General features: G+C 66.1%; 105 protein-coding genes (1 of these 105 cut by a window edge). 47 read left to right on the top strand and 58 right to left on the bottom strand.

Annotated features, from left to right (window positions below):
* On the bottom strand, positions 1–627 hold the 5' portion of the coding sequence (locus tag KF785_07600; protein MBX3146625.1) for an ABC transporter ATP-binding protein. 261 nt of this gene lie to the left of the window's left edge; the window shows 627 of its 888 coding nt (coding positions 1–627); it begins with the start codon at positions 625–627; the stop codon falls past the left edge of the window.
* 151 nt (positions 628–778) lie between these two features.
* Between KF785_07600 and KF785_07595 the strand changes: the two genes are divergently transcribed.
* From KF785_07595 to KF785_07570, 6 genes are all read left to right on the top strand, one after another.
* Complete coding sequence (locus tag KF785_07595; GenBank protein MBX3146624.1) at positions 779–1,027, top strand: hypothetical protein; 249 nt, start codon at positions 779–781, stop codon at positions 1,025–1,027.
* Positions 1,028–1,166: 139 nt separating this feature from the next.
* Entirely contained in the window at positions 1,167–2,510 is a 1,344-nt protein-coding gene (locus KF785_07590; GenBank protein MBX3146623.1) for a hypothetical protein, read from the top strand.
* A 118-nt stretch (positions 2,511–2,628) separates the two neighbouring features.
* Entirely contained in the window at positions 2,629–3,147 is a 519-nt protein-coding gene (locus KF785_07585; GenBank protein MBX3146622.1) for a hypothetical protein, read from the top strand.
* 165 nt (positions 3,148–3,312) lie between these two features.
* Entirely contained in the window at positions 3,313–4,551 is a 1,239-nt protein-coding gene (locus KF785_07580; protein ID MBX3146621.1) for an aminoacetone oxidase family FAD-binding enzyme, read from the top strand.
* A gap of 224 nt (positions 4,552–4,775) precedes the next feature.
* The gene (locus tag KF785_07575) at positions 4,776–5,903 is read left to right on the top strand and encodes an acyl-CoA desaturase (protein MBX3146620.1); all 1,128 of its coding nucleotides are present in this window, start codon (positions 4,776–4,778) and stop codon (positions 5,901–5,903) included.
* Positions 5,904–5,969: 66 nt separating this feature from the next.
* A complete protein-coding gene (locus tag KF785_07570) occupies positions 5,970–6,983 on the top strand; it encodes an MBL fold metallo-hydrolase (protein ID MBX3146619.1) in 1,014 nt (337 codons plus the stop codon).
* 19 nt (positions 6,984–7,002) lie between these two features.
* On the opposite strand, the gene KF785_07565 is transcribed toward KF785_07570, so the two are convergent.
* Positions 7,003–8,280: an aminotransferase class V-fold PLP-dependent enzyme gene (locus KF785_07565; protein MBX3146618.1), complete on the bottom strand. Its 1,278-nt coding sequence runs from the start codon at positions 8,278–8,280 to the stop codon at positions 7,003–7,005.
* Positions 8,281–8,370: 90 nt separating this feature from the next.
* Here KF785_07565 and KF785_07560 point away from each other — a divergent pair, with 90 nt between their 5' ends.
* On the top strand, positions 8,371–11,979 hold the full coding sequence (locus KF785_07560) for a hypothetical protein (GenBank protein ID MBX3146617.1): 3,609 nt from the start codon (positions 8,371–8,373) through the stop codon (positions 11,977–11,979).
* 44 nt (positions 11,980–12,023) lie between these two features.
* On the opposite strand, the gene KF785_07555 is transcribed toward KF785_07560, so the two are convergent.
* Positions 12,024–13,166, bottom strand: coding sequence for a beta-lactamase family protein (locus KF785_07555; protein MBX3146616.1), 1,143 nt, complete (start codon positions 13,164–13,166; stop codon positions 12,024–12,026).
* 153 nt (positions 13,167–13,319) lie between these two features.
* Here KF785_07555 and KF785_07550 point away from each other — a divergent pair, with 153 nt between their 5' ends.
* From KF785_07550 to KF785_07540, 3 genes are all read left to right on the top strand, one after another.
* Positions 13,320–14,186 (top strand): SDR family oxidoreductase, encoded by an 867-nt coding sequence (locus tag KF785_07550; GenBank protein MBX3146615.1) that lies wholly within the window; start codon positions 13,320–13,322, stop codon positions 14,184–14,186.
* Positions 14,183–16,171 carry a hypothetical protein gene (locus tag KF785_07545; GenBank protein ID MBX3146614.1) on the top strand — a complete coding sequence of 663 codons (1,989 nt, stop codon included), beginning with the start codon at positions 14,183–14,185 and terminating at the stop codon, positions 16,169–16,171. The genes KF785_07550 and KF785_07545 overlap by 4 nt, the downstream gene beginning before the upstream one ends.
* A 70-nt stretch (positions 16,172–16,241) precedes the next feature.
* Positions 16,242–17,465: a VanZ family protein gene (locus KF785_07540; GenBank protein ID MBX3146613.1), complete on the top strand. Its 1,224-nt coding sequence runs from the start codon at positions 16,242–16,244 to the stop codon at positions 17,463–17,465.
* On the opposite strand, the gene KF785_07535 is transcribed toward KF785_07540, so the two are convergent.
* Complete coding sequence (locus KF785_07535; protein ID MBX3146612.1) at positions 17,425–17,943, bottom strand: histidine phosphatase family protein; 519 nt, start codon at positions 17,941–17,943, stop codon at positions 17,425–17,427. The two genes, KF785_07540 and KF785_07535, sit on opposite strands and share 41 nt — an antisense overlap.
* A gap of 145 nt (positions 17,944–18,088) precedes the next feature.
* Here KF785_07535 and KF785_07530 point away from each other — a divergent pair, with 145 nt between their 5' ends.
* The 7 genes from KF785_07530 (at position 18,089) to arsB (ending at position 24,589) form a co-directional block, all read left to right on the top strand.
* Entirely contained in the window at positions 18,089–19,537 is a 1,449-nt protein-coding gene (locus tag KF785_07530) for a M48 family metalloprotease (protein ID MBX3146611.1), read from the top strand.
* Between the two features lie 6 nt (positions 19,538–19,543).
* On the top strand, positions 19,544–20,044 hold the full coding sequence (locus KF785_07525; GenBank protein ID MBX3146610.1) for a DoxX family protein: 501 nt from the start codon (positions 19,544–19,546) through the stop codon (positions 20,042–20,044).
* Positions 20,034–21,248 carry a chromate efflux transporter gene (chrA, locus tag KF785_07520; protein MBX3146609.1) on the top strand — a complete coding sequence of 405 codons (1,215 nt, stop codon included), beginning with the start codon at positions 20,034–20,036 and terminating at the stop codon, positions 21,246–21,248. Before KF785_07525 ends, chrA begins: the two co-directional genes overlap by 11 nt.
* Before the next feature lie 35 nt (positions 21,249–21,283).
* Complete coding sequence (locus KF785_07515) at positions 21,284–21,607, top strand: helix-turn-helix transcriptional regulator (GenBank protein ID MBX3146608.1); 324 nt, start codon at positions 21,284–21,286, stop codon at positions 21,605–21,607.
* Between the two features lie 44 nt (positions 21,608–21,651).
* Positions 21,652–22,539 carry an arsenite methyltransferase gene (locus KF785_07510; protein ID MBX3146607.1) on the top strand — a complete coding sequence of 296 codons (888 nt, stop codon included), beginning with the start codon at positions 21,652–21,654 and terminating at the stop codon, positions 22,537–22,539.
* Between the two features lie 54 nt (positions 22,540–22,593).
* Positions 22,594–23,343, top strand: a complete 750-nt coding sequence (locus KF785_07505; protein MBX3146606.1) for a metallophosphoesterase family protein — start codon at positions 22,594–22,596, stop codon at positions 23,341–23,343.
* Positions 23,344–23,482: 139 nt separating this feature from the next.
* Positions 23,483–24,589, top strand: coding sequence for an ACR3 family arsenite efflux transporter (gene arsB / locus KF785_07500; GenBank protein MBX3146605.1), 1,107 nt, complete (start codon positions 23,483–23,485; stop codon positions 24,587–24,589).
* 41 nt (positions 24,590–24,630) lie between these two features.
* Here arsB and KF785_07495 read toward each other — a convergent pair whose 3' ends face one another.
* Genes KF785_07495 through KF785_07485 form a run of 3 tightly spaced genes read right to left on the bottom strand, consistent with a single transcriptional unit; the run spans position 24,631 to position 27,064 of the window.
* A complete protein-coding gene (locus KF785_07495) occupies positions 24,631–25,356 on the bottom strand; it encodes an RES family NAD+ phosphorylase (protein ID MBX3146604.1) in 726 nt (241 codons plus the stop codon).
* The gene (locus tag KF785_07490; protein ID MBX3146603.1) at positions 25,343–25,720 is read right to left on the bottom strand and encodes a DUF2384 domain-containing protein; all 378 of its coding nucleotides are present in this window, start codon (positions 25,718–25,720) and stop codon (positions 25,343–25,345) included. Before KF785_07490 ends, KF785_07495 begins: the two co-directional genes overlap by 14 nt.
* Positions 25,721–25,771: 51 nt before the next feature.
* Positions 25,772–27,064, bottom strand: a complete 1,293-nt coding sequence (locus tag KF785_07485; GenBank protein ID MBX3146602.1) for a VWA domain-containing protein — start codon at positions 27,062–27,064, stop codon at positions 25,772–25,774.
* Positions 27,065–27,162: 98 nt separating this feature from the next.
* On the opposite strand from KF785_07485, the gene KF785_07480 reads away from it, so the two are divergent.
* Both KF785_07480 and KF785_07475 read left to right on the top strand, forming a co-directional pair.
* Positions 27,163–28,446 (top strand): MFS transporter, encoded by a 1,284-nt coding sequence (locus KF785_07480; protein MBX3146601.1) that lies wholly within the window; start codon positions 27,163–27,165, stop codon positions 28,444–28,446.
* Complete coding sequence (locus tag KF785_07475) at positions 28,443–29,096, top strand: cytidylate kinase-like family protein (GenBank protein ID MBX3146600.1); 654 nt, start codon at positions 28,443–28,445, stop codon at positions 29,094–29,096. Before KF785_07480 ends, KF785_07475 begins: the two co-directional genes overlap by 4 nt.
* 5 nt (positions 29,097–29,101) lie before the next feature.
* Here KF785_07475 and KF785_07470 read toward each other — a convergent pair whose 3' ends face one another.
* Entirely contained in the window at positions 29,102–30,547 is a 1,446-nt protein-coding gene (locus KF785_07470; protein ID MBX3146599.1) for a magnesium chelatase, read from the bottom strand.
* A gap of 230 nt (positions 30,548–30,777) precedes the next feature.
* On the opposite strand from KF785_07470, the gene KF785_07465 reads away from it, so the two are divergent.
* Positions 30,778–30,966, top strand: a complete 189-nt coding sequence (locus KF785_07465) for a hypothetical protein (GenBank protein ID MBX3146598.1) — start codon at positions 30,778–30,780, stop codon at positions 30,964–30,966.
* A 69-nt stretch (positions 30,967–31,035) separates the two neighbouring features.
* Here the strand turns inward: KF785_07465 and KF785_07460 are convergent, their stop codons facing one another.
* The 9 genes from KF785_07460 to dacB all read right to left on the bottom strand — a co-directional run bounded on the left by KF785_07460 (position 31,036) and on the right by dacB (position 41,026).
* Positions 31,036–32,031: a folate-binding protein YgfZ gene (locus tag KF785_07460; GenBank protein MBX3146597.1), complete on the bottom strand. Its 996-nt coding sequence runs from the start codon at positions 32,029–32,031 to the stop codon at positions 31,036–31,038.
* Positions 32,028–33,302: a 4Fe-4S dicluster domain-containing protein gene (locus KF785_07455; GenBank protein ID MBX3146596.1), complete on the bottom strand. Its 1,275-nt coding sequence runs from the start codon at positions 33,300–33,302 to the stop codon at positions 32,028–32,030. Before KF785_07455 ends, KF785_07460 begins: the two co-directional genes overlap by 4 nt.
* On the bottom strand, positions 33,295–34,503 hold the full coding sequence (locus KF785_07450) for an FAD-binding oxidoreductase (GenBank protein MBX3146595.1): 1,209 nt from the start codon (positions 34,501–34,503) through the stop codon (positions 33,295–33,297). The genes KF785_07455 and KF785_07450 overlap by 8 nt, the downstream gene beginning before the upstream one ends.
* Positions 34,500–35,921: an FAD-binding protein gene (locus KF785_07445; protein ID MBX3146594.1), complete on the bottom strand. Its 1,422-nt coding sequence runs from the start codon at positions 35,919–35,921 to the stop codon at positions 34,500–34,502. The genes KF785_07450 and KF785_07445 overlap by 4 nt, the downstream gene beginning before the upstream one ends.
* Positions 35,918–36,562, bottom strand: a complete 645-nt coding sequence (locus KF785_07440) for an LON peptidase substrate-binding domain-containing protein (protein MBX3146593.1) — start codon at positions 36,560–36,562, stop codon at positions 35,918–35,920. Before KF785_07440 ends, KF785_07445 begins: the two co-directional genes overlap by 4 nt.
* 84 nt (positions 36,563–36,646) lie before the next feature.
* Positions 36,647–37,543 carry an RNA polymerase sigma factor RpoD/SigA gene (locus tag KF785_07435; protein ID MBX3146592.1) on the bottom strand — a complete coding sequence of 299 codons (897 nt, stop codon included), beginning with the start codon at positions 37,541–37,543 and terminating at the stop codon, positions 36,647–36,649.
* A 288-nt stretch (positions 37,544–37,831) separates the two neighbouring features.
* A complete protein-coding gene (aroB, locus tag KF785_07430) occupies positions 37,832–38,926 on the bottom strand; it encodes a 3-dehydroquinate synthase (GenBank protein MBX3146591.1) in 1,095 nt (364 codons plus the stop codon).
* Positions 38,920–39,462 (bottom strand): cob(I)yrinic acid a,c-diamide adenosyltransferase, encoded by a 543-nt coding sequence (locus KF785_07425; protein MBX3146590.1) that lies wholly within the window; start codon positions 39,460–39,462, stop codon positions 38,920–38,922. Before KF785_07425 ends, aroB begins: the two co-directional genes overlap by 7 nt.
* Positions 39,463–39,508: 46 nt before the next feature.
* Complete coding sequence (dacB, locus tag KF785_07420; GenBank protein MBX3146589.1) at positions 39,509–41,026, bottom strand: D-alanyl-D-alanine carboxypeptidase/D-alanyl-D-alanine-endopeptidase; 1,518 nt, start codon at positions 41,024–41,026, stop codon at positions 39,509–39,511.
* 172 nt (positions 41,027–41,198) lie between these two features.
* Between dacB and KF785_07415 the strand changes: the two genes are divergently transcribed.
* From KF785_07415 to acpS, 8 genes are all read left to right on the top strand, one after another.
* Positions 41,199–43,322: a BamA/TamA family outer membrane protein gene (locus KF785_07415; GenBank protein ID MBX3146588.1), complete on the top strand. Its 2,124-nt coding sequence runs from the start codon at positions 41,199–41,201 to the stop codon at positions 43,320–43,322.
* Positions 43,322–47,794, top strand: a complete 4,473-nt coding sequence (locus KF785_07410; GenBank protein ID MBX3146587.1) for a translocation/assembly module TamB — start codon at positions 43,322–43,324, stop codon at positions 47,792–47,794. The genes KF785_07415 and KF785_07410 overlap by 1 nt, the downstream gene beginning before the upstream one ends.
* A 6-nt stretch (positions 47,795–47,800) precedes the next feature.
* A complete protein-coding gene (locus KF785_07405; GenBank protein ID MBX3146586.1) occupies positions 47,801–48,694 on the top strand; it encodes a diacylglycerol kinase family lipid kinase in 894 nt (297 codons plus the stop codon).
* A 75-nt stretch (positions 48,695–48,769) separates the two neighbouring features.
* Positions 48,770–50,107 carry a sigma-54-dependent Fis family transcriptional regulator gene (locus KF785_07400; protein MBX3146585.1) on the top strand — a complete coding sequence of 446 codons (1,338 nt, stop codon included), beginning with the start codon at positions 48,770–48,772 and terminating at the stop codon, positions 50,105–50,107.
* Positions 50,108–50,291: 184 nt separating this feature from the next.
* Positions 50,292–51,002: an HAD hydrolase-like protein gene (locus tag KF785_07395; protein MBX3146584.1), complete on the top strand. Its 711-nt coding sequence runs from the start codon at positions 50,292–50,294 to the stop codon at positions 51,000–51,002.
* On the top strand, positions 50,999–51,595 hold the full coding sequence (locus KF785_07390; GenBank protein MBX3146583.1) for a hypothetical protein: 597 nt from the start codon (positions 50,999–51,001) through the stop codon (positions 51,593–51,595). The genes KF785_07395 and KF785_07390 overlap by 4 nt, the downstream gene beginning before the upstream one ends.
* Positions 51,595–52,290, top strand: coding sequence for a hypothetical protein (locus KF785_07385; GenBank protein MBX3146582.1), 696 nt, complete (start codon positions 51,595–51,597; stop codon positions 52,288–52,290). The genes KF785_07390 and KF785_07385 overlap by 1 nt, the downstream gene beginning before the upstream one ends.
* Positions 52,281–52,664, top strand: coding sequence for a holo-ACP synthase (gene acpS, locus KF785_07380; GenBank protein MBX3146581.1), 384 nt, complete (start codon positions 52,281–52,283; stop codon positions 52,662–52,664). The genes KF785_07385 and acpS overlap by 10 nt, the downstream gene beginning before the upstream one ends.
* A gap of 14 nt (positions 52,665–52,678) precedes the next feature.
* Here acpS and KF785_07375 read toward each other — a convergent pair whose 3' ends face one another.
* The 3 genes from KF785_07375 to KF785_07365 are packed head-to-tail and all read right to left on the bottom strand — an operon-like array spanning position 52,679 to position 55,153.
* Positions 52,679–53,515 carry a prolipoprotein diacylglyceryl transferase gene (locus tag KF785_07375; GenBank protein MBX3146580.1) on the bottom strand — a complete coding sequence of 279 codons (837 nt, stop codon included), beginning with the start codon at positions 53,513–53,515 and terminating at the stop codon, positions 52,679–52,681.
* Positions 53,512–54,585 (bottom strand): tRNA (adenosine(37)-N6)-threonylcarbamoyltransferase complex transferase subunit TsaD, encoded by a 1,074-nt coding sequence (gene tsaD, locus KF785_07370; protein MBX3146579.1) that lies wholly within the window; start codon positions 54,583–54,585, stop codon positions 53,512–53,514. Before tsaD ends, KF785_07375 begins: the two co-directional genes overlap by 4 nt.
* Positions 54,578–55,153, bottom strand: coding sequence for a TlpA family protein disulfide reductase (locus tag KF785_07365; GenBank protein ID MBX3146578.1), 576 nt, complete (start codon positions 55,151–55,153; stop codon positions 54,578–54,580). Before KF785_07365 ends, tsaD begins: the two co-directional genes overlap by 8 nt.
* A gap of 152 nt (positions 55,154–55,305) precedes the next feature.
* Here KF785_07365 and KF785_07360 point away from each other — a divergent pair, with 152 nt between their 5' ends.
* A complete protein-coding gene (locus KF785_07360; protein ID MBX3146577.1) occupies positions 55,306–56,271 on the top strand; it encodes a c-type cytochrome in 966 nt (321 codons plus the stop codon).
* 16 nt (positions 56,272–56,287) lie between these two features.
* Here KF785_07360 and KF785_07355 read toward each other — a convergent pair whose 3' ends face one another.
* From KF785_07355 to KF785_07345, 3 genes are read right to left on the bottom strand one after another with little or no spacing between them, the layout of a single operon-like run.
* Complete coding sequence (locus KF785_07355; protein MBX3146576.1) at positions 56,288–56,812, bottom strand: DinB family protein; 525 nt, start codon at positions 56,810–56,812, stop codon at positions 56,288–56,290.
* 33 nt (positions 56,813–56,845) lie between these two features.
* A complete protein-coding gene (locus tag KF785_07350) occupies positions 56,846–57,730 on the bottom strand; it encodes a MarR family transcriptional regulator (GenBank protein MBX3146575.1) in 885 nt (294 codons plus the stop codon).
* 58 nt (positions 57,731–57,788) lie between these two features.
* Positions 57,789–58,319: a GNAT family N-acetyltransferase gene (locus KF785_07345; GenBank protein ID MBX3146574.1), complete on the bottom strand. Its 531-nt coding sequence runs from the start codon at positions 58,317–58,319 to the stop codon at positions 57,789–57,791.
* Positions 58,320–58,534: 215 nt separating this feature from the next.
* Here KF785_07345 and KF785_07340 point away from each other — a divergent pair, with 215 nt between their 5' ends.
* Positions 58,535–60,031 carry an ankyrin repeat domain-containing protein gene (locus tag KF785_07340; protein ID MBX3146573.1) on the top strand — a complete coding sequence of 499 codons (1,497 nt, stop codon included), beginning with the start codon at positions 58,535–58,537 and terminating at the stop codon, positions 60,029–60,031.
* Here the strand turns inward: KF785_07340 and KF785_07335 are convergent.
* The 7 genes from KF785_07335 to KF785_07305 form a co-directional block, all read right to left on the bottom strand.
* Positions 59,979–61,460, bottom strand: coding sequence for a beta-lactamase family protein (locus KF785_07335; protein MBX3146572.1), 1,482 nt, complete (start codon positions 61,458–61,460; stop codon positions 59,979–59,981). The two genes, KF785_07340 and KF785_07335, sit on opposite strands and share 53 nt — an antisense overlap.
* 89 nt (positions 61,461–61,549) lie before the next feature.
* Positions 61,550–62,104, bottom strand: a complete 555-nt coding sequence (locus KF785_07330) for a DUF2911 domain-containing protein (GenBank protein MBX3146571.1) — start codon at positions 62,102–62,104, stop codon at positions 61,550–61,552.
* Between the two features lie 50 nt (positions 62,105–62,154).
* The gene (locus KF785_07325; GenBank protein ID MBX3146570.1) at positions 62,155–62,769 is read right to left on the bottom strand and encodes a mechanosensitive ion channel family protein; all 615 of its coding nucleotides are present in this window, start codon (positions 62,767–62,769) and stop codon (positions 62,155–62,157) included.
* Positions 62,770–62,814: 45 nt separating this feature from the next.
* Positions 62,815–63,618: a 4-hydroxy-tetrahydrodipicolinate reductase gene (gene dapB / locus KF785_07320; protein ID MBX3146569.1), complete on the bottom strand. Its 804-nt coding sequence runs from the start codon at positions 63,616–63,618 to the stop codon at positions 62,815–62,817.
* Positions 63,619–63,704: 86 nt separating this feature from the next.
* On the bottom strand, positions 63,705–64,667 hold the full coding sequence (locus tag KF785_07315; GenBank protein MBX3146568.1) for an SDR family oxidoreductase: 963 nt from the start codon (positions 64,665–64,667) through the stop codon (positions 63,705–63,707).
* Positions 64,668–64,793: 126 nt separating this feature from the next.
* Positions 64,794–66,035 carry a hypothetical protein gene (locus tag KF785_07310; GenBank protein ID MBX3146567.1) on the bottom strand — a complete coding sequence of 414 codons (1,242 nt, stop codon included), beginning with the start codon at positions 66,033–66,035 and terminating at the stop codon, positions 64,794–64,796.
* A gap of 63 nt (positions 66,036–66,098) precedes the next feature.
* A complete protein-coding gene (locus KF785_07305; GenBank protein ID MBX3146566.1) occupies positions 66,099–66,569 on the bottom strand; it encodes a hypothetical protein in 471 nt (156 codons plus the stop codon).
* A gap of 166 nt (positions 66,570–66,735) precedes the next feature.
* Between KF785_07305 and KF785_07300 the strand changes: the two genes are divergently transcribed.
* Entirely contained in the window at positions 66,736–67,680 is a 945-nt protein-coding gene (locus KF785_07300; GenBank protein MBX3146565.1) for an alpha/beta hydrolase, read from the top strand.
* 6 nt (positions 67,681–67,686) lie between these two features.
* Here KF785_07300 and KF785_07295 read toward each other — a convergent pair whose 3' ends face one another.
* Complete coding sequence (locus tag KF785_07295) at positions 67,687–68,148, bottom strand: hypothetical protein (protein ID MBX3146564.1); 462 nt, start codon at positions 68,146–68,148, stop codon at positions 67,687–67,689.
* 372 nt (positions 68,149–68,520) lie between these two features.
* Between KF785_07295 and KF785_07290 the strand changes: the two genes are divergently transcribed.
* Positions 68,521–69,969 (top strand): DUF839 domain-containing protein, encoded by a 1,449-nt coding sequence (locus KF785_07290; protein MBX3146563.1) that lies wholly within the window; start codon positions 68,521–68,523, stop codon positions 69,967–69,969.
* A 28-nt stretch (positions 69,970–69,997) separates the two neighbouring features.
* Here KF785_07290 and rpe read toward each other — a convergent pair whose 3' ends face one another.
* The 20 genes from rpe to waaF all read right to left on the bottom strand — a co-directional run bounded on the left by rpe (position 69,998) and on the right by waaF (position 86,973).
* Positions 69,998–70,678, bottom strand: a complete 681-nt coding sequence (rpe, locus tag KF785_07285; protein MBX3146562.1) for a ribulose-phosphate 3-epimerase — start codon at positions 70,676–70,678, stop codon at positions 69,998–70,000.
* A gap of 1 nt (position 70,679) precedes the next feature.
* Complete coding sequence (locus tag KF785_07280; GenBank protein MBX3146561.1) at positions 70,680–71,456, bottom strand: PASTA domain-containing protein; 777 nt, start codon at positions 71,454–71,456, stop codon at positions 70,680–70,682.
* Positions 71,453–72,745: a hypothetical protein gene (locus tag KF785_07275; GenBank protein ID MBX3146560.1), complete on the bottom strand. Its 1,293-nt coding sequence runs from the start codon at positions 72,743–72,745 to the stop codon at positions 71,453–71,455. Before KF785_07275 ends, KF785_07280 begins: the two co-directional genes overlap by 4 nt.
* A gap of 3 nt (positions 72,746–72,748) precedes the next feature.
* A complete protein-coding gene (locus KF785_07270; GenBank protein MBX3146559.1) occupies positions 72,749–73,522 on the bottom strand; it encodes a thiazole synthase in 774 nt (257 codons plus the stop codon).
* A 28-nt stretch (positions 73,523–73,550) separates the two neighbouring features.
* The gene (thiS, locus tag KF785_07265) at positions 73,551–73,751 is read right to left on the bottom strand and encodes a sulfur carrier protein ThiS (protein MBX3146558.1); all 201 of its coding nucleotides are present in this window, start codon (positions 73,749–73,751) and stop codon (positions 73,551–73,553) included.
* On the bottom strand, positions 73,748–74,371 hold the full coding sequence (locus KF785_07260; protein MBX3146557.1) for a thiamine phosphate synthase: 624 nt from the start codon (positions 74,369–74,371) through the stop codon (positions 73,748–73,750). The genes thiS and KF785_07260 overlap by 4 nt, the downstream gene beginning before the upstream one ends.
* A gap of 3 nt (positions 74,372–74,374) precedes the next feature.
* Entirely contained in the window at positions 74,375–75,298 is a 924-nt protein-coding gene (fmt, locus tag KF785_07255) for a methionyl-tRNA formyltransferase (protein ID MBX3146556.1), read from the bottom strand.
* Entirely contained in the window at positions 75,299–75,832 is a 534-nt protein-coding gene (gene def, locus KF785_07250; GenBank protein ID MBX3146555.1) for a peptide deformylase, read from the bottom strand.
* 15 nt (positions 75,833–75,847) lie between these two features.
* Entirely contained in the window at positions 75,848–76,189 is a 342-nt protein-coding gene (gene yajC, locus KF785_07245; protein MBX3146554.1) for a preprotein translocase subunit YajC, read from the bottom strand.
* Positions 76,186–77,325 carry a tRNA guanosine(34) transglycosylase Tgt gene (gene tgt / locus KF785_07240; protein MBX3146553.1) on the bottom strand — a complete coding sequence of 380 codons (1,140 nt, stop codon included), beginning with the start codon at positions 77,323–77,325 and terminating at the stop codon, positions 76,186–76,188. Before tgt ends, yajC begins: the two co-directional genes overlap by 4 nt.
* Before the next feature lie 195 nt (positions 77,326–77,520).
* Entirely contained in the window at positions 77,521–78,591 is a 1,071-nt protein-coding gene (locus KF785_07235; protein ID MBX3146552.1) for a hypothetical protein, read from the bottom strand.
* Between the two features lie 11 nt (positions 78,592–78,602).
* Positions 78,603–81,281: a TonB-dependent receptor gene (locus KF785_07230; protein MBX3146551.1), complete on the bottom strand. Its 2,679-nt coding sequence runs from the start codon at positions 81,279–81,281 to the stop codon at positions 78,603–78,605.
* 113 nt (positions 81,282–81,394) lie between these two features.
* Entirely contained in the window at positions 81,395–82,417 is a 1,023-nt protein-coding gene (gene queA, locus KF785_07225) for a tRNA preQ1(34) S-adenosylmethionine ribosyltransferase-isomerase QueA (GenBank protein ID MBX3146550.1), read from the bottom strand.
* Between the two features lie 14 nt (positions 82,418–82,431).
* Positions 82,432–83,460 carry a Holliday junction branch migration DNA helicase RuvB gene (gene ruvB / locus KF785_07220; GenBank protein MBX3146549.1) on the bottom strand — a complete coding sequence of 343 codons (1,029 nt, stop codon included), beginning with the start codon at positions 83,458–83,460 and terminating at the stop codon, positions 82,432–82,434.
* Positions 83,461–83,473: 13 nt separating this feature from the next.
* Positions 83,474–83,683: a hypothetical protein gene (locus tag KF785_07215; protein MBX3146548.1), complete on the bottom strand. Its 210-nt coding sequence runs from the start codon at positions 83,681–83,683 to the stop codon at positions 83,474–83,476.
* On the bottom strand, positions 83,680–84,294 hold the full coding sequence (gene ruvA, locus KF785_07210) for a Holliday junction branch migration protein RuvA (protein MBX3146547.1): 615 nt from the start codon (positions 84,292–84,294) through the stop codon (positions 83,680–83,682). Before ruvA ends, KF785_07215 begins: the two co-directional genes overlap by 4 nt.
* Entirely contained in the window at positions 84,291–84,788 is a 498-nt protein-coding gene (gene ruvC, locus KF785_07205; protein MBX3146546.1) for a crossover junction endodeoxyribonuclease RuvC, read from the bottom strand. The genes ruvA and ruvC overlap by 4 nt, the downstream gene beginning before the upstream one ends.
* A gap of 8 nt (positions 84,789–84,796) precedes the next feature.
* The gene (locus KF785_07200; GenBank protein ID MBX3146545.1) at positions 84,797–85,546 is read right to left on the bottom strand and encodes a YebC/PmpR family DNA-binding transcriptional regulator; all 750 of its coding nucleotides are present in this window, start codon (positions 85,544–85,546) and stop codon (positions 84,797–84,799) included.
* A gap of 54 nt (positions 85,547–85,600) precedes the next feature.
* Entirely contained in the window at positions 85,601–85,969 is a 369-nt protein-coding gene (locus tag KF785_07195) for a hypothetical protein (protein MBX3146544.1), read from the bottom strand.
* Positions 85,966–86,973 (bottom strand): lipopolysaccharide heptosyltransferase II, encoded by a 1,008-nt coding sequence (waaF, locus tag KF785_07190; GenBank protein MBX3146543.1) that lies wholly within the window; start codon positions 86,971–86,973, stop codon positions 85,966–85,968. Before waaF ends, KF785_07195 begins: the two co-directional genes overlap by 4 nt.
* 61 nt (positions 86,974–87,034) lie before the next feature.
* Here waaF and KF785_07185 point away from each other — a divergent pair, with 61 nt between their 5' ends.
* The 6 genes from KF785_07185 to KF785_07160 are packed head-to-tail and all read left to right on the top strand — an operon-like array spanning position 87,035 to position 93,824.
* Entirely contained in the window at positions 87,035–88,852 is a 1,818-nt protein-coding gene (locus KF785_07185) for an ABC transporter ATP-binding protein (protein ID MBX3146542.1), read from the top strand.
* Entirely contained in the window at positions 88,849–89,856 is a 1,008-nt protein-coding gene (locus KF785_07180; protein MBX3146541.1) for a glycosyltransferase, read from the top strand. Before KF785_07185 ends, KF785_07180 begins: the two co-directional genes overlap by 4 nt.
* Positions 89,857–89,858: 2 nt before the next feature.
* Complete coding sequence (locus tag KF785_07175; GenBank protein ID MBX3146540.1) at positions 89,859–90,803, top strand: glycosyltransferase; 945 nt, start codon at positions 89,859–89,861, stop codon at positions 90,801–90,803.
* Entirely contained in the window at positions 90,800–91,669 is an 870-nt protein-coding gene (locus tag KF785_07170) for a hypothetical protein (GenBank protein ID MBX3146539.1), read from the top strand. The genes KF785_07175 and KF785_07170 overlap by 4 nt, the downstream gene beginning before the upstream one ends.
* Entirely contained in the window at positions 91,666–92,655 is a 990-nt protein-coding gene (locus tag KF785_07165; GenBank protein MBX3146538.1) for a glycosyltransferase family 4 protein, read from the top strand. The genes KF785_07170 and KF785_07165 overlap by 4 nt, the downstream gene beginning before the upstream one ends.
* On the top strand, positions 92,652–93,824 hold the full coding sequence (locus KF785_07160; protein MBX3146537.1) for a glycosyltransferase family 4 protein: 1,173 nt from the start codon (positions 92,652–92,654) through the stop codon (positions 93,822–93,824). Before KF785_07165 ends, KF785_07160 begins: the two co-directional genes overlap by 4 nt.
* Here KF785_07160 and KF785_07155 read toward each other — a convergent pair.
* Complete coding sequence (locus tag KF785_07155; GenBank protein ID MBX3146536.1) at positions 93,790–94,854, bottom strand: patatin-like phospholipase family protein; 1,065 nt, start codon at positions 94,852–94,854, stop codon at positions 93,790–93,792. The two genes, KF785_07160 and KF785_07155, sit on opposite strands and share 35 nt — an antisense overlap.
* Positions 94,855–94,902: 48 nt before the next feature.
* Here KF785_07155 and KF785_07150 point away from each other — a divergent pair, with 48 nt between their 5' ends.
* The gene (locus KF785_07150; protein ID MBX3146535.1) at positions 94,903–96,090 is read left to right on the top strand and encodes an aminotransferase class V-fold PLP-dependent enzyme; all 1,188 of its coding nucleotides are present in this window, start codon (positions 94,903–94,905) and stop codon (positions 96,088–96,090) included.
* A gap of 15 nt (positions 96,091–96,105) precedes the next feature.
* Positions 96,106–97,668, top strand: coding sequence for a DUF853 family protein (locus KF785_07145; GenBank protein ID MBX3146534.1), 1,563 nt, complete (start codon positions 96,106–96,108; stop codon positions 97,666–97,668).
* Between the two features lie 57 nt (positions 97,669–97,725).
* Here KF785_07145 and KF785_07140 read toward each other — a convergent pair whose 3' ends face one another.
* Entirely contained in the window at positions 97,726–98,037 is a 312-nt protein-coding gene (locus tag KF785_07140; GenBank protein MBX3146533.1) for an MscL family protein, read from the bottom strand.
* Between the two features lie 248 nt (positions 98,038–98,285).
* On the opposite strand from KF785_07140, the gene tnpA reads away from it, so the two are divergent.
* Positions 98,286–98,720 carry an IS200/IS605 family transposase gene (tnpA, locus tag KF785_07135; GenBank protein MBX3146532.1) on the top strand — a complete coding sequence of 145 codons (435 nt, stop codon included), beginning with the start codon at positions 98,286–98,288 and terminating at the stop codon, positions 98,718–98,720.
* A gap of 75 nt (positions 98,721–98,795) precedes the next feature.
* Here tnpA and KF785_07130 read toward each other — a convergent pair whose 3' ends face one another.
* Positions 98,796–100,091 carry a tyrosine--tRNA ligase gene (locus KF785_07130; protein ID MBX3146531.1) on the bottom strand — a complete coding sequence of 432 codons (1,296 nt, stop codon included), beginning with the start codon at positions 100,089–100,091 and terminating at the stop codon, positions 98,796–98,798.
* A gap of 81 nt (positions 100,092–100,172) precedes the next feature.
* Between KF785_07130 and KF785_07125 the strand changes: the two genes are divergently transcribed.
* From KF785_07125 to asnB, 4 genes are all read left to right on the top strand, one after another.
* Positions 100,173–102,332 (top strand): PBP1A family penicillin-binding protein, encoded by a 2,160-nt coding sequence (locus KF785_07125; protein MBX3146530.1) that lies wholly within the window; start codon positions 100,173–100,175, stop codon positions 102,330–102,332.
* Positions 102,329–103,606, top strand: coding sequence for an amidohydrolase family protein (locus tag KF785_07120; GenBank protein MBX3146529.1), 1,278 nt, complete (start codon positions 102,329–102,331; stop codon positions 103,604–103,606). The genes KF785_07125 and KF785_07120 overlap by 4 nt, the downstream gene beginning before the upstream one ends.
* A gap of 142 nt (positions 103,607–103,748) precedes the next feature.
* Positions 103,749–104,255: an HNH endonuclease gene (locus KF785_07115; GenBank protein MBX3146528.1), complete on the top strand. Its 507-nt coding sequence runs from the start codon at positions 103,749–103,751 to the stop codon at positions 104,253–104,255.
* Between the two features lie 13 nt (positions 104,256–104,268).
* A complete protein-coding gene (gene asnB / locus KF785_07110; protein ID MBX3146527.1) occupies positions 104,269–106,179 on the top strand; it encodes an asparagine synthase (glutamine-hydrolyzing) in 1,911 nt (636 codons plus the stop codon).
* 6 nt (positions 106,180–106,185) lie between these two features.
* On the opposite strand, the gene KF785_07105 is transcribed toward asnB, so the two are convergent.
* Genes KF785_07105 through KF785_07090 form a run of 4 tightly spaced genes read right to left on the bottom strand, consistent with a single transcriptional unit; the run spans position 106,186 to position 111,258 of the window.
* Positions 106,186–106,875 carry a hypothetical protein gene (locus KF785_07105; protein MBX3146526.1) on the bottom strand — a complete coding sequence of 230 codons (690 nt, stop codon included), beginning with the start codon at positions 106,873–106,875 and terminating at the stop codon, positions 106,186–106,188.
* On the bottom strand, positions 106,875–108,626 hold the full coding sequence (locus KF785_07100; protein ID MBX3146525.1) for a BamA/TamA family outer membrane protein: 1,752 nt from the start codon (positions 108,624–108,626) through the stop codon (positions 106,875–106,877). Before KF785_07100 ends, KF785_07105 begins: the two co-directional genes overlap by 1 nt.
* A complete protein-coding gene (locus tag KF785_07095) occupies positions 108,623–109,999 on the bottom strand; it encodes a sigma-54-dependent Fis family transcriptional regulator (protein ID MBX3146524.1) in 1,377 nt (458 codons plus the stop codon). Before KF785_07095 ends, KF785_07100 begins: the two co-directional genes overlap by 4 nt.
* The gene (locus KF785_07090; GenBank protein MBX3146523.1) at positions 109,996–111,258 is read right to left on the bottom strand and encodes a HAMP domain-containing histidine kinase; all 1,263 of its coding nucleotides are present in this window, start codon (positions 111,256–111,258) and stop codon (positions 109,996–109,998) included. Before KF785_07090 ends, KF785_07095 begins: the two co-directional genes overlap by 4 nt.
* A gap of 223 nt (positions 111,259–111,481) precedes the next feature.
* Between KF785_07090 and KF785_07085 the strand changes: the two genes are divergently transcribed.
* Complete coding sequence (locus KF785_07085) at positions 111,482–114,508, top strand: TonB-dependent receptor (GenBank protein ID MBX3146522.1); 3,027 nt, start codon at positions 111,482–111,484, stop codon at positions 114,506–114,508.
* Between the two features lie 3 nt (positions 114,509–114,511).
* Positions 114,512–115,057 (top strand): hypothetical protein (locus KF785_07080; protein ID MBX3146521.1); only part of this gene is annotated, 546 nt, incomplete at its 3' end.

The raw sequence follows: 115,057 nt of genomic DNA, 5'->3' as shown, positions 1-115,057 counted from the left end.
GCCGGCGTTGATGATCGCCATCGTGTTGCAGAGTTCTCGGACGTCTTCCACGATGTGGGTTGAGAGGATCACGACCACGTCGCGGCCGATGTCGCCCAGGAGGCTCAGGAAGCGGTGTCGCTCAGTCGGATCGAGGCCGGCTGTCGGCTCGTCGACGATCAGTAACTTCGGGTTGCCGGCAAGGGCAATCGCGATGCCCAGCCGTTGCTTCATGCCGCCGGAGAAGGTGCCCACGTGCTTCTTGCGGACCCCGTAGAGGTTGGTCTGGTTCAGCAGGCCGGCGACGAGGTCGCGCCGCTCGCCGCGATCGATGACGCCCTTCATCGTGGCAAAATGATCCAGGGTCAGTTCCGCCGAGAGGTTGGGATAGAGTCCGAACTCCTGGGGGAGGTATCCGAGCTGGCGCCGCAGGTCGTCGGGGCGTTGGAGCACGTCGATGTCGTTGAAGCGAATGCTGCCGGAGTCGGGCAGCTGTAGCGTCGCAATGGTACGCATCAGCGACGACTTGCCAGCGCCGTTGGGCCCCAGCAGACCGAACATCCCGGCTCCGATCGTCAGGTTGATGCCGGCCAAGGCCCGGACACCATTGGGATAGGTCTTGGTCAGATTCTCGATCACGAGTGCCACGGCATGTCCTCACTGGTTATTCGGCTCGAGGGGGAGCCGGTGGAGATCGATTCCCGATCCGGAAGGCGTGACCGGTGTCGGGGCTCAAGTTTTCTTTGCAGCCTGCCGATACTGTAGAGGGTTCAGGAGTCCGACCCTTTTCGAGTACGGAATGATGATCCGACCGGTTTCCGCCACCCGCCCCGTTGACGTGCTCCGCCAGAGCTCGGACGAGATCCGTCGGGCAGCGGCGTTATTGGCGGAGATCACCGACGATACCGCAGTCCACCCCGGGGATCGCCTCCAGGCCTCGCTCCGCTTCAGTCCTTCCCCGGAGGAACTCGAAGATCAGGCCGCCCGGGACGCGACGATCGCGGAGGCGCAGCGGAACTTTATGACTGGTCTCCGAGGGCCCCGCTAGCGCGCCGCTCGCGGCGCAGCGAGATCCAGCCCCAGCGCCCCGACCAGCCCAGGTGGGGCACGCTTGCTCAGGTCCGGGGATCGGCGCACATTTGGCCGGCCCCTCCTTCCGACCTTCGCAGCGAGAAACTCCTGTGCCGATGCCGATTCGTGGTCGATTCCCTCGTGCAGTGGCGCCCGCCTTCGCCATGCTGCTGGTGCTCGGCGCCTGCGGTCCGGACCAGGGCGCGCCCCGAACGAGCTCTCAGGATCAGCCGACGGCAATCGATGCGCGGGTCGGGCTCGACCTGGCCGGGCGCTATCGGGTCGACGCGATTGCCGAGCGCCGGTTCAATCATGCAAGCTACTGGAAAGCGGTGGAACCGTCACTGGCCTCCCCTGTTTTCCGAACGGAGCAGATTGGCCAGTCGGTGCAGGGGCGTGCCATCCGGGCCGTCACCTACGGCAGCGGGCCGGTCACGGTCCTCTTGTGGTCGCAGATGCACGGAGACGAGTCGACGGCGTCGATGGCCCTGGCCGACATCCTCCGATTTCTGGCCGAGGCCGAGGGAGACTCACTGCGCGAGCGACTGCGGAGCCAGCTGACGGTTGCCCTGATTCCGATGCTCAACCCGGATGGCGCCGAGCTTTTTCAGCGGGAGAATGCCTGGGGCATCGACATCAATCGGGACGCCCGCCGCCTGTCGACGCCGGAAGGGCAGGCGCTCAAGGGCTTTCGAGATCGTTTCAACCCACAGTTCGGGTTCAACCTTCATGATCAGAACGCCCGCAGCCGGGTTGGTCAGACAGGCCGCCAGGCGGGCATTGCGCTGCTGGCGCCGCCGTTCGATGCGGAGCGGAGCTACAACGAGGTGCGCACGCGCGCCCGCCTGGTGGCCGCGACGCTCGCCCGGTTCTTCGAAGCGGAGCTGCCGGGTCGGGTTGCCAAATACGATGACGGCTTCAACCCGCGTGCGTTCGGCGATCTGATGCAGCAATGGGGAACCAGCACGGTCCTGATCGAAAGCGGTGCGCTGCCCGACGACCCGCAGAAGCAGCGGCTGCGCGCGCTGCACGTTGCCGGGATTCTCGCGGCGCTCGACGCCATCGCAACCGGTGGGTATGCCCGTGCCTCCGCCGCCTGGTATGACGATCTGCCGTTCAACGCGGGCGGAGCGAACGACCTGCTGGTGCTGGGCGGGAAGGTCGTTCTCCCGGGTGGGCCCCCCTTTGCCGCTGACCTGGCGATCAACTTTGATGATGCCGTGGCACGGACCGGCGGGCGGATTCGCGAAGTTGGCGACCTTCAACTCGCCGTGGCGATCGACACGGTCGATGCGACCGGGCTGTTCCTGCACCCGACGCCGCGAGCCTTGCGGGCTGCACCTGGGGGAGGCGCGTTCTGGCTTCGGATCGGCGCGGCCGCCGAGATCGAGGTGCGCCGTGGCGCAGAGCCCACGAGCCCGCTGGTACGACGGATCGAAGGGCCGGCCGACGCCCGCTGACAACCGATGCTGGCGGCAGGGCAGCGGGTCAGTGACCCGCTACCGCGGTAGCTGGGGCCTTTCATCCACTCTCTCGTTCTCTTATCCTACCAGACTAACTAGGTAGAGGAACCACCCCGTGTCGGACGAACCAGAGTATCTGCAGCGGCTCCGTCGGAGTCAGGAGCAGAAGCAGCAAAAGCGTGGCGCAGCGGCTGGTGCCGGTCCTGCGCAGCCCATGTCGGCGCAGGAGCAGGAGGCCACCCGGTGGGCCCGGGAACTGGCCAAAGGCACCGATCTTCGGTCGATCCGGGCTCTCAGCGGCGCCCGTTTTGCCGCCCTGATCCGGATCCAGGGGGCCAGCGGGGTCAAGTTCCTGTCGCTGGAAGGATTCGCCAACCGGGAGGCCCTGGTCGACCGGATCAAGCCGGGCGCCACCGTTGGTGAGGAAGTGCTCGGCGTCTACGAGGTTCGGGGGGGGCGGCCGGTGACGGTTGCGACCGACGAGTCGGGTCAGATGTCGCTCAAGATGGGGGCCCCTCGTCCCGGCGCGAACCCGATCAGTCCGGAGAAGATGATCCGCCGTGCGGAAGCCGCTGCGGTGGAACGGGAAAAGACCCGACCCAAGGGGGACAGAGACCGGGGCGGTCGACGCTGACTATGCGTCGGGCCAGGATGCTCGACGTCCGGCAACCTGATACTGAGTACGGCATGCTGAGTACGGCCGCCCCGCCGAGGATGATTCGGCGCGAGCGGCCGTTTGTCGTTCGATCAACCTGGTGTTCCGTGCGGGTCCCGCCCGAGAACTCCTCGAGCGCCGATCGTGGCTGACCCCCGCCTGCTCGTGGTCGGTGCTGGAGCAGCTGGTCTCATGGCGGCGATCCATGCGGCCCGCGTCGGTGCGCAAGTTACCGTACTGGAGCGGACGGCCGACGGTGGCCGCAAGATCCTGATCAGCGGTGGCGGCCGGTGCAATGTGCTGCCGTCGATGGCCGCGGAGCGGCGGTTCGTGACCGATTCGTCCCGCCGCATCTTGAGCCGTCTGCTGGGGAGCTGGCCGCTCGATGCGCAGCGGCACTTCTTCGAGGCGACCTTGGGTATTCCGCTGGCCCTGGAACCCGACACCGGCAAGCTGTTCCCGGTATCCAACCGGGCGCGTGAGGTGCGCGACCGGCTCGTGTCAGAAGCCCGTGCCGCGGGGGCCTCATTCCGATTCGGGGTGACCGTCCGGAACCTGGTGCCGACCGCCTCGGGGTGGAACGCAGAACTGGACGGTGGGACCGTGCTCGGCGCAGACCGCATCATCCTGGCGACCGGCGGCCTCAGTGTTCCGCAGACAGGCAGCGACGGGATCGGCCTGGCCGTAGCCGAGCGGCTGGGCCATCGGATGGTGCCGACCTATCCGGCGCTGACACCCCTGACGGCAGCTCCGTCCGTTCATGCGGAGCTTGCGGGGGTGTCGCTGCGGGTGCGGATCGTGGCCTCGTGGAGGGGCGAGACGGCGGAGTCGGATGGCGGTTTTCTCTTCACCCACCGCGGCTACAGTGGTCCGACGGTGCTCGATGTCTCGCATCTGGCGGTCCGGTCGCGCTTGCTGGGCAGGGGGGATGCCGAGCTGCGGGTGCGGTGGACCGGGGCAGATCCCGCGGCCTGGGACGAGCGGTTGCGAATCCAGTCCCGGCAGACCGTGGCCACCGTACTCCGAGCCGAGTTGCCGGATCGGCTAGCGGCACGGCTCCTGGGGGAGGCGGGGGTACCAGCGGATCGGACCCTCTCACAACTCAGTCGGGAGGAGCGTCGGATCCTGGTGCAGGCGGTCGCGGACTATCCCTTGCCTTGGACCGGTGACGAAGGCTACAAGAAAGCAGAAGTCACGGGCGGGGGGGTCGGCCTCGGGGAGGTCCACCCGGCGACCATGGAGAGCCGCCGGGCCCCCGGGCTCTTTCTCTGCGGCGAGATCCTCGATGCCTTCGGACCGATTGGTGGGTACAACTTCAGCTGGGCCTGGGCGACCGGGCGCCTGGCGGGCCTGGGCGCGGCGGGTAGTCCGTCCCGTCCCTGAACCCCGATCAGCTCTGATGCGACCCTGGTACAAGGCCGATCCAGTGTCCGAAAATGAGCCATCAAATGAAGTCCGCCGACAGTTGCGACGCCTCAAGTCCGGTCGGTCCTGGAGCTACCGAGACTTGCCGGTCAATGGCTTCGGATGCAGTTTTCGTCAGGGCTAGACCCCTGCCAATTTCGGCCTGCTGTTCCCCGTTCTGTAAATAGTTGCAGGAGAACGACTTGACCACTTCGGGCATCACATTCCCGGCTCGCAACGCGGAAGCGTTCGTCCGCGAGCTCAAACAAGAGGTCGACCAGTACTTCAAGAGTCGCGGGATCTCGACTAAGGCCAATGCAGGCATGGTGATCAAGACGGCGCTGCTGGTCCTGCTCACCTTCGGCAGCTATGGGCTGGTGCTGGCGCTCAATCCCACCTTTTGGCCCTTGCTGGGCCTGATGGTGCTGATGGGAATCGGCTTTGCCGGGATCGGGTTTGCCGTGACCCACGACGCGCTGCACGGTGCCTATTCCGACAATCCGAAAGTCAACGCGATGATCGGACGGCTGTTCGACGTGCTCGGTGCGAACGGCTACCTGTGGAAGATCACCCACAACGTGATCCACCACACCTACACCAATATTGAAGGTGTCGACGAGGACCTGACGGTTTCGCCCTTGCTTCGCTTGTCGCCCAACTCGCCGTTGCTGTGGATTCACCGCTTTCAGCCCTATTACGCTTTCTTCGCGTATGGGCTTTCGACCCTGTTCTGGGTCTTCGGCAAGGACTACAAGTATTTCTTCCAGAAGAACCTGGGGCCGTATCAGGACAAGAAGCACCCGACGGGGGAGTGGGTCAATCTGTTCGTGACCAAAGGCCTTTACTACATCTGGGCGCTGATCATCCCGCTGGTGCTGCTGACCAATGTCGCGTGGTGGCAGTACCTGGTGGCGTTCTTAGTCATGCACCTGGTTGCCGGTTTCATTCTTGGCGTCATCTTCCAGTTGGCGCATGTGGTGGAGGGGCCGGAGTTTCCTGCGCCCGACGAGCACGGACGCATGGAGGATCAGTGGTTGCTCCATGAAATGGAGACCACGGCGAACTTTGCTCGGAACAACAAGCTGCTGACCTGGTACGTTGGCGGCCTGAATCACCAGATCGAGCATCACCTGTTTCCCAAGGTCTGCAGCGTCCACTATCCGGCGATCAGCTCGATTGTGCAGCGCACTGCTGCGAAGCACGGGGTGCCGTACTACGAGAACCCGACGCTGATGTCGGCGGTCCGCTCCCACTACCGGATGCTGCGGGCGTTTGGCCCCGAGGCGTGGGCGCGCCGGGGCAGCGACGTGACTCGGGTCGCGCCAGCCTGATCTCCGGGTGCGCAGCCGCAGGTCGAAGGACCGGCGGCCGGTTCGAGCCGCCTGGTACCCCCTCGGATGACTGTTCCCCCTCCGCTCCGTTTCGAGAGCGATACCGGAGTTCGCATCTACCGCATCTCGAGCGAGGCCTTTCCCGGTCTGGTGGTGCATTGCTACCTCCTCGTCGGCGCGGGGCCGGTGACGCTGGTCGACACCGGAAGCGGCTACGGTGATTCGACGCCCCAACTGCTGGCCGGTCTCGACCAGGTGCGCCGCGAGTACGGTGAACGGGCAGGGCCGGCCGAGATCGAGCGGGTCATCATCACGCACGGTCACCTGGATCACTTCGGCGGGATTGCGCAGCTGTCAGGGCCAGTCACGGCGAAGGTCGGAATCCACGAGCTGGACCGCTGGGTGCTGGCCGGATACGAGGAGCGCATCGTGGTGGCCACCAAGGCGCTGCTGTTCTACCTGACGCAGGCTGGAGTGCCGGAGCAGGATCGTGGCGCGCTGCTCGAGATGTACACGTTCGGGAAGCAGCATCTGCGCAGCGTCCCGGTCGACTTCACGCTGGAGGACGGGCAGACCCTCGACGGGATCGAGGTCATTCATACGCCGGGTCACTGCCCGGGGCAGGTCTGTCTCAAGATCGGTGACATTCTGTTGTCAGCCGACCACGTGCTGCCCCGGACGACGCCGCACCAGAACCCTGAGAGCATTACGGCCTGGACCGGGCTCGGTCACTACCTCGACTCGCTCGACAAGATTGAACGTGTTCCCGGGGTCCGCCTGGCGCTTGGCGGGCATGAGACGCCGCTTGCCGAGTTCTATCCGAGGATCGAGGCAATTCGGGTGGATCACCGGCGCAAGCTGGATCGGATTGCCGACGCGTTGCGTGGTGGGGCGGGCACCACGATCGAGGAACTCCGGCACCGGATGTACCCCGGGGTCGAGGGGTGGAATATCCTCCTTGCCCTGACGGAAATCGGGGCCCACGTGGAGTACCTCTACGAACGCGGCCACCTGCGGGTTGCCAACCTCGATCAGGTAGTCGATGAGTTCAACCCGGCGTTGCGCTACGTGACCGTCTGATTGCCGCTCCCGTCGAGGGTCAGGCCACGCCGCTCCGGATGGCCTCCATCACTTTATCACCGAACAGGTCGATTTCGTCCGGCGTGCTGAACACGTTCGGCGTGATCCGGAGTCCGCTGAACTCCGGGTGAACGATTGCGACCGTCTGAATCCGGTGCCGGTCGAGCAACCATGCCTGCAGTTTGTCGACATTCGCTCCTTCGATGCTCAGGAGTCCGATCGCACCAGCATAGGGCGAGTCGAGTGGCGTGGGAACCGAGACGCGACTGCTGTCGGCCAGGAGCCGGCGGGCCCAGCGATCGCGCAGGTAGCGCAGGCGAGCAATTTTGCGTTCGGCACCGATCGAGCGGTGGAAAGCCAGGGCGACTGAGATGGCGTTGTGGTTGGCGGCAGGATGGGTGCCGATTTCCTCGTACTTCCGGATGTCATTGTCCTGCTCGCGGCTGGCCGCCATCAGTGGCCAGAGTGAGCGCTGCTTGGCTTTCCTGACGTACAGGAAGCCGGTCCCAACCGGCGCCAGCAACCACTTGTGCAGGCTGGTCCCGTAGTAGTCGCACTCGAGGTCGCGGTGGTGAAATGGGAAGTGGGCGTAGGCATGGGCGCCGTCCACGAAGACCTCGATGCCCAGCGGCCGAGCCATCGCGACGATTTCCCGAACCGGCATGATCTGCCCGGTCAGGTTGGTAATGTGGGTGACTTCGATGGCCTTGGTTCGCGGCGTAATGGCGGCGCGGAACTGTTCGACCAGATACTCCTGCGAAGGTGGCGGAACCCGGAACCCGATCGACTTGATCACCACGCCGTCGCGCCTGGCACGCTGATCCCAGGCGGTCAGCATGCGCGGGTAGTTCTGATTGGTCACGATGACCTCATCGCCGCGCTTGAGGTCGAGCCCGAAGATCATGATCTCGTTGGCTTCCGAGGCGTTTCGGGTTATTGCCATTTCCTCGGGGTCGCAGCCGAAGTCCCGTGCCAGGTCGCGGCGGACACTTTCGATGCGCGGCTCGAGCACCGTCCACATGTGGTTGACGGGCAGTTCGTTCGAGAACCGCAAGTCTCGAATCATTGCCTCGAGCACATGGGTCGGGGTTGGGCTCACTCCTCCGCTGTTGAGGTTGATCATGGTTCGGTCGGCATCGAAGGCCCGCTGGATTTCACCCCAGTAGGCTTCGTCGCCAGGGCTCCCGGTACCGCGTTCGGCTGCGCGGAGCACGCTCCTGAACGCGTCGGGACGGAACGCGGGGAGCGCTGCCCCGGCGCCCAGGACGGTCGAAACAAAGGCACGGCGCGACGGCATCGACGGAGCCTCGTGGAGGGGATACGATAGAATGTCCGCCCGGTCGGGTTCCTTGGCAACCCGGGCATGCGACCTGCCATCAGTTCTTTCATGCGCCGATCCACTCGCACCCCCAACCCCCCAGCCTCAGACGATCCTCTTGTCACTGCGGGAGTTACAGGCCCGACGGCCGGCGCGGCTCGAACCGGCCGGGCGGGTCGACCGTTGCAGCTTGCCCGGGTTATTCCCCTGCTGTTGGCTGCGCTCCTGGCCGGCTGCGGCGGGACCGAGCAAGGCGGCCTGGGGCCGGAACCGGCCCGACCGGGCAGTCTCTCGGTTGCGGTTGAGGGGCTGCCAACCGGGGGGCAGGGAAGCGTCACGATTACAGGTGCAAGCGGTTTCACCCGGACCATCGCCGGGTCTGAGACGCTGACCGGCCTCCCCCCCGGCACCTATGCGGTGGCTGCGGCCGATCAGAACATCAGCGGCGACGGCTACCGTGGCGCGCCCGTGACGCAGACCGTCGCGGTTCGTTCGAACGAAACGGCCAGCGTCACGGTCGAGTACACTCCGACGACTGGTCGAATGGCGCTGCTGGTCGCCGGGGTTCCGAATGGCGCCGCCGATATCGTCGTTTCTGGACCCGAAGGCACCGCACGCAGCGCGACCGGGACGGATGAGCTGCGCGGCTTGCACCCCGGCGTCTATCTCGTCAAGGCACGTTCGGTGCAGATCGACGAAGATCGGTTTGCCCCGACCGTCGACTCGCTCCTGGTCCTGATCACGCCTGGTCCGGTTGCTGCACCTGCCGCCATCGACTACGGACAGGTGACCGGTCGGCTGGCGCTGACCGTTCGTGATGCGCCGCCAGGGACCGAACCCTCGATCCGGCTCGAAGGGCCCGATGGGCTCGTGCGCACGCTTGCTGTGTCAACCGTTGTCAGGGGCCTCACGCCTGGACGCTACCGGATTGCTGCGTCCGAGGTGACCGTTGCCGGCGATCGTTTTGCCGGGCTGGCCAGCCCGGATCAGGTCGACGTCGTGGCCGGCGCCGTTGCTGCGACCGCCGAGGTCCAGTTCCGGCTGGCGAGCGGCACCCTGCGAGTCCAGGTCGACGGACTCCCGGCCGGCACCGACGGCAGTGTGACGGTCAGTGGCCCGGGCAGCTACCTGCGCGCGGTGGTCGCGACCGAAACGCTCCGCGGTCTGACGCCAGGTGTCTACACGATTGCCGCGGCCAATGTTGTCACGGGAGGGTCGCTCTACGTGGCCGCGCCTGCGCAGCAACTGGTCTCGATCAGCGCCTCGGCCGATCCCGTGGTCCGGCAAGTTGGCTACAGTCCGGGGGTCGGTTCCCTGGATCTGACGATCAGCGGGCTGCCAGGCGGCACCGCGGCCGCCGTCACAGTTGGCGGACCGGGTGGTTTCATTCAATCGGTGCCTGCGACAGGTCGATTGAGCCAGCTGCCGCCGGGGCTCTATACGATTACTGCGGGAGCGGTTTCCTCTGGCGGGCAGGTATATCAACCGACGCCTTCGTCGCAGACCGCTTCGGTCACGATCGGCGGTACGGCAGTCAGAACGGTTGCCTATGCACCGACCCTTGGCTCGCTGACGGTGACCGTTGCCGGCCTGCCGGGCGGTGCCAGCGCTGCGGTGCAGGTCAGTGGACCGGGAGGGTTCAGTCGCGCCGTTACGGCGACGACGACACTGACTGGTCTTGCCGCAGGGAGCTACACCGTCACAGCGTCCAACGTCTCGTCAGGCGGGCAAGTCTACCTGGCGAGTCCTTCATCGCAGTCTCGCGCGGTGACGGCGGGTGCAACCGGCACCGCGACCGTGACCTATGCGACGATTGCGTTAGGCTCGCTGTCGGTCGCCGTCTCGGGGCTGCCTGGCGGAACCTTGGCGAGCGTACAGGTCACCGGACCGGGAGGCTACTCGCAGGCGCTGACCGGTAGCCAGGTGCTGAGCGGGCTGACGCCGGGCAGCTATTCCGTGGCGGCGGCGGCCGTTGTGTCCGGGGCAACTACCTATGCCCCGACGCCGCTGTCGCAGAACGTTACCGTTCCGAGTGGTGGCACTGGCTCCGCAGCGATTACCTACTCGGTGTCGGCGCCGGGGGCCACGCTCAACCTGACGATCGACGGGATGTACCTGACCCAGCCGATCGCCAAGTATGACGGAACCACACCGCTCGTAACCGGACGGGACGCCTATCTGCGCGTCTTTGTGCGTGCCAACCAGGCCAATACCGCAACCCCCGCGGTGCGGGTTCGCCTCTATCACGGGGCCTCGCTGGTGCAGACCTCGACGATTGCGGCACCTGGTGCCAGTGCACCGCTCAGCGTGAACGAGGGCACGCTGGCGAGTTCCTGGAACCTTGCTGTCCCAGGCGCCCTGGTGCAGCCCAACCTGCGAGTCCTGGCCGACGTCGACCCGACGGACGCCGTGCCTGAGTCGAACGAGAGCGACAACCAGTACCCGGTCTCAGGGACTCCCGTGACCGTCGATGTGCGGACCCTGCCGACCTGGCAAGTGCGCTTCGTACCGGTGCTGCAGCAGGCGAATGCATTGCAGGGCAACGTGACGGCAGGCAACATGGCGCAGTACCTGGCGCAGTCTCTCAAGATGCTGCCGATTGCCGCCTACAGTGCCGACGTGAGGGCGGTCTACACGACGACTGCGCCGGTGCTGCAATCGAACAACGGCAACGGGGCCTGGGGCACGATCCTGCTCGAGGTTCGTAACCTGCGCACTGCGGATGCCAGCAGTCGCTACTACTATGGCGTGGTGAAGACGACCTACGGCAGCGGCATCGCAGGCATGGGATACGTCGGAGGAGGCTGGCTGGCTTCGATCGGGTGGGATCACCTGCCCAGCGGCTCGGGCGTCATGGCGCACGAGCTTGGTCACAACATGGGCCGATCACATGCGCCGTGCGGCGGCGTCTCCGGCGCGGACGCCAACTATCCTCATGCGGGTGGCGCCATCGGCAGCTGGGGCCTCGACCTGGCGACGATGGGCCTCAAATCGCCGACCGGCCACTTCGACCTGATGGGCTACTGCAGTCCGGACTGGATCAGCGACTACACGTGGCGTGCGATGATTGCCTATCGGCAGTCGAATCCGAACTATGCGCCACCGATGGCGGTCTCGGCGAACACGGTTGGTGCGCTGCTGGTATGGGGTCGGATCACGGCCAACGGTATCCAGCTCGAGCCGGCCCTGCGGCTGGCCGCGCCGACACCCCTGGCCCCGACCAGCAGCCCGTACCGGGTCGAGGGCTATGCCGCAGACGGACGACTGCTCTTCAACTATCCGATTGCCGTGCATGAAACGCATAATGACCAGGAACGGGAGGAGCACTTCTCGTCCGCGCTCCCTCTCGATGCCCAGGCTGATCGCGACCTCGTCCGGCTTCGGGTCGTCGGCCCGGCCGGCTCGGCCGAGCGTCGCTCGGTGCAGGGATTGGCTGCGGCAGGCACCGGCAAGCTCCAGTTGAGGGCCCCGGCGGTAGCGCTCAGGGCGCCCAGCCCGGTCCAGGCCGGTCTGACCTGGGATGCGGCAACCTATCCCGTGGCGATGGTGCGGGACGCGGCAACCGGCGAGATCCTCTCGTTCGCACGCGGCGGGTCGGCTGCGATCTGGACCTCGAGCCGGCGGTTCGACGTCACTTTTTCCGACGGCGTGCGCTCGATCGTCGAGCGGGTAGAGTAGCGGCAGCCGGTGCCGGGGCGGCGCAGACCGCCCCGGGGCGCTGATCAGTCGCGGCTGGCGCCGGCGGCCGGCGGGACGTAGTTCTCGCCGCGCAGCAACCGAATCGCGGCCATGCCGAGTCCGACCGGGGCCCCGGAGTTGGACATGTAGTAGACCCCCACCTTGGCGTCGACGTCGCCGATCATCCAGGAACTCTGCCCCGGGATGCCGCCGCTGTGAAGGATCAGGGTGTTGCCGTTGGTCGAATCCTTCTGGATCCCGAAGCCCAGACCATAGTTTCCGCCGAACTGCGGCTCCCGCATCTTCCGAGCCGACGCTTCCGAGATGATCCGCTTGCCACGATACATGCCATCATTCAGGTGCATCGCCAGGAACTTGGCCATGTCCTCGGCGGTCAGGTACACGTCGCCAGCCGGGTAGACGTCGAAGTGCACCTGCGCGACGGGACGAGGCTTACCGCTCGCGCCACCCGGCATATAGGGCAGCGCCATCAGCTCGACCATTTCCGGTGATGGTGCGATCGGGTGCTCGATGGCAACGCCCAGCGGCTTGAGCAGATTGGTCACCATATACTGTTCGTACTCGACGCCGGAGATCTTCTCGATCAGGAGACCCGCCATGCCGTATGCGAAGTTGTTGTACTCGTACTTCGTTTCCGGTGCCCGGATCGAGTAGAGCGTGCTTGTCATCGCACCCAGCGGCTTGGGCAGTTCGCGCCCCCAAATCGGCTTGGTAGTGGCGCCGGGTGTCAGTCCCGACCAGTGCGAGAGAATGTGGGTAAAGTTGACGGCCTTTTCGCTCTGGAGTCGGTCCTGAATCCGGTCGTCACCGAGATACCGATTGACCGGGTGATCGAGTTGCAGCTTGCCCTGCTCGACCAGCTGCATGATCGCTGTGGCCGTCGCCGCCTTGAAGGTCGAGCCGGTGCTGTAGATCGTCTCAGGCGTGGCCGCAGTCTTGGTCCGAACATTGGCATAGCCAAAGGCCGCCTTCCAGACGATCGAGTCACCCCGAACGAGCGCAATCGAGATCGACGGTACCCCGCGCTCCTTGATGATCTGCTCGATCATCCCGGTCAGGACTGTCTTGGTTCGATCGAGGTCGAATCGCCCCCCTTGGGCCGCTATCGGGGCGTTCAGGAGGAGGGCAAACGCGGCAGTGAGGACGAGTCGCGGAGCACGACGCATCGGGAACTCCTTCAATCAGGGCTGATCTGGCCGTGGGAACATCGGGCACCCGCATCCGCGGGCGACGAACCTCATACGATACCGCACTGTGACTGGTTTCGTCAGTCGGCGGGCCTGGCAACGACGGTCTGTCGCCTCCGCTAGATTCCGCGGATGGTAAGCCATCCTGCTGTGCTCGTCACTGGTGCGTCGACCGGCATCGGCGAGGCCTGTGCGCTCGAACTGGACCGTCTCGGGTACACCGTGTACGCCGGTGTCCGAAAATCAGTTGATGGAGACCGACTGAGAGGTCAGGCGTCGCCCCGGCTCGAGCCGATTCCACTCGATGTAACGGATGCCGGCGAGATCGAGTCCGCATTCTCTCGCATCGAGAGTCAGCTCGGCGGGGCCGGTCTGGCGGGTCTTATCAACAATGCCGGGATTGCGGGCGGCGGGCCGCTCGAAGTCGTTCCGCTCGATGAGGTCCGGCGCGTCTTCGAGGTCAATGTGATTGGCCTCCTGGCGGTGACGCAGGCCGCCATCCCATTGCTTCGAAGGGCCCGGGGCCGGGTCGTGAATATCGGGTCGATTGCCGGCAAGGCGGTCACTCCGTTCGTCGGGCCGTACTGCATGTCCAAGTTTGCGGTCGAGGCGCTCACCGATGGTTTGAGGCTGGAGCTCGCGCCGGACCGGATCGACGTCGTCGTGATCGAGCCTGGTGCCGTGCGGACACCGATCTGGCAGAAGGGGCTCGCCGCGCTTTCCGCTGCTCCGCCGATGCCGCCCAGCGCGGAGGCGCGATACGGCGACAAGTTGCGCTTCCTGGGCAAGCTGCTGGAGCTGAACGCTCGACGCGGGGTGCCGCCCGAGGCAGTCGTCGATGCCGTCGTCGATGCGATGCGCGCGGAGCGACCGAGGACCAGATATCTGGTCGGCAAGGATGCGAAGATGCGCGCGGCCCTGACGCGATTCATGCCGGACCGGGTCACCGACTTCGTGATCCGGTCGGTCCTGGCGCGGTTGGAGCGCAAGCTGGCGTGAAGCTGCTTCGACCGTTCGCGGTGCTGACCTGGTCTCTGCTGGCAGTTGGCTCGAGCGGATGCCTCGATCGTGACCCGACCTCACCGGACGGGACGCCGCTGCCCGATGTGGTGCCCACCTTGCTGCCGGCCGCGCTCTGGCTCGAGTCGGGCGATACGGTGACCCTGCGTGCCGAGCCGAGTCAGCCGATGAGCTTGCGGGTTTCGAACCCCAGTGTCGTCGGCCTGACCGGACCGCGCATGACCGCCCTTGCTCCGGGAGTCGCCGATGTCGAGGCACTGTTTCAGATCGGCCGCCGCACCTCGATCGTCGAGGTGCGAGCTCCGCTGCCATCGCGCCAGCCGGTGCTGGCCTCGCAGGGTCTGACGGATGCCAGCCTGCTCGGCGTCTGGGCTGCCGACGCATCGACCATCTTCGCGGTTGGTGCTGATGGCGTGGTGCTGGTGACCCGGGATGCGGGAGTGAGCTGGGAGAAGATGTCGACGCCGACCACTGCGGACCTCACCTCGGTGTGGGGCAGCTCGGCAAACGACGTCTATGCGGTTGGCGCCCGCGGGGCGGCCATGCACTTCGACGGCCAGGTCTGGCGCAACCTCTCCCTCGATACCGAGCAGGCGCTGCTGGCCGTCTGGGGGCTCGACGCGAATCATGTCTACATCGTCGGTGCGCAGATCGCGTTTGCGCGCGAAGGAGGCGCCTGGCGCGAGATGCCGGGGGCAGAGGCGTCGGAACTCTGGGCGGTCTGGGGTACCGCTCCTGATCAGCTGTTCACCAGCGGCCAGAACGGCGTGATCCTGACGTGGGACGGTGCCACCTGGCGCCCCATGGAGTCGCCGACTCGGCTGGTGCTCTTCGGCCTCTGGGGCACTTCTGCCGTCGACATCTACGCCGTCGGGATTCGCGGCACCGTGCTTCACTACGACGGCACCGGATGGCGACCGGTCGCGGTACCCAGCCAGGCCGATTTCTTCGGCATTGCCGGGCGCAACAAGAGTGACATCGTGGTGGTCGGCAATACCGGGGCGGTCATCAGTTTCAACGGCGTGGCGTGGACCCAGGCGCCCCAGCAGGCCACCATCGAGAATCTGCGCGCTGCTGCTTTCGATCCTTCCGGCACGCTTTGGGCGGTGGCCTGGGCCGGCACCGTCATCAAACGCTCGATGGCAGGCTGGCAGCTCTCCGCGTCTTCGCCGCTGTTGACGGCCTCCGCGGTTGGTGCGGATGGTCGGGTCTATCTGGCGGGAGGCGCGGGGACCCTGTTGCGCAGGGCCGGATCCGGGTTCGAGCGGGTCGGCCCGCTCCTGCGTCGGGATCTCTACGGCATGGCCCTGACCGCGTCTGGCGATCTGTTGGTCGTGGGCGACAGCGGCCTTGCGCTCAGCAAGCGCGGCGAGGAGTGGCAGACGGAACTCACGCCGACCCGCGTGCTCCTCCGCTCGGTCTGGGCCGATCCGACGGATCCCGATGCCGTCTTTGCGGCGGGCGATCGCGGCACCGTGATCCAGCGGGTCGGCGGTGTCTGGCGTCTCCACCAGACGCCGACGACCGCTTTCATCCGCCACATCTGGGGAGTCGACGGTCGCAATGTCTTTGCCGTGGGCGACAGCGGCATCGTCCTGCGCTATCGCGGTATCGGCTGGGAGCGCTTGCCAACGCCGACCGCGCTGCGCTTGCGTGCGGTGGTCGGTACCGGGCCGCGCGATGTTGTGGCAGTGGGCGAGGCAGGGGTTGCCATTCGCTTCGACGGGCAGAGCTGGTATCCGGTGCCGTCGTCTGCCGACGTCGAGCTGCGGGCCATCGCGGCCGTCGGGCCGACCGAGTACTACGCCATTGGCCACGAGGGCGTCATGCTCCGATTCCACGGGGCTCGCTGGACCGCGCTGACGCCCGTTACCAGCGTGTTCCTGCTCGGCCTCAACCGCCAGCCGGATGGCCGGCTCCTCGGCGTGGGCACCAACCAGACCCTGGTCGAACTGGTCCGCTGAGCCTCAAGTTGCCCGGCCAGGACGCCGATACTTCGACAGCGTGAATCGTGTCCTGTATCGAAGGCTAGGCGTGACGATCGATCGAACCCAACGTCGCCTCGGGCTGGCCCTCACCTGGTATCTCGTCGTTGTCATCGTCGTCGTGACCCTGGTGCCGTTTGGCTTCGAGCCGCCCACCGGACTCCGGCTGGTCGGCTTTGCGACCGTCGCCGACGTGGTGCAGAACATCGCTCTCTTCGTACCCCTGGGCTTCGTCGTGGCGTTTGCCGGGCGCTGGCAGCCCGTCCTGATCGGTGCCGGGCTCAGCTTGTCGGTCGAACTGCTGCAGCAGTTGCTGCCGGCGCGGTCTCCCTCCCTGATCGACTTGGTGACCAATACGCTCGGCGCCGGGCTTGGCGGGCTCGTCTACCAAGCCATCCGGCGGACGCTGATGCGCAGCTCTCGGGTCGGGGTACTCGCCCTCGACTTGCCGCTGATGGGGCTGGTGTACCTCACCATTCCGCTCCTGTGGCTGTCCGGTCTGGGTCACGACGGTGATCCGGTTCGCCGCTGGCTGCTCGGGCTCGTCGGGCTCGGCGTGGCGGTGATCCTTGCTTCGGTTGCGCGGCATCATCTGGTGCCACGAGGTGTGCCAAAGGTCGTGGTCGCGTTGTTCGGCGGTTTGCTGTTTGCCGTTGGGCTTGCTCCGGGCTGGTTTCTCGAACCGACCTTTCTGATCTCGTGTTCGCTTTCGGTCGCGCTGGGCGTGCTCTTGCTGGGCGAGTACCTGACCCGAGCCGAACCGGACGGGCGACGATACGAAGTGCCAACGGTGCGGCGGGCCCTGGTTCCCTTGACGGTCTATCTCCTCTGCGTGGCGCTCTGGCCGGTGGTAGACCTAGCCGCGACCTGGCAAGGCGGGGTGCTGCCCAGCCGTCCGGTCCGTGAGCTGGGCAATGCCGGGATTCTGCAGCTCCTCGAGCTGATGGCCGTATGCAGTGTGATCGGCTACGCCACTGCGGAGATTCTGAGCCGGGCTGCGGATCGGGCCCCGATCGGACGAGTCGGTGCTCTCACCTCGAGCGCGGCTGCAGGGGGCGTGCTGATCGGGTTGCGGGGGTTCTCGCCGGGGTACGGCGCAAGCCTGATAGAAGGATTACTCCTCGGCTTTGCCGTCTGGATCGGCGCGCTGCTCTTCTGGCGGCAACGCGCCTATGTGCTGGCCTTGCTGGGTAAGGCCGACCCGCACCGGGTGGCGGGCCAGCACGAGTGGGCTAATGTTTCGCTGACGGCCCGCCGTAGCGAAGCGGGATGACCGTACCCCTTCCCGGCGTCGTCATCGTCACCTGATAGAGCCAGTCGAACTCCGCCTCGGTCATTTCCGGAACAGGTTGCCCGGACAGCCGGGTCACGATGACCGGCACCAGATTGCTGTGACTCACGACCAGCACGCGGCTGCCGGGAGGCAGAGCGGCGATGGCCTTGACCAGAGCCTCCTGATCGCGGGCGTCGACGGTTTGCGCTGCCAGGCCCGTCGCGGCACCCAGCGGAGCGGCGGTTTCCTGGGTGCGTTTGAACTGGGATGTGAAGATCGCGTCGATCCGAGCGCTGGCCAGGGCGTGGGCCAGGGCAGATGCGCGAGTCCGCCCCACCTCGCTGAGGGGTGAGTCGGTCTCGCTCGAGGCCCGCTCAGCGTGCCGGACCACGAACACCGTCGTTGCCTCCTGGGCAGCCGTGCTGGCTGGTAGCCACAGCAGGCCGGCGAGTGCCAGCAGCCATCCGGTTCGGACCATACGTCCTCCCTGTTGGGACCCCTTGCCGCCGCTGTCCGAGGTCGCGATCATAACCCGAAGGATGTGTCAGGCGGCGGTTAACGATCGTCTGAAAGATAGATGTTCGGTCAACCCGAAGTCGACCATGGCCAATGGAGTCCAACCGATGATGCTGCAGACTGGAAGCCTGGTGCGTACGGTCGTGCTGTCGACCCTGCTGGCCGGCTTTGCCGGTGCCTGCGCCACCAATCCTGTAACGGGGCGGCGCGAGCTTTCCTTCGTTTCCGAGTCGCAGGAAATCGCAATGGGGCAACAGGGTGCCCAGGAGGTGCGTCAGTCGATGGGCCTGGTCCAGGACGCCGCGTTGCAGGAGTATGTCCGGACCATCGGGATGCGCCTGGCCCGTGAGTCGGAGCGCCCCGGTCTGCCATGGTCGTTCGAGGTCGTCGACGATGCCGCCGTCAACGCGTTCGCGTTGCCGGGCGGGCCGATCTTCGTGACTCGCGGCATCCTCGCCTTCATGCAGAACGAAGCGGAACTGGCGTCGGTACTCGGCCATGAAATCGGCCATATCACGGCCAAGCATTCCGTGCAGCAGATCTCCCGTACTCAGCTGGCGCAGGGCCTGCTGGGGGTCGGGAGCATTCTGAGCAGTGAAGTCGCCGCGATTGCCGGCGTCGCGGGCCAGGGGCTCGGACTGATGTTTCTCAAATACGGTCGCGATGCGGAAACGCAGGCTGACGACCTGGGATTCAAGTACGCACTCAATGACGGCTACGACGTCCGGGCCATGCAGAGCATGTTTGCCATGCTGAGTCGCGTCAGCGGAGGCCCCACCGCGGAGGGTCGACTGCCGCAGTGGCTGTCGACTCATCCGGATCCTGAGAATCGAATTGCCAGGACCGAAGAGCGGCTGGCAGGGGTCACGGTTGATTTCAGCAAGGCCAAACTCAACCGTGATGCCTTCATCCAGCGCATGGATGGCCTCGTTTTCGGCGAGAACCCCCGCCATGGGTTCTTCGAGGGCACCCGCTTCAATCATCCCGACATGGCGTTTCGCTTCGACTTTCCCAACGGCTGGCAGACGCAGAACCAGGCGGCGGCGGTCGTGGGTGTCAGCAGCGGGCAGGACGCCATGGTGGTGCTCAGCGTACCTGGCAAAGCGGCGCCGGCACAGGCGTTGACCCAGTTCCTCGGTCAGCAGGGCATTCAGGCAGGGGCAACCTCCAACGCCTCGATCAACGGTTTGCCGGCGGCGTCTGCCGAGTTTCAAGCTCAGACGCAAGGCGGCGTGGTTGCGGGGCGGGTCAGCTACGTGTCCCACGGCGGGAACACCTTCCAGTTGCTGGGCTATACTCCTGCTGCGCAGTGGGCCTCATACCGAAACGTTCTGAGTCAGTCGATCCAGAGTTTCGGGCGGCTGACCGATCAGGCGGCGCTTGCCAGGCAGCCGGTTCGCATTCGCCTGGTGCGGCTGACCCGGGATATGACGGTCGACGAGTTCCACCGGCAGTACCCGAGCCAGGCTTCCGTCACCGCGGTTGCCTACATCAATGGGGCGAATGCAACGACTGACGTTCTCAAGTCGGGTACCATGGTGAAGCGAGTGCAGTAGGTCCGCATGACATCCTCCCGGGGCTGGAGTCAGTTTCCGGCAACCCTGCTCATTCGAATCATGGTGGGCGGGGTTTTTCTGTCGGAAGGAATCCAGAAGTTTCTGTTTCCGGCGGAAGTTGGGGCCGGCCGCTTTGCCCGAATCGGGATTCCCACCCCGGAGGTCCTGGGTCCGTTGGTGGGCGCCATCGAGATTGGGGCCGGCGCAATGGTGCTCGCCGGCCTGGCCGTTCGCCTGGCCGTGGTACCCTTGCTTGGCATCATGGCGGTGGCGTTTCTGACGACCAAGCTGCCGATCCTCCTCGGTGCGGACCTGGGACCATTCCGAGTCCGCCAGATTCCCTACTACGGGTGGTGGGGCCTCGCGCATGAGGGACGCACCGACTTTGCAATGACGCTTGGTTCGCTGTACCTGCTCGCGGTTGGCGCTGGCGCGTGGTCGCTGGACGAGATTCGATCGCGGCGGGGGGTGAGGGGTGGCAGTCCGCCACCAGGCGATGGCAGCTGAACCGGGCGGGCCGGCACAGGAGCCCGCGGGCAACCTTCGAGAGTTGGCGACCGTCTTTCTCAAGCTCGGGACGATCGCCTTCGGTGGACCGGCCGCCCACACTGCCATGATGGAAGGCGAAGTCGTCGAACGTCGCCGCTGGCTCGATCGCGGCACGTTCCTCGACTTCGTCGGGGCCACCAACCTGATTCCCGGACCGAACTCGACCGAGCTGGCACTGCATATCGGCTATCTGCGCGCCGGCTGGCGTGGACTGCTGACGGCGGGCGTCTGCTTCATCCTTCCAGCCGCGCTGATTGCTGTTGGACTGGCGGAGCTTTACCGGCGGTTCGGCAGCGTTCCCGATGCGGCCGCCGTGCTCGAGAGTATCAAGCCCATCGTCGTTGCCGTGGTTGCTCATGCAGTGTGGCGGCTTGGGCGCACCGCAGTCAAGGATGTCGCAGCGGCGGTGCTGGGCTTGGCATCGTTGGTGGCAATACTGCTAGGTGTGCATGAGCTGGCTGTTCTCGCGGCCGCCGCGCTGGTCATGGTTGCCTGCCGCCGAATCGTTGCCGGCCCCACGATGCCCGTCGTATCGTCGCTGGTCGTTTTGCGGTCGGAACCTGCCTCGGCAGAACCCGTCAAAGCGATGGCCGCCGCAGGCGTGATCGCAACTGCGACAGGCGCCATCGGCTTCAGCTTGACGACCCTTTTCCTCACTTTTGCAAAGATTGGTGCCGTTCTCTTTGGCAGCGGCTATGTCCTGTTTGCCTTTCTGCGAGCCGACTTCGTCGAGCGCCTGGGGTGGATTTCGGAGAGCCAGTTGCTCGATATCGTGGCCATTGGCCAGGTGATTCCCGGGCCACTCTTTACCGTCGCCACGTTCATTGGCTATTGGCTTGCGGGCCCGATCGGCGCACTCGTGGGCACCGCCGGGATCTTTTTGCCGGCCTTTGTCTTCGTGGCGCTGAGTGGTCCGCTGATTCCGCGGTTGCGACGGTCGGCCACGGTTGGTGCGGCGCTCGATGGACTCAACCTGGCCTCGCTCGCGCTGATGGCGGCGGTCACTGGCCTGATGGCGAGAACGGCCCTCCATGACCCATTCGCAATCTTCCTGGGGCTGGCGGCCTTCATACTCCTCTGGCGGTTCCGGCTGGGCGTGGCCTGGCTCGTCCTGGTCGGCGCCGTCGTCGGGCTGATCCGGGTCGGGCTGCTCCGGTGGTGACTTGACTCATCAACTATTGTTGATACATTGAGATCATGACCGCTGCCACCACCGGCGTTGAGACCGCCCGTTTGTTCCAGGCCCTGTCCGACCCGACCCGCTTGCAGATCCTCGGTTTGCTGCGCGGGGGGGAACGGTGCGTCTGCGAACTGACCGGCGTGCTGGATGCGGCCCAGTCACGGCTCTCGTTTCACCTCAAGGTGCTCAAGGACGCAGGTCTCGTTACGGACCGTCGGGAGGGGCGCTGGGTCTACTACACAGTTCGGTCGGCAGCGTTGAGCGACCTGCAAGGGGCCCTGGAGGACCTAGTGCCGACCTTCACCGCGACGGGGTCCGCCGATTCGAAGTGCTGTGGCTGATTTTTTGTGCTCGATATATCAAGTTTTCTTGATGGGGAGGACGTATGAGTGATCCAACATCCGAGGCCTGCTGCCCTCCGGGATGCTGCGACAACAAGGCCGCTGAGCCGGGGCAGATCCGCACCGTGGTTCGCGAGAAGTACGGCGCCGCCGCCGAGCGCGTCCGGGCCGGCCAGGCCAACGGCTGTTGCGGAGCGGGGCCTGGCTCCGACTGCGCCGACCCGATTACCTCGAACCTCTACGACACCGTCGAGACGGCTGGTCTTCCTGCGCAGGCGCTGCTGGCCTCGCTCGGTTGCGGCAATCCAACGGCACTGGCCGAGTTGCACCCGGGTGAGACGGTGCTCGATCTTGGCTCGGGGGGAGGGATCGACGTGCTGCTTTCGGCGCGCCGGGTCGGTCCCACCGGCCACGCCTATGGTCTCGATATGACGGACGAGATGCTGGCGCTCGCGCGCGACAATGCGCGGGAAGCGGGAGCGACCAACGTGACGTTCCTGAAGGGTGAGATCGAGCAGATTCCGCTGCCCGACGCCTCCGTCGACGTGATCATCTCCAACTGCGTCATCAATCTGTCGGGCGACAAGGGGCGGGTCTTGCGTGAGGCGTTCCGGGTGCTGCGTCCCGGGGGGCGTTTTGCCGTGTCGGACGTCGTGATTCGCGGCGAGGTGCCGCCAGACGTCCGGCAGAGCATGGAGCTGTGGGTCGGCTGCGTAGCCGGTGCGCTCGAGGAGCAAACCTTCCTCCGACTGCTGGCCGAGGCTGGGTTTGCGGACAGCTCGATCGAGCCGACCCGGATCTACCGCTTCGAGGATGCGCGCGAGTTGCTGGCCGGAGCCGGGCTCGATGCTGATCGGCTGGCACACGACGTCGACGGGCGTGTCATGGGTGCGTTCGTGCGAGCCCGCAAGCCGGGGTTGGTCGCGGGATGAACGAGCAGGCACGGACGCGGGTGACCGGCCCGGAGTGGAAATGGTGAGGTGACAGTGCGATATGCTCTAGTCTCGGACATTCATGCCAACCTGCCGGCTTTGGAAGCGGTCCTGGCGGACATCGACGCCCGCTTCCCTGATGCGGCCATCTACCACCTCGGCGACCTGGTCGGATACGCACCCTGGCCCAACGAGGTGGTGGCGTTGCTCGACCGCCGCGCCGTGCCGGGTGTGGCGGGCAACTATGACTCGACGGTCGGGTTCGATCACAGCCACTGTGGCTGCCGCTACGAAAATCTGGAGCAGGAGGCCGCCAGTCATCAGAGCTACGACTGGACTCGCCGCCACGTGTCGGCAGAGACCAAGCGGCGCCTTGCGGCGTTGCCGTTTCGGATCGACGTCGGGGTTCGAGGCGGCCATGCCGCCGGTCCACGACTGATCCTGGTGCATGGCACGCCGACCCTCAACACCGTCTATTGGACCGAAGACCGTCCCGACGACTTCTGTCGCAAGATGGCTGCGCATGCCGGTGCCCGGACCGGCGACCTGATCGCCTTCGGTCACACCCATCGTCCGTGGCATCGCGTGGTCGACGGCATTCACTACCTCAACACCGGGAGCGTCGGGCGCCCGAAGGACGGCGATCCACGCGCCGGCTATGCCCTGGTCGATGCGCGTGCGGAGCAACTCACGGTTGCGCTCATCCGGGTCGACTACGACTTGGACCGGGCGGCGACCGCGATTCTGGCGAGCGAGCTGCCCGGTCGTTTTGCCGAGGAACTGCGTCGCGGCGGGGCCGCATAGTCCGATCGTGGTTCGGGCCATCTCGACGGTCATCCGCGACGCATAGTGAGGAGCACGATTCCCCGAGACCACCCCGTACTCGAGGGCGTGCACGATCGGATCTCCAGTCTATGGAACGTACCAATAACAGGACCGCATCATGAGCCAAGGCGTCGCCGGGAAGATGTCGCTGCTGGACCGCTACCTGACGGTCTGGATCTTCGCCGCAATGGGTCTCGGAGTACTGCTCGGCTACCTTGCTCCGGTCGGCGTTCATCGTTTCAATCAGGCGCTAACGGTTGGTGAGCATACCAATCTGCTGATCGCCTTCGGTTTGATATTGATGATGTACCCGCCGCTGGCCAAGGTGAAGTACGAGATGCTGCCGAAGGTGTTTTCCGACGTGAGGATCGTCGGCCTGTCGCTGCTGCAGAACTGGGTCGTCGGCCCGGTCCTGATGTTCGCGCTCGCGGTGGCGTTTTTTGGCTGGATCGCCCCGACGTTGTTTGGCCCGGATGATCGCTGGGGCCTGTACATGGTCGGACTGATCATGGTGGGCATCGCTCGGTGCATCGCCATGGTGCTGGTGTGGAACCTGCTCGCCAAAGGGAACACCGAGTACGCGGCGGGCCTGGTCGCACTCAACAGCATTTTCCAGATCGTCACGTTCGGGTTCTACGCCTGGGTCTTCATTACCGTCCTCCCGCCGCTGTTCGGATTGGAAGGGATGGTCGTCGAGGTCAGCATCGGCGAGATCTTCAAGAGCGTGATGATCTTCCTCGGGATTCCCTTCGCAGCCGGCATTCTCAGCCGGGTCATCCTGGTGCCCATGAAGGGCGGCGACTGGTATGATCGGGTTTTCATTCCAAGAATCTCGCCGATCACCCTGATCTCACTGCTGTTCACGATCGTGGTGATGTTTTCCATGCAGGGTGACAGGATCATCAACCAGCCGCTCGACGTGTTGTGGATCGCCATTCCGCTCAGCGCGTACTTCGCGGTGATGTTCCTGGCCAGCTTTTTCATGGCCTGGAAGGTCGGCGCGGACTACTCGCGCTCAGCGACCCTGGCTTTCACCGCTTCAGGCAACAACTTCGAGCTGGCAATCGCCGTGGCCATCGGCGTCTTCGGCATCACGTCGCCGATTGCCTTTGCTACCGTGGTCGGACCGCTGGTGGAGGTCCCTGTGCTGATCGGGCTGGTGCACGTGAGTCTTTACTTCCGTCGGAAATTCTTCGGCCATGAGATTGCCGCGGGGGCGGCGTAACGGGTGGATCGTTCGGCAGGGCAGCTGGCGGCAGGGGCAAGTCATTCCGCCGGTTCGCGGTCGAATCCGGTACTCGCCGACATGAGGAACTCGAAGTGCCGTCCGGGTCCGCTGAGTCGTCCCCGGAACCAGCGGACCCGGTCGCGGGCCACGGCCAGGTACCAGGACTCCAGTTTCAGCGGCGTTCGCCGGGCGAATGCCGCAGGGGTCAGTACCGCTGCGCAGCCACCATGCTCGGGGTCGCGGACCGACCGGTAGCGGATGATCTGCACGCCTTTGGTGCGTGCCTTGCGCGCCATGGCTTGGCAGCCGGTGTAGTCGTCCGGATCGGTCCAGATGCGTTGGCGGCGCAAGTAGGGCGGTTCGCGGAGGTCGATGGCGGGACCGCGCAGCTGGACTTGAAAGACGGTCTGCTCACGGGGCTCGAGTTCTGGCAAGGCCGGGCTCGCCATCAGGAAACGCCAGCGCCAGTAGCCCACCTCGGCGCAGGCCGTGCGGACGGCGTCGGCGCCGTAAAACACGCCGGGATCATGCGGCGCTCGAAAGCGCGAGCCGAACTCGCTGGTCGGGTAGCGGAATGGGGTGAAGAGCAGATAGTGGAGCCGGGACGCCTCGGCAGGCACCGCCGGCTTGTGGGCTTCGAGGATTTCTTCCAGCACGCGCTGTTCATCGGCCGTGTCCACTAGGGCCATGGTCGCCACGACGTGCTGTGCTTCGACCGCCCGCCACACTTCGAGCCGGCCTGAAACAGGTTCAGACTCGGCCACGGACCGCATCGAGGTAGTGGATGACCCGGACCAGGCCTTCCGTCGTCCCGATCAGGGCAATCGGGGTTCCGTTCAAATCGCGGTTGGGTCCCCGGAGCCAGATCGTGGCCGCGTCGCCATGGCCGACCAGGGCGTCGAGGGAACGGAAAAGCCGCACCAGCAGAGCGCCAAGCTCCCATTCTTTACCTCGGGTCGGCGAGAGCTGATAGCGGCCGGCGACGAGTCGTGAGGCCGAGGCGCGGCTGATGCCGAGGGTCAGGGCGAGCTCGCTCTGATTGAGGCCGAGATGGCTCGCGGCCCGGACGACGGCTTTGGAAAGCGTCGGGGCAGGCAGCGGGGCGGCTGATCGGAAAGGGTGGCTCATTCTGTAGAAATAATATGTGCGATTTGTTTCTGGGGCAATTCTAGGGTCGGCCTACCCCCGGCTGGTCCGCCGTCGCATGAAGTCCATCAGGATGAATTGTCCCAGGGTCATCGTGTTGGTGAAGTAGGCTTTGCCGCGGCAGATCTCGGAGACCCGCTTGACGAACGCCACCAGGCTCTGTTCTCGGGCGAGCATGAAGGTGTTGATCACGATGCCGCTCTGCCGGCAGGCGGCCACTTCGCGGAAGGTCGCTTCGAGGATTTCGGGGTCGAGGCCGACTGCGTTGACGTAGACGTGTCCGGATGGCGCCGTCATGGCGGACGGCTTGCCGTCCGTGATCATGATGATCTGCCGCATCTCCTTCTTCTGGGCCATCAGCAGGCGGCGCGCCAGCTTGAGCCCGTCGGCCGTATTGGTGTGGTAGGGCCCGACCTGGGCCGATGGCAGCGCAGCAAGGGGGATCTCTTCCGCGCGATCGTGGAAGAGCACGACTTTCAGAGTGTCGCCGGGGTACTGGGTTCGAATCAGGTGGGTGAGCGCCAGCGCCACTTTCTTGGCCGGTGTGAAACGGTCCTCGCCATAGAGGATCATCGAATGCGAACAATCGAGCATCAGGACCGTGGCGGCCGACGAGCGGTACTCGGACTGGTGGACCTGGAGGTCGTCGTAGTCCAGCTCGAGGGGCACCGACAGGCCGTGGCGGGCAATTGCGCTCGCCAGGGTGCCAGGCACATCGAGGTTGAGGGTGTCGCCGAACTGGTAGGGTCTGGACGAACCTTCGGCCTCGATGCCGGTGGAAAGCAGCCGGGTTTCGTGGGCGCCGAGACTGGCCTTTCCGGCGGCGCCCAGCAAGTGCTTGAGCGTGCGGTGGCCGAGAAAATCGAGACCCTTGTCGGTCAGGTCGAAATGGACCTGCTCGGCTGCGGCGCGGGCCTGCCCTCCAGGGCCGACGACCGCGGAGTACCCGGTCGGGGTTTGGGGCAGCTCGCGGGTTTTGAGGTACCCTTCGGCGATCAGTCGTTCGATCAGCGCATCGATCAGGGCGGCCAGCTGCGCGGCGAGTTCGGCGTCCTTGGCGTCGTCGCCGGAAGGCTCACCCCGGAGGTAGCGCACCATCTCCGGGGTCAGTTGTCCGGATTGGAGCAGCGCGTCCAGAATGGCTTGGCGGAGGGCGTCGAGCGAGTGGTCGCCCCCTTCCGGCGGCGGTGCCCACCAGGGCCATTCCGCCTCGCTGCCCCCAAATCCGGACTGAAGCAGAAAGTCCCCGAGCTGATCGAGCAATGCCTGGAGATTGACCGCGTCGGCCAGTCCCGGGGTGAACTTGGTGTAGGTCGTGTACCGCATCCAGATAAGGTGCCGTATCCGGACGGTCCGGGCAACGGGAAGTGCGGAGTGGAGGGTTGAGGCCTGCCCGAATTCCGGGCGTGACTATCTTCCGGTCCGTGCTCCCTCTCTTACGCCGGGCCGGCGAATCCGTCGGGCGGGGTCTTCTCTCGATCGGTGCGCTTCAGAGTCGCAACTTCCGGCTCTTCATTTCCGGTCAGTTCATCTCGCTTTGCGGTTCGTGGATGCAGACGGTGGCGCTCTCATGGCTGGTGCTCGAGCTCACCGATTCCACCCTCAAGACCGGGCTCGTCGTCACGCTCAACGCCTTGCCGGTGCTGCTGTTCACGCTCTATGGCGGAATCGTGGCGGATCGGGTCAACAAGCGTCGTTGGCTGATGACGCTGCAGACCCTCTTTCTCGTCGAAGCGCTGGCGCTCGGCGTGCTGACGGTGATGGGGTGGATCACGGTTCCTTTGATTTACCTGCTGTCGGTGTGTGCCGGGCTGATCAGTGCATTTGAGATCCCGATTCGCCAGGCGTACCTGGTCGAAATGGTCGGCAAGCCTCACCTGATGAGCGCGATTGCCCTCAACAGCTCTGCCTTCAACCTCTCTCGTGTCTTCGGACCGGCGCTGGGCAGTCTCGTCAGCGCGATGCTGGGCTCGGCCGCCTGCTTCTTCATCAACGCCGCGAGCTTCCTTGCGGTCCTGATCGGTCTCTACAAGATCGATGCGCACCTGGGAGCGGCTCCCCCGGCCATTCGGCGGACCGGCTATCGGGCCGGCATCGATCATGTTTTCGGGCTCCGGTTGCCGCGCGCACTGGTGATTCTCACGACCACGTTCACGCTGTTCGGTGCTTCATTGACCGCCATCCTGCCCGCCTTTGCCCGAAAGACGCTTGGTGTCGAGGTCGAGGGGTTCGGCGGATTGCTGGCGTCTTTCGGTATCGGTGCGGCGTGCGGGGCGCTGATGCTCGCTGCGATCGGTCAGCGATTTCCGCGGGAGCGGGTGGCGTTTACGGCGGGGCTCGGGCTCGGTGGCAGTCTGCTCCTGATCGGCATCATCCATTCCTACGTGGCGTCGGCCACGCTGCTGGTCGTGGCGGGCCTCTGCATGGCGCTCAACGCAATCATGACGAACACCATTCTGCAGACCAGCGCGCCGGACCATATCCGCGGCCAGGTCGTCGGGCTCTACGCCTTCATCGTCATCGGGATGGCACCGTTCGGTTCGGCGCAGGCCGCCTGGATCGGCGAGCGGTTTGGGCCGTCGTTTGCCATCGGGCTGGGTGGAGCGATTTGTCTGATCGTTGCGGCGACGGTATCCTGGCGAATGGGCTTTTTCCGACCTCCGCCTCCCGCCAACGCGGAAGCTCCAGCGACCGGGAGTGCGCCATGATCATTACGCTGTCGCGTGAGTTCGGTGCCGGTGGCGGGCTGGTGGCTCGTCGGGTTGCGGCTGCGCTGGGCTGGCGCGTGGTCGACAACGAACTGATCGATCAGATTGCCGACCGTTCCGGCCTGACCCCGGAGGAGGTGGCCGAGCGGGAAGAGCGGGCCCCCGGTTTCGTGGAACGCCTGGTACGCGCGCTGAGCAAGGCTGCGCCGGAAATTCAGGCGGCGCCATCCGACGATGTGCCCGAACTGGAGGAGGCCAAGCTGGTCCGGGTGACTGAGGCGGTGGTGGCCGACGCGAGTCGGGAAGGACGGGTTGTGCTGGTCGGTCGGGCGGCGTCGGCGGTACTGGGAGGTGAGCGGGACGCGCTGCATGTCAAAGTCGTCGCGCCGCGTCAGGCCAGGATCGACGCCATCGTATCGCGGACCGGTTGCACGCCCGATCAGGCTGCTGCGGAGGTGGCGCGCTCGGATTCGGCGCGGGCGAGGTATCACGAGTTCTATTACGGCCGCGACTGGCGCGACGCATCGAAGTATCATCTCGTACTCAACACGGCAGCGCTCGGAATCGATCAGACCGTCGATACCATCGTCGGGCGGGCCAAAATCCGTTGGCCTCACGAAACCCTCGAGCGCCGTTCGACCCGACCCTGATCCGGTCAGTCGTCCGGGTCGCGACGCCGTTCCCGCCCGAACCGCGCGGCCGTCCATCCCAGGTCGTCGCTCCGGCTGATTCGTTTCTGCGCGGTCAAGGCTTCGAGGGTCAGCTCCGCAGCGGAGACCAGGTCCGCGCCGGCGTGATCGGACCCGCCGGCCACCTGCGCGGCCAGCGGGACCAGTCCCGGGACGGTCTCGAACGCCGAGAGACAGAGCTCGGTGCGCTCGTCGCCGCCGATCCGCAGCGCGCCGCCGCCGTCGAACCACGCCACCACCAGGTCGATCTGTTCCGGGCTGACATCCTCGGCGCGAGCCGCGAAGGTCCGGTGGGCCGCGCGGCGGACCAGATCCTTGGCAATGGTTTCCGCACCTTGCAGTTCGCCCTCGTACTCGAGCTCGAGTTTGCCGGTGATGGCGGGAAGCGAGGCGTAGCAGTCGCTCACCCGCGGGACGACGGTGCGCTCGCCGCGCATGATACCGCGCCGCTCCGCGTTGGACACTACGTTCTCGAGCAGGCTGATGGGGAGGCGCTGGCTGACACCAGATCGTTTGTCGATCCGTCGATCGGTGCGGGCTTCGAAAGCGACGCGCTCGATCAGTTCACGCATGAACTCCGGGGTCCGGACCTCGAGTTCGCCCCGATCGACCCAGGCTTCCTGGGCGGTGATGGCCATTCCCAGTTCGACCGTGCGGGGGTAGTGGGTCTGGATTTCGGCGCCGATGCGGTCCTTGAGCGGGGTCACGATCTTGCCCCGGGCCGTGTAGTCCTCGGGATTGGCCGTGAAGACGAGCGCCACGTCGAGGGCCAGGCGGATCGGATATCCTTTGATCTGGACGTCGCCTTCCTGCATGATATTGAAAAGCCCGACCTGAATCTTGCCGCTCAGGTCGGGCAGCTCGTTGATGGCAAAGATGCAGCGGTTGGCTCGTGGCAGCAGGCCGTAGTGCATGGTGAGTTCGTCGCCTAACGTGTGTCCCCCCCTGGCGGCCTTGATCGGATCGATATCGCCGATCAGGTCGGCAATGGTGACGTCGGGCGTGGCCAGTTTCTCGACGTAGCGCGCTTCACGGGGCAGCCAGGCGATCGGGGTGTCGTCGCCATGCGTAGCTAGAGTGTCGCGGGCGTACCTCGAAATCGGGGCAAAGGGGTCATCGTTGATTTCGCTGCCCGCCACGACCGGGATAGCCTCGTCGAGGAAACGGGTCAGACCGCGGAGCAGCCGGCTCTTGGCCTGGCCGCGGAGCCCGAGCAGGATAAAATCCTGCCGAGCAAGCAAGGCGTTGATGACCTGGGGCACCACGGTGTCCTCGTATCCCTGAATGCCGGGAAAGAGGGTCTCGCCCCGGGCGAGAGCGGCGAGCAGATTGGCGCGGATCTCGTCGTGGATACTGCGGGCGCCAACGTATGGACTGGCACGCAGTCCGCCGAGAGTGGTGGGTCGTTCCATGGTCTGTCATTCCTGCGGTGGACTCCGTCAGGCGAAGTCACACCATGCTGGGTTTCTGTGGGCTCTCGCGCCGTGGGCTCGGGACGGTTCTAACCGATGCTTGTAGCGCTAAGTCGTTGTCCTGTTTGACAAAAGCGTCCAGGTCCCTATCTTCAACACTAGTGGAACAGCGCTCCCCGGCCCCTGTCGACCACTGACCAAAGTAACCCTCGGTTCCGTAAGGAGTAGGAATGTCCAAGTACCTGTTGGCCGCCGCGTCGGTGCTGTTGCTGGCCGCTTGCGGTGAGAAGAAGGCTGAAGAAGTACCGGCAGTCGACACCGCCGCCGTCGTTGCCCCGGCCCCTTCGCTGGATGCCGTCGACAGCACGACCGACACGACGGTCGCGCGTGACACCGCCGCGGCGGAGACGCCGCAGTAAACGTCGCGTCACGAGTGTTCGAGAGCCCCGGCCGCGTTTCTGGTGCCGGGGCTCATTGTTTTCCGGCGGTCAGGCCAAGCTTTGCGGCGGGATGAACCACGGCCCGGGTTCCAGCCCTGCGACGCGAACCGTCACGCCCGCCAAGTCCAGGGTAGTCCCAGGCTCCACCTCCCTGCGGACCTTGGCAAGCCCGATGGCGTGGTCAGGACCGAGTTCGATCAGCGTGCCGATGCGAGCCACAGGCTTGCCGTCCCGCTCGATGGGATCGGTCAGCCCTGAGCGGTCGCCGGTGACTTCCAGGCCCCGCAGCAGCCAGTTTGCATGTCCTCGGAAATGGAGGCGGGCCACCGTTTCCTGCCCGACGTAGCACCCTTTGGTATACGAGATACCGCCAATGCCGTCGAAATCGACTTCTTGAGGCAGGGTCCGGTCGTCGATCTCCACGCCCAGTGTTGGAAACCCGGCAAGGACTCGCGCGGTACGGAGATCGCCCATCTCACCCAGCGCGCCGGTACCCCCGAGAATGGCGTCTGCATCGGGCAGCACTGCGGACGGACCGAGCACGAGGTAGCGGAAGCCGGCCCGGCTGGACGGTGGTGCTCCAACGACGATCTCTCCCGAACCAACGGGTAGCCGGTGGGCCCGCCCCGGCTCTGGGTGCGGGCTGTCTGCGAGACTCACCCATGGATCGGTCCGTTCGCCCAGCAGCCATCGGGCAGCCCAGCTCTCGGTCAGGTCGGTCACCTTGGCAAGCCGGGGTGGAAGCTGGCGCCGAAACAGGTCGAGCGAGGCTTGCTGCGCCGAGAGATCGGTAGCGAAGAGGAAGCCATCGGCCAGCCGAATGACCCAGTAGTCGACCACGATCATACCCTTGGGGGTGAGCAGCGCGCCGTAGAGCATCGTGTCCACGCCGGGCTTGCTGACGTCGTTGGTCAAAAGGCCCTGCAGGCATTGCTCTGCTCCGGGTCCGGCAATCCGGAAGATGGCGAGCCGGTCGGGAATCCGGAGCGGATCATTTCGCAGGCGAGCGAGTTGGGTCAGAGAGCGAGGAACGCGATCCATCATTCGTTGCCGTTTGAGGACGCCGTGGCCGGGTCATCGTAAAAGCCAGCCGCGCGATACGACCAGTCGAGCAGTTCGACCGGATGGACGGCGGCAATGTCGAGGTTGGCGGCCCGCAGTCCGGCGCCGATCTGCATCAGACAACCGGGGTTGCCCGTGGCGATGAAGGCCGGTCGGGGCGACGCATCCCGGATGGCAGCAATCTTGTCGTCGAGCACCTGGCGGGACATCTCGGGATTGAGCACGCCGTAGATCCCGGCGCTGCCGCAGCAGCGATCGGCGCCGGGCAGCACGCGGACGGTCAGGTCAGGAATGGCCTGCAGCATGGCAAGCGGCTCCTTGTGGATTCGCTGCGCATGCTGCAGGTGACACGGGGCGTCATAGCACACCTCGAGCGGGAGCGAGGCGCCGCGTCGGGGCCCGGCATCGGCCAGCAACTCTGTCACGTCTCGGACGGAGCGCCCAAACCGCTCGGCGTCCCCGCTGCCGAGCAGGTGGCCCGCATCTTTGAGCAGGGCTCCGCAGCCGGCGCTGTTGACGACGACGGCATCGGCCTGGCCCAGGAACGCGCGCACATTGCGGGCGGCCAGCGCCCTGGCACCGGCCGCATCGCCGGCGTGGTCGTGCAGGGCGCCACAGCAGCCCTGGTCGGCGATCTCGACGACCCGGTATCCGTTGGCTTCCAGTGTTCGGCAGGTTGCCGCGTGGACGTGGTCGAAGAGGCCGTCCATGACACAACCACGGAAGATCGCGACGGTGCCCCGGGGGGCGGGCCCCGGGAGCCGTGACCGCATCGAACGGGCGGCTGGACGACGATCCTCGGTGGCCTCTACCATCCCGGCCAGGAACCCTAATCGGCCGGATCCGGCCCATCGGGAGGCCAGTCCGCTGGCCCGGAAGACCCGAGCCCCTGCCATAGCCAGACGCCAGGACCAGGGTCGCCGAAAGACGCCCAGGACGGCCCGCGCGGCGGGGCGGAGGCCGCGGTGCGCAACCAGGCGTTCCCGGGCAGCCTCGAGCCCGCGGCCGTACCCAACGCCAGCCGGGCAGGCGGGTTCACAGCCCCGGCAGCCGAGGCAGGCATCGAGGTGCTGACCGAGGGCGGGGTCGTCGGGGGGAATCTCGCCGCGCTCCAGAGCGCGCATCAGGAGGATGCGGCCGCGCGGGCTGTCGCTCTCGTCGCCCGTCGCGAGATAGGTCGGGCAGGCGGGCAGACAGAATCCGCAATGAACGCACGGATCGAGCGCGCTGAAGCCGCCGCGGTCGTCAGCCATCGCGCTGTCCTTCGAGTGGGGCGGCCAGGATGTTGCTCGGGTCGAAGACGGCGCGAAGCCGGTTCGTCAGGGCGCCGACTCCTTCCCGAAAAGCGCCGAAGTGGCCGATCGTCTGGCGGACACTCCAGGGGGCGCGCTCGATCGTGAGCGGCACCTCCTGCTCGGCAAGCGATCGTCGGAAGTCGAGCAGGTCTGGGATCGATGCATTGCCGGCCCAGCGAAAGCCTCCTCCCCCAACGCCCAGGCTCATCCGTCCTGCTCCCAGCTGCAGTTCGACGGCGTCGGCCAGAGCGGGCAACGACGGCGGCAAGGCGCCGGCACGGAGCGAGATCGGGCCTTCGAGGAAGGCCTGAGCCAGCGCGGTCGCTATGCCGGCGTCGCTCTCCGGCAGGGGGCGCAGCACTGGCGCCAGTGCTGCGGTGCGGGCCAGCTCCGCATCGACGCCGGCCTCGGTTCCGGCGAGTTCCACGAGCAGCATCCAATCGGTTCGGTTGGTTACGCCGGGCGAGAGCAACTCGATCGAGGTCGCGTCGATCGAGGCATCGACCAGCGCTCGGCCGGTGTGAAAGAGCGCATCGAGCTGCCCGGTCGCTGTCAGCAGCAGCCGGGCGGCCGGCAGTGTCCGGAGGCGAAGATTGACGTCGGCAATGACGCCGAACGCGCCGAAGCCACCGACTTGAAGTTTGGTCAGGTCATAGCCGGCCACATTCTTTACGACGGAACCGCCGGCCCGAACGACTCGACCGTCGCCCGTGACGACCGTGGTACCGAGCACGTGGTCTCGCACGGTGCCGAAGCGGTAGCGGGCTGGACCGGATGTGGCGGTGGCGAGGACCGAGCCGATCGACCGTTCCGGCGCGCCGGGCGGGTCGAGCGCCAGCCAGGCACGGTGCGTGGCAAGCGCATGGGCCAGCGCGCCGATTCCGACACCTGCTTGCACCGTGGCCACCAGATCGGCGGAGGCCACCGAGGTGATTCGATCGAGCCGCCGAGTCGTGACTGCCAGGTCGGCCGGTGCATCGGCCGGCATCCAGGTTCCTCGGCCCTCGATCCGGACTCGCCAGCGATGCTCGTTGGCAACGCCGAGTGCAGTGGCCAGTGCGTCCGTCGACGCGGGCGCCACTCGCGGCAGGCCGGACGGATCGAGCGTGACGGCGTCTCCCAGTTGCGCAGCGAGGGTGCGGTGGATGGCGTGGCTCATTCGACCCATCCGGCGCGCCACTCGCGGCAGCTGTGGATCGGCACGACCTTGCCGGGGTTGGCTCGACCCGAGGGGTCGAAGGCCTTCCGGGTGGCGCACATGGTGGCGAGGCTCGTCTCGTCGAAGATCAGCGGCATGTAGTCGATCTTGTCGGAGCCGACACCGTGCTCGCCCGTGATGCTGCCGCCGGCCGCGACGCACGCCTCCATGATCTCGCGGCCGGCCTGGATCGCGCGATCTCGCAGGTCGGGGTCGCGCTGATCGTAGCAGATGACCGGGTGCAGATTGCCGTCGCCGGCGTGGAAGACGTTGGTAATCAGCAGACGATGCCGCTGGCCGATGGCCGTGATGGTGTCGAGGACGGCGGGCAGGGTCGAGCGCGGCACCACCGCATCCTGCACCACCAGGTCAGCGGTGATTCTGCCCAGGGCTCCGAATGCTTTCTTGCGACCCTGCCAGAGCTTGGCCCGGCTTTCGGGGGTTTCGGCCGACCGGATCGACCTGGCCTTGAACTGCCGCAGGATAGCCTCGACCAGCGGCGCCTCGGCATCGACGGATGCGCGGGTACCGTCGAGCTCGACCAGCAGGACAGCCTCGGCGTCGGTGGGGTAGCCCGCGGCGTAGATCGAGTTCTCTACGGCCACTACGCAGGCTCGGTCCAGCAGTTCGAGCGCGGCAGGGACCACCCCGGATGCGACGATGGCGCTGACCGCTTCGCTCGCACCCCGGACCGAGTCGAAGGCGGACAGCAAGGTGCGCACCGCCGCCGGGGTCGGTTCCAGTCGAGTGGTGATTTCGAGTGCGACACCGAACATGCCTTCCGAGCCGACGAAGAGCCCGACCAGATCCGGGCCCCACGCCTCGCCCTGACGGCTGCCCAGCCGGGCGATGGACCCATCGGCAAGGACCACCTCGATTTCCACGATGTGGTTGGTGGTGGTGCCGTACTTGAGGCAGTGGGGTCCCCCGGCGTTCTCCGCCACGTTGCCCCCGATCGTGCAGGCGGCCTGACTCGACGGATCCGGCGCGTAGTACAACCCGTACGGGGCCGCGGCCTCCGACAGCCTCGCGTTGACGACGCCAGGTTCGATGACCGCGCGTCGCGACACAGGATCGATCGAAAGGATCCGGTTGAGGCGGGTCAGCGGAATCAGAACCGTGGTGTTGTCGGCCAGAGCGCCGCCCGAGAGACCGGTTCCCGCGCCACGCACCACCCAGGGCACGTTTCGCTCGGCCAGGAGCCGGATGATCGCGATGACTTCGGCGCGCGAGCCCGGCAGCACGGCGAGCGCGGGAAGGGAGGCATGGGTCGGCAGCCCGTCCGTTTCGTAGGTACGCCGCTCCGCATTGGCGGTCTTGACCCAGCGCGGGCCAACGATGGCGGCGAGCGCATCGCGAAGGTCAGCCGGCAGGCTCATACGGGGTGCTTGCCCTTGCCGTTGAGCTTGGCGCCGCGGTGGGTCGCCGCGCGTGCTTCCACATCGACCAGCTGGGCCGGTAGCGCCTCGAGCAACCGCTCGACTCGTTCACGAGGCGAGCGGAGCGTGAGAAAGTGCTGCTTGGTCGGGAAATCCCACTCTGTCAGCGACGCGATCTGAAACGTGAGGGTCCCCGGATCGACCGCGAGGTCGGCGTCGGCATCTGTCTCAGACATCGTGCTCAGGGCGACAACATACCGCTCACCCAGCGCCAGCAAGCGGGCGGTATCGGCAGGTGACACCGGCAACTCGTCGAGGTCATCGAGGGGAGTGACGTCGCCGATCAAGTAAGGTCGATCAGCCGCCGCCACGGCCGTCAGCGAGACCCGTTCCTCGCCCGACACGGCGATGTTCGATCGGCCATCCGCGAGGGCCTGGACCGCCCGGATCCGGGCGATGGTTCCCACAGTTCCCGACGCCGGCGCCTCGTCGTCATTGCCCGGGGGCAGCAACACGAAACGCTGATTGCCCTCGGCGCAGTCGGCGATCATGGCCCGGTAGCGCGGCTCGAAAATGTGGAGTGGCAGCAGGGCCCCCGGGAAGAGGACGACCGGCAGCGGAAAGAGCGGAAACCTGGCCATGCCCGCAATGTAGACGGAGCCGAAGAGAAAACGGGAGCGCCATGGCGCTCCCGCGGTTCCATCGGGGTTCAGGCTGCCGGCTGGTCAGGCCATCTCTGCCGGCGGGAAACGAAGACAGCGGACTTCCGGCGAGTTGCGAAGTTTCTCGAAGGCGCGCTCGCGGATCTGGCGAACCCGCTCGCGCGTAACGCCCAGCATCGAGCCGATGCCTTCCAGCGTGAGCGACTCGGAACCCTCATCCAGGCCATAGTAGAGGGCCAGGATGCGCCGCTCCCGCGGAGTCAGATAGGTCTCGAAGAGCTTGGCCAGAAACTCACGCTGCAGCCCGGTGTCGACGAAATCCTCGATCTCGCCGCCGGCGGCGCCGGTGACGCGCTCGCCAAAGGTGGCTGACCCTGATTCGCTACGTTCGACCGGTGCATCGAGTGACATCTCGACCGTCGAAACCAGTCGCGCCGACCGGATGGTGTCGACTGATTCGCCCAGGACCTGGGCGGTTTCGGCGTCCGTGGGCGAGCGACCCAGCTCCTGCGACAGCAGGCTTTCCACTTTGGCCATTCGGAGCAGGGCGGCATTCTGATTGAGCGGGATGCGGACGGTGCGGGTCTGTTCTGCCAGGGCCTTGAGCACGCACTGGCGGACCCACCAGACGGCATAGCTGATGAACTTTACGCCGTGGGCAGGGTCGAACTTCTTGACCGCCTTGAGCAAGCCCTCGTTGCCAATGGCGACGAGCTCGCCCAGGTCGAGGCCGTGTCCCTGGAATCGTTTCACGTACGAGATCACGAACCGCAGGTTGGCGGTCACCAGTCGGTCCATGGCGTCGACGTCACCCTTCTGGGCGCGTTTGGCCAGCCGAATCTCCTCTTTGGGATCGGTGATCATCGGCAACTTGCGGATGTCCAGCAGGTACTGGTCGAAGGAACTACCAGCGGAAGACCGGCTAAGCGAGCGCGGCCGGCGATCGCGGTACGTGCGCATACAACCTCGGCTGGGAGACGGTCGGCTGCTTTGAGGCTCGGCGATGCGAGCTCGTGACGACGGCGATTTGGTTCAGGAAAACCGGCATTCAATCTAGGAATCGGCCGGTGGAGCAGTCAATAGCGTTAGGCTGTCAACATGACGATTCGTTAGGCAGTCAACGACTTGCGGTTTTCATCGACATGACGGCAAAAGCCGGAATCCACAATTCCGGGGACTATCTCCGTAATCGATTGAAGGATAAGGGGTTACGCCTTGCTCGTGCCTGGCCCCGATTTGTGGATAACCTCAGGCCTGGTAGAGTGTACGAGCCCTGCCTAACGATTGCCTAACGCTGTCGTCCGACACGGCTGTGGTCCATGCACCGCTCAGCGATGCCAGCAGGCCCGGCGCGCGCGGGAGCGCAAAGCGGAGGGCATGATCGCGGACCTTTTTGTCATGGTGCATGGCCTCGAGCAAGGCGTCGTCGTCGCTCGCGGGCGGCAGTGTCAGGGGCAAGCCGAGTGCAGTGAGGCGGCTCCGAAGCAGGTCAGCGGTTCCGGGCGGCGCGAGCCCCAGATCCTCCGCCAGCACGGTTTCCACATGAAGGCCGATGCCAACCGCATCGCCGTGTGGAATACGGTACCCTGACCAGCGCTCCAGCGCGTGTCCCACGGTGTGCCCGGCGTTGAGGATGGCCCGCCGTCCTTCCTCCTTTTCGTCGGCCCCGACGACCTCGCTTTTGATCGTCACGCTGGTGGTGACCAGGCGGGTGACCGCGACAGGGTCGCGCGCCAGCAAGGTGCGGGTCGAGTCGGCAATCCAATCGTAGTATGCGGCATCGGCAATGACCCCATGCTTGATTGCCTCCATCAGGCCGCCCCGGACATGGGCCGACCGGAGCGATCGGATGGCCAGCGGGTCGACGGCGACCGCAGCCGGGGGATGAAACGCGCCGACCAGGTTCTTCCCGTGCTTGGTATTGAGGCCGGTTTTGCCGCCGACCGAGGCATCGACCATGGCCAGGAGCGAGGTGGGGACCTGGAGGAACGGGATTCCGCGCAGGTACGTGGCGGCCACGAACCCGGTCAGGTCACCGACGACGCCCCCTCCGACCGCAACCAGCGCTCCCTGACGGGTCAGACCGAGTTCCAGGAGCTGGTCGGTCAGGTCGGCCCAGCGCCGGCGGGTCTTGGAACTCTCGCCGGGCGGCACAACCAGGAACGGGCACTTGAGGGTTGGGGGAACAGCGCGCGCGACATTGCGGTCGGTTATCGCGACGAGGCGCCGTCCCGGCAGCACTTCCTCTGCAAGCGAATCGAGGTCGTCGAGCAGGCCGGGGCGGATGATGACGGGATACTCTCCGAGACCGTGGCGGACCAGGATTCGTGGGCCGGCTACCATGTAATGTCGCCGCGGCCCTCGCGGGCGTTGGCGAGCCGGGCCCAGGTAAACAGCAGGTCGCTCAGCCGATTGAGATAGCCGACGAACAGGGTGGGAATCTCCTCGTCCGCCGCCAGGGCTACGACGTGTCGTTCAGCGCGGCGGCAGACCGTTCGCGCCACGTGGAGGTGAGCGGCTTTGAGGGTGCCTCCCGGCAGGACGAAAGCCCGGAGCGCCGGGAGCTGTTCGTCGGCGGCGTCGATCAGACGCTCAAGTTCCTCGATGCGGGCCTCGCTGAGCTCGGCTTTGGCCAGCGCGGCCCGGACTTTCTCCGGCTCCGGGGTGGCCAGGTGGCCGCCGATGGAGAACAGGTCGCGCTGGATCCGCTCCAACTCGGTGTCGAACAGATCCGGCCCGGTGGCGCGGACCAGGCCAAGGACGGAGTTGAGCTCGTCGACGTCGCCATAGGCCGCCACGCGAGGGTGTGACTTTGGGACCCGCCCTCCGCCGAAGAGCCCGGTGGTCCCTTTGTCGCCTGTTCGGGTATAGATCTTCACGCCGTCCTTCGCTTCCATGGGAACGGGGGAAGTATAGTCCGCCCCTTCATCGTTTGACGTTGCAGCGGCTCTGCGCACCGATGTCGCTGACGACGCTGTCGATGGCGCGAATCATGGTCTGCCCGCCCAGAATGTGATTCATGGCCTGAACGCTGAAGATCCGGCAGTGGGGTTCCCCCAGGGTGGTGCCCCCGATGTATCCCGAGAGGCTGTTGACCTGGGCAATACTGCCCGTCTTGGCCCAGACCCGTTCCGCGACCGGCGTCGCGAGGAATCGGTTGCGGAGGGACCCTACCGACCCGCTTTGCGGCATCCCGGCGGCAAAGGCGGCGTACTGCGGTTGCCGCTGCATGAACGCCAGTAGCCGCGCAAAGGTCAGCGGTGAGACGCTGTTCTGGGCCGAGAGGCCGGAACCGTCCTGAATCGAAAACTGGGTCGAGTCGGCGCCGACCACGTCGATCAGAAAGCGGCGTTCGACCCGCAGTCCCGCCTGCCACGAACCTTCCGATTCGAATCGTTTGCCCAGCAGCTTGAGCAGCATTTCGGCCACCCAGTTCTGACTGACATTGAGAACCGGGAAGACCCAGTCGCGAATCGGGCGGGATACGATCTCGGCGACCGGTTGCCCTCGACGAGCTGCTTGCGTGGCGAGCGGGTCGGTGGTGCCGGAGACGCCGCCGAGCACTACGATGCCGGAGTCGGCGAGCACCTGGTGCAGCGCCAGGGCGGTGAAGCGGTTCGGGTCGGGGGCCGCGAGGGTATTGCGTCGTTCGCGCTCGCTTGCCCGGATGGTGCCTGTGACGACGGCGGTCACGCCATCGGGCCCGCGGGCCCAGTCGATCTCGGTTCGTTCCGAGTCGGGAACTGTGATCAGGCGGTTCTCGACGGTCAGGGCGCCGAGATCGGGCCAGAGTGCAATCGAGGCCAGGGCGCCGGGCGTCGGCCCGGGGCGGATGGTGGCCTGGATGGTATTCTCGTTGAAGCCGAGTCCGGAGACGGGCGCACCGTAGCCCCAGACCAGGTCACCGATTTCCCAGGTCGGGTGGTAGGTGATCGGTTCGAAGAAACTGCCATCACCGATGACCTGCCCGCTCACCTGCCGGACGCCGACGCGCTTCAACGCAGTGGCAATGGGGCGGAGCGGGGCGAACGGATCGGTCAGGCACGCCCCCGCGGCCAGGGTATCCACGGCGTAGCAACGACGGGCCCAGGTCGCATCGCCGTTGCCGTAGAGGATCAGGTTACCCCGCAGCGTACCCTGCTCGACCGGCCCGTCGAGATAGACCGGGGTTCTGACCGTGGTGTCGGGGCCGAGCAGCATCGTCGCGGCCCCGGTCACGATCAGCTTGGTGTTGCTCGCTGGCGTGAAGAGCCGCTCGGCGTTGTGGCCGAACAGCAGTCGGCCTCGCTCGTCGAGGACGGCAACGCCCCAGTGGTGGCGATCGAACGGAGCCTGGTTGAGTCGATGGGTCAGGCTCTTCGTCAGCGACTGCGAGCTGGCCAGACCTGGCGCCAGCAAGGTGATGAGAATCGCTGTCCGGATCGACGCGGAGGAAAGTGTCATGTACCTAGTCAGTCGTTTTGGGGTGCATGCGCGGAAGTCAGACGGCCGAGCCGCCATGCGTCAGGCCGGTGGAATCTCAGCACAGCATGGCGTAACGTCAACAGTAGACTAGATTTAGCGAGTGCGGTCATGCTCGGCTTGGAACCGGTTTCGGCCCGCATTTGGCGGGGCCATGTTGCGGATTTTGGCAGTTCCGGGTTTGCGCCGGATCGGCCGGGGTCTGGCGCTCGCCCTGGTGCTGGGATTTGCAGCGGTCGACCTCGATGCGCAGGATCAAGGATTGGTGATTCGGCATCTCGCGTTCAAGGGCAATCGATCGCTCGATGCGGTGACGCTCGAGGCCGCGATCGCCACGACCAATTCGAGTTTCTTTGTTCGCTACTCGATGGTCAGCTGGCTAGGCTTGGGCGAGCGCCGTCGTCTCAATGAGCGGGAACTGCGTGTCGACCTGGCTCGCTTGCGCCTGCTGTACCAGCTCAACGGGTTCATGGATGTGCAGATCGATACCTCGATCGTCCGCACGGAAACGGATGCGTACATCACCTTCCTGATCACGGAAGGTGAGCCGGTACGGGTTCGATCGCTGACGATCTCGGGACTGGACTCACTGCCGGATCGGCCCCGGATCGTACGCGATCTGCCGCTGCAGGTCGGGATGCCCTACGACCGGTATGTCCGGCTCGAGGCGACCGCCGACACGATCCAGAGTCGTCTCTGGGATCGTGGCTATCCATCGGCGACGGTGCTGCTTGGTCGGCGTGATCTCGATCGGGAGGCGCGAATCGTCGACATCGAGCTGGTGGCTGATCCCGGAGCGCCTGCGGTATTCGGCCCGATTCGGATCGAGGGTACCGAATCGGTCGATTCATCATTTGTCCGGTCGCTGCTTGCTGCGCGACCGGGGCGGACCTTTCGATACGCCGACATCTATCGCAGCCAGCTCAATCTCTATCAGTCGGGTCTCTTTCGCTTCGCGACGGTCGACATCGACACGACACGTTTTACCATGGGCGACCCGGCGGTTCCGCTTACGATTCAGGTTCAGGAGGGGCCCCATTTCCGGGTCCGGTCCGGGCTGGGTATTGCCACGAACGACTGCTTTCGTGCCAACGCCGGGTGGACTGCGCGCAACGTGGGCGGGCGCGGTCGGCAGCTCGATTTCAACGGCTCGGTGTCGAAGCTGGGTGTGGCGCTCGACCCGCTTGCTTCGACGGTCTGCAGCGGCCTGGAAGCCGATACCATCGGATCGAGCAGAGTCAACTACGCCCTCTCGGCGTCGATTCGTCGGCCCGCATTCCTCTCGCCGTCCAACGCGATTACGGGCACGGTATTCGGCGAGCGACGGTCGGAGTACCGGATCTACCTGCGCGACGAAATTGGCACCAGCGTCACGTTCACGCGGGAGAGTCAGCGGGGGGTGCCGTTCTCGCTCACCTATCGACTGGCCTACGGATCGACTCAGGCAACTGCCGTCAGCTTCTGCGCTTTCTTCCTGGCGTGCCGGCAGGATGACATTGCACAGCTCCGGGAGCGACGTCTGGCCGCATCCCTGATCGGCACGGTCAGTCGGCAGCGGGTCAACAACCCCCTCGATCCGACCCGGGGGTCCTTCTATAGTCTCGAGGCAACGGTCAGTTCCCCTCTGGTCGGGTCGAGCCGGTTGTCCGAGTTCACGCGGCTGGTCGGAGAGGCCTCCTGGTATACGCCCCTCGGTCGCGAAGTTGTGCTAGCGGCGCACGTCAAGGCGGGCGCCGCAGTGTCGCCGCGGCTTCGTCTCGGTGCCGGCGAGGGCAGTTTCATTCCGCCCGATCAGCGCTTCTATGCCGGAGGGGCCAATGACGTTCGGGGTTACGACCGGAACGAACTTGGCCCCGTGGTTTACGTCACCTCCGCAGGCAACCTGAATGAGGACGGATCCGTGATCGATGCCGACTCGGTGCAGGTGGCCCCGATCGGTGGAAACACGCTCGCGGTCGGCAACCTGGAGCTGCGTTTGCCATCGCCGTTGCTGGGCGGACGGTTGCGGTGGGCGCTGTTTGTCGATGCCGGTTCGGTCTGGGAGCGGGGCGGCTCGCTCGCGTCGGGGGCTGCCTTCCGGGTGACCCCGGGCATCGGGATTCGTTTCGGCACACCGCTGGGCCCGATGCGTGCCGACATCGCCTATACCAACGCTCCTTACGCAGCTGGTGGTCTCTATTCCCTGCTGGACGAAGAACTGACGCTGGTGCGGAGCGACTACCGAAAGCCCCGGACCGGCAAGTTCAACCTGCAGGTTTCGGTCGGGCAGGCCTTCTGATGCTCCGCAGCCTGGTGCGCACCGTCTTCGTGTTTGCCGTTTCGGTACTGGCGGCCGTGCTTGGCACGGGTGCGGCGCTCACGACGCTGGCGCCCGGCCGGGCCTTATTGGCGCGGGTGCTCACCGAGGAGTCGGCCCGGCTGGTCGAGGGTTCGATCCGGATCGGAGGGATTCGAGGCAACTTCCTGGGCGACCTGACTCTCGATTCGGTGGTGATCCGTGACACGGCTGGCGCACTGCTGGTCGATGCCTCCAAGATCGAGGTTGGTTACCGGCTCGGGGACTTTCTGGCTCGACGTTTCGTCTTTCGCGATGCCCGCGTCAGCGATGCCCGGCTCGAGATCGTCCAGCATCGTGGGGGGCGGCTCAACTACGAAGAGATATTCGGTCTCGGTTTGCCCTCGACCGACACCGTCAAGCGGACCAAGCCGCTGGTCCTGATCGAGGATCTGGCGCTCGATCGCGCTCACGTGACGATCCGGCTGCCCTGGAACCCCGATGGCCGGCTGCGGACCGCCGCTCAGAGAGACTCCGCGCTCGCCGCTGAGCGAGCCAAGCCGGGCCGCCGGATCGAGCTTGCGGAACGTCCCGGCAATGCGTTGATGATCGAGCGCACGTTGCGAGGGCTGACCGCACGCTTCCGGCTGCTGGCCATCTCGTCACCCGACAACGCGCCGTTCTCGATGGCCATCGATTCGCTGACGGCGTCGATCAGCGATCCGGAAATTACCGTTCGCGACCTCAAGGCTACCCTGACACAAGGCAGAGACAGTCTGCTCTTTGAGGTCGAGCGGGCCGCGCTGCCCAATACGATCGTGCGGGGCGGCGGCCGGATCGATTGGCCGCGCGATACCATCCTCTACAACTTCCGCCTCGAGGCGCCGACACTCGACCTGGTCGACCTGCGGTGGATCTCACCCAACTTCCCGGCGCTGCGCGGGCGGGGACAGGTGACGGCGACGTCACCGGCCGGGAGCCGTTCCGTGTACGACGTGCGGGATCTCGATGTCGCGGGTGACGGCAGCCGGGTCCGCGGCCGGATGGTGGCAATGGTGGACGTTTATCGGGGGCTCGGCTTCCGAGATCTGACGCTCGACCTTCAATCGCTCGACCTGGAGGCGGTGCGACCGTTCCTCGACACGCTCCCCCTGGCTGGTCGATTGTCCGGCCCGCTGCAGGCCACCGGTTTCTTCGATGCCATGACGATCAGCGCGGACTGGCTCTTTCAGGACAGCAGGGTGCCGGACGGGGGAAGCAACCGCCTCACCATCGAAGGCGAGCTGTCCATGGGAGGCGCCGAGGGCATGGTCTTTCAGCAGACGCGGATTCCGTATGCGGACCTCGATTTGCGGACCATTCGCCTGGTCACTCCGGCGGTTGCGCTCGACGGGCGCCTGCGTCTGGCGGGCAGCCTCGACGGCCCCTGGCAGAACGTTACCTATCAGGGGCGGGTCGAGCACGTGGACGGGACCAAACCGCGCAGCGTGCTCGGTGGCCGGGCGCGTCTGGATACTCGAACCGAGACGCTGGGGCTCGATGCGGACCTGACGGTCGACACCCTGGCCTTCGACGGCATCCGGGGCAGTTTCCCGACGCTGACCCTGCAGGGCATGGTGGCCGGCTCCCTCAGGATGCTGGGCTATCTCGACTCGCTCTGGGTCGAAGGTGGTCTGGCCGGCGGAATCGGTGCGTATCAGTTCATCGGGCGTACCAGCCTGGAGCCGCCGCGTTTCGGTGCGGATGGTCTCCGAGTCAGCTTCGACCGGGCCAACCTCGCGATGCTGACGCCGACCGGGCCGACCACCAGTCTGGCCGGACAGGCGGTGCTGACCGGCGTGATCGATTCGGCGGTGGCCCCGGACGCCGTGATCGATCTGGCGCTGCGTCGCAGCTCGGTGCGCAGCTTCATTCTCGACTCCGCTTGGGCTCGTCTCGCGATCCGTGACAGCCTCATCACGGTTGACACGGCTGGCGTGGTCTGGCCCGGTGGTGGTGCCTACCTGGCGGGTACCTTCGGTTGGTCCGAGCCGCATCGGGGCAGCCTCAAAGGCACGATTGCGGCGCTCAATCTCGCGCCGTTCGACAGTCTCGCGGCCGAACTGGCCGGTTTGCGTCGGAGCGATCTGATCGAGGAAGACCTGATGAGCGGTCGGGCTCGGGGAACGTTCTCGCTCGACGGCTCGCTCGAGGCTTGGAATGCTCTCGCCGAGATCCGTCTTGATTCCGCTGCCTGGCTGCGCAACCAGGTGCGGCTCGGGACCGTCAAGCTCGAAGCCGCGGGGGCGGCCCCGGACAGCCTGGTCTTCGGGCTCACCATCTCGGCCGACACGCTGGCGCATGGCAAGCTCCGTTTCGCCGACCTGGAGGCTGGGTTGCTGGGCACACCGGCCGACTTTGGCTGGAACATTCGCGGGGCGAGCGGAACGGCGGCCCGGGTTGCAGCGCGGGGACAGTGGCGGGTAGGGGCGGACAGCGTACGGATCCTGCAGGTCGATTCACTGGCCGTCGGACTGCTTGGCCGGCAGTGGCAGCTGCAGCGGTCAGCCCAGTTTACCGTCGACAGCGTGATGGAAGCCGATACCGTGCTGATTGCCACGGATGACGGCTCGGGTTCGATCCGAATGGAAGGTGTTCTACCGGGCCGAAGCGAAGGGCGGGTCCGATTGCAGGCATCCGGGATTTCGCTGCGTGACCTCTACGCCCTGGCCCAGCGTGACACGGCAGGGATCGGCGGCTCGCTCGGCGTCGACCTCCGCGCTGCGGGCACGCTCGAGTCGCCTACCTTCCGGGGGTCAGCTACGCTGACCGGACCGGTCGTGGGGCAGGTCAAAGCTCCGCTGGTGCGGGCCGTCTTCAACTATGACAGTCGCCTGCTGCAGAGCAATCTGAGTTTCTGGCGGACCGGGCGTCCGATTCTGGACGTCGACGCGCGGCTGCCTCTGGACCTTTCGATGGGTGACGTCACGCGCCGCCAGATTCCAGGTGAACTCGTCATCCGGGGTCAGGCAGACAGCGTCGACCTCGCGGTGATCGAAGCACTGACCCAGAATCTTCGAGGCGTGGTCGGTACGCTTGCGCTCGATGCGCAGGTTGAGGGTTCCTGGGAAGCTCCCCGTTTGAGCGGACAGGTAACCGTCGCAGACGCGGCCGTCTATGTTCCCGGGCTGGGCGTCAGTTACGGGCCGATGTTCGGGCGAATCCGTCTGGCAGGCGACTCGGTCATCGCGGACTCGGCCGTGATCCGCAGCGATATCGGTGAGGCCCGGATCGGGGGCGCCGTTCGGCTCGAGCGGCTGACCACGCCGGTACTCGGCCTCACGCTATCCGCCCGGGATTTCCTGCTGATCGACGTGCCCGAGTATCTGACCTTCCGGGCGACTGGTGACGTTGCGCTCGATGGGCCGTTGGTTCGGCCGGTCCTGAGTGGCAGCGTCCGCGCGACCAACAGTGTGGTCTACTTTGCCGACCTGTTGTCGAAGAACGTGATCAACCTCGAGGACCCGGCCAACCTCGATCTCGTCGACACGACGGCGCTTCGGGCCGAGGGTCTGGGAGCTCAGTTCCAGAGCCGTTTTCTCGACTCGCTCACGATTCGTGATTTGAACGTCCGGGTAGCCCAGGATGTCTGGCTTCGTTCGAGCGAAGCCAACGTACAGCTCGAAGGGCAGGTCTCCGTCAACAAGGAGCGTCGGCGCGCGGGCCGGAGCGAGTTTCGCGTCAGTGGCGAACTGACGGTTCCGCGCGGGACCTATACCTTCAAGCCCGGGCTTGGGGTAGCCCGGACGTTCACAGTCGAGCAGGGCACCGTCCGGTACTTCAACACGCCAGACATGAACGCCAGCCTCGATCTGACTGCTCGCTATGTGGTGCGAACGGTGTCATCGACGACGGCCGGGACCGCCGATTACCCGATCATTGCCCGGATTACGGGAACGCTGCTCGCGCCCAACCTGCAGCTGACGAGTGAGCCTGGTCGGCAGCAGTTTCCGGAGCGCGAGCTGGTATCGCTGCTCGTCTTTGGCACGGTATCGAGTGGTGTACGCGGCGCGTTCGATGATCAGGGTCGCGTCGTTGCGGCGCTGGCCAGCAAGGTCCTGACTTCGGAGCTCGAACGCTCGCTGATTTCTTCCAAAGATTCGCCCTTCGATCTGGTCGAGATCAGCCCGGGCTTTGCTCAGGGTAACACGGCGCTTGCCACGGGCGGCTCGGTGACGCGACTATCGCTCGGTCGGCAGCTGACCCGGCGCTTGTTCGCGACACTGAGCCTTGGGGGATGTGTGGTCGAGGGCCTCCAGGTCGAACTCAACCGGCGCTATCTTGGCGCCAGCCTCGAATATCGACTCCACCCGACGATGAAGGTCCAGGTCGCTGCGGAACCGGTGCAGTCTTGCCTGAGTCAGGTGGCGTCCAGCTTGATCCGGCCGAGTCGGTATCAGTTCGGCGCGGACATCAAATGGGATCGGGAGTACTAGTACGCGATGGCTCGAGCGTTGTTGATTGCCAATCCGGTGGCGGCGCGGACCAATCCGGACGTGGCCGACACGGTACGGCGTGTCTTTGAAGCGGCGGGGTGGTCGATCGACTTGCGTCAAACTTCCGTTGCCGAGGATACCCGACGGTTCGCCAAGGAGGCGGTTGCCGGCGGGGTCGACGTTGTGGCCGTCTTCGGCGGCGATGGCACCACGATGCAGGCGGCGTCGGCGCTGGTTGGTACGGACGTGGCGCTCGGGCTGGTTCCCGGCGGTACCGGAAACGTGCTGGCGGGCAACCTGAGGTTGCCGCTTGGCCCGGTTCAGGCTGCTGAGCTGATTCTCCGCGGGCGCCCCAGGCGGATCGATCTCGGCTTGCTGGAGAATGCGGTCGGACAGCGGTATTTCGGGGTCGCTTGCGGGGCCGGCGCCGATGCGCGGGTCATGGGCGGGACAGGGACAGAGGAGAAGCGCCGCCTGGGCATCGGCGGGTACTTCAACTCGTTGTTTCGCGTCATGCCCGAGATTCGCTCGCGCCAGTTTGCCGTAACGGTCGATGGACGAGTCATCGAACGCGATGCGGCACTGGTCATGGTACTCAATTGTGGCGAGGTGATTCCGCCCCTCGTTCGGGTCCACCGCGAGACGGCGCTCGACGACGGATTGTTCGACGTCCTGATCATCGATGCCGATACTCCGTGGGAAGCCGCGCGGAGCCTGGTTCGGGCGCTGGCCAATGTCGCCCTGGACGCCGGTGAGACGCCATACTTGACCTATGCGCGGGGCCGGCAGGTGCGGGTCGAGGCTCACCCCGCCGAACCGGCGCAGTTCGATGGTGATCTGTACGGTGAAACGCCCTTTACGGCGACGGTGGTGCCGGGGGCGATCCGGGTGCTGGTGTAGTCAGAGGGGAATGCGTCCGGTTGCCCGCCGTGGGGACGGGCAGTCGATTCGTTCGATCTTTTCAGGGACCTGACCATGACGGACTCGATCCTGCTGGTACATGACGATCCTGCCACGCTTCGTGCCATTGGCGCCCGTTTCGAGGAAGCGGGGCACGAGGTGGTGCGCGAGCTGTCGGTCGATGCAGCCCTCGGTGCGCTGCCACGCATTCGACCTGACGCCGTGCTGCTGGCTCTGTCGCTCGGCACCCCGGAGGCGATCCAGACGCTTGGCGCAGGGCAGGTTCCGGTCGTGCTCTTCGGTGATCAGCCCGGGTCGGAACGAGTGGCTCTCGGCATGCGCTCCGGCGCGACCATGGTGCTCGATGCCGCCGGCGATGCCGACGTGGTGCTGACCGCGGCTTCGCGTGCAGCCTTGCTGACCAAGGCTCGTCGGGTTGCATCGGCATTGCTGGCGCGAACCGCGTCGCCCCACGGACTCGATTCGCTGGGCACCTCGAGCGTCATGAAGCAATTCGTCCAGCAGGTCTCGCTGCTGGCGCAGAGTGACCGGACGACGCTTCTGCTCAACGGTGAAACCGGTGTCGGCAAGGCCTGGACCGCACGGATCATTCACGATCTCGGTCCCCGATCGGGTCAGCCGTTCCTCGAAGTCAACTGCACCGGCATGAATGCGACCTATCTCGAGTCGCTGCTCTTCGGGCACGAGCGTGGGGTCTTCGTCGAAGCAACCGAGCGTCGTCGCGGCCTGCTCGAGCTTGCCGACGGTGGGACGGTGCTGTTGCGGGAAATCGGCGACCTGCCCGAGGAAATCCAGCCCAAGCTGTTGCGAGTGTTGGAAACCCGCAGCTTCCGCCGCCTGGGTGGCACCGACGATATCAGCGTGGACACCCGCCTGATGGTCACGACCCGGCGCAATCTGTCGGAGGCCGTCGAGGCGGAGACCTTCCGCGAGGACCTCTTCTACCGGCTCAGTGTGATGCCCTTGGCCTTTCCGCCGGTTCGGGAGCGGAGTCAGGAAGACCGGCTTGGCCTGGTGGCGCTGCTGCATGCGGATCTCAGGACTCAGCTGCCCGATGGGCCCGAGTCGCTGGCTGTGGATGTTCACGAGCGGTTCCTCGCCTATCCGTGGCCGGGAAATCTTCGCGAGATGAAGAACGTGCTGGAGCGGGCCATGATGGTGGCCAAGGGACAGCCGGCGGTCAACGTCGAGCACCTTCCAGGGGAATTCCGGGCCCGATCGGGAATGGGCGACCGTCGTCATACACCGATGACCCTGGAGGCGCTCGAGCATCAGCACATCGACCGGACGTTGCGCTATCATGGTGGCAACCGGACCCGTGCCGCCAAGGAACTTGGTATTTCCCGGGCAACCCTGATCAACAAGGTCAAGTTGTACAACATCACGGAGTGACCCAGGTGGAAAGCCAGAAGAAACCGGTAACGGATGCCATGATCTGCCGAGCCTGCGGTCGGGAGGAACGCGCCTCGGAGGGGTATCCGTGCGAGCGCTGCGGAACGTTCGTCTGTTTGATTTGCACTTTTCAGGGTGTGACCGTCTGTCGTGCCTGCGCGGATGCCAGCCCGGACGCGACCTCGTGACGAAGCGCCTGGTGCTCTTTGACATCGACGGTACTCTGCTGCTCTCCGGCGGAGCGGGGCGGCGTGCGATTCTGGCTGCCCTGGCCGAGGAGACGTCGATCGGTGCGGCAGCGGTCGAGCACGTCCGCTTCGACGGCAAGACCGATCCGCAGATCGTGGTGGAGTTGCTCGAAGCCGGCGGCGATCGGCTCTCCCGCGACCACGACCGGATTGGTCGGGTGATCGACCGCTATCTGTTCCATCTCGAACGCGATCTGGCCGAAACGGCTCATCAGGCAACCGTCATGCCGGGGGTCCGCCCGCTGCTCGAAACGCTCCGCGGCGACACGCGCATCGTGCTTGGTTTACTCACCGGCAACGTGGCGCGTGGCGCTGCCATCAAGCTCAGGGCTGTGGAGATACCGCCGGAGGGCTTTGCGGTTGGCGCCTATGGTTGCGACCATGCGGTTCGGGCCGAGTTGCCGGCCATCGCTGCGCAGCGAGCACTGTCCCATTTTGGCAGGGTGCCCTCCGGGGCTGACGTGGTCATCATTGGTGACACCCCGGCTGATGTGACGTGCGGCAACGGCATCGGCGCCGTGTCCGTGGCTGTCGCAACCGGGAGTTACCGCCCGGAGGATCTCGCGGAAGCAGGGGCGCACCATGTGTTCGATGATCTGAGCGATACCGAACGAGTGGCCGCTGCCATCCTCGGAACGTCGGCGTGATCGAGCGCGAGCTCAAAGCTGTGGTCGCCGATCCTGAGCGGATCCGCGCAGTGCTCGAACGGTCGGGGGCGGTCCGCGGTTTTACCGGCTGGCTGGCCGATCGGCGCTATGATCGAGAGCGCGAGCTGACTGACCGCGGCGAGGTACTCCGGATTCGGACCTGCCGCAGCGCGACAGATGGGGCGGTCAGCAGTCAGCTCGGTTGGAAGGGTCCGGTTCGGGTCGAGGACGGCTACAAGCTGCGGGCCGAGCACGAATTGACGACGGACGACGTGGTCGAGGCGGAGTCGCTCGTCGCGGCCCTCGGCTACCGGGAGTGTCACGCCATCGATCGCTTCGTCGAGTACTACGAGGTGGCAGGCGCGGTTGTCAGGCTCGAGTGGTACCCGAGGATGGACGTTCTGGTCGAAGTCGAGGGCAGCGCCGCTGCGATCGAGGCCGCAGTTGAGTTACTCCGGTTGCCGCGGAGCGACTGCTCCCCCGATTCGCTGGCTGCTTTTGCGGAGCGGTATGCGGCTCGGACGGGGCACGCCGCCGCTGTGGCGCTTGCCGAGCTCGAGCCAGGTGAACGCCCGGTCTGGGATCGCGTGTGATGGCGACCGACGAGCTGCCCGAGATCGGGCCGTACCTGGGGCGCCTGGCGGACGCCACGCGCCAGTTCGAGGATCCGACGGTGGGTCTCGACCTGATTCGACTGGACCTCGTTTCGGAGCTGTTCGATCGGACCGCCGCCGCGCGAGACTTCCGTCTGGCGGGCGACGAGGCAGGGGCCCGGCTTGCGCTGGATCGGAACGTCTGGCTGGAGCTGTGGCGAACTGCGGCCGGTCGGGTTGCCGACGCGGTCATTGCTGCGGCAGGTGTACAGATGGAGCGGGCCGCGTATCAGTCGCGTTACCCGGCCCGGCGACTGGTGGCCTTGCTGCCAAGCGCCGAGGATCGGGCGGTACTGGCCGCGCGGCTGGATGCAGCGGGCATCGTGGTCGAAGAACGGGTCGCGCGCGGATTCAGCGCGGGAGATGGTTGGTGGGATGAAGTGCGCCAGGCGGCGGTTGCGCTCGAGGACGCCTGGGACGAGCTCGAGGCGCAAGTGCGTCGGGAGTTGGCGGTCTGGCAGAGCAGAGCTGCGCAGGTAGCCGAGTGGCGGCCGTCGCTCCGGCCCTGGATCGTTGCGCTTGCGGTCAGTGTTGCCGGAGCGATCTGGCTGGGTCTGGTCCTGGGCGGCTACCTGCCGCGGCCGATCTGGCTCGATCCGGTCCATCGCTGGTTCTGGAGTTTGCCATGGCGCTGATCGGTCTGGGCGTGGATGTGGTCGACATTGCACGTGCCGAAGCCATGCTCGCTGCGCATAGACGCCGCGTCCTGGATCGGCTCCTGACCAGTGCCGAGCTTGCCTACGTCCTGTCCATGCCGCATCCGCCCCGGCATCTGGCGGTTCGTCTGGCCGCCAAGGAAGCGGTCTACAAGGCGCTGCAGGCGTTGCCCAATGCGCGCGGCGTCGGCTGGCGTGAAATCGAAGTGATCCGGGCCCCATCGGGTCGACCGACCATTGCGCTGCATGGCCTCGCCAAGCAGGTTGTCGACGCTGAGGTCGGCGCGCGCATCCATGTGTCCCTGACCCACTCCGACCTGTCGGCCGTCGCGACCGCGATTCTCGAGTCCTGAGCGACCGCGGCCGCTCAGCGCGGTCGTGCGGTCAAATATGCTCCGGGCGCCGGATTGGGTGCGTTGGCATACCGGACCAGCAAGGCGACGCCGACGGCTGCCACCACCACGCTGGTCAGCTGCGCAACAGTGAAGACGCCAAGGAATCGGTCGTCCTTGGCTCGCAGGATTTCGACCAGGAATCGCTCGACGCCGGCAAAGGCCAGGTAGGCACCAAAGAGCCATCCCATCGGCCGATGGTTGAGCCGCCAGCGCCAGAGGATCATGAAGACCGCCAGCATGGCGAGCACCTCGTAGAGCTGGGTCGGGTGCACGGCAAGCACAGTCGACGGCGCGACGTCGGCGGGCACCTGGACCCCGAACATGCTGGACAGGTTCTGGGCCGTCGATGGTGGCAGACCCTGCGGGAACTTGACGCCGATCGGCAGGTCGGTCGGGCGCCCGTAGTCATCGCCCACGACGAAACAGCCCACCCGCCCGACCGCGTAGGCGGCGGCGAGGGCGGGCGCTACCAGGTTCATGGTCACCCGGATCGGCACCTGGCGGCGCCAGCCGTTCAGGATCACTGCCAGGACGCCACCGAGAAAGCCGCCGTACCAGACGAGCCCGCCCCGCGAGAACAGGGCGCCCGGATCCCCGGTCAGGGCGACGTACCACAGCTTGGCCCCGACGATGCCGCCGATCACTGCGGCGACGACGATGTCAGCGCCATACTCCTCGTTCCAGCCGCGACGCCGCAGTTCGAGCGAGACCAGCCAACCCCCGACGAGGAAGGCGAGCATCATCAGGATGCCGAAACCAGTGATTTCGAAGGTCCCGATCCTGAAGACCAGCGGATAGACGGTCGTCATGAGGTGACTGGTAAAGGGTGAGACGTGGATGTCGCCGCTTGCAAGCCAGGCAACGGCTGCCAGTCGAACGGCTCCAGGTCGAGTCCGCTGCGCTCGCCGCGAGCGAGCCGCCAGGCGCCAGCGGCCGCGATCATGGCCGCGTTGTCCGTATTGAGGCGCGGCGGGGCGACAATGACCCTGGCTTTGCCTGTCAAGCGCTCGGTCAGTCGCTCGGCGAGCGCCCGGTTGCAGGCCACGCCCCCGACGATCATGGTCTGCGGCCGTCCCAGGCTCAAGGTGGCATGCGCCGTTTTTTCCACCAGGACCTCGATCGCGGCATCCTGAAAACCGCGGGCGAGGTCGGCCCGATCGCGCACAGGGTCGTCGCTGGCCTGGACGGCGCGCAGGACGGCGGTTTTGAGCCCGCTGAACGAGAATGCATACGGCTTCCCGGCGGGATCGGCAATATCCTTGAGCATCGGACGCGGAAAGGTGTACCGGTCAGCGCGTCCGTCGCGCGCCAGCTTTTCCACGGCGGCGCCTGCTGGGTAGGGCAGACCCAGCATGGTGCCCACCTTGTCGAATGCCTCGCCGGCGGCGTCGTCGAGTGTCTGACCCAGCAGCCGGTAGTCACCCCAGGCGGGCACGTCGAGGAGCATGGTATGGCCGCCGCTGACGAGCAGGGCCACAAACGGAGGAGACAGCTCCGGCTCCGAGAGCCCCGGAGCGAACAGGTGGCCTTCGTGATGATGGACGCCGATGAGAGGCCTGCCGAGGCTCATCGCGAGGCCCTTGGCGTACATCACACCGACCAGCAGCGCACCGATCAGGCCGGGTCCGGCCGTGACCGCCACGGCCGAGACGTCGGACCAACCCAGCCCGGCCTCGTCGAGGGTGCGATGTACCACCAGATCGAGGGTGCGGACATGTTCTCGGCTGGCCAACTCGGGCACCACGCCGCCGAAGATCCGGTGAACGTCTTGAGATAGAATGACGAGGCTGCGAAGCGACGGCCGCCCGTCACGAGTCTCGATCAGGGCGGCCGATGTTTCGTCGCAACTCGTTTCGAGGCCGAGTACGTGCTCAGCCACCGGATGATCCCGCTGGTGTTGCCGGCGCAGGGGTCCCCAACTCGATACCCAGGAGCTCGGCCACCAGTCGACGATTGGCGTCGGAACTCCACGGGTGCTCACCAAGAACCTTCTTGACCACGACGCCTTCCCGATCGATCAGGAAACTTTCCGGGAACATGATGGTCTGGAAAGCCTTCTGGACCGAGCCATCGCCGTCGTGGAGAATGTCGAAGGTGAGGTCATACTCGTCGGCAAAGGAAAGGACACCCTTGAGATCACCCTCGTCGACGCTGACGGCGGCAATCCGGAAACCATGAGGGCCGAGCTCACGGTAGAGCTGCTCCATATCCGGCATTTCCTTGCGGCAGGGCAGGCACCAAGTGGCCCACAGGTTGACGAGGACAACCTGATTGCGGTACTGGTCGCGAAGAGAGAATGCCTCCTGGGTCCGGAGGTTCTGTGCCGTAAAATCGGGCGCCGCCCGCCCAACCTCGACGGTCAGATGCCGATTGCCGTACTTGGTCAGGCCCCAGGCGCCGGCCACGAGGCCAAGGACCACTGCCCCGACGAAGATCCACTGCTTCATACTTTCCAAAGTAAGGCCACCCCGTTCCGTGGTGTAGCCCGAGGCGTATCTTTGTCCGGGACGGGAGTTCGGCCTCGGCGGTCGAGGCCATCGGCAACATCAGGCGCAAATCCACTCCCCAAGTGGCTGGGGCGGCAGCGAAAGGACATCGCATGAAGATGGTGTTGAAGATCCTGGGCGTGGTTGTGGCGCTGGCACTTGTCGTTGTCCTGGGTGGCTACATCTGGGCGACCCGCACGGCCGGACAGATTCGCTCGGCCACCTACCAGGCCCACGTGGTCGATTTTCCGATTCCGGCGCCGCTGGATAGCGCTGCTGCGGCCGGCCTCGATCCGGCGGCGGCCGCGGACTCGGCGCTCGCCAGCGCGGTGGCCCGCGGCCGCCACCTCGTCAACTCCCGCTACGCCTGCATCGAATGCCACGGCGAGGATCTCGGTGGCGGAACCATGATCGATGCCTTTCCCATGGGGACCTTGCTCGGCCCCAATCTGACGTTGGGCTCGGGCAGTGTGACGGCCAGCTACACCGCACGAGAGTGGGATTGGGCCGTCCGGCACGGCATTCTCCCGGATGGTCGGCCCTCGATGATGCCATCGGAGGATTTTGCCCTGATGTCCGATCAGGAGCTGGGGGACATCATCTCTTACATCCGCTCCGTCCCGTCGGTCGATCGAACCATGCCTGCGCCGACGCTGGGTCCGATCGGCAAGATGCTGGTGGCAACGGGCCGGTTGCCGATGCCGGTGGCCCGGATCGAGGCGCACGACCAGCCCCACCTGCGGGTTCCGCCGCCGTCCGAGCCCACGGTCGCCTTTGGTGCTCACCTGGCAGCGACCTGCACCGGATGTCATGGGTCGAACCTGGCCGGCGGCCCGATTACGGCCGGCGACCCGAGCTGGCCGCCGGCTCGGAATCTGACGCCGGACCCATCCGGCCTCGCCTCCTGGGAGCACCAGGACTTCGTCCGCGCGATGCGAGAGGGCGTCCGCAAGGACGGCACCTCGATCCGGATGCCGATGACGCTGATCATGCGGTACGCTCAGGCCATGACCGATGTCGAGCTGGAAGCGCTCTGGGTCTACCTGCGTTCGCTGCCACCGGTGGCAACGTCGCCCTGAGGAGCGAGCGTTCCGCCTAACGTCGGAGGATGGTCAGGTATGCCTGCCAGGGGCCGACGGCCTCGGCGTACTGCTTCGCCATGACGCGGGCGATCTGGCCGAGATGGGCCAGATCGTGGACGACCCAGGTTGCCAGGAGCTGGTCAAGGGTAACTTCGCCAAACTCGGGATGCACGCCAGTTCGGGTCAGGTCCCTCGGATCGAGTCCAAGCCCGCGCAGTTCGACCAGGCTCTCCGCCCGCAGGGTGACAAACCGGTCCAGCAACTCCGGGAGGGCCCGACCCTGATTTCGGGTCAGGTGCCGAAACCGGTCGAACGGCGGGAACCGCCGATCGCCGGCGCCGTCCAGAATGACGCGGATGCGAGGCAGCCAGTTGGTCTCCTCGCTGTCGATCAGGTGACCGACTACGTCGAACGGGCTCCAGCTTTCGGGGCCTTCGTTGGCGCGGGTCCAGTCGTCGCCCAACTCGCCGAGGAGGGCGCGGAGTACTCGCGGCGTCCGCTCGAGGACGGCGATGCTCTGATCGAGATCGAACTGCATCGGATGGCTCCTGCTGAACGTGCGACGTCAGGGTCAGGTCAAGTGTTTCTCGAACCAATGGTGTGCGTAGGGCTCTGCATTGAACGGTGGTACCTCGTCGTAGCCCAGGTGCCGGTACATGCGGATCGCTTCGACCAGGGCACGGTTGGTTTCGAGGCGGAGCGTCGTCATGCCCAGCTGGCGCGCTTCAGATTCCATCGCCGCCAGCAGGCGGCGGCCGATGCCCATACCCCGCAGTGATCCGTCGACCCACATCCGCTTGAGATAGCCGACGCCCGGTGTGAGCGTCTTGAGCGAGGCACAGGCGACCCAGGCGCCGTCGATGCTCGCGACCATGACCACGCCCCGGGGGGGGCGCAAGTCGGCCTCATCGGTGGGGAGGACGAGGGAAGGGTCGAAGCCGCCCTCGAACCGGCGCCTTAGTTCTTCGAAGTATTGCTCGATACACCAGCGAGCCTCGGGGCTGTCCGGTTCGACCCGCTCGATCCGCAGTCCACTGATTTGGAGCAGGCGGCAGACCACCGCCATTGCATCCAACAGGCGCTGTCGCTCCGCCGGATCGAGGTTCTCGAGCAGAGAGACGGTGAGTTGATCCGCGCGACGGTTCATCTCCTCGACCTCAGCCCGTCCCGCTGCGGTCAGGCTGGCGTGTCGGACCCGCTCGTCGTCGGGTGAGGTCTCAACCGAGGCGAGACCCTCGGAAACCAGGTCATGGATCAGCCGGGTCAGGTAGCCGGAATCGAGGTCGAGGCGGGTGCAGAGGTCGCGCAGGTCCGCACCTGACGAGCCGATCTCATAAAGGACTCGTGACGCCCCCATCGGCCGGTCGCGCCCCAGAAAGCGATCATGCAGGGCACCGGTTCGCTGCGAGACGATCCGTTGGAACAAGCGGACCTGACGAATCTGTTCAGCCTCCATGTGGCCTGAGGTTAGCTGGAAGCACCCGGCCGTTCAAGCCGCGGACCACGTCGAGCGCTTACCAGATTTCGCCGGGGCGCCAACTGACCGCGAGGGAGGCTTTCAGGTCGAGTGCCGAGGGGGTCAGCGGAAGGCGGAGGATCATGACGGCTTCATTCGGAGCCGTTTCGATTCCCGATGGGCCCTTTACCAGCAACGGTCCCTGCCAGCGTTCCCACCCCAAGCGCTCGTACAGAGAGGTTTCGGCGGGGGAAAGTGCGCCGAGATCATAGGAGTCGATTGCCTCGGCCAGCTGCTGCATCAGGGCCGTAGCGTGGCCACGCCGCTGGTGGTCAGGATGTGTGGCGACCAGCTCGACATAGGCCGCTCTGAGCGGCGGCAGGTTGCCAGGGTCGAGCCGGCGCTCGATCCACATCAGGTGCGAGACCAGGTCGGGCCCATCCCAGCCGAGGAGGTGGATGCCCGGACCAATGTCCTTGAGGTATCCGGTCAGGTCTTCCCCGTAGGCGTTCTTGCACAGTGACAGGATGGCGGCTCGGGTGCTCTCCGGCAGGGCCTCGGTGGCGGCGCGTTCGACGATCAGCGACATCAGTGCGGGTCTTTCGACGAGTCGTTTGCAGTATAACCAGACGCCGCCGCTTGGCGTTTGACCAGCCTGTTCCGGCGCGCTAAAGTTGTGGCAGCGTTCAGGGCGCATCCGGTCCGCGGAAAGGACTCAGTCCACCTGTCTGTATTGCTCGACATCGACGACCTTCTTTCGGCCCGAACGACGCGGACACCGGGCGATACTGAAAGGGGGTTGCCATGTCGAAGGGCCTTCCCGCGCGTCCGCATCTCGACTATCTCAAGCACGAAGCCAAGGCACTGGTGCGGGCGTTCGCTGCGCGCGTACCGGAGGCCGTCGGGCGCGTCGAGGCTGTCCTCGGGCCGCGGACCGCACTGCGGCTTACGGACGCACAACGCGTGGTCGCCAGGGAGTATGGCTTTGCGAGTTGGGCGCGGCTTCGGACCAGAGTTGCGGCATCGCGAGGAGTCGGTGCCGCGGTCGACACTTTTCTGAAAGCCGTCCTGGATCAGAGCCGGTCTCGGGCTGAGCAGGTTCTCACGACAGAACCGACCATTGCCCGGGTCAGTCCCGCTGTGGCTGCAGCGCTCGGCCGGGTGCGTGAGCTGGGCGACCTGCTCGACGCCGATCCTGGTTCGGTCGAACGAGCGGAGGGCGATCCGCCGTCATCCCCGCTAGCGTGGCTTTGCTTCTCTCCCTATCACGGTGTCAGCGAGGCGTTGGATGCGGAGCTGGCTGCATGTGCCCGCCTGCTGCTCGATCGAGGGGCTGATCCCAATGTGAGAGCGACGCGATACGCACTGCCGGCGCTCTATGCCGTGACCGGGCAGTCGAACGTTCCGGTCATTGCGCGGATGCTGCTGGAGGCTGGTGCTCGGCCGACCGACGGTGAGTCCGTTCATCACGCCGCAGAACGCTATCACGAAGAGGCGCTTGCTCTGTTGCTCGAATTCGGGGTCGAGCTGAATCAGGTCGGCGATTGGGGCAACACGCCCTTGTACTTCCTCCATCGATATTGGGATGTCGAGCGCCACCCGGCCGTCGGTCGCGGGATTCGCTGGCTGCTCGATCACGGGGCTGATCCGAATATCCGATCGGGCGCGGAGCGAGAGACCGCGCTGCATGCAGCGGTGCGGCAGGGTCAGAGCCCCGACGTCGTCCGCCTGCTGCTCGATCGAGGGGCCGACCCTCGGGCTGAGCGCGGGGATGGCCGATCGGCCTGGCTCCTGGCCCGGCGGAGCGGTCAGGCCGCCCTGGCAACGGTTCTCGAACTGGCTGGCGCGTTGCCGACGCCGCTGTCCCCGGCTGACCAACTGCTGGAGGCGTGCGCATCGGGAAGTGTCGGCCTCGCGGAGCAACTGGCAACGCCAGCATTACTCCGCGAGCTCGATCCCGAGGACCTGCGGCTGCTGCGAGATGCTGCCCGTCGCGGCGACATCCCCGTCGTCCAAGCTTGCCTTGCGGCCGGGTTTCCCGTCAACGGTCTGGACGAGTTCGGCGCGACACCTCTGCATCATGCCGCGATTGCGGGCCGGGCTCAGGTCGTGTCGGTGCTGCTGCCCGTCGGTGCGGACCTGCGCATCCGGGATCACGAGCACCGTGCCACCCCGCTCGAATGGGCACAGTTTGGTGCCCAGCACATTCGAGAGCTGGACGGCGACTACCCGGCTACGATCGCCGCGCTCAGTTCCCGACCCGTCGGAACAGAAAGTGGCGGATCCGAACCGAATTGCTGACGAAGCCGGTGATGCGACCGCGGCGATCGCGCTGGAAAGTGAGTTCGCCGCCGGGGCCCTGCGAACGGAACTGATCCTTCGTCACCGGCAGAAACGGCGAGTCGCCCAGGCGGAAGTGACTCGAGACCAGCTTGCCGTCGACCAGTCGGATGTGCCAGGAGGTGTCGAGCTCGTCGCTGCGGTACTCACCCACGAACTCTCTGAGCTCGGCTACAGTCGGGTGCCACGGCGCCGCTTGGTTGGCGGGATCGGGCGTCCGCGACTGTGCCACGGCCTGCCCCAGCCGATTACCCAAGTAGATGTCGGCGATGCTGTTGGCGAGCGTTCCCGGTGCCATATCAGCGGTGTTGCCCAGAATGATGACGGCGAATCGGTGCGCAGGGTATCGGGTCAGGACGCTCCGGTAGCCGGCCCAGGAGCCGCCGTGCGACCAGGTCTCCGCTCCGCGATACTGGCCCTTGCTCTGTCCGAACGCATACGGAATGGTGTCGCCGGCGTTGAGAACGCCGCGGCGGTGCATGGCCTCGATGACCCGGCGCCCGCCAACCTCGGCGGTTTCGAAGTTGCGCACCCACTTGGCCAGGTCTTCGACCGTAGTGAAGAGCGAACTCGAGGCCAGCGCGGTCAGGTTCGAGGTGACGTGGAGATAGCCGCGATTACCCTCCCGATCGGGTGCGTACGATTCGGCCATGTTGCGAACCACCTCACGATGATCATCGTGGAAATGGGTTCGGGTCATGCCTAACGGTCGGAAGATGCGCTCCTCGGTAAACTGTCTGAAGCTCTTCCCTGCGACGCGCTGGACGATCTCGGCCATCACGTTGTAGCCCGTGTTGGAGTAGGCATGCTCGTCGTTGGGCTTGAAGTTGAGCGTCTTCTGGCTGTAAGCCATTCGGAGGATCTGCTCGAATGACATGACGTCCTCGCTGCTCCAGCCTCCCATCCGGAGCGTACCCGGCCAGTCCCGCAGCCCCGAGGTGTGATGCACCAGGTGGCGCACCGTAATGGCGTGGCCGAAATCCGGCAGGTCGGGTACGTACTTGCGGACGTCATCGTCGAGGGCCAGACGGCCATCGGCTTCGAGGAGCGCAATCGCGAAGGCGCCGAACTGTTTCGACACCGACGCGATGTCGAAGACCGTGTGCGGCTGGTTGGGCACGCCGTGCTCCAGGCTGGCCATCCCGTATCCCTTCGCATGCACCACCTCGCCGTCGTAGATCACCGCCACCGATGCGCCGGGCGAATCAGGGCGATGCCAGCGGGCAAACAGCGAATCGACGGCCCTCGCGCGACGCAGTGCCGCCGAATCACTCGATAGCGCGGCCGGCCGCGTGGCGATGGCGAGACGCGCCTCGGTTGGGGCAACGGTCGGCGAACCGAGCGCGAGGGCGAGTGACGCGGCGACCTGAGTCAGGGGGGACAACCACATGATGGCCTCTATGAAAGATCGAATGTGATGCGTTCAAGTCGGTCAGCGTCGCCCGACCGGCATGGGCCGATCCGGCTCGGGAGGACGACTCAGGGCGTTGCGGTATATGGGACCGAGAGCTCCGACGTCCCCCAGGCCATCCGCAGCTCTCCGGCGAGCCCGCTTGCTGCGGGCACCAGCCACATCGTAAAGGCTTCCACCGGTGCCGCGAGGGTGCGGAGACGCAACGGCACCCTGGCAGCGTCATTGGCGGCTTGATAGCCGCCGATGCTTTGGCCGCGATTGGTCTGCAGAATCAGTTGCCAGCCGTCTCGGCCGGGCAGGGTAAAGACGACGTAGCTGCCCTTCGGTAGCTGCACGCCGCCCAGAGTCAGGTCGAAGTCGGTGTGCAGGGTCGTGGCATCGTTGGCGCCGGTGCGCCAGACCTGGCCATAGGGCACCAGGGAATCGGTGTGTAACGCGCGTCCACGGAGGTGTGGCTGCCCCCAGTCGAGGCGAATGACGCGCGGGGTGGCGTTGGGCTCGGAGGTCATCAGCGTCACCTGGCTGGTGGCACGACCGCTGGGATGAAAGCGAGGCGCATTCTGCGCAGCAGCGGCAACCGTGCAGGTGGTAAGGAGAGCGGCAGCGAGAGTGAGCTTCATCGAAAACCTCGATTCAGTGGGTCGGGCCCGCGCGTCAGCCCGAGGCCGTTTCACGCCCCCGTGCCAGTCGACGGCGGGGCGGCGCTTGATGACAGCCAGGCTGCCGGGACATCATGGCCAGGCCATCGACGCAAGGTGCGCTGGAAGAACAAGTTGTTGGGAATCTGCAGCATGCTGCCGGAGCCGGACGTGCCGGTCTCCGGCTCCTGCAGGGTAGTGTAGATCAGGTTGATGTCGGCCACCCGTCCGCGCAGGCCGGGTTTGTCGCTCGTTTCGAGCAATTCGATGTAATCACTCAGGCGGAACGGCCTGGTGATGAAGATCAGCATGGTGCAGAAGATGTTCGACAGCACGCTCCAGGCGGCAAAGAACGCAACGGCAGCAACCGCCGTGAAGCCGGTAAAGGCCGTCCACAGCACCGTGCCCGACACACCCAGGCGACCCAAGATCAAGAGTACCGCAGCGCCGTAAATCAGCACGGCCGCGATTCGCCGAACGCCGGTCAGCATTTCGGTCGGCAGATGGTAGGCCGCGTGAAGTCGGCGGATCAGGCGGCGACCGATCTGCTGCAGCAGCCAGGCTGCCAGGAGGATCAGGACGACTTCGCTGACCGGAATGATCAGGCCGATCCAGTCCTGGATCCAGGCAGGTAACCGATCTTTCATGCCGTCAATCTTACTCGGATCGGATCGGGACGGCAGCGGCTCACGTCAGCCGAGATCCAATACGGCGTCGAGTCCACGGTGAACACCTTGAAGCGCAGCGACGTTGCGAACCGCGATCAACGCGCCGTCGACATAGGGCCGGGCGCTGTGGCCGGCGTCGTGCCGGATCGAGAGCCGCTGATCGGGGAGGCCAAAATGCACTTCGGTGCTCAGTGTGTATCCGGGCAGCCTGATCGAGTGGACTTGCGTGCCGGTCAGGGTTGCCCCCCGCGCTTCCCGGGGGCCCCGCATGCGGTCGAGGGGAACCGTCAGGTCTGGCTGGCGAACCCGCCCCAGTCGGGTGGCCAGTTCCCGGGCCGTCCCGCTCGGGGAATCGACCTTGTCGTCGTGGGCGTAGTCGATGACTTCCCACTGGGGAATCAGCCGGGCGGCCATCTCGGCGAACTTCTGCATCAGGACCACCGTCAGCGAGAAGTTCCCGCAGGCGAGCACACCGCGTGAGAGCTGCCGAGCGACCGCGTCGATGTCCGCATAGTCACCGTCGGTCAGCCCGGAGGTGCCGACCACGACGTGGGCTCCAGCGTCGAGCGCGGCGAGGATGTTGGCCTTGGCGCCGTCGGGCTTGGTGTACTCGATGAAGACGTCCGGGCGGTGCGCCAGCGCTTCTGGTGCCGATCCGTACACCGGCGCGGTCAGCCGCGGGTCGCTCAGAGCCTCGCCGAGCGTCTGCCCGGCGTGACGACGACCAATGGCAGCAACCAGGTCGAGATCCTCAGCCTGAGCAATCGCGCGAGCCAGTTCCGATCCGGCCCACCCGGTGGCGCCCGCGAGACAGACACGAATCGTCACGAGAAGATCCTGTTTGAGAACGGTGAAATGGAAACGGGGTTGCGCCGATGGCGCAAACCCCGTTGTGCACTGCCGCACCCACCCTGCTATTTGTGTCTGGCGAGGCTCGAGTCGAGCATCCGGATGAGGGTCTCACGATCATAGCTGAACTGATGCCCCTGATTGAGCTGCACCAGCTCGTCGATGGCCTTCCGGATGGTGACTTCTGCCTGCCTGGCGGCTGGCACCACCATGTACCGCACCTTCGGGTTGGGATCGAACAGGGCGTGCAACGCCGCCTCGGCGACCGCGTCCGGTTCAGGGTAGGTCTCGTAGGCGCCCATGACTTTGACCATGTTGCGCATCTGCTCCTGGTAAGGAGAGCCCGGGTAGCGCTCGGCGGCGGCCTCCACTTGGGCCACCGTGTTTCGGCCGATCTCGGAGCGATAGTTGCCGGGTTCGATCACGCTCACCTTGATGTCGAATCGTGCCAGCTCGGCGCCGAGTGCATCGGTAAAGGCTTCGACGGCGTGCTTGCTCATGCTGTACGGGCCGAAGAGCGGTCCGGACAGGATGCCCGAAATCGACCCGACCGTGGTGATCCGCCCTTTCGATTCGATCAGGAGCGGCGCGAACGCTTTGGTTACTCGATAGGGGCCGTACACATTGACGTCGAACAGCCAACTCAGCTCCTTCTCGTCGACCTCGATCAGCGGAGCGAGGATCGCGACACCGGCATTGTTGACCAGGCCGTGGAGGCCGCGACCGGCGCCCCTGATGGTTTGTACGGCAGCCGCGATCTCGCTGGGTGAAGTGACGTCGAGTCGGATGCCCTGCATGTTGGGGATCCGGCTCAGCGCGTCGATGTCCTCCTGCCTCCGGGCCCCCGCGTAGACGAAATGGCCCTTCGACGCGAGCAGCTCGGCAATCTTACGGCCGATACCGCTGCTGGCGCCGGTTACCAGCACCGCCGACTGCTTGCTCGGGTTTTGGGCAGCGGCGGGCCAGGCAACGAGGGCGAGGGCAGCGACCATCCCGGCCGTTCTCAGGAACGACGCGAAGCGCGACATAGGGTCCTCTGGATGAGTGACTATCAGCAGCCGTACGGGCCTGCGAGGGATAAAGGTTCCAGGTTGCGGCCGCCGATACACTCGCCCCGGCGGGCCTGCTTGTCAACGCGCCGGAGGCGAGGGCGGCTACAGGCCGGCCAGGATCGGGGCCAGCAGGTACGCGAGCAGGGCGCCGATCGGGATCATGGCGAGCCCCCAGGCCAGCAACAGCCGAAACAGCTTTCGCGATGCCGCCGGGTCCACGATGTTGGTGACGCAAAGGGCCCCCAGAGTCGACAACGGGGAGACATCCACCAGCGATGATCCGATGTTGATCGACAAGGCCACCGCCAGCGGGTTGGCGCCGCCCGCCTGCTCTGCCAGCGAACCGGCCATCGGCAGGAACGCCGGCAAGACTACGCCGGACGTGCTGCTGTAGCTCGAAATCGCTCCGGTCACGAATGCCACGATGCCGTTGATGCTGTTCGGGCCTGCAAGCTGCGCAAGCATGCCCGAGAACAACGCCATGCCGCCGGTGCGTTCGAGCAGACTCACCAGCACCGACATGCCGCAGACCATCAGGGTCACGCCCCAGGGCATTTGCCGGATCACGACCGTCTCGTCCGCGGCGCCAGCGGCGAGCAAAACCGCCGCTGCCACGAACGCGCTGAGGCCGAGCGGCAGCCGGAACAGCAGCACGCCGGCAATCCAGAGCAGCACGACCACGACGGTCAGCCGCTGCAGTCGCGACATCGGAGCTTCCGGGCCGGCACCCGCCACCGTCGTGTTGCCAAGCTTGGTGCCGCCCAGTGCCAGGTACGCGGCGAGAGCCACCAGCAGATGCGTGATGAAATTACCCAGCCAGACCACCGCCTCGTGCCCACCGAGGCCGGCCTCGGCCATCTTGGTGTTGGCGATCACCCCGACCGAGCTGATCGGTGACAGAAGCCCGGCATTGGCGCCGTTGGTAACCATCAGCGCCATCAGAAAAGGCGAGATGCCGTAGCGGGTCGCGGTGGCCAACGCGATCGGTGCGATCAGCGCCACCGCCGCAATCGCGCCTGGACCAGCACTCGAGATCACGCCTGCAACGGCAAAGAACACCAGGGGAATCCAGACCAGGCGCCCGCGGGCGAGCGAAACGGCCCGAAGGGTGAGGCGCTCCAGCGTACCATTGACCTGAACCACGGCAAAGAGCATGGTCACGCCGGTCAGGGTCAGGAAGAGCCCGGCGGGGAAACCCCGGACGATCTCGTCGGCGCCCAGCGATGCGTACCAGCCGACCGCCCAGGCCAACGCGATGGCCACCACGCCAACGTTGAGGCGGGTGGCCATGGACAGCACGATGGTGACCAGCAGCGCAATCAGCGCGACTGTGGCAGGAGACACAGGCAGAGGGGGTGGAGTTACCGGAAACCTAACCCCGTTGCCCGCTCCGGTCGCGACCGGGCATCAGAAGGTCACGTCGAAGACACCTTCGGTGACGGTGCGGGTGCCACTTGCCGGCGTGCCGGCGACGGGGAGGGCAGTGAACTGAAAGGTTCCCCGGGCCCCGGTTGCCGAGATGGCGGTAATCGTGATCGAGCCGCTGCCGGTTCCTGCTGCCGCCTGCCAGGTCGACGATCCGACCGTGACCAGGCCGTTGGCCGGACCGGTACCGCCGATGGTAAAGGTGCCGGGTGCGGTGGCCAGTGCGGCAAACCCTACGGTGCGGGTGCCGCCGCTGACAGGATCGCCGCCGGCCACGGCAAGGATGCCGTTCTGGTAGGTTGCTACGATGGCGACCGTGGCCCGCCACGAGGAGCCGTCGATCCGGGCAGTCATCGTCCCGTTGGTCGGATCGCTGGGACCCGTGTCGCTGCCGCAGGCTGCGCCGAACAGGAGTAGCGTGGCGAAGGCGGCGGAGCGGATTCTGCTGTGCATGGAAACTCCGAATCAAGGTAGAGCGGGCAGTCGGATAACGGTGTACCCGTCAACGGTTAATACGGCGAAACGCTGCCGCAACCGTCATTCCTGCCCTCCACGTTCAGCCTCGTGTCGAGGCGCCGCCTATTATAGTTCCTCCTTCCTATTTCTGACGGATCACTCGATGGACAGATGGTTTCGGATGGCTGCCTGCGGCGCTGCGTGTCTCGCGGTCGGCTCCGGCGCGCTGGTCGCGCAGGTCAGGCTCGAGCCGCGACCGGTGCCCTCGTTCAAGGTTGCGTCGTTCACGTTTCAGTCGCCGTCGATGGGGGTGCGGTTTGCCGTCAACGTGGGAATCCCGAAGAGCTACCAGCCTGGCAGCGACCGACGTTACCCGCTGCTGGTCTCCACGGATGGGGACTGGTTGTTTCCGATTACCCACGAAACCGCGAACAACCTCGTTTCAGAGAATGCCATCGAGGAAGTGTTCGTGGTCAGCATCGGCACCTCGTACGAGGACGGCCAGGACGTCTGGGTGGCTCGCCGCATCTACGAGTTCTCGGCGCCTGGCTGGGAACGCAAGGATGCCTGGGGCCAGGTCATCTCTGGTGCATGCCAGACCTACAAGTCGCCGCCTGGTCGCTGCACCGGTGGTGCGCCGGGTTTGCTCAAGGCCATTGCCGATGAACTGATACCGATGATTGCCGCGCAGTATCCGATTGATCGCGACCGGCTGGGCCTCTTCGGTGTCTCAGCGGGCGGAGTCTTCGCTGCGTGGGCGATGTTTCAGGCGGAGTCGCCCTTTCACAGCTACCTGATTTCGAGTCCGGCCATGGCATACGGCGACCTCGAGGTGCTCAGGCAGGAAGCCCGCTGGGCAGCGGCGCACAAGGACCTGCCGATCGGCGTGTACTTCGACGCCGGCGCGCTCGAGATGGAGCATCCGGTTTATGAGGGAATGGGCCGCATCATGAGCGGGATGATGCAGCTGGTGGGGAGTCTGTCGACCCGGAACTACCCGAATCTGCGGATGACGACCGAAGTACACCCGGGACTGAGCCATGCGGACGTCGTGGGCACGGTGGTCGCCCGCGGGCTTCGCGTTCTCTATCCGAAGCGGGATCCCTGACCAGGCCTACGTCGGGGTGATGGCGGACTCGTCGATCAGCGGACGGGTTCCACCGGATGCGATGGCTGCTTCGAGCGCGTTGGCCATGGCAATCGCCGCAAACCGCTCGGCTCGGTCGTACCAGAACTTGACCACACCAAGCGACTCACTCGGAATGCAGGACAAGGCGCCGAGGCGCCGAGCCTGGAGTTCGAGACGGGGGCGAAACCAGCCCCCGGTCAGCGACGCGCGATGGATGTCCGTGATCGGCAGGTCGATCCGCTCGTCCTGGAGCGGTTCAGTTTCGTCGGAAATCTTGCTGATCCCGACCTCCTGAATCGCGACCTCGCCCCCCCACTCGATCGAAAGCATATAGCCGTCGAAGCGCAGGTAGCCATGCAGCCGGTAGGTCGTGCTGACGGCGTTGCCCAAGCCTTCGAACTCATCCTTGCCCGGCACTTTGAGTCGGAACGGCAGTACCAGCGTCATGGCGCCTCCAGCACCTCGAGGTGAATCCGCCCCATAGGATACTCAGAATCGGTCGGCTGCGGGATGCCCGGACGAACAGGGTGCCGCCCGGAATCGGATGCGACCCCTTCCCTGTTGGTTGATTCAAGGCGATGATCGTTACAGCCCCTGTGCTCCGAGGCCTGATCCGAGCAACGGCTCCCGGTCAAGGATCTTGCGGCCCTTCGGCATGCTTGTCCGGCCCACGATCCCGGGTGCCTCCCCGTTCTGTGATGTGTGTACGAGCAGCGTCACAGTTGGGTAACCGGGCCAGAGCTACCTCTATATTGCAGGCAGGATCGACGTAGTAGCGCAGCAAGCAGATCGCTCAACGCAGGATGCGCAGGACTGCCCATGACGCTTCGGAGACGGACATTCTTATCGGCCCTGACCAGGACGGGTGCGGCCGCCCTCGTCGCCCCGTCGCTGGCCGGGCTGGCAGCCTGGAACTTCGCGACCCCGTCGCTGGCTCGAGCGGCTACCGCGCGGCGTCAGGCGTTTCAAAGGGCCGTCGGGTACGGTGCCCTTCGGCAGAGTTCCACCTGTCCCGAACTCGATATTCCCGAGCATTTTCATGTGGTCCGGATCAGCGAGGCGCTGCGGTCTGCGTCGACGCGCCCTGATCTGATCGTTCCCAATGCGTTCGACGGGATGGCGTCGTTCCGCCTGCCCAACGGCAACACCCGCTTGATCCGCAACCACGAGATGGGCGACCGTGCCGGGGTGGCGCCGCCACTGGCGGCCCGTTGCTACGACCCCAAAGCCACAGGCGGAACGACCTCGCTCGAGGTGCGGATTCGAGGGGCCGGGGCGTCTCGACGAATCGAAGTGCTGGACGAGTTCGTGTCGCTGGCCGGGACTCGAGTCAACTGCGCTGGCGGCCCGACGCCCTGGGGTTCCTGGCTCAGTTGCGAAGAGAACTGTGCCGGCCCGACCCACGGCTTCGACCAGCCGCATGGCTACGTGTTCGAGGTTCCGGCATCAGCGCGCGAGCCGGTCGAGCCGGTTCCGCTCAAGGCCATGGGCCGATTCGTTCACGAGGCAATTGCCGTCGACCCGGCCACGGGCATCGTCTATGAAACGGAAGATGCCTGGTACGATCCGGAGCGTGCTGACCGACCGGGGGCCGGCTTCTATCGCTTCATCCCCAAACAGGCCGGCGAGCTCGCCGAGGGAGGTCGGCTGCAGATTCTGGCGGTGAGGGGGCAGCCGCGCTACCTGACGGCGCGGGGGCAGACTGCCGGCATGAGCCTTCCGGTAACCTGGGTCGACATCGAAGCGCCGGATCCGGCAGCTGCGGAAACCGAACCCACGACTGTGTTTCGTGAGGGGCTGGCCAAGGGCGCGGCGATCTTTGCGCGTCTCGAAGGGGCCTGGTACGGAGACGGCGGCATCTACATCGTCTCCACCAACGGCGGCGACGCGACGGCCGGTCAGGTCTTTTTCTACCGGCCGTTGTCGGCCACCGAGGGCGAACTGTCCCTGGTCTTCGAGTCGCCGGGGGCCGAGGTGCTCAACGCGCCGGACAACATCTGCACCACGCCGCGCGGCGGGCTGGTGATCTGCGAGGACGGCGGCGGCGCCCTCTTTCTGCGCGGTCTCGACCGGAGCGGCCGGATCATCGATCTCGTCCGCCAGCCGATCCGCGAAGGCGAGTTGCCTCCGCGCGAGTTTGCCGGGGTCTGCTTCAGCAGCGACGGCGAGGTGCTCTTCTTCAATATCCAGGGTGACACGTCGACCAGGGGCAAACGACCCAGCGCGACCTATGCTCTCTGGGGGCCCTGGGTGCGGGGACCGCTCTGATAGCGGAAGGGGGGCGTGATCGCGCCCCTCAGGCGATCGCGGCGTCCGAGCAGGAAGCTTTGAGGAGTCGAATCGCGCCGTCGATACGGGCGGCGCCGAACACGGCCGTGCCGGCTACGAACGTGTCTGCCCCCGCTCGATAGGCCGCACCGATCGTCTTGACGGTGACGCCGCCGTCCACCTCGAGGACCGCACTGCTGCCGGCTTCGTCGAGCAACCGGCGAATCCGGGCAATCTTCCCGGTGGCACTCGGGATATAGCTCTGCCCGCCAAAACCAGGATTGACAGACATCACCAGCACGAGGTCGAGGTCCGGAATGACCTCCTCGATGGCCGAGAGGGGCGTTGCCGGATTGAGGGCAAGGCCGGCCTGCATGCCGGCATCGCGAATCGCGGCGAGCTGGCGCTGGACGTGGATGGTTGCTTCCGGATGGAAGGTGAACACATTCGCACCGAGCGCCGCGTACTCGGCGATGTACTGCTCGGGCCGCTGAACCATCAGGTGTACGTCGAGCGGCAGCTCGGTCAGCTTGCGCAGCGCTTTGATCAGCGGTGCACCGAACGTCAGGTTGGGAACGAAGTTGCCGTCCATGACGTCGATGTGAACCCAGTCGGCGCCGCCAGCCTCCAGCTCCTTGATCTGCTCCGCCAGGTGTCCCAGGTCGGCCGACAGCACGGAAGGAGCGATACGAGCGGGGCGGCGCGTCATCTCAGATTACCTCGGTCACGGTCAGATCCACTCGCGCTCGGCGAGGCGCCGGTGTGCCGGCATTGGGGCGTTGCTCTACCACGGTGCCGGGTGGGCCGCGGCGCCCTTCGGCGCGGAGCACGCGGCCGACCTGAAATCCAGCGGCCCGCAGTTGTCGCTCGGCTTCGTCCTGACGGAGCCCCACCACGTTGGGGACACTAGCTCCGCTGGTGCCCTGGCTGACCAGAAGGTCGATCGCGCTGCCGGGCGGGCGGGCCGATCCAGCCGGCGGGCGGGTCCCGGTCACGATACCCTGGGGTGTCCCGCTTGGTACGCTATCGATGGTGCCCGGCTGCAGACCGGCGGCCGTCAGAACGCGCCGAGCTTCGTCGACCTCGAAATCGCTGACGTCCGGAACCGGTACCGGCGCCGGCCCGGTGCTCCGGGTCAGGTCGACGGTGGTGCCCTGCGGAGCAATCAGGTCGGGAGGCGGATCCTGCCAGAGTACGGCCCCGCCCGGGATTTCAGGGTCGGCCTCATCGCCGACCACATGGGCGCGGAAGCCCTGCCTGGTGAGCACCTGCTCTGCCTCGGTGATCGGCAAGCCGATGACGCGGGGTACCGCATGGTCCCGGCGGAACATCGGTGTCGGATAGGCTATGCAGGTGGCGAGATAGCCCGCGGCTCCAGCGGCCAGCAGCACCACGAGGGCGGTCAGACGCCGCCGCCCCGGTACCGTTTTCGGGAGCCAGGAGCCGCGGGTGGTCGTGCGGCGGGCGACAGGGTTTTTGCGGGTCATGCCGTCAGCTTGCGCAGCCGCGCGGCATAGGCGCCATCGGTCCCATGCCGCTCGGGCAGCAGGACGAGGTCTCCCGCCGGGCTCCGCAGTTCCGCCGGAACCGCATTACCAGGCTCCCGGCGGAATCGGCCGTCCTCGGCCAGGAACCGATCGATCTGCAGTTCGTTCTCTTCCGGCTCGAGGGAGCATGTCGCGAATAATAACAGACCCCCCGGCGCGACGATCTCGGCCACCGCTCGCAGGAACCGGTGTGCCTGGGCAGCCAGGCTGGTGAGCGCGTCGGGCGTGACCCGCCAGCGGGCGTCCGGGTTCCGTGCAAAGGTCCCGGTGCCCAGGCAGGGCACGTCGAGCAGCACCGCATCGACCTGCCTGAGGGGCGGGGCCGCGGCATCCGCACGAATGGGCCAGACCACGCCTGCCGCAGCCCGCTCGACCGTTTCCCGCAACCTGGCAACTCGGGCCCGGGTCCGGTCGGCTGCGACGATCTGGCGCGACCGGCCAGCCAGCGCCACGGTTTTCCCGCCGGGCGAGGCACAGGCGTCGTAGAGAACCCCGGCACCCGGCTCACAGAACTGCGCGACCAGCCGTTGGGCCGAGTCCTGAACCACGAAGCCCCCATCGGCGAAACCGGTGATTTCGGTCGGGCTGCGCACCGAGGCCACGACCCCCGCGCCGTAGGGCGCCGGGTGATGGGCAACCCCCGCACGATCGAGCTCCTCCAGCAGCCGATCCATCGGCCAGCGGGCCGGCTGCAGGATGAGAGGGGGCTGGGTGTTGTTCCACTCGAGTCGGCGAACCGTGTCGGCTTCACCGTGACGGGCAAGCCAGCGTTCGACCAGCCAGGGCGGGTGGGAGTGCTCGGCAGCAAGGTCGGGCGGGACGGGGTCGAACCCGGCCGGCTGCGCAGCCACTCGCCGAAGTACGGCATTGACGAAGCCGGCTACCTTCTCGCCCCCGACGCGGCGGGCCGCTTCGACGGAGGTCTGGACCGCTGCGTGGGTCGGGATGCGATCCAGACCCCGCAGCTGGAAGACGCCAATCCGCAGCACATCGAGCGTGTCGGCTTTGACGCTTGCTGTGCCGCGGGACACGGCCCCCTCGAGAACACTGTCCAGCTGGCTCCGCATTCGAAACACGCCCGCAGCGAGCTGATGCGCCAGCCGGCGGTCGTCGGGCTCGAGCCCGACGACCGCTCGGCCGAGGGCAACATCGAAAGGAACCCCCTGGCGGACATCGTGAAGGATCCGCCAGGCGGCAAACCGCGGGGTGAGGCCGGTTTCTCGGCTCAACCGTCAGTCCAGCTTGCCGCGCTCGGGGGTCGACGGCACCGCGATTTCCCGGCGCGGCATCCGTCCTGCAAGGTAGGCAGCGCGTCCGGCGGCCGTGGCATCCCGCATGGCGGCCGCCATCAGCACCGGCTCCGCAGCTTCGGCCAGCGCCGTGTTCATCAGAATGCCATCGACGCCCTGTTCCATGACGAGGCAGGCGTCGGAGGCCGTGCCGACGCCCGCATCGACGATGATGGGAACCTGGAGCCGGCGCTTGATGGTACGGATGCTGTACGGATTGAGCAGGCCGAGCCCTGATCCGATCGGCGAGGCAAGCGGCATCACAGCTGCGCAGCCGGCATCTTCCAGGCGGAGCGCCGTGATCAAATCGTCATTGGTGTAGGCCAGGACCTTGAAGCCCTCCTTGACCAGCACTCGACTTGCTTCGAGCAATCCATCGGTGTCGGGCAGTAGCGTCTCTTTGTCGCCGATGACCTCGAGCTTGATGAACTCATTGAAGCCGGCCTCGCGCGCCAGGCGGGCATAGCGGATCGCTTCGTCGGCCGTGTAGCAGCCGGCCGTGTTGGCCAGCAGGAAATACTGCTTCGGGTCGAGGTGGTGGAGGATGCCCTCCGCGTTACCCCGGTTCAGGTCGACGCGACGCACCGCCACGGTAACGCAGTCTGCACCCGAGGTCCGAATGGCGTCGAGCATCTCGGCGTTGCTGCGATACTTCCCGGTGCCGACGAAGAGGCGCGACCGGAAGGTGACGCCGCCAATGGTCAATTGGTCCTGCATGGGTCATTCTTTCCCGGCGTCCGGCTACTTAGCCGCCGCCGACGAAGTGGACGATTTCGATGGTGTCGCCGTCGCGGACCGGTGTTTCCGCCAGGGTCGGTCGCCGCACGATGGCGCGGTTGTGCTCGACCACCACGGCACGGGCGTCGAGGCCCAGCGCCGTGAGCAGTTCGGTCAGCGTCGCCACCGACTCGAAGGTCCGGGACTCGCCATTGACGGTCAGCTTCATGATGCCTCACTCCAGTTGCGCACCAATTGATCGGCCGCCTTGGCCGAATCCCGTGCGCGCCATAAGGCGCCGATGGCCGCCACTCCCCATGCACCCGCAGCGTGGAGCGCGGGCAGGCGGTCCAGGGTGACGCCGCCGATGGCATAGACCGGCACTCCGACGGCGACGACCTCTGCGAGCCAGTTCAAGCCCTTGCCGGGTTGCCCGGGGTGCGACGCCGTTTCGAAAACAGCGCCGGCAACGAGGTAGTCGACACCGGCGTCTCGCGCGGCACGCGCCTGGTCGACCGAATGCACCGACAACCCGACCCACCCTGCGCCCAGGACCCGGCGCGCATCCTGAGGGGCCAGATCCCGGTCACGGAGCTGCACGCCGTGGGCCCCACCTATCCTAGCCAATGCCGGGTCGCCGTGCGCGATCGTGGCGGCCTCCGGCGGGCGGGCCAGGGCGCGAACCCGGTCCAGCGCCGCGAGCCCGGCGGCGGAACTGGCCCCAGGGTGTCGAACCACGATCCCGATGGCGGGCCCCGCGGCCGCGATGGCCCCAGCGCGAATCGCGAAATCATCCGCCGCGACGATCGCGGCGTCGGTCACCGCGAGCACTCGGGGCAGGGGGCGCATCGGTCAGACCAACCGGTCGCCCGGCGCGATGGGATTGCCGCGCAGCCATGCAGCGGCGCCCATTCGGCTCCGACCCGACGGCTGAACCTCGGCGATGGCCACCGCACCGTCGCCTGCGGCAACCGTCAGCGTCGGCGCGACACTCAACACCGTACCAGGAACACCCTCGCCCGTGACGAGCTCCGGCCGGAACAGCTTGACCTCGGACCCGCGGGTCGAAGTCCAGGCTCCGGGGGCGGGGTCGAAGGCACGGATCCGGTTGGCCACGCTGACTGCGGGCGCAGTCCAGTCGATCCGCGCCGACTGCCGGGTCACCTTGGGAGCGTAGCTGGCGCTGGCATGATCCTGGATCGTGAACGTTGCCTCACCCTTGTCCAGCAACTCGACCGCTTCGATCAGGGCTTCTGCGCCGAGGCGGGCGAGCCTCGGGGTCAAACCGCCGGTCGTTTCATCCGCCCGGATCGGCAGCGCGCGCGTCAGGATGGCCGGCCCGCTGTCGAGCCCGGCTTCCATCTGCATGATGGTGACACCGGTGGTCGAATCGCCGGCCGCGATCGCGGCCTGAATCGGCCCGGCGCCGCGCCAGGCAGGCAGCAGGCTCGCGTGGACATTGATCATGCCGAGGCGGGGTATGGCGAGCACCTCGGGTTTGAGAATGTGACCATATGCGACCACGACGCCGAGATCGGCACGGGCCTCGCGCAAGGCCGCCTCAAACGCCTCACCGCGTGGGCGTTCGGGCTGCAGCACCGGAATCGCGAACGACTCGGCGCGGGCCTTGACTGGCGGGGGGACGAGGTTGGAGCGGGAACGACCGCGGGGGCGGTCGGGTTGCGTGACGGCAAAGACGATGGTGTGGTGCGCAGCAACCAATGCTTCCAGGCTCGGCACCGCAAAGTCCGGGGTGCCGAAAAACACGATCCGCATCTAGGGTTGCTGAGCGGTCTTCGGAGCGATTTTCCGCGTCAGGCCGGCGTTGGGGTTGTCTTTCTTCCAGCGACGGAGCAGCAGCTCGCGCTTGAGCAAACTCAGGTGATCGAAGAACATCACACCATCGAGGTGGTCGACCTCGTGCTGCACTGCACGGGCCGTGTATCCGTCGAGCTCCCTCCGGTACGGCTTCCCGTCACGGTCCAGCGCCTCGAGCACCAGTCGCTCGGCGCGGATCACCTCACCCGATACGTCGGGCAGGGACAGGCAGCCTTCCTCGCCCCTGACCCGTCCCTCGAGCGCCGAGAGCACGGGATTGACCATCACGAACCGATCGTCGTCGATGCCGACGACGGCCACCCGCTGGGTCACCCCGACCTGGTTGGCCGCAAGACCGACCCCTTCCGCTGCATCCATCGTCTCGAACAGGTCGTCGATGAACTGACGCAGCTCGTCGTCGAACTCCGTGACCTCGGCAGCTCGCTTGCGCAGGGCCGGGGAGCCCAGCAGGTGGATATCCAACAGCGCCATCGTGAGCTACGGCTCCTATTGCTGCGAGGCCGTGGGCGACACCTCGCCACCGACCTGGATGATCCGAGAACGCTCGATAATCAGCTCCGCGTTGCCGCTCTCGATCGTGATCTTGTTCTCGTTGATGTTCTTCACTTTGCCGATGATTCCGCCGGCGGTGATGATGTCGTCGTTCCGCTTGAGACCAGCCAGCAGCTGGGCATGCTTCTTCCGCGCCTGGCTCTGCGGCCGGATCAGCAGGAAGTAGAAAATTGCGATCAGGGCGCCGAACTGAATGAACAACACCATGAGCCCGCCGCCACCGCTGCCTTCGGATGGTGCTGCAAAAGCCAGCGCATACAAGGTGTGCATCGTCATGTGGTTGTCTCACTGCCTTGGGAGTAAGCCGCGTGCCATTCGCGGCGCCAGTTCTGAAAACGCCCTTCCAGGATTGCTGCCCTGGCCTGCTCGCCGATTCGAATTAGGAATCGGATGTTGTGGAGCGACACCAGCCGGAGTCCCAGAATTTCCTCGGCCACGAACAGGTGGCGGAGATAGCTCCGGGAAAACCGCTGGCAGGTCTCGCAGTCACAGGTCGGGTCGAGCGGCTCGTCAGCAGTCCGGTTCGCCGCTTTGCGGATGTTGACCCGTCCCTGCATCGTCCAGGCGCTGCCGTGCCGCCCGTTCCGGGTGGCCGCAACACAGTCGAACAAGTCGACCCCCCGCGCGATTCCCTCGACGAGATCTTCGGGGAATCCAACCCCCATAAGATAACGGGGCCGGTCCCGCGGCAGCGCCGGTTCGAGTTCGTCCAAGATACGATGCATCACGGGTTTGGGCTCGCCCACCGAGAGCCCTCCGATGGCCGTTCCGGTCCAGTCGCCCAGGGCCAGGGTGCCCTCCAGCGACTGCTGGCGGAGGTCGGCAAAGGTGCCACCCTGAATGATGGGCCAGAGTGTCTGGACGTCCGGGGCCTCCGCCGTCAGCGCCTGGTGCCGGGTCCGGCAGCGCTCCAGCCACCGCAGGCTGCGTTTCATTCCTTCCTCGGCATGGGTTCGATCGGCGCCACCCGGCACCACGTGATCGAATGCCATCGCGATGTCGGCCCCGAGTGCGTACTGGATTTCCATGGCGCTCTCGGGCGTCAGGGTCCGGCGGCTCCCGTCGACGTGGCTGGTAAACTCGACCCCTTCCTCGGCGATCTTGCGCAGTGTCGCCAGCGAAAACACCTGGAAACCGCCCGAGTCGGTCAGCATTGGCCGGGGCCAGGTGGTGAACTGATGCAGACCACCCATGGTCCGCACCACCTCTTCTCCCGGGCGGAGGTGGAGATGGTAGGTGTTGCCCAGGACGATCTGCGCGCCGGCGCGTTCGACTTCGAGCGGATGGAGGCCGCGGACGGCACCCAGTGTGCCGACCGGCATGAACGCCGGGGTTTCCACGATGCCGTGGGGCAGTCGCAGGCGGCCGGCGCGGGCTCGTTCGTCGGTGCCGATCAACTCGAGTTCGAACATGGGGGGCAAAGATGGACGGGGAGGGTCCTGGTGTCGAGCAGGCGTCGCCCTCCGAATCGCTCCGCCCCGGCCGTGAGAACGCGGGCCGGATCCGCAACTGGCGCCCCGCGACTGATCTCGTCCCGGCGCGAGACTGGCCCCCGAGACGGGCCGCCGGATCGAGGCCGGCCCGGATGCCTCAGCGGTGGAAACGCCTCAGCAGCGCATCGGCAGACCCAGCGCGCCGGCGATGGCCTCCCACGAAATCGCGGCGACACCGCCGTCGTCGTGCACGGCGAACAGCGCGCCGGCTGGGAAGCCGGGAAAGGGCACTTGAGTCAGCGCGATGCCATCGGTGTTGAGAATCGTCGGGCTCTGAAAGGAGCCGCGGTGATCGAGCGACCGCCGATCGAAGAGATGGAACGTATTGGTGACTTTACCCTGATCGGTGGTAATCCAGAGCCCGCCGCCATCGGCGCAGGCGAAGAGTACGATCCCTTCGGCCTGGTTCGGGAAATAGCTGGCGGGAATCGTGGCGCCGGTAAAACGGCCGGCCAGGGTATACGCCTTGATCTGCGACTCCCCCTCGAGTTCCTCGGCGATCATCAAACGGTCGGACGGGGGGTCGACCGCGATCGATTCCACCACGCGAAGGACACCGGCGCCGGCGGTGTCGCCGAAGGTGGCCACGAGCGCGGTCTCGATCGTTCCGCCTGCCAGGCTGACCCGGTATTGCCTGACTCTGCGGCCGAGGGCGCTGTCCGGCGGCACCTGATCTTCGACCAGTTCGTAGCTGTCGGTAATCCAGGTCTCGTAGACGCCGGGGGACTGCTGCCGTACCGCGACGCCATACGGCTTGATCAACTCCGGCGTGCCGTAGATGCCGATCGGTCGGAAGTCCGGCAGCGTCATGACCTGAACTCGGGCGTTGTCGCGCTCGACGACGAACAACAGACTGTCGATCACGGCAATCCCGTTCGGCCGTTCGAACCGACCAGGTTCGCTCCCGGATCCGCCGACATCGCGGAGCGTCCTCCCGGTCGATGCGTCGGCAACCCGGATGATGTCGCCCTGCTTGGCAGTCACGAGCATCCAGTGCTCGCCATTCGGGCCGTGCCAGACTGCCGGCGAATCGATGTCGAGGAGCGTGTCTCGCTCGGTCTGATACACCTCCCGGACGGTGACTATCGTCGCGGACGTCTCGGTCTTTCGCGTGCTTGGATGGCGCTCGCCGGCGCAGCCGGCCAGGGTGGTCAGGGTCGCGCCGACCGCAATCAATCGATGCACGGGATGCCCTCTCACCAGTGGAGCCGGACGCCCATCCGGCCCCAGCGCGCGTAGTACTCGATCTGCACCGGCCGACTGGGATCGCCCTGGAAGACCCGGTACGGTTCGTTGGTCAGATTGACCAGTTCCGCGAAGACGGTAGCGCGGGCTGGCAGCCGGAGGCTGGCCGACGCGTCGAGCTGCACGTGCCGGTCGACCAGGATGTCCTCAGCGGCCTCCTCGCCGTACTCGTCGACGTAGCGGTCATTGTAGTTGAGGCTGAGTTGCGCTGAGAAGCCGCGCCGTTCGTAGCTGAGGGCCGCGTTGGCGACGTGTCGCGTTTGACCCTGCAGCCGTGCGACGCGACCATCCGGCAGGGTCGCCTCGGAATCGGTGAAGGTGTAGTTGGCGTAGAGCCCCAATCCGTTGAAGGGAGAGGGCAAGAAGCGGAGCTGCCGCTGCAGCGACGCCTCGAACCCGCGAATCCAGCCCGAGCGCCCGTTGCGCGGCTGTTCGGTTTCGCCGCCCAGGTCGTTGTCCTCCCGGAAGACAAAGATCGGATCGCTCAGCTGCTTGAAGAACACGCCGGCCGACAGGATACCGATCTGATCGGCGTAGTGCTCGACGAGCAGATCGATGTTTCGCGACGTCGTTGGGCTCAGGCTCGGGTTGCCGAGCGCCAGGTCTTCGTCGTCGCGGAGGCGGTAGGGCACCAGGTCGAAGTAGTTGGGGCGCGCAATCGCCGTCGTGAACGCGGCGCGAAGATTGGTCCGTGGCGTCACGGCGTACCGGACGTGGACCATCGGGAAGACGTTGCCGTAGCTGTTGGTCGCTTGCTGCGGGGCGAGCGTCTCGGTCTCGGAGTTCCAGCTGAATCCGCTGCTGTTGAGCTTGGTGTGCTCGTAGCGGACTCCCGGCAGGATGGTGAGCGACGGTGTCAGGTTGATCTCGCTCATCAGGTAGGCTGCGGTGACCCGCTCCTTGAGGTCGAAGTCGCTGGTCTCCTCCTCCAGGATGATTTCGTCCTCCAGGCGGGCGCTGAACCGGTTGCGGAACGAGCGGATGTCGTCCGGCATGGTCGAGAAGGGCGGCAGCGGGTAGACGCCGGGGTGGCGCACCACGCCATTGAATGCGGAGCCGACATCGCTGCCAAGAATCAGGTCGCCGTCGGCGAGCTCGGCGACTTCGGTCAGGTTGGCGGCCGTCTTGTGCTTGCTCCGCAATCTGAGTCCCATCCGGATTTGCCCGCTGGCTCGGCCGAGTCGGTAGGGGAGCGCCAGGTTCGTGGCGCCGAGCCATTCGCCGTTCCGGGTGGCATAGGTGTTCTGCTCGATCTCGTCGAAGAGGTAGCTGCCCGCGAGCGCGCCGCCGGCCGGGTTGGCCCGCGGCTGGGTCCGGCTCAAGGACGGTGCGAACGAGACGTCTTCCTGAACGAATGCAATCGTCGAGGATCGCGGTTGGTCTTCGCTGCCCCGGGTATAGCCGATCTGATAGTCGAACAGGCCGCTCCGGCGGAACAGGTGCTCACCCTGGAACGACACGCCGAGAATCTGCTGATGTTCGTAGCGGTCGCGGTGCTCGAAGTTGAGCTCGCCGTCCTCCACCTCGTTGACGAGGACGCGGCGCTGTTCGTCGTCGGCGAGCTTCGAGTAGATCCCCGACAGGGTCAAGACGTTGCGCTCGCTCGGACGGAAGTCGAAGACGGCCGTGGCGCCCTGTCGGGTCCGGGTCAGGGTGTAGTGGCGCACTTCCAGGGTTTCCAGCGCATCGTCCGAAAGGCCCGGGTCGCCCAGGTCATAGGCGGCTTCGACGTTGTCGGAACCGAACGGGCGGCGGTTGAACGATCCGGTCAGAAGCAAGCCAAAACGGCCCTCGGCAAACCGGTCGCCGAACGTGCCGGTGACGCTCCCGGCGGTCCGTTCGCGCAAGGTCGAGAAGCCGCCGGCCGCCTCGAAGGACACCAAGCGGGTCAACGGCGCGCGCTTGGTGACCAGATTCACCGCGCCACCGACGGCGTCCGCGTCCATGCTGGGCAGGATTGCCTTGGCCACTTCGATGGCTTCAAGCAAGTCGACCGGGACGGCATCGAGCGCTATCTGGCGGACCTCCCCTTCGGGCGCCGGAATCTGCAAGCCGTTGTACGTGACCTGCGTATTCGCCGCGGATCCGCCGCGGATCTGGAGGTAGCGGCCTTCACCCTGATCGCGCGCCAGAACCACGCCCGGCAGTCGTTGCACCGCCTCCGGCGCGGAGATATCCGGAAAGCGGCCGATCTGATCGGAGGCGACGACGTTGATGATGTTGGGCGCGTTTTTCTGGATGTTGAGCGCTTCGGCTTGGGACATCGAACGCGATCCGATCACAGCGAGATCGGCCACCGTGGCCACGGAGAGGCCCAGTGCGACATCTGCGATCGTGGTTTCGCCGGCGCGGATCTCGACCGTCCGGGTCACCGGTTGGCGCCCGATGTAGGAGATCCGGATCGTGTGGGATCCGCTTGGGACCTGATCGAGCACGAACTGCCCGTTGACGCCGGTAGTGATGGCCAACGATTGGCCGATCACGGCAATGCGGGCGTTCTCCAGCGGCGTTCTGGTTTCTTCGGTGATGATCCGCCCTCGGAGCTGGCCGTACGTCTGGGCCGATACGGTTTGGGGAAGCAGCGGAACAATGATCGCCAGGGCGATCGGGGCCCATCGACGAACGTCCATGGAATGCGAGCCTCGGTACGAATGAGCAGGGTCAGTGACACGACGCCCACAAAGTCGTCCGGGATGCCGATGCCCGGATCACGATCGCGCCACAATCGTGCAACCGGCCCGGTCTATCGGATCAGCATCGCATCGCCGTAGGAGTAGAATCGGTAGCGGTGGGCAATGGCGGTCTGGTACGCCCGGAGGACGAGCTCGCTGCCGCCGAAGGCCGAGACCAGCATGAAGAGGGTCGAGCGGGGGAGGTGAAAGTTGGTAATCAGGCGATCGACGGTCTTGAAGCGGTAGCCAGGCAGAATCAGCAGGTTGGTTTCCTGCTCCCCCGACCGGATCGCGCCCTGCTCGTCGGCCGCGGCCTCGAGCGACCGCACCACCGTGGTTCCGACGGCCCAGACCGCCTTTCCAGATGCGCGGGTGTCGCCGACGGCCGCCGCGAGGCGCTCGGGAATCCGGAACTTCTCGGGGTGCATCGGATGCTCGCGAGGATCCTCGACCTCGACCGGACGGAAGGTGCCAGGCCCGACCTCGAGGTCGAGATACTCGACCCGGATGCCGGCCGCTTCCAGCGCGGACAACAGCGGCCAATCGAAATGGAGGCCTGCCGTCGGCGCGGCAACGCTGCCTTCCCGATCGGCAAAGACCGTCTGATAGCGGTCTTCGTCCGTCGCGTCCGGTTCGCGCGCAATGTACGGCGGCAACGGCAGTCGACCGAACTGCGCCATGGCCGCTTCAGCGGTGCCGCCGACGAAGCGAACCAAGCGGTTGGGCCCGTCGAGGACCTCGACCGTTTCGATCTCGATACCGTCTCCCAGGATGATGCGCTTGCCGGGCCGGAGCGCATGACCCGGCTTGCCCATCGCGACCCAGGTGCCATCGGCGCCCGGGTGAATCAGCAGAACCTCCGCAGGTGCGCCCGAGGGGCGCGTGCCCAGCAGACGTGCATGACGGACCCGGGTGGAGTTGAGGACGAGGAGGTCTCCCGCCGTCATCTCCTCGAGGAGCGCTGAAAAATCGCCGTGGCCGATGGTGCCGTCCGAGCGCCTCACGGTCAGTAGACGACTCTGCCGCCTGGTGGGCGCCGGCGTCTGGGCAATGAGTTCCTGGGGAAGCTCGAAGTCGAAATCGTCGACACGCATCGGGGCTGCCAGCGTTACAGCAGCGAGCCCTGGCCGGTGCTACCGGCCGGCGGCGTCATCCCGAAGCGGCGATAGGCCGCGCCGGTCGCGACTCGACCACGCGGGGTTCGTTCGAGAAAGCCTTGCTGGAGGAGATAGGGCTCGTAGACTTCTTCGAGGGTGCCGCTGTCCTCGCCGACGGCTGCGCCTAGCGTCTGCAGGCCGACCGGACCGCCGCCGTACTTCTCGATGATGGTGGTCAGGATCCGGGCATCCATGTCGTCGAGCCCGAATTCGTCGACGTTGAGCCGCGCCAGCGCCCGTCCTGCCACGTCCGCGGTTATCACGCCATCGGCCCGAACCTGGGCATAGTCCCGCACCCGGCGCAGCAGGCGATTGGCAATGCGCGGAGTGCCTCGGCTCCGCCGCGCGATTTCGAGCGCGCCGGATTCCTCGGTTGGTACGCCAAGGAGCCCGGCCGAGCGAGTGACGATCCGCGCCAGGTCGTCGGCGCCGTAGAAATTGAGTCGTTCGACGATCCCGAACCGAGCCCGCATCGGCGGCGTCAGCTGGCCGAATCGGGTGGTGGCTCCCACCAGCGTGAAGGGCTCGATGGCCATTGGGATGGTCTGGGCATTCGGTCCCTCGGCAATCCGAACATCGACCCGGAAATCCTCCATCGCGGGATAGAGGAACTCTTCCAGCACCGGACGCAGCCGATGGATTTCGTCGATGAAGAGGATGTCGCCGCGGCCGAGTCCGGTGAGCAGGCCAACCAGGTCGCCGGGTTTTTCGAGGACCGGGCCGGAGGTGGTCCGAATCTGGACGCCCATTTCGCGAGCCATCAGCATGGCCAGTGTCGTTTTGCCGAGCCCGGGCGGGCCAAAGAACAGGATATGGTCGAGCGTGTCCCGACGACCGCGCGCCGCGTCGATTGCAATCTGCAGCGACCCTTTGACTCCTTCCTGCCCGATAAAGTCATCGAGCCGAGAAGGGCGGAGCGCCGCGTCGGCACCGCTCTCTTCGGGAAGTTCGTCCGGAGTCGTGATCTCGACGCGCGTCACCGTCGACGGCCGATCAGGCGGGCTCGGAGTACCAGCGCACCGGACGGTCGCCTGGCCAGATCGTATGCTTGCTGTGGCAGGTGACGCACTTGTCCTGCGCCACCGGCGTGCCGGCGGGCAGAAACTTGCGGTTGGTCACCCCGCACTTGGTGCACTGCCACTCGGCGGTGACGCGCGGCGCTCGGGCCACGCTGCCGGGAAGCGGAATGATGGGTGCGGTCACGGACGTCCTCCTTTGCCCTTCGGGGCAGTCAGTATCTGAAGCGCTCGGCGAATCAGCGACGCCGAATCGCCTTCGGCGTTCGCACCAAGCGCGGCGCGAATCGCTTCGTCGGCTTGCGCCGGCAGGTAGCCCAGTGCAACGAGTGCGCGGGCCGCTTCGTCGGCTGCGGAGGGCGTGGTCCGCAGTCCGCTCGGCTCGATCGCCAGGTCGGCAAAACGATCGTGTAGCTCGAGGATCAGCCGCTCCGCTTTCTTCCGGCCGATGCCCGGAACGGTCGAAAGCGCGGCAACGTCCTTGCCCTGGATCGAGCGCACCGCCCGCTCGGGTCCCAGGCTCGAGAGCACGGCCAGGGCGAGCTTGGGGCCGAACCCGCTGGCGGTCAGCAGCCGCTGAAAGATGACACGGTCGCCGGGTCGATCGAAGCCGTACAGGGTCCAGGCATCTTCCCGAATGACCAGCTCCGTATGCAGAGCGGCGCGCTGGCCCACCGGAGGCAGTCGCTCCATCACACCGAGCGGAACCGTAACCTCGTAGCCGACGCCGCCGTCGGTCTGCAGAATGATGGCGTCGCCCACGCGGGCGGAGAGCACGCCGGCCACGACCGCAATCATCGGAGGCTCCGGGTTCGGTCGAGCAGCAGGTGCGTCATGGCAACCGCAACCGCATCGGCCGCGTCGGCCGGTTTGGGCGCGGCTTTGAGACCGAGCAGCTTGGCAACCATGAAGCCCACCTGCGGTTTGAGTGCTGCACCTCGGCCGACAATGGTCTTTTTGACCGTGGCCGGGGAATACTCGAACACCGGAATCGCAGCGAGCGCGCCGGCGAGCAGAATGACGCCGCGTGCATGGCCGAGCACTGCGGTCGTTCGGACGTTCTTACCGTAGAAGATGTCCTCGACGGCCAGGACAGTCGGCGCGTGACGGGCAACCAGCTCACTCAACCCTTCATGGATCGTTTTCAAGCGGTCCGGCAGCGCCGACCCTGGCGACGTGCGGATCACCCCGCACTCGATCAACCGCCCCATCCGCCCCGGCTCGTCACGCGTCACCACCCCGAAGCCGATCAGACCGGTACCGGGGTCGATGCCGAGGATGGTGACCGGCAGCTTGGGTTTCACCCCTCCGCTTCCACCAGTGCGTCGGCATCGATGTCGAAGTTGGCAAAGACTTTCGACACGTCCTCTTGCTCTTCGAGCATCTCGATCAGTTTGATCAGCTTGGTCGCGTCGTCGCCCTCGACCTTGACGGTGTTTTGCGGAACCATCGCGATCTCGGCCGACTCGATCGCGTAGCCCTTGGCCTTGAGCGCGTCCTGCACGGTGTGCAGATCGAACGGCGCGGTTGTCACCACGTAGTAGTCGCCCTCGCGGGCGAAGTCCTCGGCGCCGGCTTCCAGCGCATCCTCCAAGGTCTGGTCCTCGGCGGATCGACTGGCCTCGAGGTTGAGCAGCCCCTTCCGATCGAACATCCACGCCACGGAGTTCGATGCGCCGAGGTTGCCCCCGTTGCGGGTAAAGGCGTGACGAACCTCTGCCACGGTTCGGTTGGCGTTGTCGGTCGTGCCTTCGACATAGATGGCAACGCCGCCAGGCCCGTAGCCTTCGTAACTCACCTCTTCGTAGACCGCGCCCTCGAGTTCACCGGTGCCCTTCTTGATGGCGCGATCGATGTTGTCGTTGGGCATGTTCACTGCCCGAGCTGCGTCGATTGCCGTGCGGAGCCGTGGATTGCCGCCGGGATCGCCGCCGCCAGCTTTGGCGGCCACGGTGATTTCCCGAATGCATTTGGTCCACGTCGAAGCCCGGCGGGAGTCCGTAACGGCTTTTTTCCGCTTGATCTGCTTCCATTTGCTATGGCCGGCCATCCACGTCCTTTCGCTCGGGTCGGGACGCAAATTAGAGCCCCGGCGGGTGTTCCTCTAGGGGCCAGCGAACCCCCGTGCGGCGCGCTGGAGCACTTCGGCCGTTTCGGCACCCAGCGGGTCGCGGACTGCGGCGGCGAGTCCGGTCAGGAGCGCCTGGCCGTGGCTTCGGTCGGCGGTCTCGAGTTCGGTCACCGTGCTCATCAGTGCGCGCTTGAGGCCGGGAGCCATGGTCAGGCTCGAGAGGCGTTTTGACAGCAGGGCAACCCGACGGCGATATGGGCGGTCGACGACGCCGGCGACGGGCAGGTCCTGGATGACCCGAAGAGTAAGCCAGAGCCCGAACAGGGCGTCGCGGCGGGGGCCCCGGCGCGCCTCAGCCATCTGTTCGGCCAGGGACCGAGCGGCGGTGGGGAGCGGGCTCACCGGGGCACCTTGCGAACAGCTTCGAATACCTGGTCTGGCGCAATGTCGACCAGGCACCGGTGATGGCCCAGGGGGCAGACCGGTCCGCCCATCTTGCTGCAGGGCCGGCAGTCGAGCGGCAACTCGAGCGCGGTGGCCCTGGCCTGGTAGGGGTAGAACCCAAAGGGACGGACCGTCGGGCCATACAGGCCGACCAACGGAGTGCCGACTGCGGTGGCGAGGTGGAGCAGGCCTGAATCGCCGCTGACGGCGCGCGCCGATCGCTTGAGCAGGGCGGCCGAAACGCCGATCTCGAACCTCCCCGCAGCGCTGGCTGCGCGTTCGGCGCCAGCAGCTGCGATCTCCTCGCCGATCTCGCGCTCGGCCGGGCCGCCGAGGACGACGACATCGTAGCCGCGAGCCGTCAGCCGTGTCACCAGGTCCTGCCAGTGGCGTACGGGCCAGCGCTTGGTTGCGTGCTGTGCGCCCGGGCAGACGGCAACCAGACTCCGATCCTGGCCCAGGCTGTGGTGACTCAGGAAGTCAGCGGCCTGGTCGAGCATTTCCCGACGAATGAAGAACTCGAGCGGCTTGCCGTCCGGCTGAACGTCCAGGTCGCGAGCGGCATCGAAGTACCGCTCCACCACGGGTCGCGGGTCCCGGTAGACGTTCCGCTTGGTCCGGATCAGAAGGGTCCGGGCCAGGCGATGCTTGGGATAACCCCGCCAGGTGCCCGGCACGCGAAGCCGGAGAGCCCGACTCCGCAAACTGCCGTGGAGATCCAGCCGATGCGTGTACACGCCCGCCTTGAGGCGATCGACCAGGACGCTCAGGGGCTGACCCGGATCGTAGGGTATCAGCTCGTCGATCCGCGGGTTGTCGGCCAGGAGCGGCGTGAAGACCGTCTTGGTCACATAGCTGATCCAGGCGTCCGGATGGCGGGTCCGGAGGGCGCGGAGCAGGGGAGTGGTGAGCAGGATGTCGCCCAGAGAGCTCATCCGAACCACGAGAATGCGAGGAGCCACGAGTGCGTCGATGCGCCGGGAAAAGGGACCGAAAGATAACGGTCCAATTAGCTTCTACCTCATGCAGCGGAATGTCGCGAAACGCCTCTTTCAGGTCGCTCGGCCGTACTGGGGTTTGTTCGGTCTTGGCCTTGGCGCCACCCTGGTGGCATCGGTGCTCGACGGCGCCACGATCGTCATTCTGATACCGCTGCTCAAGACGCTGTTTGGCACGGCGGGAGCCCTGGCGCCCGGCAGCACCGAACTCGAAGCCATTACCAGCCGATTGCTCGAACCCCTGATCGGCGGGGCCGACCGGGCCACGGCAGGCACCCGCCTGGTCATCTTGCTGCTGGCCGGCCTCGTGCTCAAGAATTTCTTCACGTACGCAGCGTCACAGCTCTCGGTCGCGGTTCAGGAAGGCCTGGTTCGCGACCTTCGGGTCAAGCTCTACCGCCACCTCCTGTCCATCGATCTCGGCTTCTTTCAGCGGACCCGCCAGGGACAGCTCATTTCGGGCGTGATCTCGGATGCCGACCAGAGCAAGCAGGCGGTCACGGCCGCGCTGGCGTCGTTCTTTCAGAATCTGGTGCTGATTCTGGTTTCGCTCTGGATCCTGGCCGGAATCTCATGGCGGCTGACGGCTCTGACGCTCGCGGCGGCGCCGATCCTGGTCATCGGGATCCAACAGTTGCTGCGCCGGCTCAGGCGCCACGCGGGTGAGTTTGCCGAGGAGCGGGGTCTCCTGACCTCGACGGTGACCGAGCGGCTGGGTGCCATCAAGCTGATTCGCGGGTACGGCGCCGAGGGGTATGAAGTCGACACCTTCGCGGAGCAGGCCGATCGGTATCGGAAGCGCTACATCCGCACCCAACGGTTCTCGTCGCTCAGCCATCCGGTCAGCGAAATCTTCGGCGGGTTCGTCATCATCCTGATCATCTGGGCTGCGGCCAACCCGGCCGTCATCGGCGCCGAGTTGAGTCCCGAGGTCACGATCGGCTTTCTCGTCATTGCACTCAAGATGATGGCGCCGATCAAAGCGCTCTCGCAGTTCCCCACGGTCATGGCAATTGCGCTGGCCAGTGCGGAGCGCGTCTTTGCCTGGCTCGACCGCCCCGCTACGGAAACCGATGCGTCCGGGGCGCGCGAGGCGGGCTTCGAACGCGAGCTCGTTTTCGATCGAGTCGGCTTCCGTTACGATCGGGATACCGTGCTCGACGAGGTCTCGTTCGTCGTTCCCAAGGGCCATGTGGTGGCGGTGGTCGGTCCCTCGGGGGCGGGTAAGACGACCTTGCTCGAACTGGTTGCCCGGTTCCACGATCCGACCGCAGGCGCCATCCGGCTCGACGGGGTGCCGCTCACGGAGCTGAGCCGGGCTTCGTTGCGCGGTCTGATCGGCCTGGTGAGTCAGGAAACGGTCGTCCTCAACGATACGGTGCACGCCAACATTGCCTATGGTCGACCCGGTGCCACCCGAGAGCAGGTCGAGCAGGCCGCGCGCGCAGCCAATGCACTGGAGTTCATTCAGTCCTTGCCGCAGGGGTTCGACACCCTGCTTGGTGAGCGGGGTACCCGGCTCTCGGGCGGACAACGTCAGCGGATTGCGATTGCGCGGGCCCTGCTGCGCGACCCGCCGATTCTGATTCTCGACGAAGCCACCAGCGCCCTCGATACCGAGTCCGAGCGGCTGGTCCAGGAAGCGATCGACCGCCTGATGCAGGACCGGACGGTGCTGGTGGTTGCGCACCGGCTTGCGACCGTGCAACATGCGGATGAGATCCTCGTCCTGGATGGGGGCCGGATCATCGAGCGGGGCACCCACCTCGCTCTCCTCGCCAACGGCGGGCTCTATCGCCGGTTGCACGACCTGCAATTCCGATCCGTGGAGGAGCTTGCGTGACCGCACCTTCGGTCCTGCTGATTGCACCGTTCGACGACGGCGAATTTGCCCACTCGAACCAGCGAGCGCGGGCGTTGGAGCGGATCGGCTGCGATGTCAGCACCTTCGACCTTCGGCGCCGGAGCGGCTTCCTCGGCTTTCTGGGCGGCAGCGACCTGCGAAGCCGGATCCTGAAGGCGATCGACGCTGCGGAGGCCGACGCCGTGGTCGTCGTCGGAGGCTACGATCTCTCCGAGGCGATGGTCGACACGATCCGACGTGAGTCGGGCCGGCCCATCGTCAACTGGTTTCCGGATGATCTGGGGCGGATCGACGAGGTCCTCGCCAGCGGCCGCGCCTATGACCATGTCTTCGTCGTCGGATCCGACGTTGCGGCGGCGTATGAGCGCGTCGTTGGTTCCGCCCCTGAGGTGTTGCCGCACGCAGCCGATCCTTCGGTCTATCGGCCGATGCGCACCAAGGATCAGTATCGGGCCAACGTCGTCTTTGCCGGGGCGGCAACGCCAGCTCGGGAGCGGTACCTCGCCGAGCTGGTCGAGTGCGGTTTGGCGCTCTGGGGACCAGGCTGGCGTCGCACCGCACTGCGCGACTACTGCCGCGGTGAAGCACGGACGACGGCTGAGTATGTCCGCGCGTACGGTGGCGCGTCGGTGGCCGTGAACCTGCACCACGACATCGGGAGTCGTGATGCGGCCACCTGCAACCAGCGAGTCTTCGAGATTGCGGCAATGGGCCTGCCTCAGGTCGTCGATGCTCGCGCCGACCTGCCCCACTATCTGGAACCAGACCGGGAAGTCGTGACGTTCAGCACGCCCAAGGAGCTCAAAGAGCGGGTCAAGGAGCTGCTCCAGGCGCCGCCGCTCGGTGACGAACTCGGCGCGGCCGCACGACGGAAGTTGCTTGCCAGGCATACCCATATGCACCGGGCCCCTCGCCTTCTCGATGCCCTTGGGGTCCGGGTGCCTCGCCAGGGTGGACAGGCGTCAGCTCCGGTCGACGACTGATCATGTTCGCAGGTGTCACGGCCGTGCTCGTGGCCAAGTTCAACGAGCGATACCATCGCACCGGCGGAGCGCTGATTCGTGCCCTCGAGTCCCTGGGGGTCACTGCGGTACCCTGTGAGGAACGGACCGGTACCGTCGAACGCCTGACCGGGCGGTCTCTTGGTAGCCGGCTCCGGCGCCTGCTCGTTGCGCATCGACCCGACCTCGTCATCGTTTTCAAGGGCGGCTTGCTGGAGCCCGAGGTGATCGATTCGCTTCGCAGCGTCTCGTCGGCACGCTGGGCCAACTGGTTTCCCGACAGCCCCCATCTGCTCGATCTGTCGCTTCGGATCGGGCGCGCCTACGATCGCTGCTTCATCTTCGACACCTCGATGGTCGCCAGGCATCTCGACGCCGGTCACCAGGCGGAGTATCTGGCCGAGGGGTGCGAGCCGGAGTATCACCGGCCTCTGCCCGATCCGGCCTGGCCGCATTCCGGCATCGCGTTCGTGGGTTCCCGCGAACCGCTTCGGGCGCAGGCGCTCGAGTCGGTTGCTGACTTGGGGCTCAATGCCTGGGGCCCCGACATGCCGCGTGGTCCGCTCTACGGCGATGACTTCATCAAGGCGTTCTCGAACGCCGACATTGCGCTCAACATCCACCAGTTCTTCGGAGAACCTGCTGCGCAGGGCCGCTACGGTACCGGGGCCAATCGGCGGGTCTTCGAGATTGCGGGTATCGGTACGGTCCAACTGGTCGATGCCAAGGCCGACATCGCTCGGAGCTTCGTACCTGACGAGGAAGTCGTTCTGTTTCGGTCGTCGGCGGAGTTGCGGGATCGGGCCCTGGATTTGCTGGCCGAGCCGGCTCGTCGGGCTGAAATCGCGGCCCGGGCCCGCGCACGGGCACTGCGCGAGCACACCTGGCGGCATCGTCTCGAGATCTTGATCACGCGCACGCTGTCATGATACCGATCTCGGGTTTCACGATCGTTCGAAATGCCATCGAACTCGACTTTCCGGTGGTCGAGAGTATCCGCTCGATTCTGCCGCTGGTCGATGAGCTGGTCGTCAATGTCGGTCATTCGACCGACGGTACACTCGATCTGGTACGTTCGATCGACGACCCCCGGATTCGCATCCTCGAAGCCGAATGGAATTTTGCGGACGGCAAGTCGGTGCTTCGGAAAGAGACTCTCCGGGCGATGCGTGCCTGCCGACACTCCTGGGGTATCTACATCCAGGCCGACGAGGTCCTCCACGAGGCGGGCGGTCCGGCTCTGGTCAGCACCATCAGGGCCAGCGCCGATGATTCGCGGATCGACGGCGTCGTCGTTCGCTACCGTCACCTGATCGGAAGCCCGGATCTGGAGGCGGTCAATCGACGGTGGTACCGGCGGGAGATTCGGGCGGTGCGGCTCGATTCGCCTCGTGATGTCCACCCGTTCCGGGATGCGCAGGGCTTCAGGGTCGGGCCGACCGATCGTCGGGTGCCGTCGCGACTCGCCGACGCAGAGATGTTTCACTACGGGTTCATTCGGTCGGCGGCCGCGCTTCGGGGCCGTGCCACGATCGACCGCTCGCTCTATCCGGATCGTCCGGAGTACAGCTATGATCGTGCGGTACTGCGCTGGTTTCCCGGGATCCGACCCTTTCGCGGTACCCACCCGCAGGTCGCCTCCGATTGGATCGCGCGTCAGCGGCTCGACCCGGAGCGGAAGGTCACCGAACCGTTTTTTGAGCTGGAGCATCTTCGGTTCTACGCGTCCGACTTGATCGAGCGTGTCACCGGGGCGCGGGTGTTCGAGTTTCGCAACTACCGGTTGATTCGATGATGGACGAGATCCGGTGGTTTGCGCCCAATCGCTTCTGTGAGCTGCTCATCGAGCCGCTGCGCGAGCGGGGCTTGGGCATCGTCGCCAGCGGCGATCGGCCAGCGCGGCTGGCAGTTGTGATGGACGGTCAATCGGCGGTCGAGGGCATGGAGTATGCCCGCCGGCATCGCTGTCCGCTGGTGCTGTACCTCTGGGACCTGCCTCCCTGGCGACTCGGCGGCGGGCGGTCTGATTTCGTTTTTTCGGCGGGAAGCCGGATCTATCGGATTCCCCGGCCGGTGGGCGGCTATCCTGAGCGCCCGGGCTTCTACAGTCGCCTGCGCTGGGTTGCGCGCCGAGCGATCGCGGTCTGGGCGCCGTCGACGCTGACGGCTGAGGACCTGCGCGCCCGGTTCGGGGTCCATGCCGAGGTGGTTCCCTACTGCTACGATTCGGACCGCTTCAAGCCCCTGGCCCGTTCGACGCCTGATGCGCTGCGCCTGCTCGCGATATCCCGCCTGGTTCGGCACAAGAATCAGATCGTGCTGATTCGCGCCGCGGCGGGGATGAGCCCGCGACCGATCATCCACCTGATCGGCCAGGGCCCGGAACGCGAGACGCTGCGGTACACTGCCGCTCAGCTGGGTGTCAGTCTGCAGGTGGATTCTGACTGGCAAACGGAGGAGGCCGTCGCGGCTGCGTATCGGGCTGCGAGTGTCGTGGTGGCGCCCAGTCGGTTCGAAGGCTTTGGCCTGACCCCGATGGAGTCTGTGGCCCAGGGCATTCCAACCGTCGCATCTGACATCGCGCCGCACCGGCAGCACCTCCGTGATGCCGTGACCTACTTCGATCCCAATGACGAGGCGATGCTGATTCGGGCGGTCGAGACGGCCCTCTATCGGCCCGTCGCCGAGCCGAGTGCCCTGGCACACCTGACCATCGGTGCGGCGGCGGAACGCTTCGAACGCAGGCTGCGTCACATCCTGAACCCTCCCGCCGCCCGGTGACCGACCTCCTCCTGGCGCATGACTTTCCCCCGATCGGTGGTGGGATTGCGCGATGGATGACGGAACTGGCCCGCCGCTACCCGCCAGGTGAGCTCGTCGTCTCGACCGGTCACATGCCTGGTGCGAACGACACTTGGACTTCGGCAGTCGTCGATCGCGTTCCGGTCGCCTCGGCCCGGCTCAAGACGTTGCCCGGGCTCTGGGCCTGGCAACGGCGCGCGCGGGACCTGGCGCGTCGACATCAGGTGGGCTTCGTCTGGTGCGATACCGTCCGCCCCGCCGGCTACGTTGCGCGGGAAGCGCGGCGGCGAGAGCGGATCCCGTACGGGATCATGCTGCACGGTGGCGACCTGCTTCAACTGCAGGCCAAGTATCGGCGATCGCGGCTCAAGGCGCTGAGCGCCCGAGCCCTGCTCGGCGGGGCCACGGTCCTCGCTGCCAACAGCGCCTGGACGGCGGACCTTGCCGCTGCGGTGTTCGATGAACTTCGCCTTCCCGTCGAGGATCGCATTCGCGCGGTTCCGCTCGGCACCGATGTGGACCGCTTCCGCCCCGAAGCAGATCCGGGGCCGTTTCTGGCGCGGTACGGGCTTCCGACCGGTCGGTATCTCCTGACCGTTGCGCGCCTGGTGCCGCACAAGGGTATCGATTCCACTATCGAGGCGCTGGCGCTGCTCGGACCGGCATTCGCGGATGTACGCTATCTCGTGGTCGGTCGCGGTAGCGATGCCCCTCGACTCCACCAGCTGGCGCTCGCGAGAGGAGTGGCGGATCGAATCGTCTGGCTGGATCAGGTTGCCGATGACGAACTGCCTGCTGCCTACCGAGCGGCGACAGTCTACGCCGGGCTTTCCCGTGCCGAAGGACTCGATATCGAAGGGTTCGGCATTGCGCTGATGGATGCGGCGGCAGCGGCCATCCCGGTCGTCGCCGGCGCCAGCGGCGGCACGGCCGAGGCGGTGCGCCACGAGGAGACCGGCTTCCGAGTGCCACCTCAGGATCTCCCGGCGGCCGTCGCGGCGATCGGCCGCCTGCTCGATGATCCGGTCCTCGCGGCCCGCTTTGGAGCGGCCGGCCGCTCCTGGGCGGTATCAGAGCGGAACTGGGAGCGGACCGTGATGTTGTTGCGGGAACTTAGTCGGGCAGGGGCCAGCGCTGGTCGGCCGTGATGGCGCCCGTCGGACAGCCGCGGAGGATCCGGTCGTCGAGCGGGGACCACCAGTGTCGGGGCACCTTCACTTCGGCGCGACCGTTCGGTTTCCGGCGGAAGACATGAGGCTGGCGGGAGTAACAGACCCCGCAGGCAACGCAGGCGTCGTCGTCGATGGACAGCACCACCTCGCGCTGCGGGTGAATACCCGGGGGAAGGTCTTCCATGGCCTTGGGCAGGCTCTCCAGCGTGCTGTGGAGGGCGTGGAACCCCTCCGCGATCAGGTAGGGCGTCCGATTGAACGCGAACATCGGAATGCGCTCGATCCGGGGGCGTACGATCACGACCGGCGGATTACGCCAGGCACGCAGCAGCTCCGCAGCGAGGGTGTTCATGACCAGCTCGAGCCCCCGGGCGTAGGTCGACGCAAAGCCCTGGCGCTCGACCGCTCGGCGCTGCCCCCCGCTTCCGCCGACGTCGACGGCTATGATCGGCCCTGAGCAGAGCCCCAGGGAGGCTCGCACCGGCAGGTTCTCGACTACCGCGCCGTCGACGCAGACATGCCCGTTGATGGCTCGCGGGGGCAGGATGCCCGGAAGGGCGCAGGAGGCAAAGACGGCGTCCGCCACCTTCGCATCGGTGAGGCCCGGGAGCCCCCAGAGGAGCTGATTGCCGGTATTGAGGTCGACGGTATTGACGACCAGGCGCCGAGGCAGGTCGGTAAAGGTCCGGTCACCCACGAGCGAGGTTATCAGCGCGTCGAGTGGCTCAGCCCGGTACACCGCCGGCGATCGCATCCGCTTGAACGCCATGTCGAAGTGCGCGACCCGGAAGATGTCCGCGCGTTTCAGAGCCAGCGCCCGGTCTTCCATTTCGCGGACCGACATGCCGGTGGCCCATGCGCCGGCGATCAGAGCGCCGATGCTGCAACCGACCACCACCGAGGGTTCTAGCCCGCGTTCTTCCAGCGCGCGCAGGACGCCGACATGGGCCAGCCCCTTGAGCCCGCCGCCGCTCAGAACCAGACTGAATTGAGAATGGCTCGTCATACTAGGATATTATCGGCATCGTTCGTTCCTTCCTACCTGGACGGCATTGTGAGCTCTGACACTGCGCTGGCGGTGGCCGGCACCGCCAGCGGCGATTTCGACGTCGACGCGCTCCGCCGGGAGGAGTTTCCCTGGGCCGACCGCGTGGTCTACCTCGACCACGCCTCGATCGGACCCCTGCCCGAGCGAACCCGCCGGCGCCTCGACGATTACAACCGCGTTCGGGCCGAGGCGTACCGCCTGGCGGACGAGCACATGTTCGGCGTCTTCGGGCGGTCGCGGACGCTGGTGGCAGAACTGATCGGTGCCGCCCCCTCCGAGATTGCGCTTGCCACCAACACCAGTGCCGGGATCAACCTGGCCGCGCAGGCCATCCCGCTCGAGCCCGGCGACATTATTCTGGTGAGCCACGGTGAGTTCCCCGCCAATGTCTTTCCCTGGCGGGAGCAGTCGCGCCGCGGTGCCGTGCTCGAACTCGTTCCCCTGGGGCCGGACGGCTGGCCGGATGAGTCCCGGCTGCTGGCTCGGCTCGAAGACCCTCGGGTCAAGATCCTGGCCCTTTCCCTGGTGCAGTTCCATACTGGCTACCTTGCCGACATCGGCCGGCTGGGCGCGGCCGCGCGCGCGACGGGCACCTGGTTTGTGCTCGACGCCATTCAAGGCCTGGGGCAGGAACCGTTCGACGTTGCCCGGACCCCGGTCGATATTCTGGCCTGCGGTGCGCAGAAGTGGCTTCTCTCGCCCTGGGGCTCAGGCTTTACCTACATCCGGTCGGATCTGATCGAGCGGCTGGAGCCGACCACGGTAGGATGGACGGCGTTTCAAGGGACCGACGATTTTGGCACTCTGACGGGCTATCCCTCAGGCTGGCGACATGATGCCCGCCGGTTCGAAGTCATTACCCTGCCGTTCCAGGATTTCGCTGGAATGAACGCCTCGCTCGAGCTGCTGAGCGAGCTGGGCATCGATGCGATCGCCCGTCATCTGCGGCGCCTGACGCAGCCCCTGGTGGCCTGGGCACAAGGGCGCGGCGTCCGGCTCGCATCGCCCACCGGGGCTCAGGGTACGGGCATCGTGTCGCTGGCGCTCCCCGATGCCGCCAGAGTTCATGCGGAGCTCAAGGCTCGGGGTGTGGTCGTATCGCTTCGTGAAGGTTTGATTCGAGTGAGCCCCCACTGCTACAACACGGCCGACGAGGTCACCCGTCTGATCGAGTTGCTCGATCGGACGGTCTGAGACAAGGAGCCGGTGATGACGACACTGCAGGACACCCTGCTGGCAGGGTATCGGTTCGACGGACCGAGCGTACTGCTCGGTGCGCCGCTCGATGGGCAGCACGTTCTGCCTGAGCCCAAGGTGGCCATTCCGCTCGGGATGATGAACCGCCACGGCCTGATTGCCGGGGCCACCGGTACCGGCAAGACCAAGACGCTTCAGCTGATGGCCGAGCAGCTTTCGGCTCAGGGAGTGCCGGTCTTCGTTGCGGACCTCAAGGGCGACCTCTCCGGCCTCGCGGTGCCCGGTGATCCCAGCTCCCGAATCGACGAGCGGGCCGCGGCCGTCGGGGTGCCCTGGGTCCCGCGGGCCGCGCCGGTGGAACTGGTCAGCCTCACAGGCGCCAACGGCGTTCAGCTGCGGGCCACGGTCAGCGGATTCGGGCCTCTCTTGCTGAGCAAGGTGCTGGGGCTCAACGAAACCCAGGCCAGTGTCATGGCCATGGTCTTCAAGGCCTGCGATGACCAGGGCCTGCCGTTGCTCGATTTCGACGACCTGCGCGCCGTGCTGCGCTACCTGTCCAGTGACGATGGCAAGGCGGTGCGGGACGAGTACGGCGGCATGTCCGGCGCCACGGTTGGGGTGCTGCTGCGCAAGATGGTCGAGCTCGAGGGGCAGGGCGCTCAGCAGTTCTTCGGGGAGCCGGAGTTCGATGTGCGAGACCTGCTGCACGTCGATCGCAATGGCCAGGGGATCATCACCTGCCTGCAACTCGGCGACTGCCAGGACAAGCCGGCGCTCTTTTCGACGTTCATGATGTGGCTGCTGGCCGAGCTCTTTCAGAATCTGCCCGAAGCCGGCGACCTGCCCAAGCCCAAGCTGGTGTTCTTTTTCGACGAAGCCCACTTCCTCTTCCGGGATGCGTCCAAGGTGTTCCTGGCCCAGGTCGAACAGGTGGTCCGGATGATCCGCTCCAAGGGCGTCGGTGTCTTTTTCGTGACCCAGACCCCCAAGGACGTGCCGGATACCGTGCTTGCGCAGCTGTCAAATCGGGTCCAGCACGCGCTCAGGGCCCACACTCCCGACGACGAAGCCGCGCTCAGGGCGACCGTGCGGACCTTTCCGAAAACCGCCTTCTTCGATCTGCAAGCCACGCTGACGTCGCTCGGTATCGGTGAAGCAATCGTAACCGGTCTCGATCAGCGAGGAGTTCCGACACCGGTTGCCGCCACGCGACTGATTGCGCCTGCCTCCCGGATGGCGCCCCTGACGGCCGAGGAGTATCGCCGGGAACTCGAGGAGTCGGACCTGATGCGGGCGTACGGCACCGCAGTCAACCGCGAAAGTGCCTATGAAATGCTCGCCAAGCGCATGGCGGCGATCCCGGCGGAACCACCCAAGTCCAACGGCCCGTTCCGGGAGCCGGCATCCGCTCCGGCAGGCCGTAAGGCGGGGAAGGGATGGGCGGCGGCCATCGGCGGCGCCGTGGCGGGCGCGTTCACGACGACGGTGGCCCGCTCGCTCGGACGCGAACTGGTCCGCGGGGTCTTTGGCATGCTGGGAACCCGTCCGCCCAGCACAACGAAACGCCGCCGCTGAAGCGAAACCGGAGGCACGGCTCAACCCCGCGCCTCCGGTGCCTGCGGTGCTGAGGGGCTACTTCTTCGCGACCTCTTCCTCCTTGAGCACCTTCTTGGCAAACCAGAAGACGAGGAACGCCACGATCAGGAAGTCGAGCAGGGCCCCGGCAAAAGCGCCGAGTTTGATCAGTGATGCCTCATTCCCTTCGACCAGCCGAAACCCTGCCTCACGCCAGTCGCCCCCAGGTACGAGCAGGCCGACTATCGGCATGATGATGCCATCTACCAGCGCACTCACCACCGCACCAACCTTGCCGCCGATAATGACACCGAGGGCCAGGCCGATAACGCCGTACTTCTTCATGAACGCCATGAACTCGCTACCCATGGTTCGCTCCGCAATGATTTAAGTGGTGAATCTGGCAGGAGGCCGCGTCGCGGTCCTGAGGCGGGACCGCGAGCGCGAATGTACCGCAGACCCGGTGGGTCTACAAGAGGCTAGCACACCACAGGAGTCCCCCCGGCTCTGCCGGGGAGGCACCCGAAGTTTGACAGTTCCGGGAGTATGAAGGAAGCGATCCATCGACGAAACTCCGGGCGTGAGCCACCAAGCACACGACCTAAGGAGAAACGCCGATGGACCGTTACGAGAGCTTAAGCCACTCGCAGTGGGAGTGCAAATACCACGTGATCTTCATCCCGAAGCGGCGCCGCAAGGTGCTCTACGGGAGCCTGCGCCGGCACTTGGGGGATCTTTTCCGGCAGTTGGCGAGTCAGCGGGAGAGTCGGATCGAGGAGGGGCACCTCCGGCCGGACCATGTTCACATGCTGATTTCGATTCCCCCGAAGTACGCCGTCGCGCAGGTGGTGGGGTATCTGAAGGAGAAGAGCGCGATTCATCTGGCCCGGGTCTATGGCGGCCGGAAGCAGAACTTCGTTGGCCAGCACTTCTGGGCGCGGGGGTACTTCGTCTCGACCGTGGGGCGGGACGAGGCCGTGATTCGGGACTACATTCGGCGCCAGGATGAGGAAGATCATCGCCTCGAGCAGACGCACCTCTGGCGGAGCTGATCGCCACCTACTGGTGGCTCACACCCGTGGGGGCGCCTTCGCGCCCCCACCCAGCCGCTTTGAGCGGCTCAACACCTAATGCCCCCGGCTTTGCCGGGGGATACTTACCCTGACGTCCAGGAAGGCGTAGGACCGCCGCCCTTTCTGCAGCGCCACGTACCGTCCGGCCAGCAGGTCGTCAACGCCGAGGGTCCGGTCCGCACTGGCGATCTTGGCGCCGTTGACCGAGAACCCCTGGCCCTGGATGCCGCGCCGGGCTTCAGCCTTGGACGCCGCCAGGCCGGTCTCGACCAGCGCATCGACCACGCCGATGCCGCCGGCCAGACGGTCCCGAGTCACGGCCACCGTCGGCACCTCTCCGGCAACGACATCGAGCGTCGGCAGGTCGGCGCCAACCAGCGGCGTCCCGCCGAACAGGACTTCGCTTGCTGCGATGACCCGGTCGGTCGTGTCCGCACCATGAACGCGACTGGTTACGTCCCGCGCCAGAAACCGCTGGGCCGTCCGCCTGCCCGGGTCGACAGCGTGCTCGGCAAGAACAGAAGCGATTTCTTCGAGCGGCACCACGGTAAAGGTCCGCAGCAGGCGGTCCACGTCGGCGTCTTCGGCGTTGAGCCAGAACTGATAGAACTTGTATGGGGAGGTCTTGGCCGGGTCGAGCCAGACGTTGCCCCCTTCGCTCTTGCCGAACTTGGCACCGCTTGCCGTCGTCAGCAGCGGCAGCACCAGGCCATGCGCGTCGGTGCTTTCCTTGCGGCCAATCAGCTCGACGCCGGCCGTGATATTACCCCACTGGTCGCTGCCCCCCATCTGCAACGCGCAACCCGTGGTCCGGTGCAGATGCCAGAAGTCGTAGGCCTGGATCAGCATGTAGGTGAACTCGGTAAAGGAAATCCCCGCCTCCAGGCGGCTCTTGACCGAGTCCTTCTGCAACATGTAGTTGATCGTGAAGTGCTTGCCCGCATCTCGCAGAAAGACGAGCAGCGGCAGCTCAGCGAGCCAGTCGGCGTTGTTGAGCAGCCGGGCGCCCGTCGTGTCGTCGAAGTCGAGGAACTTCTCCAACTGCTTCCCGATGGCCGCGGCATTGGCCCGAACCTGGTCGAGCGAGAGCATCGGGCGCTCGCTCCGCTTTCCGCTCGGGTCGCCTACCATCCCGGTTCCGCCGCCCACCAGCGCAATCGGACGGCCGCCCAGCCGCTGAAGCCAAACCAGTCCCATGACCGGAACCAGGTTGCCGACGTGCAGCGAGTCCGCAGTCGGATCGAACCCGACGTACCCGGTCACCGGGCCCTGAGCAAGACGTGCCTCCAGGCCGGGGGTGACGTCGTGGAGCAGCCCCCGGGCCCGCAAGGTAGTGACGAGATTCGACATAGGGTCGGCAAACTAGCTGGCGGGCGAGAACGGCGGAAGCGGTTCGTTCCCCCGGTCCGGCTGTCCGATTAGCTTCTCGGTATGGCTCGACGGTCGTTCAAGGGACTCTTCGGCTGGTGGAAAACACCCAAAATCCGGTTCCGGGTGCTCCTGACCATCGGCGCACTCGGTGTCTTCGGAGTTGCCCTCCTCGTCGGCGCCTGGTTCAACGTCTGCGGTCCGGTCGATTCCTGCCCCTCGATTGCCAGCCTCGAAAGCTACGACCCGGACCAGGCCTCGAAAGTATATGCCGCCGACGGGCGACTGGTGACCGATTTTGGTCTCCAGCGCCGGACGGTGGTGCCGCTCGAGCAGATGTCGCCAGCGGTCATCGCAGCGTTCCTGAGCACGGAAGATCGTCGCTTCTACCAGCACGGCGGGATCGACTGGGTTCGCATTCCCGGCTCGATCAAGGCCGTTCTGAGCGGACGGCGTCTCCAGGGTTTCTCGACGATAACGATGCAACTCGGCGGCAATCTCTGGCCCGAGATGATCGACCGAACCCAGCGCTCCGGGTTTCTCGGTCTGACCCGTAAGCTGCGCGAGATGCGCGTCGCGATGGACATCGAGCGCCGCTACCCGAAGCAGAAGATCCTCGAGCTGTACCTCAATCAGATCAATCTGGGCAACGGGGCCTACGGCGTCGAGGCCGCCTCGCTGCGGTACTTCGGCAAGTCGGCCCGCCAGCTCAACGTGGCCGAGGCCGCGTCGCTTGCCGCGATTCCCAAGGGTCCCACCCGCTACAACCCTCGGCGCAATCCGTCGCTCAACGTGCAACGGCGGAACCTGATCATCAACCTGCTCCGCGACCAGTCGAAGCTGTCGCGCGAATCGGCCGAGGCGTGGAAGGCCTATCCGCTGGCGCTGTCGTCGCGGTCGGACTTTACCGGTGTGGGCGACTACTTCGTCGAGTACGCCCGCCAGCTCCTGCAGGCCCGTTTCGGTGGCGATCTCTATCGCTCCGGCCTGCGAGTCTACACCACGCTCGACCTCGATATGCAGCAGGCGGCGGAACGCGCTCTCGAAGCGCAGCTGGCCAAGATCGAGTCCGGCACCGAGTACGGCCGATTCCGCCATCAGACCTTCCGAGACTATCTCGACCAGCGCGACGGCGATGCCGACGAGGCCAGCCAAGGGCCGTTTTCGCCCTATCTCCAGGGCGCGATCGTCACTGTCGAAGTCAAGACGGGGTATATCCGCGCCCTGGTGGGCGGTCGCGATTTCGGCGACTCGAAGTACAACCGCGCGACTCAGGCCGAGCGCCAGGCGGGCTCGACCTTCAAACCGTTTGTCTACGCAGCTGCCGTCCGTGCGGGCTACCGGATGAGCGATATCTACGAAGACTCGCCGGTCGAGGTCGAGATTCCCGATCAGCCTGCCTGGGCGCCCAAGAACTACGATCTCAAGTTCCGGGGGCCGCTCAGCATGCGCGAGGCGCTCTACGACTCGCGCAACACCGTGGCCGTCAAGGTCGGTCTCGACGTCGGGATCGAGGCGGTGATTCGTGAGGCGGCCATGACCGGAATCGTGCGGCGGATCCCCCGGGTGCCCTCGATTTTCATCGGCGCCTCGGAGGTGACACCGCTCGAGATCACGTCCGCCTTCGGAACCTTTGCCAACATGGGCGTTCGGGTACCGCCCACCGCCATTACCCGGGTCGAAGATGCCAACGGCAACATCCTCTGGCAGCCGGAGACCAAACAGGCTCGGGTCATGGAGCCGGAGCAGGCCTGGCTCGTGCTCGATGGCCTGCGCGACGTGGTACGCAAGGGCACCGCAGCGGGCATGATGCCCCGGGTCGGAATCAGCTTGCCCGCCGGCGGAAAAACCGGCACCACCAACGACGGCATGGACGTCTGGTTCATCGGGTTTACCCCCGATCTCGTTACCGGCGTCTGGATGGGCTTCGACAAGAAGCAGGTCATCATGTCCAACGCGCAGGGCGGTCGCCTCGCAGCGCCTGCATGGGCCCTGATGATGAAGGAAGTCTACGAGCGGCGTCGTGCCCCGACGCCGTGGCAGATGCCGGAAGGCGTGGTCACCATGAGCATCGACCGTTCGACCGGCTATCTCGCGACCCCCATGTGCCCCGCGAGGTCGGTTGGTCCGGAGTTCTATGCTCCGGGCACCGAGCCGACCGAGCGCTGTCCCATCCACGGCGGTACGCGTCCGCCGCAGGTCGATCCGGACAACAGTCATTGAGCCTGCCATCGGGGCCGCCCGTGCGTCTGACGGCGGACTGGCTCGTCACCCTGACCGGCCCGCCAGTGGCCGGGGCCGCGGTGCTTCTCGACAGCGGCGGTCGGATTGCCGCGCTGGGTCCGAGCGCTACCGTTCCGGCCCCGCCCGGCATCCCGGAACTGAGGTTCCCGGGCACGGCCCTGATCCCGGGGCTCGTCAACGCCCATACCCACCTGGAACTGACCGGCCTCGGTGGACAGGTCGAGGAAGACGACTTTACCCGGTGGATCCGCGGGGTGCGCGAACTCAAAGCGAGTCTGTCGCCCGAGTGGTTTCAGTCTGCGGCCCGTCAGGGCGTTCGCGATGCCTTTGCCGCTGGCATCACCATGGTGCTCGACACCGGTGACTCCGGCGCCGTGCTGCCCGCGCTGGCTGAGCTGGGCGGCGCGGGCATCGCATACCAGGAGGTCTTCGGTCCGGATCCGGCGCAGTGCGAAGCCAGTCTGGCCGGGCTCCGGGCCGCGCTCGATCGTCAGCGCGCCTATTGCTCGGATCGAGTTCGGCTGGGTGTGTCGCCCCACGCGCCCTATACGGTGAGCGGACCACTCTATCGCGCAGTTGCCGAGCTTGCGTTGCAAGAGGCGCTGCCGATTGCCGTTCATCTGGCCGAATCGCCCGCCGAAAGCCGGTTCGTCGCCGAGGATGAGGGTCCCTTTGCCGATGCCTGGCGGCTTCGGGGCATCCCGCCGCTTGCTCTGCATGGGGCGCTGCCGGTCGCGGCCCGGCGCTCGCCGGTGGCCTGGCTCGATGCGCACGGGGTGCTGGGGCCGACCACGCTCTGCATTCACACGATCCAGCTCGACGACGCCGATCGCGAGGTGCTGGCCGCGCGACAGGCGGGCATCGCCCACTGTCCTGTTTCCAACCGTCGGCACGGGCATGGCGACGCGGCCAGTGCCGCCCTGGTCGCCTGCGGGCTCAGGGTGGGCGTCGGGACCGATTCCGTGGTGAGTGTCGGGGCGCTCGACATGTTCGCCGAGTTGCGGGCCGCCCGCCTTCTGCTCGGGACCTCGGCTCGGGAAACGCTCCGGCATGGTACGATGACCGGGGCCGAACTCGCCGGGATGGCTGCCGATCGCGGGGCGCTCACCCCCGGGCGCTTCGGCGATGTTGCGGCCGTCAGGCTTTCGGAAGCGGGAGACCCTGATTTAGTTGAAGAGTTGGTCCTGGCGGCTGAAGCAAAATCGGTCGTGGCAACCTTTGCCTCGGGCGTAATGGTTCACCGGGCGCTTTGAACCGGTGGTACCGCCCTGCGGCAGACCACGCCCGGACAGACTTGATTCGAGCCAGGGTTTCTTCCTAGCTTGGTAGGATACCCTTTTCGCGGAGTGAGTGGTGCGGTGCCTCGCGCTCAACGCATCTTTTGAACCCCTGACGATGGTCCCGCTTCGGCGGGCCCTGCGCCTGGTGATCGACGGCAAAGCCGAGATCGTCGAGGCGGAGCATGGGGAAGAGATGCGGAGCGCGCGGCTCGCACTTCCTAAACCGGCAATCATCCGGCTGGTCAAGTTCGTGCATGTTCCCCGGAAGTTCCGCCGCCAGGTTACCAATACGTTCCTCTTCGCGCGCGACGATTATGCCTGTCAGTACTGCAGCCGAACGCAGGGCGAGTTGCGTCCGCGCGAATGCCTGACCCGCGATCACCTGATTCCGATTTCACGGGGTGGCGGGAACGAGTGGCACAACGTGGTGACCGCCTGCAGCACCTGCAACACCAGGAAAGGCAACCGGTTGCCCGACGAGTGCGGGATGCACCCGATGCACGAGCCGATGGAGCCGCACTTCGTCCACCTGGCGTGGGCTGTGCGGCGCCTCACGGCGACCCAGGCGAAGTATATCCGCCTCTTCTACGGAGCCGACGCGCTGCGCGCGTTGGCGGGGTAGATCGCATCACGCAATGTGCGGCCTGACCGGCTTTTTCACGACACGCCCCCGAACCGATCAGAGCCTGACGACTGACGTGTCCGCGATGATGGTACCGATCCATCATCGCGGTCCGGACGACAGCGGCAACTTCGTCGATGCCGAATCCGGCATCGCGATCGGGTTCCGCCGCCTTTCGATCATCGACTTGTCGCCGCTCGGCCACCAGCCGATGACCTCCGCGTCGGGGCGCTATGTCCTGGCCTTCAACGGCGAGATCTACAACTACGCCGCGCTGCGTGAGGAACTGGCCGCCCGAGGTGCGACGTTCCGCGGGCATTCGGATACTGAAGTCATCCTTGCCGCCTTCGAGGCGTGGGGCGTTCGGGCCGCGCTGCCGCGCTTCGTGGGCATGTTTGCGATGTCGCTCTGGGACCGGCGTGAGCGGGAGCTCAACCTGATCCGCGATCGGCTCGGCAAGAAGCCGCTCTTCGTGTACGCGGAACCCGGGTACATCGCCTGGGGGTCGGAGCTCAAAGCGCTGGTCGCCGGCCCGTCCTTCGATCGGTCGATCGACCCGGCGGCCGTGGTCGAGTACCTGCGCTACCTCTACGTACCGGCGCCGCGGTCGATTTACCGCCGGGTTCGCAAGCTCGAGCCCGGAGCGCTTGTCACGATTCGGGATCCTGATCAGCCTTTGCCCATTTCCGACCGGTACTGGTCGCTCGAGGCGGTGGCCGAAGCGGGCGAGGCGCAGCCCTTCCGGGGATCCGATGCCGAGGCGGTCGATCGGCTCGAAGCGCTGCTGGCCGATGCGGTCAAGCTTCGGCTCTATGCCGACGTGCCGTTAGGCGCACTGCTGTCTGGCGGGATCGATTCGTCGACCGTGGTCGCGCTGATGCAGGAGCAGATGTCGCGCCCGGTCAAGACCTATACCATCGGCTTCGAAGAAAAGGCCTACGACGAGCTTCATCACGCCGAGGCCGTCGCGAAACATCTGGGCACCGATCAGACCTCGCTGCGTCTGACCGGGACCGATGCGCTGGATCTGATACCGCGGCTGGCCGATTGGTTCGATGAGCCGCTGGCCGATCCCTCGCAGCTGCCGACCTTTCTGGTCTGCCAGCTGGCCAGGCGTGACGTGACCGTGGCGCTCTCCGGCGATGGCGGTGACGAGCTGTTTGCCGGATACAACCGCTATCGGTTCGGGCGCCGGCTTCTCAACGCGGTCGAGTACGTTCCGCGCACGTTGCGGCGTCCGGTGGGCAGCCTGCTCCGGCTGATGGGTCGCTCCGGCGGTGACCTGCGCTCGCGCTCCGGCAAGCTGCGCAAGCTGGGCGAGTTCCTCTCGGCGCCGTCCGAGGGGTATGCCTATCGGAGCCTGCTGTCGGCGTGGCAGGAGCCGGGGGAGTTGGTTCCTGGCGTGGTCGAGGAGCCGGGGCTGTTCGTCGAGAAGATGGAGCGGCAGCGTCCCTACACGCTGCTGGCGCGGATGATGCTGGCCGATCAGCGCAGCTACCTGCCTGACGATCTGCTGGCCAAGGTCGATCGCGTCAGCATGGCGGTCAGTCTCGAGGCCCGGGCGCCGATTCTCGACCATCGTGTGGCCGAGTTTGCCTGGACTCTGCCGGATTCGATGCGAATCCGCGGCGATCAGACCAAGTGGATATTGCGGCAGGTGTTGTACCGGAAGGTGCCCCAGGCACTGGTCGATCGCCCCAAGATGGGATTCTCGGTACCCATCTCGGCCTGGCTGCGTGGTCCGCTGCGGTCGTGGGGCAATGATCTGCTTGGATCTGCCGGGCTCGGCGCGGTGGACCTGCTCGACGCGGGTCGTTGTCGGGAAGCCTGGAGCCGCCTCCAGGCCGGTGAAGAGCACCGCAGCCTTGCCCTCTGGTCCCTTCTGGTCTTCCTCGATTGGCACGGCAGGTGGGCTCGGGCCTGACCCGGGTCAGAAGGCGTCGTCGTCCTCGTCGTCATCATCGTCATGCTGAACCTGAAACTGCTCGCTGCGCGCCTGCAGCACCTGGCTCGGCAGCCCGGCCAGCCGGAGCAGGAAGCGTCGGATGCCCCGTCCCACCGTGGTGCCCTGCTCGGGGACGTCGAGCGTCGGGTCGCCTGCCAGGAACCGCTCGAGCTGGTCGATGTCGCGGTCCGACAGCGCCGTAATTCGGGCCGACACCGTGTAGTAGAACCGACCGTCTCGCCGTGGGTAGATCGCGATTCGCTGGGGCAGGTTGAGGTAGCGGTCGGCCGCATCGCGTAACGCAAACCGGGACGGCCGCAGTCGACGGTTGGCGACCACGAACGTGACCGTGTACTCCTCCTGCAGCGGCTCCTTGGTCACGATCGTCTGCCAGCTCGTCTCGCTCGCCAGTTCGTCGATCCATCCTTCCCGCGATCGCCAGGTCTGCATCGTGTACGACACGATCAGCGGCAGCGATTTCTCCAGCGCTTCCTTCCATCGTTCGTCGACCAGCAGATTGCGGAGGTAGACGATCGGCATCCGCGCCCCGTTGCTCTGGAGCGTCGAGTCGAGCGCCATCGAGAGGGACACCGTGGTCCGGGAGCCGGTTTCCTGAGCCTGCGCAGCCGCGATCTGGGCTGCCAGGAGGGCCAGAGCGAGGAGCCAGCGTCGCATCAGAAACGCCGCTCGAGGCGCAGGATGAACCGGAACTTGTCGTCCACGGCAAGCGGCTTGGCGAGATAGACCGCGAGCCCGCCGGCGTCGATTCCGACCCCGATGTCCGCGTCCCACTCGTTGAAGCGTGGGATCCGATTGTTGGGCACTCGGCCCGGTCCCTCACCCGTCAGCCATGCCTTGCCGACATTGCCGAGCAGGACCAGGTCGGCCTGCTGGATGCCGAGCAACTGTTGAAGCATGGCTAGATCCGCGTTGCGCAGCCTGAGCGGTAGCGGGAGAGGCAGGTTGCGGCGGACCTCGAGCTGGAAGGCCAGCGACCGATCGCAGAGTGCGGCCTGGGTGGGGTCGACGTATCCTGGCGGGGCGCAGTTCTGCGACCGGAATCCGAATCCGGGCAGGATGTCAGGTCCGCCCAGGGAGACTCGACGCTGGATCGGCAGCGGATCGCCATCGACCCAGCCGGCACCCACGAGACGGGCGTTGACCCGGCTCTTGGGATCGAATCGGGCGTAGCGCCGGATATCGAACGCCAGCTTCGCGAAATGATAGCGTCCCGGGAGGATCGGCGGCCGGATCGCGGTGGGCAGCGACACCGGCGAGGCATCGTCTGTCCGACTGTCTTCATACGTGGCCGTTACCAGCCATCCGTTGGTGGGGTCCGCAGGATCATTGCGACTGTCGTACCTCAGCCCCAGCCGGTGGGTCAGATAGCGGCCGTCGTCAACCAGGGGATTGGGTCGCCAGGTGTCGCGATTACGGAAGACCGAGACCGGATCGCTCGCCGGGACAGACCGCTCGAGGTCGCTCCGAAGTCCGTAGCTCAGCTGCAGGCGCGGTACGGGCTCGACGGTCAGATAGCCCTCGGCGCCGCGGGTCTCGAAATGGTCGCGGTAGTCGCGCTGGAGCATGAAGGCTGACCACCCCGATTCGCCCCGGGTCAGCGGCTGCTGCTCGATCGGCACGATTTCCCGAGAGGCGCGCCCACCGATCCGCAGCCAGCGTCTGTCGGTTCCGATCTGCCACTCGGTGGTGATTCGGAATCCGATGTTGTCGCGCAGCTTGGTGCGATCCGTCGCGGGGCGGAAGATGCCGCGGACATCGAGCTCGACGTCGAGCCCGGGGCCGCCCTCGCTGCGGAAGGTCGGTCCGAAGATGATTGGGAGGCCTTCGACTCGGTTGTAGGTCTTGCCGGTTTCGAGGGTCAGTCGGGTGTTGAGCGCGCCGGTCTGGAACTCGGTGTGCGCCGCCGCCAGCTCTCCGAGTGGACGGCGGCGCTCGCGCAGGACCAGGAGGCCATTGGGCATCCGGTACACTGCGGCCAGCGCATCGTGGGTCTTCTGATCGCCGTCGAGCCGGCCGCCGTCGCGAACGTAGATCCGCCCGCCGACGACGAGGACCGATCCGCGCACCACCCCGCCGGGTCCGATGACCAGGTCGCCGTTGATGACGGTGACTGGACCGTCGATTCGGCCGAGCACCCGAAGCGTGCCCCGGTACATCGCGATACGCCCCTCCATGCGGGCGCCGGCTGGAAGGGTAAAGCTGCTGGCCAGGCGTGTGGTGGTGCTGTCGTTGTAGGCGTTGATCAGTTGCTGCACCAGTTCGGGTGGCAATGCGCCCTCGGTCGGCTCGTCGACCGCATCCGGGTGAATCACCACCACGCTATCCTGGGCCAGCGCGGCGCGCGCCGGTCCGATCAGACCCAGCAGCAACGTGCTGATGCGGAGCCAGCCTAGTCGGGCGGTCATGACAGCCCCAGCCGCTTCATCCGGCGGTAGAGATTGGCCCGGTCGGTCTGCAGCGCGCGGGCAGCCTCCGCCACGTTGCCGGAGGCTCGGGACAGCGCGTCCTGGACCAGGGCGCGCTCATAGTCATCGAGCAGGTTGGACAGCGAGCGCCCCTGGTGGTCGCTGGGCAGGCCGAAGCTGTGGTCCTGTCCGGTGTGCCCCTCGACTTTCGGCGCCGACCGTGGCAAGACCTGGCGGACCGAGGCCGAGTCGATCTCCGAGCCGCCGATGATGGACAGACGTTCGACCACATTGGCGAGTTCACGGATGTTGCCGGGCCAGTGGTACGAGCTCAGCAGAGCCAGTGCGTCGCCTGTAAACGTCGGTGCCTGGTGGCCGCGCAGTCGATCCGCCAGATAGCGGACGAGATCCGGCAGGTCGTCGATCCGATGGCGGAGCGGTGGCAGCTCGATCGGGAAGACGTTGAGCCTGAAGAACAGGTCCTCGCGAAAGGTGCCCGCGGCCACGGCTTCGTCGAGGCGCTGATTCGTGGCCGAAACGATGCGCACATCGACACGCTTGGCACGCTCGGCGCCGAGTCGCTGAATTTCCCCGGTTTCGAGGACCCGGAGCAACTTGGCCTGCGCTTCGAGATTGAGGTCGCCCACCTCGTCCAGGAACAGGGTGCCCCCGTCGGCCATTTCGAACCGCCCCATCCGACGGTCCACGGCGCCGGTAAAGGCGCCTCGCTCGTGACCGAACATCTCGCTCTCGACGAGATCGCGCGGAATCGCGGCGCAGTTGACCGAGATGATGGCGCGTCCGGCGCGGCGGCTCGCGGTATGGATGGCATTGGCCACGAGTTCCTTGCCGGTTCCCGATTCGCCGAGGATCAGGACGCGCGCTTCGGTCGGCGCCACCTGATTCACGGCCGCACGAACACGCTGCATCTCCGCCGTGGTTCCGATCAGCTCGGCCCGGGTGCGCGACAGCTGCGACTTGAGCACCCGGTTCTCGGCCTGGGTCCGGGTCAGCTCCAGGGCGGAGCGCAGGGTTACCAGCACCGCTTCGGGTGTGAGGGGCTTTTCCAGGAACTGAAAGGCGCCGTGCTTGATGGCCCGGACCGCATCGGTCAGCTGCGCTTTCCCGCTCATCATGATGACTGGCGTCGCAGGATCGCGCTCCCGGATGGCCGCCAGCGTTTCGATGCCGTCGGGGCCGGGCGGCATCATCAGGTCGAGCAGGATGGCGTCGGGGCGGACCTCCTCCAGCGTCAGCAGCGCCGCGTTGCCGTTCGGAGCTTCGGCCACCTCGAATCCCTCGGCCTTGAGCAGCGCACCAAGCATGCGCCTGATGTTGGCCTCGTCATCGACGATCAGAATGCGTGTCGTCATCGCCAGTTCCTTCGCCGGTCGGCCACCCGGCGTTCTACGAATGGTCGGTCAGTTGGCCGGGCCCGGGCGCTCTCCGAGGTCAGCGGCAGCCAGATCACCATCGTGGCCCCTCCGCCCTCGGTTTCTCCGACCTCGATGGTGCCCTGGTGGAGGTCAACCGCCTGCTTGACGATGGCCAGGCCAAGCCCGGTGCCGTCAGCCTTGTCCGTGAAATAGGGCTCGAAGATCCGGCTCCGCTTCTCAGCGGCAATGCCGGGACCCTGGTCTGCAATAGACACGCGAACCCCGCCGTCCCATGGACGGACCGTCACGTCGATCCGTCCCTCACCCTGCATGGCTTCCGATGCATTCCGCAGCAGGTTGGCCAGCGCGCGGCGGAGCGAATCGTAATGGCCGGTCACGTGAGGTGCGGCGGCGTCGACCCAGAGGTGGCCTTTGACGCCCTGCGGCAGCGAGGTGCGCAGCAGCTCGCTCAGCAATTCGCCCAAGTCGACGTCGGCGGGCGGGCCTTCGGGAAGCCGGCCCAGATTGGCAAAATCCCGGGCCAGCTGCTCCAGGCGAGTCGACTCCGCCCGAAGCACCTCGAGCGCCTCTTCCTGGTCCTTCGTGGCGGTTCGACCCAGTGAGGACACGGCAAAGCGAATCGGGGTCAGGGGATTCTTCATCTCGTGCGCCACTCGGCGGGCGACTTCCCGAAAGGCCCGCAGGCGTTCAGACTCGAGTTCGGCCCGGCGGGCCTTCGACAACCCGTCCGCCATGTCGCGAAGCGCGGTGCGGAGGGCGGCGAACTCAGGCGCACCGCCTTTGGGAGGATCGGGCGGCAGCGGTTCCTGGCGTTGAATCCGGCCGGCCCACCCGACCAGGTTGTCGATCGGCTGGCTGAGTTGCCGAGCCAGGTTGTGGCCGAGAAAGACGGCAAGCACCACGAGAATGGAGCCGAGCACGACCAGTACGATAGCCAGCCCTCGGGTCAGGCGGCTCTGGTAAAACTCGGCCCGCTGAGACAGGGCGATCTGCCGGCTCAGGACGTCGCGATGCGCCTGCAAAGCCTGGTGTTCGGCGGGAGTGAGCCGGGTGGAATCGAGCGCGGCAAATAGGTCGCGCCCCGATTGCCGCAGCGGCTGGATCACGATCTGCGCCGGGGCGCCCGGGTTACTCGTGAGCGAGGAATACGCCCAACCAAGCAGGGCAAATGCCGACGGCGCTCCGAGAAGGAGCAGCACGAGGGAAACCCGGCTTCGGAAGGTCAGGGCGCGCATGAGAGAGGTATTCTAACCCTCGATCAGCGGGTACGGACGGGGGGAGGAGATGCTGTGCTGAGGCATGCGGTCTGTTGCGTTGACGCAACGATGGCCTGAAGCTACTGTGCGTTGAGTGTGCAACAGCCCGTTCGCTCCTGTGGCATTGCTTCTGCAGTTAACTATGCCTCTCTAGGGCAATGCCATTGTCCGGAACGAGTACCAGACATCTCTTAGGAACGCTATGTCTCTGCCCCAGCGCTGGAAAATCGTTCGGGTCTGGATCGCGGTCTGCTTGGCCACGGCCGGGGTGTCGGGTCCCCTTGCCGCCCAGAGCCTGACCTCGGGATCGTTGCAGGGGGTCGTAGTCGGAGTTGATGGTGGTCCGCTCGACGGAGCCCAGGTCACGATCGAGACGGCCACCGGCGGGGCGGTCGGCTCCTTCCAGACGGGATTTTCCGGAACCTTCGGAATCAACCTCCTCGCCGCCGGAGAGTACCGCGTCCTGGTGGAGCAGGCCGGCTACCAGCCGGTGCGGCGGATCGGGATCGTGGTCGCTCCGGGCCAGCAGACCTCGATCAGCGTCGTGCTCGAACGTCGGCCGCCCCCGATTCTGGCGGTAGAAGAGCAGGTCGAGAGGGCCTCTCCCTCCGGGATGGCTCGTGCCCGCTTGGTCAGTCGGATCGAGTTGACGAGCCACGAGGCGCGACGGGACCTGTCCGACGTGGCATCCGGCCTGAGCGAGTTCGTCGCTCCGGTCGATGGCCGCGCAGGCCTCGCCCTGTCGGCGGGCGGTTTGCCCGGCTGGCGGAGTCGACTGATCGTGGATGGGGTGCCCGAGACCCTGCTGTCGCATCCTGGATTTCCGGACCAGCCGGCCCTGACTCCGATCTTTGCGCGCGACGGGCTCGACCAGGTGTCCGTGCTCGGCGCGCCCGTAGACCTCGAGTGGCGGGGCGGCTTGGGAACCACGATTGCTGCGCAAACGCGGCGGGGCGGCAACCGCTTGCTCTTTCAGCCGTATCTCAGTGCGAGCTCCGGTGCGCTGGGTGCTCGGCCGCTCGACAACCCGGCGGACAGCACCGCATTGTCGCTCCGCGGGGGCGTCTTCCTGAGCGGGCCGATCGTTACGGACACCGCGTCCTTTGCGCTCCGCTTCGATTTCCAGTCGGTCGAAACGCCGAGTTCGTACGCGTGGGCGCAGGACGCCGCGACCTATCGTGGCCAGGCCGTTTCGCTGCGCGAGGTGCTCCCCGCCATTGCGGCGGATTCGTTCGGTACGCAGATCGGTTCGCTCGTCGCGCCCCCTGTTCGTCGCTGGCGCGGCGGCAGCGGATCGGGTCGGGTCGACTGGCGGCTGGGCGCGGCACATGAGGTGGCGGTGCGGGCAGGCTTGGCCGTTTGGAAGGAGGAGGCCGGCCTGCTGGGCAGCGAGCTGGTGTCCGGAGCCGGCAGCGAACTTTCTGCCCGCGACGCCTCGGCGGCGTTGACCGTGACCAGTCGGGGCACTCTGATCTCGAACGAACTTCGCGTCGGGTTTGGCCTGGCGCGGCGCGAGTACGGCGGGACCGCGGTTCCGTCCACGACGGTCGTCGGCAGCGGCGCAGCCTTCGGTCGTTCCCTGGGCCTCCCGGCCCTCTTCGACCAGAAGACCTTCGATATCTCGAACGCGGTCCAGCTGCGCGCGGGCGTCCACCAGATCAAGGTCGGTGGCAGCGCGAGTCTGATCGACTACCGCCAGGATTACCGTTACGGAGCGAGCGGAGCGTTCCTCTTCGGATCAGTGGACGGCTTCGGCGCTGGGCAGGGCGTCTTCTCACAGGTCGTGGGTCCCGCCGAGGCGGCGAGCTTCACGACGGCGCAGCTCGGAGCATTCCTGCAGGACACCTGGTCCGTGTCGCCGAGCCTCTCCATTCTGTTGGGAACTCGGATCGACTACTTCACGCTTCCGACCGACAAGGTCAATACCAACCCGGTGTGGGAAGCGATCACTGTAGCACGCGAGGAAGTCTACCAGAACAGCGTCAACATTTCGCCGCGGCTCGGCTTCGTTTGGCAGAACGCGGGCGACTGGGTCGTGCGAGGCGGCGCTGGCTATTCCTTCGCGCCCCTCGATCGGTTTGCCTTTGCCGAGTCGATTCTCTTCGATCGCGAGGTCATGGTGCATCGCGGGGTCGGCGGATTCGATGCCTGGCCGGCGCTTCCGGGTCTGAGCGCGGCGCCGATTGCCGGAGAGCGCCTGACCCTGCTCAACACCACGATCCGTGCGCCGCGAACCGCTAAGCTCGATTTCGGAATCAGCCGGAGCCTGGGCGACGCCACGTTGCACCTCTCCGGTGCCTATCACCACACCGATTACCTGCTGCGCCGCGAGGATCTCAATCGGCTGGCTGCGCCGGTGGCGGCTACGCAGGAAGGCCGCCCGGTTTATGGCTCACTGGTCAAGCTCGGCGGACTCGTCGCCGCGGTTCCCGAAGGCAACCGTCGCTTTACGGGCTTCGATCTCGTCAGCGGGCTTTCGCCGACCGGATACGCCACCTACTACGAGTTCGCGGCAAGGCTCGAGCAGCGGCTGAGCGGTCGGGTCGCCTTGATAGCCTCGTACACCTACTCCAAGACTGAAGACAATCTGATCGGGTCGCGGTCGGCTGATCCGACCGATCAGTTGAACCCGTTTCCCGATGGGCTGAATGGCGTCGACTGGGCCAAGGGACGATCGGACTTCGACGTGCCGCATCGGGGGACCGCACTCCTCCGAATCTCGACGGGCGGTCGATCGCCTTTGACACTCTCGGGTCGCTACCGGGTTCGCTCGGGACTGCCGTTCACGCCGGGATTCCGGCCCGGGGTCGACGTCAATGCGGACGGATCAGGCAACAACGATCCGGCCCACCTCGGTACAGCGGTCGCCGGTGTGGACGCCGCGCTGCGGAATGCCGGTTGCGAGGGTGGTGCAACCGGAGGCTTCGCGGTTCGGAACAGCTGCCGGGAAACGCTGCATCAGGCCTTCGACCTGAGTCTCTCGGTCGGGCTTCCGGTCGGTCGGCTCGGCGATCGACTCGCCCTAACGGTCGATGCCTTCAATCTGGTGGCGACCGAAACCGGGATCGTCGACCGTGCGCTCGTGCTGGTCGATCCGGCGGGCAGTATCGGATCCGGCGGGTCGGGGATTCTGACCCTGCCGCTCGTTGCGAATCCCAATTTCGGCTCCCTCCTGGTCCGGCGCGGCGATCCCCGCTCGGTCCGGGTTGGCCTGCGCCTGGAGTACTGAGCCATGCGAACCTTCTCCTTGTCTCGGGCGGGCCTCGCGGTGGTCGCGGCGCTTGCCGCCGGATGTGACAACGCCGGGGTCGACCTCGGATTTCCGGCCGAACCGACTGGCGCCATCGTGGTGCATCTGTACCTCGATGCCGACGGTTCCCGGACCAACACGCCACTCGACGTCCTGTATGCTGGTGCGCGGGTGGCGTTGCTGACCCGCGGCGCGGATACGGTGCGAACCGTCATATCCGATGCGCAGGGTCGGGCTCGCTTCTCGGATGTCGTGCTCGGACAGTATCTGATTGGGGTCGCTCCAAGCAGCCTGGGAGATTCGGTTTCGGTTGCGCAGATCGATACCACTCACATTGCCGTGGCCCAGGGAATGGATACGGTCCGGGTGTCGGTTCGGCTTGCCTATCCCGAGCTCTCGGTGCGGGAGGCCCGCACGGCGACGGCAGGCCGACGGGTCTTTCTGCGGGGCGTGATTCTGTCCGGCGTTCAGTCCTTCCGTGACACGACCTCTCATATGTCGGACAGCTCTGGAGCCATCCGACTGACC

It is taken from the genome of Gemmatimonadales bacterium (genome assembly GCA_019637315.1).
GTDB lineage: Bacteria > Gemmatimonadota > Gemmatimonadetes > Gemmatimonadales > GWC2-71-9 > SHZU01.
Note: the sequence above shows the minus strand (reverse complement) of the source record. Positions and strands in the feature narration are given on the sequence as shown.

Excerpts from the sequence above, each read along its gene's own strand:
- KF785_07595 (MBX3146624.1), top strand. The coding sequence starts at position 779 with ATGATGATCCGACCGGTTTCCGCCACCCGCCCCGTTGACGTGCTCCGC.
- KF785_07590 (MBX3146623.1), top strand. The coding sequence starts at position 1,167 with ATGCCGATTCGTGGTCGATTCCCTCGTGCAGTGGCGCCCGCCTTCGCC.
- KF785_07570 (MBX3146619.1), top strand. The coding sequence starts at position 5,970 with ATGACTGTTCCCCCTCCGCTCCGTTTCGAGAGCGATACCGGAGTTCGC.
- KF785_07565 (MBX3146618.1), bottom strand. The coding sequence starts at position 8,280 with ATGCCGTCGCGCCGTGCCTTTGTTTCGACCGTCCTGGGCGCCGGGGCA.
- KF785_07560 (MBX3146617.1), top strand. The coding sequence starts at position 8,371 with ATGCGCCGATCCACTCGCACCCCCAACCCCCCAGCCTCAGACGATCCT.
- KF785_07555 (MBX3146616.1), bottom strand. The coding sequence starts at position 13,166 with ATGCGTCGTGCTCCGCGACTCGTCCTCACTGCCGCGTTTGCCCTCCTC.
- KF785_07550 (MBX3146615.1), top strand. The coding sequence starts at position 13,320 with ATGGTAAGCCATCCTGCTGTGCTCGTCACTGGTGCGTCGACCGGCATC.
- KF785_07535 (MBX3146612.1), bottom strand. The coding sequence starts at position 17,943 with ATGGTCCGAACCGGATGGCTGCTGGCACTCGCCGGCCTGCTGTGGCTA.
- KF785_07530 (MBX3146611.1), top strand. The coding sequence starts at position 18,089 with ATGATGCTGCAGACTGGAAGCCTGGTGCGTACGGTCGTGCTGTCGACC.
- KF785_07525 (MBX3146610.1), top strand. The coding sequence starts at position 19,544 with ATGACATCCTCCCGGGGCTGGAGTCAGTTTCCGGCAACCCTGCTCATT.
- chrA (MBX3146609.1), top strand. The coding sequence starts at position 20,034 with ATGGCAGCTGAACCGGGCGGGCCGGCACAGGAGCCCGCGGGCAACCTT.
- KF785_07515 (MBX3146608.1), top strand. The coding sequence starts at position 21,284 with ATGACCGCTGCCACCACCGGCGTTGAGACCGCCCGTTTGTTCCAGGCC.
- KF785_07510 (MBX3146607.1), top strand. The coding sequence starts at position 21,652 with ATGAGTGATCCAACATCCGAGGCCTGCTGCCCTCCGGGATGCTGCGAC.
- arsB (MBX3146605.1), top strand. The coding sequence starts at position 23,483 with ATGAGCCAAGGCGTCGCCGGGAAGATGTCGCTGCTGGACCGCTACCTG.
- KF785_07490 (MBX3146603.1), bottom strand. The coding sequence starts at position 25,720 with ATGAGCCACCCTTTCCGATCAGCCGCCCCGCTGCCTGCCCCGACGCTT.
- KF785_07485 (MBX3146602.1), bottom strand. The coding sequence starts at position 27,064 with ATGCGGTACACGACCTACACCAAGTTCACCCCGGGACTGGCCGACGCG.
- KF785_07475 (MBX3146600.1), top strand. The coding sequence starts at position 28,443 with ATGATCATTACGCTGTCGCGTGAGTTCGGTGCCGGTGGCGGGCTGGTG.
- KF785_07470 (MBX3146599.1), bottom strand. The coding sequence starts at position 30,547 with ATGGAACGACCCACCACTCTCGGCGGACTGCGTGCCAGTCCATACGTT.
- KF785_07465 (MBX3146598.1), top strand. The coding sequence starts at position 30,778 with ATGTCCAAGTACCTGTTGGCCGCCGCGTCGGTGCTGTTGCTGGCCGCT.
- KF785_07460 (MBX3146597.1), bottom strand. The coding sequence starts at position 32,031 with ATGATGGATCGCGTTCCTCGCTCTCTGACCCAACTCGCTCGCCTGCGA.
- KF785_07455 (MBX3146596.1), bottom strand. The coding sequence starts at position 33,302 with ATGGCTGACGACCGCGGCGGCTTCAGCGCGCTCGATCCGTGCGTTCAT.
- KF785_07450 (MBX3146595.1), bottom strand. The coding sequence starts at position 34,503 with ATGAGCCACGCCATCCACCGCACCCTCGCTGCGCAACTGGGAGACGCC.
- KF785_07445 (MBX3146594.1), bottom strand. The coding sequence starts at position 35,921 with ATGAGCCTGCCGGCTGACCTTCGCGATGCGCTCGCCGCCATCGTTGGC.
- KF785_07440 (MBX3146593.1), bottom strand. The coding sequence starts at position 36,562 with ATGGCCAGGTTTCCGCTCTTTCCGCTGCCGGTCGTCCTCTTCCCGGGG.
- KF785_07435 (MBX3146592.1), bottom strand. The coding sequence starts at position 37,543 with ATGCGCACGTACCGCGATCGCCGGCCGCGCTCGCTTAGCCGGTCTTCC.
- aroB (MBX3146591.1), bottom strand. The coding sequence starts at position 38,926 with ATGGTAGCCGGCCCACGAATCCTGGTCCGCCACGGTCTCGGAGAGTAT.
- dacB (MBX3146589.1), bottom strand. The coding sequence starts at position 41,026 with ATGACACTTTCCTCCGCGTCGATCCGGACAGCGATTCTCATCACCTTG.
- KF785_07415 (MBX3146588.1), top strand. The coding sequence starts at position 41,199 with ATGTTGCGGATTTTGGCAGTTCCGGGTTTGCGCCGGATCGGCCGGGGT.
- KF785_07410 (MBX3146587.1), top strand. The coding sequence starts at position 43,322 with ATGCTCCGCAGCCTGGTGCGCACCGTCTTCGTGTTTGCCGTTTCGGTA.
- KF785_07405 (MBX3146586.1), top strand. The coding sequence starts at position 47,801 with ATGGCTCGAGCGTTGTTGATTGCCAATCCGGTGGCGGCGCGGACCAAT.
- KF785_07400 (MBX3146585.1), top strand. The coding sequence starts at position 48,770 with ATGACGGACTCGATCCTGCTGGTACATGACGATCCTGCCACGCTTCGT.
- KF785_07385 (MBX3146582.1), top strand. The coding sequence starts at position 51,595 with ATGGCGACCGACGAGCTGCCCGAGATCGGGCCGTACCTGGGGCGCCTG.
- acpS (MBX3146581.1), top strand. The coding sequence starts at position 52,281 with ATGGCGCTGATCGGTCTGGGCGTGGATGTGGTCGACATTGCACGTGCC.
- KF785_07375 (MBX3146580.1), bottom strand. The coding sequence starts at position 53,515 with ATGACGACCGTCTATCCGCTGGTCTTCAGGATCGGGACCTTCGAAATC.
- KF785_07365 (MBX3146578.1), bottom strand. The coding sequence starts at position 55,153 with ATGAAGCAGTGGATCTTCGTCGGGGCAGTGGTCCTTGGCCTCGTGGCC.
- KF785_07360 (MBX3146577.1), top strand. The coding sequence starts at position 55,306 with ATGAAGATGGTGTTGAAGATCCTGGGCGTGGTTGTGGCGCTGGCACTT.
- KF785_07355 (MBX3146576.1), bottom strand. The coding sequence starts at position 56,812 with ATGCAGTTCGATCTCGATCAGAGCATCGCCGTCCTCGAGCGGACGCCG.
- KF785_07350 (MBX3146575.1), bottom strand. The coding sequence starts at position 57,730 with ATGGAGGCTGAACAGATTCGTCAGGTCCGCTTGTTCCAACGGATCGTC.
- KF785_07345 (MBX3146574.1), bottom strand. The coding sequence starts at position 58,319 with ATGTCGCTGATCGTCGAACGCGCCGCCACCGAGGCCCTGCCGGAGAGC.
- KF785_07340 (MBX3146573.1), top strand. The coding sequence starts at position 58,535 with ATGTCGAAGGGCCTTCCCGCGCGTCCGCATCTCGACTATCTCAAGCAC.
- KF785_07335 (MBX3146572.1), bottom strand. The coding sequence starts at position 61,460 with ATGTGGTTGTCCCCCCTGACTCAGGTCGCCGCGTCACTCGCCCTCGCG.
- KF785_07330 (MBX3146571.1), bottom strand. The coding sequence starts at position 62,104 with ATGAAGCTCACTCTCGCTGCCGCTCTCCTTACCACCTGCACGGTTGCC.
- KF785_07325 (MBX3146570.1), bottom strand. The coding sequence starts at position 62,769 with ATGAAAGATCGGTTACCTGCCTGGATCCAGGACTGGATCGGCCTGATC.
- KF785_07315 (MBX3146568.1), bottom strand. The coding sequence starts at position 64,667 with ATGTCGCGCTTCGCGTCGTTCCTGAGAACGGCCGGGATGGTCGCTGCC.
- KF785_07305 (MBX3146566.1), bottom strand. The coding sequence starts at position 66,569 with ATGCACAGCAGAATCCGCTCCGCCGCCTTCGCCACGCTACTCCTGTTC.
- KF785_07300 (MBX3146565.1), top strand. The coding sequence starts at position 66,736 with ATGGACAGATGGTTTCGGATGGCTGCCTGCGGCGCTGCGTGTCTCGCG.
- KF785_07295 (MBX3146564.1), bottom strand. The coding sequence starts at position 68,148 with ATGACGCTGGTACTGCCGTTCCGACTCAAAGTGCCGGGCAAGGATGAG.
- KF785_07290 (MBX3146563.1), top strand. The coding sequence starts at position 68,521 with ATGACGCTTCGGAGACGGACATTCTTATCGGCCCTGACCAGGACGGGT.
- rpe (MBX3146562.1), bottom strand. The coding sequence starts at position 70,678 with ATGACGCGCCGCCCCGCTCGTATCGCTCCTTCCGTGCTGTCGGCCGAC.
- KF785_07280 (MBX3146561.1), bottom strand. The coding sequence starts at position 71,456 with ATGACCCGCAAAAACCCTGTCGCCCGCCGCACGACCACCCGCGGCTCC.
- KF785_07270 (MBX3146559.1), bottom strand. The coding sequence starts at position 73,522 with ATGCAGGACCAATTGACCATTGGCGGCGTCACCTTCCGGTCGCGCCTC.
- thiS (MBX3146558.1), bottom strand. The coding sequence starts at position 73,751 with ATGAAGCTGACCGTCAATGGCGAGTCCCGGACCTTCGAGTCGGTGGCG.
- KF785_07260 (MBX3146557.1), bottom strand. The coding sequence starts at position 74,371 with ATGCGCCCCCTGCCCCGAGTGCTCGCGGTGACCGACGCCGCGATCGTC.
- fmt (MBX3146556.1), bottom strand. The coding sequence starts at position 75,298 with ATGCGGATCGTGTTTTTCGGCACCCCGGACTTTGCGGTGCCGAGCCTG.
- def (MBX3146555.1), bottom strand. The coding sequence starts at position 75,832 with ATGGCGCTGTTGGATATCCACCTGCTGGGCTCCCCGGCCCTGCGCAAG.
- yajC (MBX3146554.1), bottom strand. The coding sequence starts at position 76,189 with ATGACGATGCACACCTTGTATGCGCTGGCTTTTGCAGCACCATCCGAA.
- tgt (MBX3146553.1), bottom strand. The coding sequence starts at position 77,325 with ATGTTCGAACTCGAGTTGATCGGCACCGACGAACGAGCCCGCGCCGGC.
- KF785_07230 (MBX3146551.1), bottom strand. The coding sequence starts at position 81,281 with ATGGACGTTCGTCGATGGGCCCCGATCGCCCTGGCGATCATTGTTCCG.
- queA (MBX3146550.1), bottom strand. The coding sequence starts at position 82,417 with ATGCGTGTCGACGATTTCGACTTCGAGCTTCCCCAGGAACTCATTGCC.
- ruvA (MBX3146547.1), bottom strand. The coding sequence starts at position 84,294 with ATGATTGCGGTCGTGGCCGGCGTGCTCTCCGCCCGCGTGGGCGACGCC.
- KF785_07200 (MBX3146545.1), bottom strand. The coding sequence starts at position 85,546 with ATGGCCGGCCATAGCAAATGGAAGCAGATCAAGCGGAAAAAAGCCGTT.
- KF785_07185 (MBX3146542.1), top strand. The coding sequence starts at position 87,035 with ATGCAGCGGAATGTCGCGAAACGCCTCTTTCAGGTCGCTCGGCCGTAC.
- KF785_07175 (MBX3146540.1), top strand. The coding sequence starts at position 89,859 with ATGTTCGCAGGTGTCACGGCCGTGCTCGTGGCCAAGTTCAACGAGCGA.
- KF785_07170 (MBX3146539.1), top strand. The coding sequence starts at position 90,800 with ATGATACCGATCTCGGGTTTCACGATCGTTCGAAATGCCATCGAACTC.
- KF785_07165 (MBX3146538.1), top strand. The coding sequence starts at position 91,666 with ATGATGGACGAGATCCGGTGGTTTGCGCCCAATCGCTTCTGTGAGCTG.
- KF785_07155 (MBX3146536.1), bottom strand. The coding sequence starts at position 94,854 with ATGACGAGCCATTCTCAATTCAGTCTGGTTCTGAGCGGCGGCGGGCTC.
- KF785_07145 (MBX3146534.1), top strand. The coding sequence starts at position 96,106 with ATGACGACACTGCAGGACACCCTGCTGGCAGGGTATCGGTTCGACGGA.
- KF785_07140 (MBX3146533.1), bottom strand. The coding sequence starts at position 98,037 with ATGGGTAGCGAGTTCATGGCGTTCATGAAGAAGTACGGCGTTATCGGC.
- tnpA (MBX3146532.1), top strand. The coding sequence starts at position 98,286 with ATGGACCGTTACGAGAGCTTAAGCCACTCGCAGTGGGAGTGCAAATAC.
- KF785_07130 (MBX3146531.1), bottom strand. The coding sequence starts at position 100,091 with ATGTCGAATCTCGTCACTACCTTGCGGGCCCGGGGGCTGCTCCACGAC.
- KF785_07125 (MBX3146530.1), top strand. The coding sequence starts at position 100,173 with ATGGCTCGACGGTCGTTCAAGGGACTCTTCGGCTGGTGGAAAACACCC.
- KF785_07115 (MBX3146528.1), top strand. The coding sequence starts at position 103,749 with ATGGTCCCGCTTCGGCGGGCCCTGCGCCTGGTGATCGACGGCAAAGCC.
- asnB (MBX3146527.1), top strand. The coding sequence starts at position 104,269 with ATGTGCGGCCTGACCGGCTTTTTCACGACACGCCCCCGAACCGATCAG.
- KF785_07105 (MBX3146526.1), bottom strand. The coding sequence starts at position 106,875 with ATGCGACGCTGGCTCCTCGCTCTGGCCCTCCTGGCAGCCCAGATCGCG.
- KF785_07100 (MBX3146525.1), bottom strand. The coding sequence starts at position 108,626 with ATGACCGCCCGACTAGGCTGGCTCCGCATCAGCACGTTGCTGCTGGGT.
- KF785_07095 (MBX3146524.1), bottom strand. The coding sequence starts at position 109,999 with ATGACGACACGCATTCTGATCGTCGATGACGAGGCCAACATCAGGCGC.
- KF785_07090 (MBX3146523.1), bottom strand. The coding sequence starts at position 111,258 with ATGCGCGCCCTGACCTTCCGAAGCCGGGTTTCCCTCGTGCTGCTCCTT.
- KF785_07085 (MBX3146522.1), top strand. The coding sequence starts at position 111,482 with ATGTCTCTGCCCCAGCGCTGGAAAATCGTTCGGGTCTGGATCGCGGTC.